General features: G+C 63.5%; 124 protein-coding genes and 1 pseudogene (2 of these 125 only partly in view). 81 read left to right on the top strand and 44 right to left on the bottom strand.

From position 1 onward, the window contains the following. The 6 genes from NKI64_RS08785 to NKI64_RS08760 all read left to right on the top strand — a co-directional run. A protein-coding gene (locus NKI64_RS08785; protein WP_352667593.1) for an NAD(P)/FAD-dependent oxidoreductase crosses the window boundary here: on the top strand, positions 1-655 show its 3' portion. 623 nt of this gene lie to the left of the window's left edge; 655 of the gene's 1278 nt are visible here — the last part of the coding sequence; its start codon lies off the left edge, out of view; the stop codon is at positions 653-655. A gap of 96 nt (positions 656-751) precedes the next feature. Next, positions 752-1633, top strand: a complete 882-nt coding sequence (locus NKI64_RS08780) for an ABC transporter permease (protein WP_023747934.1) — start codon at positions 752-754, stop codon at positions 1631-1633. Next, positions 1630-2457: an ABC transporter permease gene (locus NKI64_RS08775; protein WP_023709184.1), complete on the top strand. Its 828-nt coding sequence runs from the start codon at positions 1630-1632 to the stop codon at positions 2455-2457. The genes NKI64_RS08780 and NKI64_RS08775 overlap by 4 nt, the downstream gene beginning before the upstream one ends. 25 nt (positions 2458-2482) lie before the next feature. Then, positions 2483-3589: an ABC transporter substrate-binding protein gene (locus NKI64_RS08770; protein WP_352667590.1), complete on the top strand. Its 1107-nt coding sequence runs from the start codon at positions 2483-2485 to the stop codon at positions 3587-3589. 281 nt (positions 3590-3870) lie between these two features. After that, complete coding sequence (locus tag NKI64_RS08765) at positions 3871-4470, top strand: helix-turn-helix domain-containing protein (protein WP_352667587.1); 600 nt, start codon at positions 3871-3873, stop codon at positions 4468-4470. After that, complete coding sequence (locus NKI64_RS08760) at positions 4460-5545, top strand: ABC transporter ATP-binding protein (RefSeq protein WP_023687090.1); 1086 nt, start codon at positions 4460-4462, stop codon at positions 5543-5545. The genes NKI64_RS08765 and NKI64_RS08760 overlap by 11 nt, the downstream gene beginning before the upstream one ends. 440 nt (positions 5546-5985) lie before the next feature. Here NKI64_RS08760 and NKI64_RS08755 read toward each other — a convergent pair whose 3' ends face one another. Continuing rightward, positions 5986-6690, bottom strand: coding sequence for an SOS response-associated peptidase (locus NKI64_RS08755; RefSeq protein ID WP_352667584.1), 705 nt, complete (start codon positions 6688-6690; stop codon positions 5986-5988). 186 nt (positions 6691-6876) lie between these two features. Between NKI64_RS08755 and NKI64_RS08750 the strand changes: the two genes are divergently transcribed. Further along, positions 6877-7230, top strand: coding sequence for a nuclear transport factor 2 family protein (locus NKI64_RS08750; protein ID WP_023684393.1), 354 nt, complete (start codon positions 6877-6879; stop codon positions 7228-7230). An 89-nt stretch (positions 7231-7319) separates the two neighbouring features. Here the strand turns inward: NKI64_RS08750 and NKI64_RS08745 are convergent, their stop codons facing one another. Together NKI64_RS08745 and NKI64_RS08740 are read right to left on the bottom strand one after the other, a co-directional pair. Further along, entirely contained in the window at positions 7320-7799 is a 480-nt protein-coding gene (locus NKI64_RS08745; RefSeq protein WP_023668501.1) for an SRPBCC family protein, read from the bottom strand. Next, complete coding sequence (locus NKI64_RS08740) at positions 7796-8152, bottom strand: ArsR/SmtB family transcription factor (RefSeq protein WP_023834821.1); 357 nt, start codon at positions 8150-8152, stop codon at positions 7796-7798. The genes NKI64_RS08745 and NKI64_RS08740 overlap by 4 nt, the downstream gene beginning before the upstream one ends. A 164-nt stretch (positions 8153-8316) precedes the next feature. Between NKI64_RS08740 and NKI64_RS08735 the strand changes: the two genes are divergently transcribed. Continuing rightward, positions 8317-8664 carry an ArsC family reductase gene (locus NKI64_RS08735; RefSeq protein ID WP_023709906.1) on the top strand — a complete coding sequence of 116 codons (348 nt, stop codon included), beginning with the start codon at positions 8317-8319 and terminating at the stop codon, positions 8662-8664. A 210-nt stretch (positions 8665-8874) separates the two neighbouring features. Here the strand turns inward: NKI64_RS08735 and NKI64_RS08730 are convergent, their stop codons facing one another. The 3 genes from NKI64_RS08730 to NKI64_RS08720 all read right to left on the bottom strand — a co-directional run bounded on the left by NKI64_RS08730 (position 8875) and on the right by NKI64_RS08720 (position 11498). After that, entirely contained in the window at positions 8875-9231 is a 357-nt protein-coding gene (locus NKI64_RS08730; RefSeq protein WP_352667581.1) for a DUF488 domain-containing protein, read from the bottom strand. 9 nt (positions 9232-9240) lie between these two features. Further along, positions 9241-10497, bottom strand: coding sequence for an aminopeptidase (locus tag NKI64_RS08725; RefSeq protein ID WP_352667578.1), 1257 nt, complete (start codon positions 10495-10497; stop codon positions 9241-9243). An 86-nt stretch (positions 10498-10583) separates the two neighbouring features. After that, complete coding sequence (locus NKI64_RS08720; RefSeq protein WP_023729300.1) at positions 10584-11498, bottom strand: LysR substrate-binding domain-containing protein; 915 nt, start codon at positions 11496-11498, stop codon at positions 10584-10586. A gap of 94 nt (positions 11499-11592) precedes the next feature. On the opposite strand from NKI64_RS08720, the gene NKI64_RS08715 reads away from it, so the two are divergent. The 3 genes from NKI64_RS08715 (at position 11593) to sbmA (ending at position 14431) form a co-directional block, all read left to right on the top strand. Further along, on the top strand, positions 11593-11808 hold the full coding sequence (locus NKI64_RS08715) for a hypothetical protein (protein ID WP_031194592.1): 216 nt from the start codon (positions 11593-11595) through the stop codon (positions 11806-11808). 81 nt (positions 11809-11889) lie between these two features. Continuing rightward, complete coding sequence (locus NKI64_RS08710) at positions 11890-13047, top strand: YbfB/YjiJ family MFS transporter (protein WP_023740672.1); 1158 nt, start codon at positions 11890-11892, stop codon at positions 13045-13047. A 115-nt stretch (positions 13048-13162) separates the two neighbouring features. Beyond that, positions 13163-14431 carry a peptide antibiotic transporter SbmA gene (gene sbmA / locus NKI64_RS08705; protein WP_023704870.1) on the top strand — a complete coding sequence of 423 codons (1269 nt, stop codon included), beginning with the start codon at positions 13163-13165 and terminating at the stop codon, positions 14429-14431. Between the two features lie 26 nt (positions 14432-14457). Here the strand turns inward: sbmA and NKI64_RS08700 are convergent, their stop codons facing one another. Further along, the gene (locus NKI64_RS08700) at positions 14458-15462 is read right to left on the bottom strand and encodes a polysaccharide deacetylase family protein (protein ID WP_023729303.1); all 1005 of its coding nucleotides are present in this window, start codon (positions 15460-15462) and stop codon (positions 14458-14460) included. A 193-nt stretch (positions 15463-15655) separates the two neighbouring features. Here NKI64_RS08700 and NKI64_RS08695 point away from each other — a divergent pair, with 193 nt between their 5' ends. Together NKI64_RS08695 and der are read left to right on the top strand one after the other, a co-directional pair. Further along, the gene (locus NKI64_RS08695; RefSeq protein ID WP_023729304.1) at positions 15656-16318 is read left to right on the top strand and encodes a tetratricopeptide repeat protein; all 663 of its coding nucleotides are present in this window, start codon (positions 15656-15658) and stop codon (positions 16316-16318) included. 76 nt (positions 16319-16394) lie between these two features. Next, on the top strand, positions 16395-17825 hold the full coding sequence (gene der, locus NKI64_RS08690) for a ribosome biogenesis GTPase Der (RefSeq protein WP_023729305.1): 1431 nt from the start codon (positions 16395-16397) through the stop codon (positions 17823-17825). A gap of 232 nt (positions 17826-18057) precedes the next feature. Here the strand turns inward: der and NKI64_RS08685 are convergent, their stop codons facing one another. Beyond that, positions 18058-18966 carry a LysR substrate-binding domain-containing protein gene (locus tag NKI64_RS08685; RefSeq protein ID WP_023668489.1) on the bottom strand — a complete coding sequence of 303 codons (909 nt, stop codon included), beginning with the start codon at positions 18964-18966 and terminating at the stop codon, positions 18058-18060. A 117-nt stretch (positions 18967-19083) separates the two neighbouring features. Here NKI64_RS08685 and NKI64_RS08680 point away from each other — a divergent pair, with 117 nt between their 5' ends. From NKI64_RS08680 to NKI64_RS08650, 7 genes are all read left to right on the top strand, one after another. After that, positions 19084-20379, top strand: coding sequence for an MFS transporter (locus NKI64_RS08680; RefSeq protein ID WP_023729306.1), 1296 nt, complete (start codon positions 19084-19086; stop codon positions 20377-20379). A 136-nt stretch (positions 20380-20515) separates the two neighbouring features. Then, a complete protein-coding gene (locus NKI64_RS08675; protein ID WP_023729307.1) occupies positions 20516-21700 on the top strand; it encodes a cell wall hydrolase in 1185 nt (394 codons plus the stop codon). Between the two features lie 265 nt (positions 21701-21965). Then, positions 21966-22358 (top strand): AtpZ/AtpI family protein, encoded by a 393-nt coding sequence (locus NKI64_RS08670; RefSeq protein ID WP_023668486.1) that lies wholly within the window; start codon positions 21966-21968, stop codon positions 22356-22358. 63 nt (positions 22359-22421) lie between these two features. Beyond that, complete coding sequence (locus NKI64_RS08665) at positions 22422-23180, top strand: F0F1 ATP synthase subunit A (protein ID WP_023668485.1); 759 nt, start codon at positions 22422-22424, stop codon at positions 23178-23180. Positions 23181-23246: 66 nt separating this feature from the next. Next, on the top strand, positions 23247-23471 hold the full coding sequence (locus NKI64_RS08660) for a F0F1 ATP synthase subunit C (RefSeq protein ID WP_006206606.1): 225 nt from the start codon (positions 23247-23249) through the stop codon (positions 23469-23471). 92 nt (positions 23472-23563) lie between these two features. Further along, positions 23564-24163, top strand: coding sequence for a F0F1 ATP synthase subunit B (locus tag NKI64_RS08655; protein ID WP_023684380.1), 600 nt, complete (start codon positions 23564-23566; stop codon positions 24161-24163). 10 nt (positions 24164-24173) lie between these two features. Beyond that, positions 24174-24665 (top strand): F0F1 ATP synthase subunit B, encoded by a 492-nt coding sequence (locus NKI64_RS08650; RefSeq protein WP_023668483.1) that lies wholly within the window; start codon positions 24174-24176, stop codon positions 24663-24665. Between the two features lie 245 nt (positions 24666-24910). Here the strand turns inward: NKI64_RS08650 and rnhB are convergent, their stop codons facing one another. Both rnhB and NKI64_RS08640 read right to left on the bottom strand, forming a co-directional pair. Continuing rightward, positions 24911-25609, bottom strand: a complete 699-nt coding sequence (rnhB, locus tag NKI64_RS08645; protein ID WP_023692112.1) for a ribonuclease HII — start codon at positions 25607-25609, stop codon at positions 24911-24913. A 154-nt stretch (positions 25610-25763) separates the two neighbouring features. Then, positions 25764-26918: a PA0069 family radical SAM protein gene (locus NKI64_RS08640; RefSeq protein WP_023684378.1), complete on the bottom strand. Its 1155-nt coding sequence runs from the start codon at positions 26916-26918 to the stop codon at positions 25764-25766. A 150-nt stretch (positions 26919-27068) separates the two neighbouring features. On the opposite strand from NKI64_RS08640, the gene NKI64_RS08635 reads away from it, so the two are divergent. Both NKI64_RS08635 and NKI64_RS08630 read left to right on the top strand, forming a co-directional pair. Next, entirely contained in the window at positions 27069-27572 is a 504-nt protein-coding gene (locus NKI64_RS08635; protein ID WP_023684377.1) for a glycosyltransferase, read from the top strand. Between the two features lie 252 nt (positions 27573-27824). After that, on the top strand, positions 27825-28799 hold the full coding sequence (locus NKI64_RS08630; protein ID WP_352667571.1) for a hypothetical protein: 975 nt from the start codon (positions 27825-27827) through the stop codon (positions 28797-28799). On the opposite strand, the gene NKI64_RS08625 is transcribed toward NKI64_RS08630, so the two are convergent. The 7 genes from NKI64_RS08625 to NKI64_RS08595 all read right to left on the bottom strand — a co-directional run bounded on the left by NKI64_RS08625 (position 28789) and on the right by NKI64_RS08595 (position 33060). Beyond that, the gene (locus tag NKI64_RS08625) at positions 28789-29220 is read right to left on the bottom strand and encodes a GFA family protein (RefSeq protein ID WP_023726393.1); all 432 of its coding nucleotides are present in this window, start codon (positions 29218-29220) and stop codon (positions 28789-28791) included. The two genes, NKI64_RS08630 and NKI64_RS08625, sit on opposite strands and share 11 nt — an antisense overlap. 124 nt (positions 29221-29344) lie before the next feature. Then, positions 29345-29899 (bottom strand): molybdenum cofactor biosynthesis protein B, encoded by a 555-nt coding sequence (gene moaB, locus NKI64_RS08620; RefSeq protein ID WP_352462048.1) that lies wholly within the window; start codon positions 29897-29899, stop codon positions 29345-29347. Continuing rightward, positions 29886-30779 carry a 4-(cytidine 5'-diphospho)-2-C-methyl-D-erythritol kinase gene (locus NKI64_RS08615; RefSeq protein WP_352667568.1) on the bottom strand — a complete coding sequence of 298 codons (894 nt, stop codon included), beginning with the start codon at positions 30777-30779 and terminating at the stop codon, positions 29886-29888. The genes moaB and NKI64_RS08615 overlap by 14 nt, the downstream gene beginning before the upstream one ends. A 26-nt stretch (positions 30780-30805) precedes the next feature. Next, on the bottom strand, positions 30806-30991 hold the full coding sequence (locus tag NKI64_RS08610) for a membrane protein (protein WP_023668475.1): 186 nt from the start codon (positions 30989-30991) through the stop codon (positions 30806-30808). Between the two features lie 72 nt (positions 30992-31063). Then, on the bottom strand, positions 31064-31921 hold the full coding sequence (locus tag NKI64_RS08605) for a S49 family peptidase (RefSeq protein ID WP_023668474.1): 858 nt from the start codon (positions 31919-31921) through the stop codon (positions 31064-31066). Between the two features lie 120 nt (positions 31922-32041). Beyond that, positions 32042-32836, bottom strand: a complete 795-nt coding sequence (locus tag NKI64_RS08600) for a tRNA1(Val) (adenine(37)-N6)-methyltransferase (protein WP_352667565.1) — start codon at positions 32834-32836, stop codon at positions 32042-32044. Continuing rightward, complete coding sequence (locus tag NKI64_RS08595; protein WP_023692106.1) at positions 32836-33060, bottom strand: putative signal transducing protein; 225 nt, start codon at positions 33058-33060, stop codon at positions 32836-32838. The genes NKI64_RS08600 and NKI64_RS08595 overlap by 1 nt, the downstream gene beginning before the upstream one ends. A 221-nt stretch (positions 33061-33281) precedes the next feature. On the opposite strand from NKI64_RS08595, the gene NKI64_RS08590 reads away from it, so the two are divergent. The 5 genes from NKI64_RS08590 (at position 33282) to NKI64_RS08570 (ending at position 38495) form a co-directional block, all read left to right on the top strand. Beyond that, positions 33282-34298, top strand: a complete 1017-nt coding sequence (locus tag NKI64_RS08590) for a polyprenyl synthetase family protein (protein WP_023668471.1) — start codon at positions 33282-33284, stop codon at positions 34296-34298. A gap of 87 nt (positions 34299-34385) precedes the next feature. Beyond that, positions 34386-35054 (top strand): GntR family transcriptional regulator, encoded by a 669-nt coding sequence (locus NKI64_RS08585; RefSeq protein WP_023687112.1) that lies wholly within the window; start codon positions 34386-34388, stop codon positions 35052-35054. A 353-nt stretch (positions 35055-35407) separates the two neighbouring features. Continuing rightward, positions 35408-36001 (top strand): biotin transporter BioY, encoded by a 594-nt coding sequence (locus NKI64_RS08580; protein WP_352667562.1) that lies wholly within the window; start codon positions 35408-35410, stop codon positions 35999-36001. Between the two features lie 110 nt (positions 36002-36111). Continuing rightward, complete coding sequence (locus NKI64_RS08575; RefSeq protein WP_352667559.1) at positions 36112-36528, top strand: DUF1284 domain-containing protein; 417 nt, start codon at positions 36112-36114, stop codon at positions 36526-36528. Positions 36529-36719: 191 nt separating this feature from the next. Next, on the top strand, positions 36720-38495 hold the full coding sequence (locus NKI64_RS08570) for a tetratricopeptide repeat protein (protein ID WP_023828033.1): 1776 nt from the start codon (positions 36720-36722) through the stop codon (positions 38493-38495). Between the two features lie 205 nt (positions 38496-38700). Here NKI64_RS08570 and NKI64_RS08565 read toward each other — a convergent pair whose 3' ends face one another. After that, a complete protein-coding gene (locus NKI64_RS08565; protein WP_023687114.1) occupies positions 38701-39162 on the bottom strand; it encodes a GNAT family N-acetyltransferase in 462 nt (153 codons plus the stop codon). A gap of 176 nt (positions 39163-39338) precedes the next feature. On the opposite strand from NKI64_RS08565, the gene NKI64_RS08560 reads away from it, so the two are divergent. Then, a complete protein-coding gene (locus tag NKI64_RS08560) occupies positions 39339-40283 on the top strand; it encodes a glycine--tRNA ligase subunit alpha (protein WP_050589306.1) in 945 nt (314 codons plus the stop codon). A gap of 3 nt (positions 40284-40286) precedes the next feature. On the opposite strand, the gene NKI64_RS08555 is transcribed toward NKI64_RS08560, so the two are convergent. Further along, complete coding sequence (locus NKI64_RS08555; RefSeq protein WP_352667555.1) at positions 40287-40457, bottom strand: hypothetical protein; 171 nt, start codon at positions 40455-40457, stop codon at positions 40287-40289. Between the two features lie 223 nt (positions 40458-40680). Here NKI64_RS08555 and NKI64_RS08550 point away from each other — a divergent pair, with 223 nt between their 5' ends. Together NKI64_RS08550 and glyS are read left to right on the top strand one after the other, a co-directional pair. After that, the gene (locus NKI64_RS08550) at positions 40681-41082 is read left to right on the top strand and encodes an endonuclease domain-containing protein (RefSeq protein ID WP_023692101.1); all 402 of its coding nucleotides are present in this window, start codon (positions 40681-40683) and stop codon (positions 41080-41082) included. Positions 41083-41507: 425 nt separating this feature from the next. After that, the gene (gene glyS / locus NKI64_RS08545; protein WP_352667552.1) at positions 41508-43976 is read left to right on the top strand and encodes a glycine--tRNA ligase subunit beta; all 2469 of its coding nucleotides are present in this window, start codon (positions 41508-41510) and stop codon (positions 43974-43976) included. Between the two features lie 109 nt (positions 43977-44085). Here the strand turns inward: glyS and NKI64_RS08540 are convergent, their stop codons facing one another. Together NKI64_RS08540 and NKI64_RS08535 are read right to left on the bottom strand one after the other, a co-directional pair. Further along, entirely contained in the window at positions 44086-44469 is a 384-nt protein-coding gene (locus tag NKI64_RS08540) for a hypothetical protein (RefSeq protein ID WP_245263941.1), read from the bottom strand. Between the two features lie 165 nt (positions 44470-44634). After that, complete coding sequence (locus tag NKI64_RS08535) at positions 44635-45087, bottom strand: hypothetical protein (protein WP_023684360.1); 453 nt, start codon at positions 45085-45087, stop codon at positions 44635-44637. Between the two features lie 371 nt (positions 45088-45458). Between NKI64_RS08535 and NKI64_RS08530 the strand changes: the two genes are divergently transcribed. The 3 genes from NKI64_RS08530 (at position 45459) to NKI64_RS08520 (ending at position 48624) form a co-directional block, all read left to right on the top strand. Next, positions 45459-46424, top strand: coding sequence for an L-threonylcarbamoyladenylate synthase (locus NKI64_RS08530; RefSeq protein WP_031209625.1), 966 nt, complete (start codon positions 45459-45461; stop codon positions 46422-46424). Between the two features lie 18 nt (positions 46425-46442). Beyond that, a complete protein-coding gene (locus NKI64_RS08525) occupies positions 46443-47873 on the top strand; it encodes an FAD-binding oxidoreductase (RefSeq protein ID WP_023702043.1) in 1431 nt (476 codons plus the stop codon). 184 nt (positions 47874-48057) lie between these two features. Continuing rightward, positions 48058-48624: a DUF6101 family protein gene (locus tag NKI64_RS08520; protein ID WP_023668457.1), complete on the top strand. Its 567-nt coding sequence runs from the start codon at positions 48058-48060 to the stop codon at positions 48622-48624. Positions 48625-48797: 173 nt separating this feature from the next. On the opposite strand, the gene ubiA is transcribed toward NKI64_RS08520, so the two are convergent. Continuing rightward, the gene (ubiA, locus tag NKI64_RS08515) at positions 48798-49781 is read right to left on the bottom strand and encodes a 4-hydroxybenzoate octaprenyltransferase (RefSeq protein ID WP_352667961.1); all 984 of its coding nucleotides are present in this window, start codon (positions 49779-49781) and stop codon (positions 48798-48800) included. A 51-nt stretch (positions 49782-49832) separates the two neighbouring features. After that, positions 49833-50744, bottom strand: a complete 912-nt coding sequence (locus NKI64_RS08510) for a LysR family transcriptional regulator (protein ID WP_352667547.1) — start codon at positions 50742-50744, stop codon at positions 49833-49835. A 91-nt stretch (positions 50745-50835) separates the two neighbouring features. Here NKI64_RS08510 and NKI64_RS08505 point away from each other — a divergent pair, with 91 nt between their 5' ends. Together NKI64_RS08505 and purD are read left to right on the top strand one after the other, a co-directional pair. Then, the gene (locus NKI64_RS08505; protein ID WP_023752609.1) at positions 50836-51630 is read left to right on the top strand and encodes a phytanoyl-CoA dioxygenase family protein; all 795 of its coding nucleotides are present in this window, start codon (positions 50836-50838) and stop codon (positions 51628-51630) included. Positions 51631-51763: 133 nt separating this feature from the next. Continuing rightward, complete coding sequence (gene purD / locus NKI64_RS08500; protein ID WP_352667544.1) at positions 51764-53050, top strand: phosphoribosylamine--glycine ligase; 1287 nt, start codon at positions 51764-51766, stop codon at positions 53048-53050. A gap of 3 nt (positions 53051-53053) precedes the next feature. Here the strand turns inward: purD and NKI64_RS08495 are convergent, their stop codons facing one another. Beyond that, entirely contained in the window at positions 53054-54166 is a 1113-nt protein-coding gene (locus NKI64_RS08495) for a glycoside hydrolase family 25 protein (protein ID WP_023723281.1), read from the bottom strand. Positions 54167-54614: 448 nt separating this feature from the next. Here NKI64_RS08495 and NKI64_RS08490 point away from each other — a divergent pair, with 448 nt between their 5' ends. Both NKI64_RS08490 and NKI64_RS08485 read left to right on the top strand, forming a co-directional pair. Beyond that, entirely contained in the window at positions 54615-56384 is a 1770-nt protein-coding gene (locus NKI64_RS08490; protein ID WP_352667541.1) for an acyl-CoA dehydrogenase family protein, read from the top strand. 31 nt (positions 56385-56415) lie between these two features. Continuing rightward, entirely contained in the window at positions 56416-57168 is a 753-nt protein-coding gene (locus NKI64_RS08485) for a crotonase/enoyl-CoA hydratase family protein (protein WP_023738480.1), read from the top strand. An 8-nt stretch (positions 57169-57176) separates the two neighbouring features. Here the strand turns inward: NKI64_RS08485 and pdxH are convergent, their stop codons facing one another. After that, complete coding sequence (gene pdxH, locus NKI64_RS08480; protein WP_352667537.1) at positions 57177-57806, bottom strand: pyridoxamine 5'-phosphate oxidase; 630 nt, start codon at positions 57804-57806, stop codon at positions 57177-57179. 28 nt (positions 57807-57834) lie between these two features. Here pdxH and NKI64_RS08475 point away from each other — a divergent pair, with 28 nt between their 5' ends. Further along, positions 57835-58296 carry an RT0821/Lpp0805 family surface protein gene (locus tag NKI64_RS08475; RefSeq protein WP_023685400.1) on the top strand — a complete coding sequence of 154 codons (462 nt, stop codon included), beginning with the start codon at positions 57835-57837 and terminating at the stop codon, positions 58294-58296. A gap of 124 nt (positions 58297-58420) precedes the next feature. After that, positions 58421-59350 carry a DnaJ C-terminal domain-containing protein gene (locus NKI64_RS08470; protein ID WP_023692090.1) on the top strand — a complete coding sequence of 310 codons (930 nt, stop codon included), beginning with the start codon at positions 58421-58423 and terminating at the stop codon, positions 59348-59350. A 19-nt stretch (positions 59351-59369) separates the two neighbouring features. Here the strand turns inward: NKI64_RS08470 and NKI64_RS08465 are convergent, their stop codons facing one another. Then, the gene (locus tag NKI64_RS08465) at positions 59370-60005 is read right to left on the bottom strand and encodes a TetR/AcrR family transcriptional regulator (RefSeq protein ID WP_023685402.1); all 636 of its coding nucleotides are present in this window, start codon (positions 60003-60005) and stop codon (positions 59370-59372) included. Between the two features lie 187 nt (positions 60006-60192). On the opposite strand from NKI64_RS08465, the gene mddA reads away from it, so the two are divergent. The 3 genes from mddA (at position 60193) to NKI64_RS08450 (ending at position 62607) form a co-directional block, all read left to right on the top strand. After that, positions 60193-60927 (top strand): methanethiol S-methyltransferase, encoded by a 735-nt coding sequence (gene mddA, locus NKI64_RS08460; protein WP_023685403.1) that lies wholly within the window; start codon positions 60193-60195, stop codon positions 60925-60927. Positions 60928-61151: 224 nt separating this feature from the next. Next, positions 61152-61973, top strand: a complete 822-nt coding sequence (gene fabI / locus NKI64_RS08455) for an enoyl-ACP reductase FabI (RefSeq protein WP_023727494.1) — start codon at positions 61152-61154, stop codon at positions 61971-61973. A 46-nt stretch (positions 61974-62019) separates the two neighbouring features. Beyond that, a complete protein-coding gene (locus tag NKI64_RS08450; RefSeq protein ID WP_023685404.1) occupies positions 62020-62607 on the top strand; it encodes a histidine phosphatase family protein in 588 nt (195 codons plus the stop codon). A gap of 84 nt (positions 62608-62691) precedes the next feature. Here NKI64_RS08450 and NKI64_RS08445 read toward each other — a convergent pair whose 3' ends face one another. Next, positions 62692-62946 carry a DUF1344 domain-containing protein gene (locus NKI64_RS08445; protein WP_023685405.1) on the bottom strand — a complete coding sequence of 85 codons (255 nt, stop codon included), beginning with the start codon at positions 62944-62946 and terminating at the stop codon, positions 62692-62694. A gap of 180 nt (positions 62947-63126) precedes the next feature. On the opposite strand from NKI64_RS08445, the gene aroC reads away from it, so the two are divergent. The 3 genes from aroC to NKI64_RS08430 all read left to right on the top strand — a co-directional run bounded on the left by aroC (position 63127) and on the right by NKI64_RS08430 (position 65858). Further along, the gene (aroC, locus tag NKI64_RS08440) at positions 63127-64242 is read left to right on the top strand and encodes a chorismate synthase (protein WP_023685406.1); all 1116 of its coding nucleotides are present in this window, start codon (positions 63127-63129) and stop codon (positions 64240-64242) included. Positions 64243-64316: 74 nt separating this feature from the next. Next, complete coding sequence (gene ribB / locus NKI64_RS08435) at positions 64317-65417, top strand: 3,4-dihydroxy-2-butanone-4-phosphate synthase (protein WP_023685407.1); 1101 nt, start codon at positions 64317-64319, stop codon at positions 65415-65417. 18 nt (positions 65418-65435) lie between these two features. Then, positions 65436-65858, top strand: a complete 423-nt coding sequence (locus NKI64_RS08430; protein WP_352667531.1) for a hypothetical protein — start codon at positions 65436-65438, stop codon at positions 65856-65858. A gap of 63 nt (positions 65859-65921) precedes the next feature. Here the strand turns inward: NKI64_RS08430 and NKI64_RS08425 are convergent, their stop codons facing one another. Next, entirely contained in the window at positions 65922-67145 is a 1224-nt protein-coding gene (locus tag NKI64_RS08425; RefSeq protein WP_023692084.1) for an MFS transporter, read from the bottom strand. Between the two features lie 119 nt (positions 67146-67264). Between NKI64_RS08425 and NKI64_RS08420 the strand changes: the two genes are divergently transcribed. From NKI64_RS08420 to NKI64_RS08380, 9 genes are all read left to right on the top strand, one after another. Next, on the top strand, positions 67265-67873 hold the full coding sequence (locus NKI64_RS08420; RefSeq protein ID WP_023692083.1) for a TetR/AcrR family transcriptional regulator: 609 nt from the start codon (positions 67265-67267) through the stop codon (positions 67871-67873). Positions 67874-68007: 134 nt separating this feature from the next. Beyond that, a complete protein-coding gene (locus NKI64_RS08415; RefSeq protein ID WP_023692082.1) occupies positions 68008-68382 on the top strand; it encodes an Imm8 family immunity protein in 375 nt (124 codons plus the stop codon). Positions 68383-68467: 85 nt separating this feature from the next. Then, a complete protein-coding gene (locus tag NKI64_RS08410) occupies positions 68468-69445 on the top strand; it encodes a hypothetical protein (RefSeq protein ID WP_023692081.1) in 978 nt (325 codons plus the stop codon). Between the two features lie 71 nt (positions 69446-69516). After that, positions 69517-70443, top strand: a complete 927-nt coding sequence (locus NKI64_RS08405) for a histone deacetylase family protein (RefSeq protein WP_023692080.1) — start codon at positions 69517-69519, stop codon at positions 70441-70443. A gap of 3 nt (positions 70444-70446) precedes the next feature. Beyond that, on the top strand, positions 70447-70698 hold the full coding sequence (locus NKI64_RS08400) for an exodeoxyribonuclease VII small subunit (RefSeq protein WP_023668433.1): 252 nt from the start codon (positions 70447-70449) through the stop codon (positions 70696-70698). A gap of 38 nt (positions 70699-70736) precedes the next feature. Continuing rightward, positions 70737-71003 carry a DUF2277 domain-containing protein gene (locus NKI64_RS08395; protein ID WP_023668432.1) on the top strand — a complete coding sequence of 89 codons (267 nt, stop codon included), beginning with the start codon at positions 70737-70739 and terminating at the stop codon, positions 71001-71003. Positions 71004-71013: 10 nt separating this feature from the next. Next, the gene (locus NKI64_RS08390) at positions 71014-71934 is read left to right on the top strand and encodes a pirin family protein (protein WP_023685413.1); all 921 of its coding nucleotides are present in this window, start codon (positions 71014-71016) and stop codon (positions 71932-71934) included. 101 nt (positions 71935-72035) lie between these two features. Then, complete coding sequence (gene dxs / locus NKI64_RS08385) at positions 72036-73949, top strand: 1-deoxy-D-xylulose-5-phosphate synthase (protein WP_023685414.1); 1914 nt, start codon at positions 72036-72038, stop codon at positions 73947-73949. 145 nt (positions 73950-74094) lie between these two features. Further along, positions 74095-74379: a hypothetical protein gene (locus NKI64_RS08380; RefSeq protein ID WP_023740703.1), complete on the top strand. Its 285-nt coding sequence runs from the start codon at positions 74095-74097 to the stop codon at positions 74377-74379. Here the strand turns inward: NKI64_RS08380 and NKI64_RS08375 are convergent. Beyond that, a complete protein-coding gene (locus NKI64_RS08375) occupies positions 74376-74777 on the bottom strand; it encodes a GFA family protein (protein WP_023687142.1) in 402 nt (133 codons plus the stop codon). The genes NKI64_RS08380 and NKI64_RS08375 overlap by 4 nt on opposite strands. A gap of 146 nt (positions 74778-74923) precedes the next feature. On the opposite strand from NKI64_RS08375, the gene NKI64_RS08370 reads away from it, so the two are divergent. Both NKI64_RS08370 and NKI64_RS08365 read left to right on the top strand, forming a co-directional pair. Then, on the top strand, positions 74924-75718 hold the full coding sequence (locus tag NKI64_RS08370; RefSeq protein WP_023702017.1) for a TlyA family RNA methyltransferase: 795 nt from the start codon (positions 74924-74926) through the stop codon (positions 75716-75718). Then, positions 75715-76950, top strand: a complete 1236-nt coding sequence (locus NKI64_RS08365) for a class I SAM-dependent RNA methyltransferase (protein WP_023668426.1) — start codon at positions 75715-75717, stop codon at positions 76948-76950. Before NKI64_RS08370 ends, NKI64_RS08365 begins: the two co-directional genes overlap by 4 nt. A 66-nt stretch (positions 76951-77016) precedes the next feature. Here NKI64_RS08365 and NKI64_RS08360 read toward each other — a convergent pair whose 3' ends face one another. From NKI64_RS08360 to NKI64_RS08340, 5 genes are all read right to left on the bottom strand, one after another. Beyond that, positions 77017-77406: a type II toxin-antitoxin system VapC family toxin gene (locus tag NKI64_RS08360; protein WP_352500453.1), complete on the bottom strand. Its 390-nt coding sequence runs from the start codon at positions 77404-77406 to the stop codon at positions 77017-77019. Beyond that, a complete protein-coding gene (locus NKI64_RS08355) occupies positions 77393-77668 on the bottom strand; it encodes an AbrB/MazE/SpoVT family DNA-binding domain-containing protein (RefSeq protein WP_081725433.1) in 276 nt (91 codons plus the stop codon). The genes NKI64_RS08360 and NKI64_RS08355 overlap by 14 nt, the downstream gene beginning before the upstream one ends. Before the next feature lie 79 nt (positions 77669-77747). Then, positions 77748-79160, bottom strand: coding sequence for a metalloprotease TldD (tldD, locus tag NKI64_RS08350; RefSeq protein ID WP_352500432.1), 1413 nt, complete (start codon positions 79158-79160; stop codon positions 77748-77750). Positions 79161-79171: 11 nt separating this feature from the next. Then, complete coding sequence (locus tag NKI64_RS08345) at positions 79172-79513, bottom strand: YbjN domain-containing protein (protein WP_352667522.1); 342 nt, start codon at positions 79511-79513, stop codon at positions 79172-79174. A 199-nt stretch (positions 79514-79712) separates the two neighbouring features. Further along, positions 79713-80297, bottom strand: a complete 585-nt coding sequence (locus NKI64_RS08340; RefSeq protein WP_023668422.1) for an invasion associated locus B family protein — start codon at positions 80295-80297, stop codon at positions 79713-79715. 363 nt (positions 80298-80660) lie between these two features. Between NKI64_RS08340 and coxB the strand changes: the two genes are divergently transcribed. The 13 genes from coxB (at position 80661) to NKI64_RS08275 (ending at position 90601) form a co-directional block, all read left to right on the top strand. Next, complete coding sequence (gene coxB, locus NKI64_RS08335) at positions 80661-81557, top strand: cytochrome c oxidase subunit II (RefSeq protein ID WP_050485823.1); 897 nt, start codon at positions 80661-80663, stop codon at positions 81555-81557. A gap of 38 nt (positions 81558-81595) precedes the next feature. Beyond that, on the top strand, positions 81596-83248 hold the full coding sequence (gene ctaD, locus NKI64_RS08330; RefSeq protein ID WP_023668420.1) for a cytochrome c oxidase subunit I: 1653 nt from the start codon (positions 81596-81598) through the stop codon (positions 83246-83248). Positions 83249-83319: 71 nt separating this feature from the next. Then, on the top strand, positions 83320-84264 hold the full coding sequence (locus tag NKI64_RS08325) for a heme o synthase (RefSeq protein ID WP_352667519.1): 945 nt from the start codon (positions 83320-83322) through the stop codon (positions 84262-84264). Beyond that, on the top strand, positions 84261-84416 hold the full coding sequence (locus NKI64_RS08320; protein ID WP_023668418.1) for a cytochrome c oxidase system small membrane protein: 156 nt from the start codon (positions 84261-84263) through the stop codon (positions 84414-84416). Before NKI64_RS08325 ends, NKI64_RS08320 begins: the two co-directional genes overlap by 4 nt. Positions 84417-84424: 8 nt before the next feature. Continuing rightward, on the top strand, positions 84425-85051 hold the full coding sequence (locus tag NKI64_RS08315; protein ID WP_023727487.1) for a cytochrome c oxidase assembly protein: 627 nt from the start codon (positions 84425-84427) through the stop codon (positions 85049-85051). A 1-nt stretch (position 85052) separates the two neighbouring features. Continuing rightward, on the top strand, positions 85053-85934 hold the full coding sequence (locus NKI64_RS08310) for a cytochrome c oxidase subunit 3 (RefSeq protein WP_023668416.1): 882 nt from the start codon (positions 85053-85055) through the stop codon (positions 85932-85934). Positions 85935-86010: 76 nt separating this feature from the next. Then, positions 86011-86151: a L,D-transpeptidase family protein gene (locus NKI64_RS08305; protein ID WP_023668415.1), complete on the top strand. Its 141-nt coding sequence runs from the start codon at positions 86011-86013 to the stop codon at positions 86149-86151. A gap of 13 nt (positions 86152-86164) precedes the next feature. After that, the gene (locus NKI64_RS08300) at positions 86165-86551 is read left to right on the top strand and encodes a DUF983 domain-containing protein (RefSeq protein WP_023668414.1); all 387 of its coding nucleotides are present in this window, start codon (positions 86165-86167) and stop codon (positions 86549-86551) included. Beyond that, positions 86548-87303, top strand: coding sequence for an SURF1 family protein (locus tag NKI64_RS08295; protein ID WP_352667515.1), 756 nt, complete (start codon positions 86548-86550; stop codon positions 87301-87303). Before NKI64_RS08300 ends, NKI64_RS08295 begins: the two co-directional genes overlap by 4 nt. A gap of 164 nt (positions 87304-87467) precedes the next feature. Next, positions 87468-88478, top strand: a complete 1011-nt coding sequence (gene ispH / locus NKI64_RS08290) for a 4-hydroxy-3-methylbut-2-enyl diphosphate reductase (RefSeq protein ID WP_352667512.1) — start codon at positions 87468-87470, stop codon at positions 88476-88478. 7 nt (positions 88479-88485) lie between these two features. Then, the gene (locus NKI64_RS08285; protein WP_023685426.1) at positions 88486-89448 is read left to right on the top strand and encodes a homoserine kinase; all 963 of its coding nucleotides are present in this window, start codon (positions 88486-88488) and stop codon (positions 89446-89448) included. After that, the gene (rnhA, locus tag NKI64_RS08280; protein WP_352667509.1) at positions 89445-89987 is read left to right on the top strand and encodes a ribonuclease HI; all 543 of its coding nucleotides are present in this window, start codon (positions 89445-89447) and stop codon (positions 89985-89987) included. Before NKI64_RS08285 ends, rnhA begins: the two co-directional genes overlap by 4 nt. Before the next feature lie 29 nt (positions 89988-90016). Beyond that, positions 90017-90601: a histidine phosphatase family protein gene (locus NKI64_RS08275; protein ID WP_352667506.1), complete on the top strand. Its 585-nt coding sequence runs from the start codon at positions 90017-90019 to the stop codon at positions 90599-90601. 72 nt (positions 90602-90673) lie between these two features. Here NKI64_RS08275 and NKI64_RS08270 read toward each other — a convergent pair whose 3' ends face one another. The 3 genes from NKI64_RS08270 to NKI64_RS08260 all read right to left on the bottom strand — a co-directional run bounded on the left by NKI64_RS08270 (position 90674) and on the right by NKI64_RS08260 (position 92641). Beyond that, complete coding sequence (locus tag NKI64_RS08270; RefSeq protein ID WP_352667503.1) at positions 90674-91153, bottom strand: DUF2938 domain-containing protein; 480 nt, start codon at positions 91151-91153, stop codon at positions 90674-90676. Between the two features lie 87 nt (positions 91154-91240). Continuing rightward, the gene (locus NKI64_RS08265; protein WP_352463266.1) at positions 91241-91723 is read right to left on the bottom strand and encodes a peroxiredoxin; all 483 of its coding nucleotides are present in this window, start codon (positions 91721-91723) and stop codon (positions 91241-91243) included. A gap of 111 nt (positions 91724-91834) precedes the next feature. After that, positions 91835-92641: a protein-disulfide reductase DsbD domain-containing protein gene (locus NKI64_RS08260; RefSeq protein WP_352463265.1), complete on the bottom strand. Its 807-nt coding sequence runs from the start codon at positions 92639-92641 to the stop codon at positions 91835-91837. 214 nt (positions 92642-92855) lie between these two features. Here NKI64_RS08260 and NKI64_RS08255 point away from each other — a divergent pair, with 214 nt between their 5' ends. After that, positions 92856-93464: a YqgE/AlgH family protein gene (locus tag NKI64_RS08255; protein WP_023668405.1), complete on the top strand. Its 609-nt coding sequence runs from the start codon at positions 92856-92858 to the stop codon at positions 93462-93464. A gap of 196 nt (positions 93465-93660) precedes the next feature. On the opposite strand, the gene NKI64_RS08250 is transcribed toward NKI64_RS08255, so the two are convergent. Genes NKI64_RS08250 through thrC form a run of 4 tightly spaced genes read right to left on the bottom strand, consistent with a single transcriptional unit; the run spans position 93661 to position 99868 of the window. Then, positions 93661-96549 (bottom strand): EAL domain-containing protein, encoded by a 2889-nt coding sequence (locus tag NKI64_RS08250; RefSeq protein WP_023754851.1) that lies wholly within the window; start codon positions 96547-96549, stop codon positions 93661-93663. A gap of 3 nt (positions 96550-96552) precedes the next feature. After that, on the bottom strand, positions 96553-97149 hold the full coding sequence (locus NKI64_RS08245) for a GNAT family N-acetyltransferase (protein WP_352667499.1): 597 nt from the start codon (positions 97147-97149) through the stop codon (positions 96553-96555). A gap of 14 nt (positions 97150-97163) precedes the next feature. After that, positions 97164-98456, bottom strand: a complete 1293-nt coding sequence (locus NKI64_RS08240) for a M16 family metallopeptidase (protein ID WP_023668402.1) — start codon at positions 98454-98456, stop codon at positions 97164-97166. Positions 98457-98470: 14 nt separating this feature from the next. After that, complete coding sequence (gene thrC, locus NKI64_RS08235; RefSeq protein ID WP_023754850.1) at positions 98471-99868, bottom strand: threonine synthase; 1398 nt, start codon at positions 99866-99868, stop codon at positions 98471-98473. 126 nt (positions 99869-99994) lie between these two features. Here thrC and NKI64_RS08230 point away from each other — a divergent pair, with 126 nt between their 5' ends. The 7 genes and pseudogenes from NKI64_RS08230 to NKI64_RS08200 form a co-directional block, all read left to right on the top strand. Continuing rightward, the gene (locus NKI64_RS08230) at positions 99995-100726 is read left to right on the top strand and encodes a hypothetical protein (RefSeq protein WP_023668400.1); all 732 of its coding nucleotides are present in this window, start codon (positions 99995-99997) and stop codon (positions 100724-100726) included. A 199-nt stretch (positions 100727-100925) separates the two neighbouring features. Then, entirely contained in the window at positions 100926-101249 is a 324-nt protein-coding gene (locus tag NKI64_RS08225; RefSeq protein WP_023668399.1) for an ArsR/SmtB family transcription factor, read from the top strand. Continuing rightward, positions 101246-101671 carry an SRPBCC family protein gene (locus tag NKI64_RS08220; protein ID WP_023668398.1) on the top strand — a complete coding sequence of 142 codons (426 nt, stop codon included), beginning with the start codon at positions 101246-101248 and terminating at the stop codon, positions 101669-101671. The genes NKI64_RS08225 and NKI64_RS08220 overlap by 4 nt, the downstream gene beginning before the upstream one ends. Positions 101672-101728: 57 nt before the next feature. Beyond that, a complete protein-coding gene (locus tag NKI64_RS08215) occupies positions 101729-102121 on the top strand; it encodes a VOC family protein (protein WP_352667494.1) in 393 nt (130 codons plus the stop codon). A gap of 25 nt (positions 102122-102146) precedes the next feature. Then, on the top strand, positions 102147-102368 hold the full coding sequence (locus NKI64_RS08210; protein WP_023668396.1) for a hypothetical protein: 222 nt from the start codon (positions 102147-102149) through the stop codon (positions 102366-102368). A 3-nt stretch (positions 102369-102371) separates the two neighbouring features. Continuing rightward, the gene (locus NKI64_RS08205) at positions 102372-102830 is read left to right on the top strand and encodes a DUF1801 domain-containing protein (RefSeq protein WP_352667491.1); all 459 of its coding nucleotides are present in this window, start codon (positions 102372-102374) and stop codon (positions 102828-102830) included. Positions 102831-102855: 25 nt separating this feature from the next. Then, a pseudogene (locus NKI64_RS08200) lies at positions 102856-103263 on the top strand (DUF1801 domain-containing protein); the annotation flags it as partial. Positions 103264-103280: 17 nt separating this feature from the next. Here the strand turns inward: NKI64_RS08200 and NKI64_RS08195 are convergent. Beyond that, complete coding sequence (locus tag NKI64_RS08195) at positions 103281-103967, bottom strand: HAD family hydrolase (protein WP_023830053.1); 687 nt, start codon at positions 103965-103967, stop codon at positions 103281-103283. 188 nt (positions 103968-104155) lie between these two features. On the opposite strand from NKI64_RS08195, the gene NKI64_RS08190 reads away from it, so the two are divergent. Beyond that, positions 104156-105289: a site-specific DNA-methyltransferase gene (locus NKI64_RS08190; protein ID WP_023727472.1), complete on the top strand. Its 1134-nt coding sequence runs from the start codon at positions 104156-104158 to the stop codon at positions 105287-105289. 220 nt (positions 105290-105509) lie between these two features. Here NKI64_RS08190 and NKI64_RS08185 read toward each other — a convergent pair whose 3' ends face one another. Together NKI64_RS08185 and mutY are read right to left on the bottom strand one after the other, a co-directional pair. Beyond that, positions 105510-106121, bottom strand: a complete 612-nt coding sequence (locus tag NKI64_RS08185) for an HAD family hydrolase (RefSeq protein ID WP_023701993.1) — start codon at positions 106119-106121, stop codon at positions 105510-105512. Between the two features lie 22 nt (positions 106122-106143). Continuing rightward, the gene (gene mutY / locus NKI64_RS08180; protein ID WP_352667487.1) at positions 106144-107265 is read right to left on the bottom strand and encodes an A/G-specific adenine glycosylase; all 1122 of its coding nucleotides are present in this window, start codon (positions 107263-107265) and stop codon (positions 106144-106146) included. Between the two features lie 50 nt (positions 107266-107315). Here mutY and NKI64_RS08175 point away from each other — a divergent pair, with 50 nt between their 5' ends. The 3 genes from NKI64_RS08175 to smc form a co-directional block, all read left to right on the top strand. Next, a complete protein-coding gene (locus tag NKI64_RS08175; RefSeq protein WP_031203552.1) occupies positions 107316-107822 on the top strand; it encodes a DUF721 domain-containing protein in 507 nt (168 codons plus the stop codon). Between the two features lie 167 nt (positions 107823-107989). Next, on the top strand, positions 107990-108718 hold the full coding sequence (locus NKI64_RS08170) for a DsbA family protein (protein ID WP_031203554.1): 729 nt from the start codon (positions 107990-107992) through the stop codon (positions 108716-108718). A 69-nt stretch (positions 108719-108787) separates the two neighbouring features. Continuing rightward, on the top strand, positions 108788-109840 hold the start of the coding sequence (gene smc / locus NKI64_RS08165) for a chromosome segregation protein SMC (protein ID WP_352667483.1). Its footprint extends 2406 nt past the window's final position; the window shows 1053 of its 3459 coding nt (coding positions 1-1053); its start codon is at positions 108788-108790; the stop codon falls past the right edge of the window.

Below are 109840 nucleotides of genomic sequence, written 5' to 3'. Positions count from 1 at the left end.
ACTCCGCAAGGAGGCCGGCCTTTGGCGTGTCTCAACCGAAAGCGGCGCCGAGGTGCGGGCGAAAGCGGTTGTCCTGGCGACGAACGCCTATACCGATGGACTGCTTCCGGGCCTCGCGGAAACGATCGTGCCGCTGCATTCCTTCCAGGTCGCGACCGCGCCGCTGTCATCCAACCTTGCGGCGACGATCCTGCCGGAAGGGCAGGCGGTGTCCGACTCCAGGCGCATTCTCGTCTACTACCGCAAAACAGCCGACGGCCATCTGGTGCTTGGCGGCCGCGGCCGCATGGCGCGGCCGAGGAGCGAGGCCGACTGGGCGCATCTGCAGCACGCGCTGGTGCGGCTCTATCCGGCGCTCTCCGATGTCGTCATCGAGAAGCGCTGGTTCGGCCGCGTGGCGATGACACCGGATCACCTGCCGCACATCCATGAGCCGGAAAAGGGCCTGCTCGCCGTGGTTGGTTGCCAGGGCAGGGGCGTCGGCCTGATGACCGCGCTGGGAAAACGCATGGCGGGCTACCTCGCGGGCGGCGATGTCAATCAATTGCCGTTCCCGCTGTCGCCGGTCCGGCCGATCCCGTTCCACGCCTTCCGCCAGGTCGGCGTCGCCGCGACCATCGCCTGGTACCGGATGCTCGACGCCTTCGAGCGCTGATTGGGTGCCGGTCGCCTAGGCCTCGTGGATTCAGCTTGACAGTTTCACAAATATGAAAAAAGCTAAGCCGATTTCATATTTCCGTTGAGCAGTCCGATGTCGAGCATCGTTGCAACAGAAGCGCCGGCAGGGTCGTCCCGAGGCTTCCGCTTCGCCATGTTGCTGCCGGGCGGGCTGGTCACCTTGTTCCTGATCCTGTTTGCCCTTGGCCTTGTGCTCTTCCTCTCACTTCGCGGCAATGACGGTTCGCTGCTCGGCGCCGGCTTCACGGCAGGCAACTTCATCACCGTGGTCTCCGATCCGCTCTACTGGACGGTGACGCTGCGCTCGCTGGTGATCGCCGGCCTGGTGACGCTGGCGACCGTCGTCACCGCCTATCCCGTCGCCTACTATCTCGCTTTCTATGCCGGCCGCCGCCGCAGCCTGCTTTTGTTTCTGGTGACCCTGCCGTTCTGGACCAGCTATCTCCTGCGCGTCTTCGCCTGGAAGATCGTGCTCGCCTACAACGGCGTCTTGAACTCGGCGCTGATCGAAAGCGGCATCTGGTCGGAGCCGACGCTGGCCTTCCTCAACACGCCGGCGGCGGTGGTCGTCACGCTGGCGCATGCCTATGCGCCCTTCGCCATCCTGCCGATCTATGTGGCGCTGGACACCATCCCGAAATCACTGCTCGAAGCCGCCTCCGATCTCGGCGCCAGACCGTTCACGGCGTTTCGCCGCGTCGTCTTGCCCAATTCGATGCCGGGCGTTCTGGCGGCCGCCCTCGTCGTCTTTGTGCCGACGGTCGGCGACTATGTCACCCCGGCCATGGTCGGCGGTCCCGCCAGCACCATGATCGGCACATTGATCCAGTCGCAGTTCGGCAAGGCCAATGACTGGCCGTTCGGGGCGGCACTTTCAGTCTGCGTGATGCTGGTCATCCTCTGCGTGGTGCTGGTCGCACGCGGCGCCGACCGCAAATTCGGCAGCCGCACATGAGCGCGGCGCGGAGAGATGATGGCCGCGGCTGGCTCGGCGTCTATGTGCTTGCCTATCTCGTCTTCCTCTATCTGCCGGTGCTGTTGATCCCGCTGTTTTCCTTCAACAACTCCATCCAGGCCGCGTTTCCGCTGCAGGGCTTCACGCTCGAATGGTATGCCACGCTCTATGGCAATCCGGCGCTGTCCGGCGCGCTTTTGAACAGTCTCGTCATTGGCGTCGTGGCCGCCGCCGGCGCCACGCTCTGCGGCATCACCGTCTCTTATATGGACCTCTACGGTCGTTCGCCGCTCGCCGCCACCATCAGCGCCATCTCCAGGCTGCCGATCCTGATCCCCGGCGTCATCGTCGGCATATCGTTGCTGATCCTCGTCAATCTCATCGGCCTCGGCCCGTCGCGCATCGCCATCGTTCTCGGCCACATACTGGTGGCGCTGCCGACCACCGTGGTGATCATGCGCAGCCGGTTTGCCGCAATTCCGAAAACCATTCGCGAGGCCGCACTCGATCTCGGCGCTTCCGACTGGACGACCTTCCGGCGGGTGATGTTGCCGCTCTCGCTGCCGGCCATCGTCTCGGCCTTCATGCTGGCCTTTCTGATTTCCTTCGACGAGTTCATCGTCGTCTTCTTCCTCGCCGGCACCGAGCCGACGCTGCCGCTCTACATCTGGAGCCAACTGCGTTTTCCTCGCTCGCTGCCGACCGTGATGGCGCTGGGGACAGCTATCCTTGCTGTGTCCGTCATCATCGCCGGCATCGCCGAAATCCTGCGCCATCGCGGGCTGAGCACAGCCCGTCGGACGGCGCCCACCAGTCCAGCCTGAACCCTAACAAAAGAGGAGAACCGAAATGGCATTCGACCCGAAATCAATTAATGGGCTGAAATCGATCACTGGCCCGAAATCGATCACTGCAAAGACAGCCCGCACCGGGCTTGCCGCGCTTGCAATCGTCCTGTCGTCGACTGTCGCCTTCGCCGCCGACAAGCTGCAATATTTCACCTGGTCCGGCTATGAACTGCCAGACTTCAACAAGAGCTTCCTGACGGCCCATCCCGATGGCGTCGAGGCCTCGATCTTCGGCGACGACGACGATGCCTTCACCAAGGTCAAGGCCGGCTTCCGCCCCGATATCGCCCATCCCTGCTACGACAAGGTGGCGCGCTGGAACAAGGAAGGCCTACTGCAGCCGATCGATACCAAGCGCATCAAGAACTGGGATTCGATCTTCCCGGTGTTCAAGAACCTGCCCGACATCCAGGCCGGCGACGGCAAGGTCTGGATGGTGCCGTGGGATTGGGGCAACACGTCGATCCTCTACCGCACCGATCTGGTGAAGAACCCGGAAGCGAGCTGGAACCTTCTGTGGGACAAGCAATATGCCGGCCGCATGGCGACCATCGATGCCGTGCATGACACGCCGATCGTTGCAGCACTTCTGGCCGGCGTAAACCCCTTCGATATGACGCCGGAGCAGATGGACAAGGTGGCGGAAAAATTGCGCGAGCAGCGTCCGCTGCTCTCCAACTACACCACCGACATGACCTCGGTCGAACAGGCGCTGGCCAGCGGCCAACTGGTCGCCGCCATGACCTGGAACGCGTCGGCAACCTCGCTGAAGAAGCAGGGCGTGCCGGTCGAGTTCATGAAGCCGAAGGAGGGCATGCTGACCTGGGCCTGCGGCTTCGTCATGCTCAAGGACGCCAAAAACGTCGACCTCGCCTATGACTTCATCAACAGCCGGCTCGACGCCGACTCGGGTAAGTACCTGATCCAGGCCTACGGCTATGGCAGCTCGCTGAGCACCGCCTTCGCCGGCGTGGCGAAGGACGAACTGGACAAGCTGCAATTGCCGGCGGACCCGGAGGTGATGCTGAAGACCACCATCTTCACCGGCCCGATGAAGCAGAACGACGATGTGGCGAAGATGTTCGAGAAAGTGAAGGCGGGCGGGTGAGGGATCCATCGCCGACGGTTGCGCTGCCCCTCACCTGCCTGCCGGCATCCTCTCCCCGTATAGTGGACGGGGAGAGGGGCGCTGTCACCAGCGATTTCGCAATCGCAAACGTTGCAGAAATGGCGCCGAGTTTGCGGCCAGCCGCTTTCTCCCCGTCACTATACGGGGAGAAATGTCCGGCAGGACAATGAGGGGCAGCGCCGACGGCAGGTAATTGTGACTAATCTCCTGAAGCCCGCGGGTCTTGCCGCCGCGCCAAAGACTGCAACAAGGACCAACTGATGGACATGCTTGAAGCGAAACCAAAGGCCGACGCCGACATTCGCGTCGGCCGGCGCGTGCGCGCGCTGCGGCTGGAGCGCAATTTGTCGTTGGCCGAGCTGGCAGCAAAAGCCGGCGTCTCCATTGGTGCGCTGAGCCAGATCGAGCGCGGCCTGTCTTCGCTGCGCGTCAAGGTGATCTGGCCGCTTGCGGCCGCGCTCGACATCGAGCCTTCGGCGCTGATCACCGACGGCAACGAAGCCGCCAACGATCTCTATTGCGTGCGCGCCGACAAAAGGCGGCAGCTCCCGGTCAAGTCGGAAGGCATCGCCAAGGCGCTGCTGTCGCCGCCGGGCGCGGCGCTGACCGGCCTCTTGGTGACGGTGGAAGCCGATGGCGGCACGGCGGAAGCCTATGCGCATATCGGTCACGAGTTCGGCTGTGTCCTGTCGGGCGAGGTCGAACTGGTGGTGGACTCGACAAAATACGTGCTGAAGAGCGGCGACTCCTTTGCCTTCAAGAGCACGCTTCTGCACGCCTTCCGCAATCCCGGCACCGAGCCTTGCCAGATCCTCTGGGTCAACACCACCAAGCCGTCCGAGGTTCGCGATGGCGCCTGATGCGCTGGTACGCCTGGACACGGTCTCGAAGGTTTTCCCCGGCGGCATTGTCGGGCTCGACGCCGTCGATCTCGACATTATCAGCGGCGAGTTCATCACCCTGCTCGGGCCCTCGGGCTGCGGCAAGACCACCAGCCTGCGCGTCATTGCCGGTTTCGAGAGCCCGTCGAGCGGCAAGGTGCTGCTCGATGGTCGCGACATCACCGCGCTCAGGCCGTTCGACCGTCCCGTCAACACCGTGTTCCAGGATTATGCGCTGTTCCCGCATATGAACGTCGCCGAGAATGTCGGCTTCGGCCTGTCGCTGCGCAAACTGTCCGGCGCCGAGCAGGCAAAGCGCGTCCGCGAAGCCCTCGACATGGTCGGCCTCGCCGACAAGCTCGGCGCCCGCGTTTCCGAACTGTCGGGTGGCCAGCGCCAGCGCGTCGCGCTCGCCCGAGCCATAGTCTGCGAGCCGCGCGTTCTGTTGCTCGATGAACCGCTGTCGGCGCTCGATGCGCATCTGCGCGAACAGATGCAGGTCGAACTGAAGCGGCTGCAGTCGCGGCTCGGCACCACCTTCGTCATGGTCACCCACGACCAGACCGAAGCGCTGTCGATCTCCGACCGCATCGTCGTCATGAACAAGGGCCGCATCGAGCAGATCGCGCCGCCGGCCACGCTTTACGACCGGCCGGCGACGAAATTCGTCGCAAGCTTCATCGGCACCATGAACCTCTTGCAATCGCGCTTCATCGGCCGCGACGGCGACCGCCTGCGCTTCGCCGCTGGCGGGCTTTCGCTGGAAGCAACATCTGAAACCGGCGACACACCCGGCGAAGGCACTGAGCGCACCATCGGCGTTCGCCCCGAGGACTTGCTGGCCACCACCGATGCCGCCGCCGGCACCGCGCCGGCGCGCGTCAACTCCATCGTCTTCCACGGCCGCACGCTGCGGCTGCATGCTGAGCTGGGGCAGGGATTGCCGGTGGTGATCGATGCGCCGCGCCAGGCCGAGGGCTTTCAATTCAGCGTCGGCGACGTGGCGCATATCAGCCTGCGCCGTGGTGCCAACTGCCCTATGCTGCCAAGCTGATCCAACCCAATCCCTTCATCGACGGTTGGATTTAACCTGCTGTGAAGATCGCCAAGGTGGAATTAACTGTGAATTGACTCGCAAAGGAACATATTCCTACTTTGCGGGATGCCCGAACTAAGCACCCGACCGCGCCGAAATGTGCAAACCCTCTGCTTGGCGCATGAAGTCGGGCAGCTAATTCGTGTTCGATGTCGGAACTGCAACATCACTCGACACTATCTGCCTGGCGATCTCGCAAAGCTGGTTGGTGATATCCCCTTTTGGGATGTGGAGCGGCACATGCGGTGCGAGCGCTGCAAAGGTCGTGAGCTCGATGCAGGCATCATTCTGCCAAGCGCTGCTGAACGCCTTAAAATTCGCGTCAGACGTCTTGTCGAAATCCGCATGGTTCGCCGGGTAATCTGGCGAGACGACGATTGAGGAGAGCCGATTTCGGGCTAAAACAGAGACCCTTGGGCCGGGGCCTGTGGTGGGAACTTGATCTGTGTGGCTGGCTTCTCAACGATCACCAACGCGTCGTTGGGCGCCGTCCGCTGCAAACGCCGTGCTTCCGACCATGGCGCCGTCAGCCAAGCCTCGGTTTCCTCCGGCGTGGTGAGGATCACGGGCATAGCCTTCTCATGTATCGGCGCAATGAGACCATTAGGCTTGGTGGTCATGAAGGCGTATAGCTCGAAGTCGCCGGGACCGTCCTTGACCTTTCGCACGCCCTGCCAAGACGTCCAGAAACCAGCGAAGAAGAACAGCGGCCGGCTCTCGCCACGGGCAAACCAGTAATTTCGCTGGATTCCTGTTTCCGGGTCTTTATCGTTCGCCGCAGGGCTGGGCTCGGCAAAGCTGGTCACCGGCACGACACATCTGTGCTCGACGCCCACATATTGCTGCCAGTGCGAATATTGCGGATTGCGAACGTTGGTGGTGCCGTAGTCGGCCTTACCTTTCATGCGCTCGGGCGGCGTTGGCAAACCCCAAAGCAGTTTCGCCAGTTCACGCTCCCCATCCGTCCTGTTGCGAACGACAAGCCCAGGTTGATTGGGATAGACATCAAGCGAAGGTTCGAGGTTGCCGCTGATATCGCGCAATGTGCGGGTCCATTGGCGGACCGCCTCTTGCGTCGTCGTGATGTTGTAGAGGTTGCACATGCACCCAGCATTGCGGAATTGGCTTTTGTCTGCAACCGAAGTCGCTGTCCGACGCCGCCGCAATCGTCGTCACACAGCCGCGCTATATCATCGTCCTGACACACCTTGTCAGCTGTCGTGCGGGTAAAGGTGGCGGGCCGGCAAGCGCTTCCCTACTTCAAACCAGTCTGAACAGGAGGAACACACATGACCATCGCGGATGTTGCCAAGGATTTCACCGAAATGCTCCAGCAGGGGGATCACCTGGGTGCTGGTGAAAAGTACAATGCCGATGATATCGTCAGCCTCGAAGCCATGGAGGGGCCGATGGCCATCGCCCGTGGCAAGGAGGCTCTCAGGCAAAAGGGCGAATGGTGGCAAGAGAACCACGAAGTCCATGGCGGCTCTGTCGAAGGCCCCTATGTCAACGGCGACCAGTTCGCGGTGCGCTTCAAGTTCGACATAACGCCCAAGGCCACCGGCGAACGGGTCACCATGGACGAGGTTGGCCTGTACACGGTCAAGAACGGCAAGATCACCGAAGAGCGCTTCTACTACTGAGCCCGGGTGCCGTAGGGTTCCGGCGCACTTCGCTGCACGACCCAAAAACCAGGCGGCCGGGACAAAGTCCTGGCCGCAGTGGGAAAAGCTCAAATGGTCTTCACATACTGCGCCAACTGATCGGCCACCGTGCCCCAGCCGTCGAAGAACCCCATCTCTTCATGATTGTTGCGGGTAGCCTCGTCGCGATGGATGGCCGTTGCCGTGTAGCGCGTGCCCTTGTCATCCGACTGAAGCGAAATGACTGCGGTGATGAAGGGCTCGCCGGAGGGCCGATAGCCCGGCAGCAGCGCATCGGTCCACACCAGCCGCTCGTTCGGCACGATCTCGAGATAGCAGCAATGGCGGTCGTTGACCTCCTTGCCGTCGGGCGATTGCATGCGCGTCCGGAACAGTCCGCCCGGACGAAGGTCGATCTCGCAATCGGTGATCAGCCAGGGCTTGGGCGTGAACCATTGCTTGACATGCTCCGGCACCGTCATCGCGCTCCACAAGAGTTCGCGCGGCGCGTCGAGCTTGCGCTCCAGCACAAGGTCCAGTCTGGGGTCGGGCTTGAAGGGATAGCTCACTTTTCTGGCTCCTTGAGGCTCATCACATAGGCGTCGAATTGATCGAGTCGGCGCTCCCACAGCGTGCGCTGTTCGGCCAGCCAGTTTTCGGCGAGCTGCAGCGGTTCGGGCGCCAGCTGATAGGTTCTGGTGCGGCCGATTTTTCCCGATCGCACCAGACCGCAGCCTTCCAGCACTTTCAGATGCTCGATGAAGGAAGGCAGCGCCATCTCGAAAGGCTGCGCCAACTCGCTGACTGAGGCGGGACTGCGGTTCAACCGCTCGACCACGCGCCGCCGCGTCGGGTCAGCCAGCGCGCGGAAGATGCCGTCGATCGGCGGGAGACTTGTAGTTGGGGCGTGGAGGCTTGGCATGGGCGATCCTGAGGTCTGTCGACGCGGTGCAGCAGATACTTAGGAAATTTCCTTAGTATTGGCAACCTCTAAAAAAGCGCCGCTAGCGATTGGGACGCTGGCAAAGCGGGGAGGGCGGTTTTAGGCTGTCTGAGGATTCGACTGTCAGTCGAGGGAAGCGCGTTTTGACGATCACCATGTACGGCATCACCACCTGCGACACGATCCGCAAGGCGCGCACCTGGCTGGAGGGCCATGCTGTGCCCTACCGCTTTCACGACTACCGGGCCGAGGGGATAGAGGCGGGCAGACTGGACGGGTGGGTCGGCAAGGTTGGCTGGGAAAAGCTGCTCAACAAGGGCAGCACCACATTTCGCGAACTGCCTGACAAGGACAAGCAAGGGCTCGACGAGAAGAAGGCCAGGAAGCTGATGCTGGCCAACCCGACGATGATCAAGCGCCCGGTGCTCGAGGTCGGGGATGAGATTTTGGTTGGCTTCAAGCCGGAGGCTTATGAAGGGGTGGTGAAGTAGCGTCGCCTCGCTTCGTCATCCTGTGGCGAAGCTAGGTTCGAAGCGACGCAGCGCAGACCATGGGATCCTGTCGGTCTCCTTCCCACCCCAAACATAGCATGGGAACAACACACAGGATCCTCGGGTCAGCCCGAGGATGACGAACGCGTGGAGGGCGATCGCTAATTCTGAAGGCTTTCGCTTGCGGCGTATGCAGCGGTTCGCTGTCTCTCAACCGCTCCCGCGCAAATACCCCGCCAACGCCACCGCATTGTTATGCGCCTCGTCATGTGCGCCATAAAGCAGCGTCACCTTGGCCTTGCCGAGCAAGCCACGCAGTTTCGCCACCGCTTCTCTATTCCCATCCAGCTCGACCGAATACCGCACCTGAAACTCCGCCCACCGCGCCGGCTCATGTCCGAACCACCTCCGCAATTCATCGCTCGGCGCGATGTCCTTCAGCCACAGCGTCAGCGCGGCATCCTCCTTGCTGACGCCGCGCGGCCAGATGCGATCGACCAGCACCCGCTGCCCGTCATCGGGCGCGGGTGCTTCGTAAATTCGCTTGACCGTCAGGTCGAAGGCCATCCGCCCCCTTTACGCCCACTCGCCCTTGCGCATCACCGGCACGCGGCGGCCATCCTTGTGCACGCCGTCTATGTCGATCTTGTCCGAGCCGATCATCCAGTCGATGTGGATAAAACTCTTGTTGCCGCCGCGCTGGGCGATTTCGTCCTGGCTGAGCGAGGCGCCGTCGACGAAGCATTTTGAATAGCACTGCCCGAGCGCGATGTGGCAGGCGGCGTTCTCGTCGAACAGCGTGTTGAAGAACAGCAGGCCGCTGGCCGAGATCGGCGAGGAATGCGGCACCAGCGCCACCTCGCCGAGCCGGCGCGAACCCTCGTCGGTGTCGAGCACTTTCTTCAGCACGTCCTCGCCCTTCGAAGCCTTGGCCTCGACGATCCTGCCCTCTTCGAAACGCACCGAGATATCGTCGATCAGCGTGCCCTGGTAGGACAGCGGCTTGGTCGAGGAGACATGGCCGGAGACGCGCCGTGCATGCGGCGTGGTGAAGACCTCCTCGGTCGGGATGTTCGGATTGCAGGTGACGCCGTTCTTGGCGGTCGAGGCGCCGCCCATCCATTCATGGCCATCGGCCGGCCCGACGGTGAGGTCGGTGCCCGGGCCGCTGAAATGCAGATCATGGAAATTGTGCTCGTTCAGCCACTTTGTGCGGCCGCGCAGCGCTGCATTGTGCGCCGTCCAGTTTGCGATCGGGTCTTCCACATCGACCCGTGATGCCGAAAAGATCGCATCGGCAAGCTTGACCACGGCGACATCGTCGGCATCGCCGGGGAAGACCTGCTTGGCCCAGGCGAGATCCGGGTAGGCGACGATGTTCCAGTTGATGTCGAAGCCGGTGATCTTTTCCAGCGCCGGCTGGTAGGCCATCGAGTTCGCCTTGTTGGCGCGCGCCACTTTCGCCGGGTCCTGCGCCGACAACAGCGACGGGTCCTCGCCGCGCACGGCAAGCCGCGCCGCATTGTTGGAAAAGGCCTTCGCCATGCCTTCATATATCCAGCCGGCGGCGCGGTCGAAGCCGGCATCCGCGCCGTAGCGGAAGCGCGCCAGCGTGATCTCGTCATCATTGAAGATCGGCGTTACCAGCCCGGCGCCCGCCTTGTAAGCGTGCTCGACGATGCGCCTGGTCAGCGGCAGGGCTGCGATCGACGAGGTCAGCACCAAATCCTGCCCCGGTTGCAATTGCAGCCCCACCTTGATGGCGACTTCCGCCAGCCTGTCGAGCTTCACCGGGTCGATGGTTGCGGAAACGCCGCGCGAATGTGTGGTCATGATCCTGCCTGCCTTGGTCTTGGAGGTGAAGCTTCCAACATAGATCGGCGCGGCTGTGCTTTCCAGCACCGTCGCGACGGACAGCCCTAGGCAGCGCTTTCCAGCGCGCTGAACTGCGCCACGGTCGCCGCGATTTCCTCGCGGATCCAGATCTTGAAATCGCGCACCTTGCGGCTTTCGGTCTTGGTCGCCGAGGTCACCAGCCAGTAGCCGAGGCCGCTCTGCGCCCGCACGCCGAAAGGCGCGACGAGGCGGCCGTCGGCCAGCGCATCGGCGGCCAGCAATTGCCAGCCGAGCATGACGCCATGGCCGGCGATCGCCGATTCCAGGCACAGCATCGGGTCGGTGAAACGCGCACCCTTGCGGAAGGTGACTGGTTCGACGTCAGCGGCTTTGAACCAGCTCTCCCAATTGATCATCGCCCGCTCGTCGGTGATGGCGCAGGTCTGCGCGAGGTCTTCGATCGATTTCAGTTTCTCGGCGATCACCGGCGCGCAGACCGGGAAAACTTCCTGCGCCAGAAGCAGCTCCGCCCGCCCGCCCGGCCATTTGCCGTCGCCGAGCCGGATGGCGATGTCTATGTCGGAGCGTTCGAGATCGGCGAGCCGCACCGAGGCGTCGATGCGCAACAGCACATTGGGATGCCGGTCGAAGTGACGTGACAGCCGCGGCAGCAGCCATTTCGAAGCGAAGGCCGGCGCCACCGACACCACCAGCGTGCACTGGCTCGCCTCGTCGGCCAGCGCCACCGCTTGCGCCAGCTCGCGAAAACCGGCGCCCAGTCGGGCGGAAAAAACCGTTCCGAATTCGGTCAGCACCAGCCCGCTTGCGGTGCGTTCGAACAGCGCCTGTCCGAGCTGCTTTTCAGTGCGGTTGATCTGCTGGCTGACGGCGCTGACCGAGACGTTGAGTTCGCCGGCCGCCGCCGCGAGCGAGCCGAGGCGGGCGACGGTTTCGACGGCGCGCAGGCCGTTGAGATGGACGCGGTTCAGCATAGCCATTTCAGTTTTTCTAAACCGGCGCGGCTGAAATCTCAATTGAAAGACAGCCCGACAAGGCAGATTTTAGTGGGACAGTCAGACCGAGGAGGCGAGGATGACGATCGTATCATTGTTCAAGATCTTAGCCGCTGCCGGCCTCCGGCCGGACCGCTATGATGGGATGCACGGCGGCGATGTCATCGACTGGGTTACCGACCCATTGTCGCATCCGGTGCTGGACACCATGTCGGAACGCGAACTCGGAGATATCCCGTTCCGGCTGACGGCGCGCCGCACCGCCTACGAGACCGGGGCGCTCGGCTGCGGCTGAGATGCGGGGGCGTTAGTCGCGCCCGCTGGCCCAACACAAAGCGGATTGTTTCATCGGTCGCCAATTCTATGGTGCGCTGCAATGAACGCCGCTCCATCACCCTTGGGCCTTGCTCTCGCTGGCATGATCGCCATGGCCGTCGCCATGGGCATTGGCCGTTTCGTCTACACGCCGATCCTGCCCGGAATGATGGAAGAACTGCATCTGTCGCCGGCCGATGCCGGCTGGATCGCGTCGGCCAATTATCTCGGCTACCTCGTCGGCGCGCTTGCGGCGGCAGGCGGCTGGGCGCATGGGCGCGAGCGCCTGCTGATGTTTGGCGGCCTTGCCGCCAGTGCTGCGCTCGCCGCCCTGATGGGGCTGAGCGAGACGATGACCGCCTTTGTCGTCCTCCGCTTCCTTGCCGGTCTCGCCAGCGCCTTCGTCATGGTGTTCATGGCCTCGATCGTCTTCGGTCACCTGGCAGCCGCCAACAGAAGCGACCTGCAGGCGCTGCATTTCGGCGGCGTCGGCCTCGGCATCGCGGCATCCTCAGCGCTGATGGCGGTTCTGGTCACCGAACATGCCGGCTGGGCTTCGGGCTGGCTGTGGTCGGCAGCGATTTCCGCCGGCGGCCTTGCGATGGTCGCCTTGCTCGCCGGCGGCACCGCACCTGGCCGCGGCGTGGCCGACCGCGAACCGGCACTGCCGAGGGACCGGTCGTTGGCAAAAGTCATCGTTGCCTACGGCCTGTTCGGCTTCGGCTATGTGGTGACGGCGACCTTCCTGGTCGCCATCGTGCGCCAGGGCGGCGGCGGCCGCGTCTTCGAGGCAAGCGTCTGGATGGTCACCGGCCTTGCCGGCTTTCCCTCGGTCTGGCTGTGGCAGAAGGTAGCGGCACGGATCGGGCTTTATACCGCCTATGCCGTGGGCTGCCTGGTCGAGGTGGTCGGCGTCACCGCCAGCGTCGCCATCGGCGGCACCGCCGGGCCGCTGCTGGCGGGCGTCCTGCTCGGCGGCACCTTCATCGCCATCACCGCGCTCGGCCTGCAGACGGCAAGGCAGCTCGTGCCGGAGGCGCCGCGCCGGATTTTTGCGCTGATGACCGCTTCCTTCGGCATCGGCCAGATCGTCGGCCCGATCGTCGCCGGACTGCTGGCGCAAGCCTCGGGCAACTTCTTCCTGGCCTCGATCGTCGCTGCTGGCGTATTGCTGGTATCTGCTGGGATCACCTGGTCGGCCGCGCCAAAATCGCCATGATTGTGGTCTTGCTCGATGCCGGGCATCGGGTACGGGCATTTGCTTTCCACCTAATGTGTGACTTTATGCCCGCCGAACCCCGCTGATTTGCGCACCGACCGAGGATTTCACCACAGTGTTCGTATCCTTCTTCCCGCAGCCGAAGCTGTTTTTCATCTCGGCCGTCGTCTGGACTGCGGTTCTCGTGGCAGCCTGGTTCCTCGGTGCTGACCAGCTTGGCGCGTTTCTCGGCTTGCCTCCGGCTCTTGCCGACGCGCCGCCCATCATAGGCGTCTCGGTGTTCTGGTCGCCTCCGTTCCTCTGGTTCTACATCTACTATGCGCTTGGCGTTTTGATATTCTATGGCTTCTGGCACTGGTATTCTCCGCACCCGTGGGACCAATGGTCTATCCTCGGCAGTTCGCTGCTCCTGTTCACGACCTACTTTCAGGTGCAGGTAAGCGTGGCGATCAACGCATGGTATGGACCATTCTGGGACCTCATTCAGGGCATCGTTAGCAAAACGGTCAAGGCAACCGAGGCTGATCTTTACGCTCAAATAATCACTTTCCTCGGTATCGCTCTTGTCGCGGTTACCGTGTTCGTTTTGACAAACTTCTTCGTCAGCCACTGGGTGTTTCGCTGGCGCACTGCGATGAACAATTACTACATGTCCTATTGGCCGAAGCTGCGCCATATTGAGGGCGCTGCACAGCGTGTGCAGGAAGACACGATGCGGTTTTCCAAGATAATGGAAGACCTTGGCACTAGCTTCGTCGATTCCATCATGACGCTTATCGCTTTCATGCCGATCCTGCTCAGTTATTCTAAGCATGTCACAGAGTTGCCATTGATCGGTCATGTTCCTCAGCCGCTGGTTTTGGCTGCGATCTTCTGGGCAGTCTTCGGTACAGTCATCATTGCGACCGCAGGCATCAAGCTTCCTGGCTTGCAGTTTCGTAACCAGCGCGTCGAGGCAGCATATCGCAAGGAACTCGTCTACGGTGAGGACGATCCGGCCCGGGCGCAGCCGCCGACCGTCGCGGAGCTGTTTGCGAGTGTGCGGCAAAACTACTTTCGCCTGTATTTCCACTATGTGTATTTCAACGTGGTCCGCTATCTTTATCTTCAGACCAACAACGTCTTCTCCTACTTCCTGATGGTGCCTTCCATGATCGCTGGAACGCTGACGCTGGGTCTCATCAACCAGGTCAGTTCAGCCTTCAGTCAGGTAACCAACTCATTCCAGTATCTCGTCAATTCTTGGTCGACGATTGTCGAGCTTCTGTCAGTTCACAAGCGCCTTCGCGCCTTCGAGGCGACGATTCGCGGCGAGCCGCTGCCCGACATTGACCGCCACTTCATGGAGCGTCAGGAACAGGCAAAGGAACCCGACCCAGCTTGATCCTATCTGCATAGACGGTTGGCGGCTCAGCCGCCCACCGCCGCCTGCCTCTCGCTACCACGTTGCCGCTGCACATAATCGCGAAAACTGATGCATTCGACGTCGGCTTTCACGCAAGTCTCGTCGGCAAAGCGCTCCAGCGCGTTCCAGTAGGCGCCGTTGTTCATCGGCGTGAAGTGGAAGCTCAGCACCAGTGGGATGCGCTTGCCCTGATATTGCTTGTCGAAGGCGGCGCGGAAGGCCTGGTAGGTCCGATCGCTGAACTCGGCTGCCTGGCTCGGCCGCTCGAAGCCGCCGGAATGCCTGACATAGAGATTGTAGTCCATGGCGATCACCAGCCTACCATCAGGGCCTTCCGGGATCTGCGGCAGCGAAAAGCGGGTCAAGCCGCCGCCGGTCGGCGGCTCGACCGGGCCTTTCGAAACGCCGCTGGCATCATAGTGGTAGCCGGCTTCAGGCAGGGCCTCATAGAGCCCTTTGCTGGTCGAGAGGTACGGCGCGCGAAAGCCGACAACGGCATGGGCAATATCGCGCCATCCCTTGGGCTCGGGTTCAATACCGTTGATCGCATAGGCGTTTTCCAGAATGCGCTCGAACGAGGCGAATTCCTTCAGCCAGTCGGCCTTGCTCCAGTCCTTGCCGTCGAAATGGCCGCAGCCATGGCTGGCGATGTCGTGGCCTTCCGAAGCGGCGAGCCCGATCTGATCGAGCCGATCGGCGACGTCCTGCTTCGAAGCGGCAAAGCCGATGTTGGATTTGCCCGCGGACTTGGCCGGAGCTGTGTAGTCGGCCCGCGTCTGCGGCGACAGCAGGAAGACGCAGGACAAAAAGTAGGTGAAATGCGCGCCGGTGCGCTTGGCCAGCGCCCGGCTGCGCTGCCATTGCGAGATCTCCCGGGCGCTATCGAACGAGATGATGACGATCTGCTTCGGCTTTGCCGGGGCAGGCGGCGCCGGCGGGTCGGCGAAAGCCGCACCAGCCATGGCAAGCACGGCTGAGGAAAACGCAACAACGCGGGACAAACGTGGCATCGGCAATCTGGGCTTGATCTGGAGGCAGTCCAAGCCGGCTATCGGCAAAATGTGGCGTGGGTGCGATCAACGTCGGCAGCTATGCGCCCGGCGATTAGCCGATTTTCCTGCCGAGCCCCTTCCATGCCCGCGAAATTTCGCTAAAACGCGGGCTCAAGAAGCGCCCCTGTTAGGGCAGCAATGGTTTTGATTGATGTCCGACGACAGTTTTATCCGCGAAGTCAACGACGAGATCCGTCGCGAGCAGGCGCAGGCGCTATGGGACCGCTTTGGTCCGGCGATCCTTGGCCTCGCCATCCTGGTGGTGCTTGGCACCGCCGCCTTCGTCGGCTACCGCTATTGGGACGAGACCCGCGCCAACCGCTCCGGCGATGCCTTCTCGCAGGCGCTGAAGCTTGCCAATGACGGCAAGAGCGACGAGGCGCTGACCGCCCTCGAACAGCTGGAAAAGGATGGCTACGGCGCCTATCCGCTGCTCGCCCGCATGCGCGCGGCAACCGTCAAGGCCGACAAGGGCGACTTTGCCGCCGCCGTCGCCGATTTCGATGGCGTCGCCGCCGACAACGCCATTCCCCAGGGCATTCGCGACATGGCGCGCCTGCGGGCCGCCCTGCTGCTCGTCGATCACGGCTCCTTCGCCGACGTCTCCAGCCGCGTCGAGGCGCTGACCGCCGACAACAACACGCTGCGCCACACAGCGCGCGAAGCGCTCGGCCTTGCCGCCTGGAAGGAAGGCAAGACCCAGGATGCGCTGAAACTGTTCGACCAGATCGCCGCCGATGACGGCGCCCCGCGCAACGCGCGCCAGCGGGCGACGCTGATGTCGGAATTGATCCGCGGCTCGGGCGCGTCATGATACGCATCGCCCAAAGCCTGCCCTCGGGCCTGACCCAAGGGCGCGCTGCGGTTTGGGCGATGATATGGATAGCCGGATGAGCTTCAAAGTCGCCATTATCGGCCGGCCCAATGTCGGCAAATCGACGCTTTTCAACCGATTGGTGGGACGGAAGCTGGCGCTTGTCGACGACACGCCGGGCGTCACCCGCGACCGTCGCGTCCACGCGGCCAAACTCTACGATCTGCATTTCGATGTCATCGACACCGCCGGTTTCGAAGACGCCGCCGCCTCGACGCTGCCCGGCCGCATGCGCGCGCAGACCGAGATCGCGATCCGCGAAGCCGACCTGATCTTCTTCACCATCGACGCCAAGTCCGGGCTTTTGCCCGACGACCGCACCTTTGCCGAGATCGTGCGCAAGTCCGGCAAGCCGGTCGTGCTGGTCGCCAACAAGGCCGAGGCCAAGGGCGCCCAGGGCGGCATGCTGGAAGCCTGGGAACTGGGCTTGGGCGAGCCGATCCCGGTCTCGGCCGAGCACGGCCAGGGCATGCCCGATCTGCGCGACGCGGTGATCGAGGCGCTGGGCAAAGACCGCGCCTTCGGCGAGGAAGAAGACGAGGCCGAGGACGTCGCCGCCAGCGAGGTGCTGATCGGCGAGGACATCACCGATCCCGACGCCGAACCCGCCTATGACGACACCAAGCCGATGCGCATCGCCGTCGTCGGCCGGCCCAATGCCGGCAAGTCGACGCTGATCAACGCGTTGATCGGCGAGGAGCGGCTGCTGACCGGCCCGGAAGCCGGCATCACCCGCGATTCCATCTCCGTCGACTGGGACTGGCATGGCCGCCGGCTAAAACTGTTCGACACTGCCGGCATGCGCCGCAAGGCCAGGATCCACGAGAAGCTGGAAGTGATGTCGGTGCAGGACGGCTTGCGCGCCATCCGCTTTGCCGAGATCGTCATCATCGTGCTCGACGCCACCATCCCTTTCGAGAAGCAGGATTTGCAGATCGCCGACCTGATCATCCGGGAGGGCAGGGCGCCGGTCATCGCCTTCAACAAATGGGACCTGATCGACAATCCGCAGGAACTGCTGGCCGAGTTGCGCGAAAAGACCACACGGCTTTTGCCGCAGGTGCGCGGCATCCAGGCGGTGACCGTTTCGGCCGAGACCGGGCGCGGCCTCGACAAGCTGATGGATGCCGTCATCAAGACGCACAAGGTGTGGAACAGCCGCGTTTCCACCGGCAAGCTCAACCGCTGGCTGGAAAGCATTCTGGCGCATCACCCGCCGCCCGCTGTCGCCGGCCGCCGGCTCAAGGTCAAATATGTCACCCAGGCCAAGACCCGGCCGCCGGGTTTCGTCGTCCAGTGCTCGCGGCCCGACGCGATGCCGCAATCCTATGTCCGCTACCTCTCCAACAGCCTGCGCGAAGCCTTCGACATGCCCGGCGTGCCGATCAGGATAGCGCTGCGGACTTCGGACAACCCGTTCGCGGGGAGAGCGAACAAGCGCAAGTGAGCGGTGACGGTTGCGAAATTCTCCGCAAGATTGGCGGGACAGCACCCCCCTCTGCCTGCCGGGCATCTCCCCCGCAAGGGGGGAGATCAGTCGTTTCGTCCTTGGAGCCTCTCTTGCAACGTTGAAAATTGGCGAAAGCATTCGCGAGATCCAATCTCCCCCCTTGCGGGGGAGATGTCCGGCAGGACAGAGGGGGGTGTGACGGAACGCTACGCTGGACAGCCGCTTCCGTCTAAGCGACCTCTCTCAACCGCTCGTCCTGCGGCAGCGCCGCCACCGCCGCGTGCCACAATATATCCGCCAGCCGCGCCGCCACCGGGTCCAGTTCGGCGTCTTTCTGGTGCAGCACCAGCGCCATGGTCGGCAGCGCGGGTAAGCCCAGCGTTTGCGGCGCCATCGCCCTGACATTGGCCGGCAGGCCGATATCCGTGCGGATGGTCAGGCCGAGGCCGGCGGCGACCGCCGCCCAGATGCCGCCAAGGCTGGGGCTGGAGAAGGCCATCCGCCATGGCAGGCCGGCGCGGTCGAGTGTTTCCGTCGTCACCGTGCGCAGCAGGCACGGCGCTTCCAGCGCCACCAGCGGCAGCGCCTCGCCCTCGCGCAGCCTGGTCTCGATCAGCTTGGCCGGCCCGATCCAGCGCAATTGCGCGTCGCCGACATGCCGGCTGTAAGGCAGCGCCTGGCCGCTGTCCCAGGCCAGCGCAATGTCGAGATTGCCTGATGTGATCCGCTCGGCAAGTTCATAGCTGCGCCCGATCCGCGCCTCGATCTTGACCTTGGGGTGCGCGCGGGCGAAGCGTCCGAGCACCTCCGGCAGCACCGCCTCGCCGAAATCCTCCTGCAGGCCGAGCCTGACCCAGCCTTCCAGTTCCACGTCGTGGATGGCCGAGGCCGCCTCGTCGTTCAACTCGAGCAGCCGCCTGGCATAGCCGAGCATGGTTTCGCCGGCTTCGGTCAACGCCAGTCCGCGGCCCGACTTGCGGAAGATCGGCGTCGCCGCCTGGTCCTCCAGCTTCTTCAATTGCGCGCTCACCGCCGAAGTCGAGCGTCCAAGCCGGTCGGCGGCCTTGGCGAAGCTGCCGAGTTCCATCCCGGTGACGAAGCTTCGGAGGACATCAAGGTCGAAGGTTACGCGGCGCATCAAAACGGTCCTGTTGTTCGGGAACAATTGTCAAAAAATTCCCGATATTCGGGATGAAGTTATGGCGGTAAAGGCGAGGCGTCAAGGTCCCGAAAGGGCATCAACAGGAGTCCCGCCATGTCGATTGCCGACGCAAATCGTGAGCCAGGCCGGGTTGGCCGAGCCGCCGCCGTCACGTCGAAGGCTGAACGATTTCCCGCCAATCATCGCTGGAAGGTGCTTGGCATCGGCGTTGCCGCCAATGCCGGTTTCTCCGCCACCTTCGCCGGCATACCGGCGGCGGCGGTGTTTCTGCGGTCGGGCTATCACTTGAGCAATGGCAATCTCGGCCTGGTCCTCGGCCTTCTCGGACTGGGCGTTGCCTTGAGCGAACTGCCCTGGGGCCTGCTCACCGACCGGTGGGGAGATCGCGGCGTGCTGTTGACCGGCCTTGGTGCGACCGCGGCGTGGCTCGCCCTGATGGCGTTGTTCATCGTGCCCTCAGTGACCTATGTGCCTGGCGTCGCAATGCTGGCCGCATGCCTTCTGGTCGCCGGCCTGCTCGGCGGCAGCGTCAACGGTTCCAGCGGCCGCGCCATCATGGCCTGGTTCCACGAAGGCGAACGTGGCTTTGCCATGAGCATCAGGCAGACCGCGGTGCCGCTCGGCGGCGGGCTCGGCGCGCTGGTCCTGCCGTCGCTGGCATCGGTGCACGGTTTCGCGGCGGTCTTCGGGCTGCTGGCCGCCATGAACGCCGTCTCTGCGCTGTTTGCCTGGCGATGGCTGCACCAGCCGCCGGAACTGGACAATGCCGGCAGCATGGCCATGGCAAAGTCGGGCGGTCCCGCGCCGCTGCGCAATGTCGAGGTCTGGCGCATCGCCACCGCCATCGGCCTGCTCTGCTTTCCGCAAGTGGCGGTGCTCACCTTCGCCTCCGTTTTCCTGCACGATTTCGCCGGCATGGCCACGCTCACGATCAGCGCCAGCCTTGCCGCGGTGCAGACCGGCGCGATGGTGATGCGCGTCTGGAGCGGCCGCTACACCGACCGCCACGGCAACCGCCGCTCATTCCTGCGGCTCTGCAGCGTGACAAGCGCGTTTGGCTTCGCGGCCGTCGGCCTGCTGGTCCTGGCGGCAGGAGCCACGCCAGACGCCCATGCCGCGTTGATCCCGGCGATCGCCGTGCTGCTGGTCCTCGCCGGCATTTCGGTCTCCGCCTGGCATGGCGTCGCCTACACCGAACTCGCCACGCTTGCCGGTGCCAGCCGCGCCGGAACCGCGCTCGGTCTTGCCAACAGCTTCGTCTTCATCGCCTTCTCCGTGGTGCCGACCGCCATTCCGGCTTTGCTGCTTGTCTGGTCGTGGCCTGGCGTCTGGCTGGTGGGCGCGCTCTGCGCCATGATTGCATGGCCAATTTTCCTGAGGCCGAACTGACGGGTTGCCGGCCGGCAAGCGGCGTCCCATTTCGGGCCGCTTCGGAAAAACACGATCGACCGCGTTAACCCCGCATCAAGGTTAATGCTTCACTTTGGCTCTCCAGTGGCTCAGTGGCGTTTCTGGAGAGTTCCCCGTGCATCGACGTGTCCTGAAGCGGCTGGCCGCCGCCGCCGGTGAGAAAAAACGTTCCTTCGTATCGCCATTGGTCATCGGGCTCGGCATCTGGATCGGCTTTCCAACTGTCGTCGCCTACCAGGACATGGGCAGCTTGATTTCCGGCCTCGAAGCCTCGGGCACCCGCTGGAACTCTTATGTCGAGCGCTCCGTCGCCGGCTCGGTTCATGCCGCCGAAATGCCTTTCATCGATTCCGTCACCACCGGTTCGCTCTCGGGTTCGGGCGTGCGCCTGCTCGGCGTCGGCAAGGTCTCGTTTCGCGGCAAGGGCAATGTCGCCGGCATCACGCCCGACGAGGACCGCATCATGCGCGCCGACAAGAAGGGCCGCATCATCCAGGTCTCGCCGGTGGCGCCGCCGAAGAACTTCAATGCCGGCTCGATCTTTCAGCGCACGTCCTCGCTGCTGCGGCCGAGCATGGACAGCGGCCTGAAGCTCGCCTTCGCCAAGCCCGGCATCAAGGGCAAGGAAATCCAGATCGCCCAGGCCTTCCACACCAACGTGGACAAGAAGCCCGATCCCGGCGTGCCGGCCATGCTTGCCGCGTTGGTCAACAATGACAGACCGGACGTGCTGGCCACCGCCTATGCCCAGGCCGAACCCGATTACGCCAAGGCCTCACCCTTCGAAGCGCTGCTGCAGGACGAGGAGCCGAGCAGCGGGCGCTTCATTCCGCCGATGGCCAAGGGTGACCACTCGTGGATCCAGAACCCGCTGCCGGCCAGCGTCTTCTCCACGAAGGAGCAGGCCTGCCTCGCCAACGGCATCTATTTCGAGGCGCGCGGCGAATCCGTGCGCGGCCAGGCCGCCGTCGCGCAGGTCATTCTCAACCGCGTCCGCAATCCGGCCTATCCGAACTCGATTTGCGGCGTCGTCTACCAGAACGACAACTGGCTGAACCGCTGCCAGTTCTCCTTCGCCTGCGACGGCCGCAAGAAGCGCATCGAGAGCCCCGCCCATTACAAGACCGCGCAGGACGTCGCGATGGCGGTCACCGCCGGCAAGATATTCATTCCCGAAGTCGGCTCATCGACCCACTACTACGCCAACTACGTCCATCCGGGCTGGGCGCGCACGATGCAGAAGATGACCAAGATCGGCCTGCATATCTTCTACCGCACCTATGGCGGCGGCTGGAGCTGAGCCCTTCGGCTTGCCTGTCGCAAACGAACCGCAAAGGCCCTGGAAGCCGAAATCGGACAGCGGTCGCCGGACGGATTCGGGGCATGTGCCGACCCGATAGTGCCGGGCACGATGTCGCACCTCGCCAAGTAATTGATTCCAATAGAAAAAATACATGGCTTTGAAGTCCCGCCCGTGGCTTGACGGGCGCAAACCCTCTAACTATGTTGCCGGCGACTTTAGAAGCGGACGGACGGTGACGGTCTGACCGGGCAGGGGGGTTACGATGGCCGACAAGAACGGGCCAGACGGAACCGGAGAAACCGGCCGCGGCAGCAAGCACGAGGCCGACATCCGCGACGAAGATCTCGAACGCCGCCGGCGTGAGCTTGGAGCATCGCTTGCGACAAGACGGCCGGATCAGCTCGAGGGGAATGACGGCGCGAAAGCGACGGCCGGATATGGCCAGGCGCTCAAGCTGTCCAGCGAGTTCATCGCCGGGATAGTGGTGGGTGTGGGCCTTGGCTGGTTTCTGGATCGTGTGGCGGGAACCTCGCCATGGGGTCTGGTCGTCGGCTTGTTGCTGGGCTTTGGCGCCGGCGTGCTCAATGTCCTGCGTTCGTCAGGTGTTGTGGCGGAATTCGGAAAAAGCGAGAAGTCGCACGATCCGAAAGAATGAAATGGCGCCGCCAACGGCGCACAAGGACACTTAAGGCCGTTCGCGGCTTTGACGGGGATGTAAATGGCTGCTGACAAGGTCGATCCGATCCACCAGTTCCATATCGTCAAGCTGATTCCGATCAACATCGGAGGCTATGACCTGTCCTTCACCAATTCGTCCCTGTTCATGGTCGCGACCGTCCTCGTCGCATCGGCGTTTCTGTACCTCTCGACCTCGAGCCGCAGCCTTGTTCCCGGGCGCCTGCAGTCGGTTTCGGAAATGGGCTACGAGTTCGTCTCCAACATGCTGCGCGACGCCGCCGGAACGCAGGGCATGAAGTTCTTCCCCTTCGTGTTCTCGTTGTTCATGTTCGTACTGGTCGCCAACCTGCTTGGCCTTTTCCCGTACTTCTTCACCGTCACCAGCCACATCATCGTCACCTTCGGCCTCGCAGCCCTGGTGATCGGAACCGTCGTTGTCTACGGCTTCACGAAGCACGGTCTGGGTTTCCTCAAGCTCTTCGTGCCGCATGGCGTTCCGGTGTTCCTGCTGCCACTGGTGGTGCTGATCGAAGTGATCTCCTTCGTGTCGCGCCCGGTCAGCCTCTCGGTTCGTCTGTTCGCCAACATGCTGGCCGGCCACATCACACTGAAGGTGTTTTCGGGCTTCGTCGTCAGCCTGAGCGCGCTCGGCGCCGTCGGCGTTGCCGGTTCGGTGTTGCCGCTGGCCATGGCAGTCGCGCTGACCGCGCTGGAATTGCTGGTCGCTTTCCTGCAGGCCTACGTCTTTGCGGTGCTGACCTGCATGTATCTGAACGACGCCCTGCATCCCGGGCACTGACCTAGAATTTCCGGCATCTTTCGCCGGATGGAATTGCAACGAATTACAGATCCAAAGGAGTTTAAAATGGACGCAGAAGCAGCAAAGTACATCGGCGCCGGTATCGCTTGCCTGGGCATGGGCGGCGCGGGCATTGGCCTCGGCAACATCTTCGGCAGCTACCTGGCGGGCGCCCTGCGCAATCCGTCGGCCGCCGATGGCCAGTTCGGCCGCCTGATTTTCGGCTTCGCCGTGACCGAAGCTCTGGGCATTTTCTCGCTTCTCATCGCGCTTCTCGCCCTGTTCGGCTGAGCCCCTGTTCGGCCAATTATTGGTCGGACGAGCATTGGGAAGAATTGGCTGGCCGCATTCCTGCGGCCATGCCTGATATCAGGGGATAGTCCATGTTCGTGACATCTGCGTTTGCGCAAGAGTCCGCACCCGCCGCTGAAGGCGCCCATACCGGTACGGAAGGCGACACGCATTCCGGCACCGGCGTGCCTGCCGAGGCGCACGGCACGTTCCCGCCATTCGATCCGGCGACGTTTCCGTCCCAGCTTCTGTGGCTGGCGATCACGTTCGGGCTGTTCTATTTGTTCCTGAAGAAGGTGGTGATGCCGCGCCTTGGCGGCATCATCGACGTCCGCAGCGATCGCATCACGCAGGACCTCGACCAGGCCGCCAAGCTGAAGGGCGAGGCGGACGCCGCCGTTGCCGCTTACGAGCAGGAACTGGCGGAAGCCAAGGCCAAGGCCAACGCGATCGGCCAGCAGGCCAACGACGCTGCCAAGGCTGAAGCCGAGGCTGCCCGCAAGAAGGTCGAGGCCGCCCTCGACAAGAAGCTCGGCGAGGCGGAGGCCAGCATTGCTTCCATCAAGGCCAACGCCATGAAGGAAGTCGGCACGATTGCCGAGGACACCGCTTCAGCCATCGTCGATGCGCTTGTCGGCGGCAAGACCAGCAAGGCCGAGATCTCGGCTGCGGTCAAATCCGTGGCCCGGTGAGGAGCACATTATGGACGCCACATCTCTCGCAACGCTCTGGGCAACGGTTGCCCTCGTCATTTTCCTCGGCGTTGCCGTTTACATCAAGGTGCCGGGCCTGATCGCCAAGTCGCTCGACGCCCGCGCGACCAAGATCAGCGACGAGCTTGCGGAAGCCCGCCGGTTGCGCGAAGAGGCCCAGCAACTGCTCGGCCAATACCAGAAGAAGCGCAAGGAAGCCGAGCAGGAGGCCGCAGCCATCGTCGCTGCCGCCAAGCGCGAAGCCGACATGCTTGCCGCCGAGGCGCACAAGAAGACCGAAGACTATGTCACCCGCCGCACCGCGCTTGCCGAGCAGAAGATCGGCCAGGCCGAGCGCGAAGCCGTCGCCGAAGTGCGCGCCAGCGCCGTCGACATCGCTGTCGAGGCGGCCCGCACGCTGCTTGCCGGCAAGATCGACGCCAAGGCCGGCGCCGACCTGTTCAAGTCCGCGCTGCAGGACGTGAAGGCCAGGCTGAACTGAGCGGGGTTAACTCGCTGACATCAAGCCGCCCGGGCAACCTGGCGGCTTTTTTGTTGAGCGGCGACGGAGATTGGCGAAGGCGGTGGTGCGCCTGATCTCCCCCCTCGAGGGGGAGATGTCGCCAAAGGCGACAGAGGGGGTCCGTTCGACCGGGCGCGACGCATTCTGCTGCGAAGAAGGGCTGGCGCTTGACGCGCGGCGACCCCCCTCTGGCCTGCCGGCCATCTCCCCCTCAAGGGGGGAGATTAGCTGTCCAACCCGACAAACCCTTCTTCTTCCACCACCTCAACCCCACCCAGCCTGAACGGCGCGAATGATGCCCGGTGCAGCCTTGCCACCGGCCCATGCGCTTCGATCGCGGTGCGGTGCCGCACGGTGGCGTAGCCCATATGGACCTCGAACCCGTAGCGCTCGTGATGGCTGCCGCAGCCGCACATCATGCGGTCGCGCATCACCTTGGCGACGATCGAGGCGGCGGCGATCGATTGCGAGCGCTGGTCGCCCTTGATCAGCGCGCGGCCTTCGCAGAGGAGGCCCGGCGGTACATCGCGGCCATCGGCCAGCGCCAGCTTCGCCTGGATCGGCAGGCCGGCAAGGGCGCGGCGCATGGCTTCCAGGCTGGCCTTGAGGATGTTGCTGCCGTCAATGCCTTCGGCGCTGACCGAGGCGATCGACACGCCGAGCGCTGACCCCAGGATTTTCAGGAACAGCGCCTCGCGTTGCAAATGGTTGAGCCGTTTGGAATCGTCTAGCCCGTCGGGAATGTTGGCGGGATCGAGGATCACCGCCGCCGCCACCACCGGCCCCGCCAGCGGACCGCGGCCGGCCTCGTCCATGCCTGCCACCGGCCACAGGCCTTCGGCCATCGCCTTCGTCTCGAAGGAGAAGTCGGGCTTTTCGACGATTTCGAAAAGAAGCGGAGAATCGGAACGTGCGCGAGCCATGTTGCGGCGAGGTTCGCATCGGCTCCGATTCTCCGCAAGTCCCTCCAGGGTCGAGTGGGGCAAGACCGGGAGGGCACCGTCTGCAGGCCGGGGGACAGGCCGGACGGGATTCTTGGGTCGCCTGACAGCCACGAGGGCAGGGCAGGCGCTACTCTCAGAGCAGCATCAGCTGCTCGGTCGCCTTGGCGGCGGCGACAAACTGGTCGGTTCGGAGCGTGCGCCGCTCGGCGTTGAGGCCGAGCCGCTTGGCCGTGATCTCGAAGCGCCGGCCGATCTGCCAGGCATAGGGGCCAGCGCCTTTCATCCGCTTGCCCCATTCCGAATCATAGTCCTTGCCGTCGCGCATCGAACGGATCAGCGACATCACGTGCCGGTAGCGGTCGGGATAGTGGCGCAGCAGCCAGTCCTTGAAGATCGGCGCCACCTCGAGCGGCAGGCGCAGGATCACATAGCCGGCCTCGCGGGCGCCTGCGGCGCGTGCCGAATCGAGGATGCGCTCCATCTCCTGGTCGGTCAGGCCGGGAATGATCGGCGCCACCATGACAGAGGCCGGGATGCCGGCATCGGAAAGCTGCCGGATCGCCTCGAGCCGCTTGGTCGGCGTCGACGCGCGTGGCTCCATGGTGCGCGCCAGCATGCGGTCCATCGTTGTCACCGACAGGGCCACCTTGGCCAAGCCCCGTTCGGCCATGCGCGACAAAATGTCGATGTCGCGCGTCACCAGATGGGATTTGGTGACGATGCCGACCGGATGGCCGCGCGCCTCCAGCACTTCGAGGATCTCGCGCATAATCCGGTATTGTTTCTCGATCGGCTGGTAGGGATCGGTGTTGGTGCCGATCGCGATGGTGCGCGGCTGATAGCCATCCTTCGACAGTTCCTTGTCGAGCAGCCGCGCCGCATCCGGCTTGGCAAACAGCTTCGCTTCGAAATCCAGCCCCGGCGACAGGCCCATGAAGGAATGCGTCGGCCGGGCGAAACAATAGACACAGCCATGCTCGCAGCCGCGATAGGGGTTGATCGAGCGGTCGAAGGAAATGTCGGGCGATTCGTTGCGGGTGATGATGGTGCGCGGCTTCTCGACCTGCACTTCGGTCTTGAACGGCGGCAATTCCTCCAGCGAATTCCAGCCGTCGTCGAACACATGCCGGCTGACCGGCTCGAACCGGCCGGATGGGTTGATGCCGGCGGAACGGCCGCGGTTGCGATCCGGACGGACGCGCATGCCGCTCTGTTCGATCATCGCATTGGCCATCTCGGCTCGCCCTGCTCCGAAAGCAGCAATGTCCGCACGCACGATATGTTCCATTTTGGCCCTTTCCCAAGGACTGTCGGCTGGCTGTCGAATCGCTCTGTTCATGAAAATAATCCTATTTCGTCGATGAGAACAAAGCAAGAACTTTTTCGTTGGGCCATACACAACTGGCGCTGCGCCGGGCTTTCCGCTATTCGGCTAAAAATGCTCAGCGTTCTCATCGAAACCCGGGATGACGAAGAAGGCCTTGCCCGCACGCTCGCCTCGTTGATCGGCGGCGCGGTCGAGGGCGTGGTGCGCGATGTCATCGTCTGCGACACCGGCTCGACCGACCAGACGCATCGGGTTGCCGATCATGCCGGCTGCCACTTCGTGGCCGGCGGCATTGCCGCGGGAATCAGGCAGGCGAAGGGTGACTGGCTGCTGTTTCTGGAACCCGGCGCAAGGCTGGCGGAGGGCTGGATCGACGACGTTGTCGCTCACACGGCGCGGCAAACCATGCCGGCGCGCTTTTCCCGTGCGCGCGGCAGCCGCACGCCGTTCCTGTCACGGGTGTTTTCGGGCAACCGGGCGCTGGCCGAAGGGCTGGTCATCAGCAAGCGCCAGGCCGCTGCCCTGTCGAAGAACGCGCACAGCGCCGAAGCCCTTGCGCGCGGTCTCGCCACCAGGCGGCTCGACGCCGAAATCTGGCTGGCGCCGAAGAAGTGATGTTTCTCCCTTTTCCCGTTCCCAGGGAGAAGGGTGCCCGAAGGGCGGATGAGGGGCAGCGTCGGCGTCTCATCCGCATTGGCACGGTCGCAGCACCATCCCTCTTTTTCGCCGCAAAAAGCTATTGTGCATTGCACAAAAGCTGACGCGGGATTAGCATTCCGTTGATGCGTGATATCGGGGTTTGGGTAGTGCCGGAGCGGTAAGCAAGCGCCGCGTCATCGTTGCTGCCGTTCATATCTGAGGACCCCGATGAACCTTTCGTCCCCTGACAAATCCGGCGCCCCCAGTCTGGAAGCCATTGCCCGCAACGGCAGCCTGCTCCGCCGCATTGCGGTGCGTATCCCGACCTATCTGTCCGACCTGCGCGAAAATCCCGCATGGCTGCCGATGTTCGTGCTTGCCCGCACCATGCCGGCGCGCAAGCTGCACTGGCTTGGCGCCAAAGCCGCGCGCCCCGCGCAGAGTGCCGGAGCGACGATGTTCAGGGGCGTCGACCTCAAGTCGATCGTCGCGGCGCTGCGCACCGATGGGCTGTTCTCCGGACTGGTCCTTCCGCAGGCAATCCACGAAGAGATCGCCAGCTTTGCTCAGAGCACGCCGTGCTTCGGCAATTTCGACCGCCGGCTCGAATTCATGCCCGGAGAACACGCAGAAGCCGAGAAGCGGTTCGGCCGCTCTTTGCTCAGCGGACACTATTTCGAGCGCATCCTCGGCTGCAAGGCGGCACTCGCCATCCAGAACGACCCGCTGCTGCTCGACATCGCCCAGCACTATCTGGGCGGGCAGGCAAAGCTGATCACCACGCGTATCTGGTGGAGCTTTCCGACCGGCGAGGCTTCCGACGCCGACAAGAACCTTGCCTCGCTCGGCAAATATCATTTCGATCTCGACGACTGGCGGATGCTGAAATTCTTCTTCTATCTCAAGCCCTGCGATGCCGGCACCGGCCCGCATGTCTATGTCAAAGGCAGCCACAACAGGCGCAGCCTCAAGCACCAGTTGACGCTGCTGGTCGGCCATCCGGCGCAAGACGTGCTCAAGGTCTATGGCGACGACAGCCCGGTCACGCTGACCGGCGAGGCCGGCCTCGGCTTCGTCGAGGACCCGTTCGGCTTCCACATGGGCACCGTGCCGTCCACCACGCCACGGCTGATGATGGAGGTCGGCTTCGGCGTCTCGCCGCCCTCGCGCCGCCGCTTCCACGGCGAACCGGTCATCCGCTGAGGCCGGAGCGGATCTCGACCGGCATCCAGCGCGCTTGCCGCCGGGCAATGCGACCCTCTTTGTTCTCGGCATCATAGTCCATTGGGACCGGCTCGCGGTTGAACCGCGGCCGGTCATCCAGCGCATTGACGATGACGATCGCTCTCGGTTCGCCGTCGGTGGTCACAGCAGCGACATAGACGCCGCAGTCCCGGCAGATGAGATAATCGGCGGTGCGCAATCCGAACCGGTATCGGTGCAGCCGGGCCTCGTCCTCGACCGCGACGATCAATCGCCCCTGCGGATCGGCGGCGGCGCGCGAACCATGCCGGACACAGAACGCGCACTGGCAGGCGCGGATCTCCATCTCGGACGGCTCAATTCCGGTTTCGAAGGTCAGGTGGATGTTGCCGCAATGGCAGCCGCCGCGGTGCGCGCTCATCGGATCTCTTCCGTCTTGACTTGGCGACAGACTATCCGCCCGACGACCCGGAGGAAATGACCTCTCGAAGGCGCAGCCGCCATTCTGCCTGACAAAGGCAGCACTTGGCCGGCTTTGCCTTGGTTTACGAGGCGGCCTTGCCGCGCCGCAACTGCTCGTCCAGGCGCGGCATGATCTCGACGAAGTTGCAGGGCATGTGGCGGTAGTCGAGCTGCGGTTTCAGGATGCCGTCCCAGGCGTCCTTGCAGGCGCCGGGCGAGCCCGGCAGCACAAAGACGAAGGTGGCGTTGACGACGCCGCCCGTCGCCCGGCTCTGCACTGTCGAGGTGCCGATCTTGTCGTAGGAAATGCGGTGGAACACTTCGGAAAAGCCATCCATGCGCTTCTCGAAGATCGGCTCCAGCGCCTCCGGCGTCACGTCGCGGCCGGTAAAACCGGTGCCGCCGGTGGTGATGACGACATCGATGTCTTCGTCGCGCGACCAGCCCAGCACCTTGTCGCGGATTTTCTCCCGGTCGTCGGTGACGATGTCGCGCGCGGCCAGGACATGGCCGGCCTCGGCGATGCGATCAGCCAGCGTCTGGCCGGATTTGTCGTCGGCAAGGCTGCGCGTATCGGACACCGTCAGCACCGCGATGCGCACCGGGATGAACAGGCGGCTTTCGTCAATTTTGGTCATCGGCCCCCTCTGAAGCGATGCTTCGTGTCGCGGCGACAAACCACTCCGGTTCGCGGCTGCGGATCTCGGCGGCGGCGCGCTTGGCGACATTGCCGGTCTCGAACAGCCCGAAGCATGTCGCGCCGGAGCCCGACATGCGCGAGAATCCAGATCCGGCCCTGTTCAGCAGGGAAAGCGCTCTGCCGATGGGCGGCTGTATTGCTTGCGCCGGTTCCTCAAGATCGTTGCGGGTGATCTCCAGCCAATTGCGGACGCCGTGGAAATCGAAACCGCGCGGCAGCGGCGGCAGTCCTTCATTGTCGCGTTTTTCAAGTGCATTGAACACATCGGGCGTCGAGACGGCGACGCCGGGATTGACCAGCACCAAAGCGAGCGCCGGAAAATCCGGCACCAGCGACAGCTCGTCGCCGACGCCACGCGCAACCAGCGGTTTTGCCGCAAGACACATCGGCACGTCGGCGCCGAGCGTGAGACCGATCCGGCTCAGTTCGGCCTCGCCGATGTCGAGCCCCCAGGTCCGGACAAGACCCTGCAATACCGCCGCCGCGTCGCTCGAGCCGCCGCCGACCCCGGATGCGACCGGCAGGTTCTTTTCCAGCCGGATGGCAACCGGCGGCGTGCTCTGCTGGCCGGCCTGCCTGCGCAGCGCCTCGCGCGCCTTCACCACCAGATTGCTGTCGTCGATCGGCACGGAAGTCGCGTAACGGCCCGATACGGAGAACCGGTCGGCGTCGGCAGGCTCGATCTCGACCCTGTCGCCGAAGCGGGTGAAAACGACCAGGCTCTCGAGCAGATGATACCCGTCGGCGCGCCTGCCGGTGACGTGCAGCGCCAGATTTATCTTGGCGGGCGCAAGCCACGTCCGGGCTGCGGCATCCAAACTGTCGGCTGCTGACGGGATGATGCTCAGTCCTTGGCCAGGCGGTATTCGCCGGTCTTGGGATCCTGGACCAGCGTGCCGTTGGTGCCGTTGGCTGCCTGCTTTTCGGTGCGCCGCACCTTGGCGGTCACACGTTCGGCCTCGCGGACGAAGGTGCGGTAGCCGAAATAAGCGGCTGCGCCGACAACTGCGAAGAAAATGATCTGTGGCATTTCAAAGCTCCTCCCTCGCAAGACGGCAAGGCAGACTGTCAAGCGCTTATGCTAGACGCTTTCCCCGCTTTTTCAAAGCCCGAAGCGCGCCCACAATGCGCGCTCTTCCGCCGCATCGATCACGCCGCTTGCGGCGGCGGCGGCAATATCGGGCGCTGAAAAGTTCGAGCCGAACAGGCCGATGCGGCCAAACAGGCCACGCGGCGCGGTGACCAGCCTGAGCTGGGTTTTCGCGCCGAAGCGGGTTTTCAGTACCGTGCGCATGTCGCTCAACGCATCGACGAGGCCAAGCTCCAGCCCTTTCTTGCCGGTCCAGAACAGGCCGGTGAACAGGTCCGGATCGTCCTTCAGCTTGGTGCCACGGCGTTCCCTGACCAGGTCGATGAAGGTCTCGTGCACTTCCAGCTGCAGCGCCTTCAGGCGCTCGACGTCTTCCCTCTTCTCCGGCTTGAACGGGTCGAGCACCGCCTTGTTCTGGCCGGCGGTGTGGACACGGCGCTCGACACCGATCTTCTTCATCAACTCGGGAAAGCCGAACGAGGCCGAGACGACACCAATCGAACCGACGATGGAGGACGGATCGGCAAAGATCTCGTCGCCGGCGACCGCGATCATGTAGCCGCCCGAGGCCGCCACATCCTCGACGAAGACCAGCACCTTCTTGTTCTTCTCGACCGCGAGGTCGCGGATGCGCTTGAAGATCAGCCGCGACTGCACCGGCGAGCCGCCAGGCGAATTGATCGAAATGGCGACAGCGGGCGCATCGAACAGGAACGCCTTTTCGATGAGGGCGGCGGTGGACGCCAAGGACAGGCTCGGCCGGAACGGGCCGCCGCCGGCCATGATGGTGCCATGCAGCCTGATGACGGGAATGGTGACGACGCTGGATCGCCAGGATTTCGGCAGCAGGCGGTTGAAAAGGCGTTTCACGAGGTGGCTGTCTCCAAATGGCTTCAACGCATGTAGGGATTTGCCGGTCAACGGCAATGCTGCAATCCATCTCAGCCAACTGTGTGCCGGTTTTGCGGCAACGACACTGACGGGCCTAAATCAATCGCCAAACAGCGACGCCAGTCCGTTGTTGATCATCTCGGTTCGTTCCGACGGGCCGTCGCCCGTTTGCCCATGCAGCATCAAAGGCGGGCGGATCGACAGCTTGCCGCGCGCGCCGAGCGCTGCCCTGACGACAATGCGGATTGCGGCTGCTTCCGGGCGCGGATGCACGGCCAGCATCTCGGCGTCGCCGAAGCGGCCCGACAGCGCATGGAGGAGGTCGCCAAGCTGTTCCGGCCGCGCGATGACGGCCAGGCCGCCGCGCGGCTTCGCGACGGCAGCCGCACTCCGGATCCAGCTTTCGAACAGCCCCTGTTCCATCACATGCGCCTGCCGCCGCAGCGGATCGGGCGTGGCGCGGTCTTGCGCCGCGTTGAAGGGCGGGTTCATGATGACGAAATCGAAGGAATTGTCGGCAAGGCCGGCTTGCGTCCGCGCCCGGCCCGACAGCGTGACGTCGGCGGTCAGCACCGAGGCGCGATTGCCGAGATGCGCATTGCCGGGATGGGCGAGCGTGGTTGTGGCGAAGCCTGCCATCTCGGTCAACCGTTCGACGAGCACGACCTGCGCCTCTGGGCAGCGCGACAGCACGGCAAGACCCGCCGCACCGGCGCCGGCGCCGAAATCGGCGAGGCGTCCAGAAAAGCCGGATGGAACTGCTGCCGCCAGCATCATGGCATCCATCCCGGCGCGATGCCCTGTCCTGGGCTGGACCAGCCAGAAGCGGCCACGATGGAAGGCATCGACCGTATGGGCCGGCGTATCGCTGGTAAGCGCGCTCGCTTCAGCCATTATGTCTGGCGGATTTCGTTCTCGATGCCGGCGTCTTTCAAGATGCGCCGCGCCTGATCGGCCTGGTCGGCATCGACCATGACGCGCTTCTGCAAAAGACCGATCGACCCTTCGAGAATGCTCATGTTCTGGTCGGCGACGAAGCAGGCAATCCCGGCATCGCGCATCAGCGATTCGACAAAGGAGATGATCACGGCATCGTTGGTGCGCACGAGTTCTATCATCGGACGAAGTTCGCAGGTTGCAGCGTTGATGTAAACGCCGGAGCATGGCGACCAAAAGTGTGGAGCGGTTTTCGGGCAACGGCATACGGTCGCTAAGGTTGACACGCCGTCACCGCAGCCGCGCCAATTCGCCTCTTGCCGTGCCCGTATGTGCCGCCCTAGAGTCCCAGGCGGGACCAGGGTGCCGTCGCACGCGTGATCAAAGACGGGAGTGTTTGTTGGTGGGTGTCGTTCTCAACATCGAAAACGGGAAGCGGGAACCCGCCTCCATCAAGGATCTCATCGACCTGACAGCAGCCGATATGGGGCGCGTCAACAAACTGATCCTGTCCAAGGCCGGCTCCGACGTCGAGATGATCCCGGAGGTCGCCAATCATCTGATCTCGTCGGGCGGCAAAAGGCTGCGTCCCATGCTGACGCTCGCGGCGGCCCAGATGTTCGGCTATTCCGGCGAGGGCCACGTCAAGCTCGCCACCGCGGTCGAGTTCATGCACACCGCCACGCTGCTCCATGACGACGTCGTCGACGAGAGCGGCATGCGGCGCGGCAAAAAGACTGCCCGCATGATCTGGGGCAACCAGGCGAGCGTGCTGGTCGGCGATTTCCTGCTCGGCCAGGCTTTTCGCATGATGGTCGATGTCGGTTCGCTGGAAGCGCTCGACATCCTGTCCAGCGCCGCCTCGATCATCGCCGAGGGCGAGGTGATGCAGCTGGCGGCCGCCAAGAACCTGGATACCACCGAGGACGAGCATTTCGCCGTCATCAAGGCCAAGACCGCGGCGCTGTTCTCGGCTGCCGCCGAGGTCGGTCCGGTCATCGCATCGGCGACGCGCAACGATCGCGCCGCATTGCGCTCCTACGGCATGAATCTCGGCCTTGCCTTCCAGCTCATCGACGATGCGCTGGATTATGGCGGCTCCAGTCAGGAGCTGGGCAAGAATGTCGGCGACGATTTCCGCGAAGGCAAGGTTACGCTGCCGGTCATCCTCGCCTACCGGCGCGGCACCAAGGCCGAGCGCACCTTCTGGAAGCGCGCCATCGAGGACAATGTCACCGACGATGCCGGCCTGGAAAAGGCGATCGGCCTGATGACCCGCCATGGCGCCATTGCCGACACCATCGGCCGCGCCCGCCATTTCGGCGAGATCGCCCGCGACGCGCTGGCGCCGCTGGAGGCGACGCCGCAGAAATCGGCGCTGATCGACGTCATCGACTTCTGCATCAGCCGGGTGAACTGACCCGCGCCTGGCGCCAAAGCAAGTTTGCATGCAAAATCGGGCAATCACCGCTCGACAATCGGCAGCAGTGCAAATTATCTATAAAACATGGCAAAGACCGCAGACGACACCATCGCCGTGCGCATCAGCAAGGTGCTGGCGGATCGCATCATATCGGGCGCGATCGAGCCAGGCGCCCGGCTGCGGCAGGATCACATCGCCGAGGAATTCCAGACCAGCCATGTCCCGGTGCGCGAAGCCTTCCGGCGCCTGGAGGCGCAAGGGCTGGCGGTCAGTGAGCCCAGGCGGGGCGTGCGCGTCGCCGCTTTCGATCTCGGCGAGGTAAGGGAAGTCGCCGAAATGCGGGCAGCCCTCGAAGTGCTGGCGCTGCGCCATGCCGCGCCGCATCTGACGGCTTCCATTCTCAACCTTGCCGAAGAAGCCACAAAGGCCGGCGACAAATCCCGCGATGTCCGCTCTTGGGAGGAGGCCAACCGCACCTTCCACCGGCTGATCCTGGCGCCCTGCGGCATGCCGCGGCTCATCGCCACCATCGACGATTTGCACGCCGCAAGCGCCCGCTTCCTGTTCGCCGCCTGGCGCTCGGAATGGGAAATCCGCACCGACCAGGATCATCGCGCGATCCTGAGCGCGCTGCGGCAAGGCAACACCGAATCGGCCGCGGCCACGCTTGGCCGGCACGTTCAGTGGATCGGCCAGAAACCGGTCAAGACCGCGTCGGGCAAGATGCGCGAAGCGTTTGCCATCGTCGGGTAGGGACGAAGGGACAAGTCGTCGGATTCCGCGCGTAGCGATCCTTCACACCCCCCTCTGTCCTGCCGGACATCTCCCCCGCAAGGGGGGAGATCAACAGCTTTGCCGTTGCGTTAGTCCTGCAACGTCGGCCATTGGCGAAAGCAAAGGCGACATCCGATCTCCCCACTTGCGGGGGAGATGGCCGGCAGGCCAGAGGGGGGTGCTGTCCCGCCAGCCTTTCCAAATGTCCTTTATTCGACACGCAAGCCCAAGCCTTTTTAGGGGCGAGGGTTGCCATTCCCGCGCAAATATGGATTCGATAATAGATCGAACAACAAAATTATCTATAATTCAAACCAGCCAGGGAAGCCGCCATGACCGACATCGCCTTTTCGCCCTCCAAGCCCTCCTTCAGCCCGTTGCGCCTGCAAACCCGCTCGTATGCCTGGCAAGCCGCGGCCGTCGTCCTCGGTACGCTGTTTCTGGCGCTGTTGTCCCAGATCGAGGTGCCGATGGTGCCGGTGCCGGTCACCATGCAGACCTTCGCCGTGACGCTGGTCGGCGCACTTTATGGCTGGCGGCTTGGCGCCATGACCATCATCGCCTGGCTCGCCGAGGGCGCCGTGGGCTTTCCTGTCCTGTCCGGAGGGGCAGCGGGCGCGTCGTATTTCGTCGGGGCAACGGGCGGTTATCTCTTCGCCTTCCCGCTCGTCGGCGCGCTTGTCGGCTGGCTGGCCGAGCGCGGCTGGAACGGCAACCGCGTGCTGCTCGCCTTCGCCGGCATGGTCCTCGGCAACCTCGCCTGCCTGGTTCTCGGAACGGCCTGGCTCGCCGTCATGATCGGCCTCGAACAGGCCATCGCCTTCGGTTTCCTGCCGTTCCTCGTCGGCGGCCTGCTGAAATCGGCGCTCGGCGCCGCGACGCTCAAGCTGTTTTGGAGCAACAAGGCGGACCCGGCAGGAGCATGATCCCGAAAAGTGGAGTCCGGTTTTCGGAAGAGATCATGCTCAAACAAAGAGATGGAGCCCCATCCCGATACCATCGGGATGGAACAGGCTCCGCTGGTGCGTCCTGACCGATGACCGTCCGGCTGCGCTCCCACCATCTTCTTTGCCTGCTGACCTATATCGGCGAAGGGTACAGCGCAGCCTTCGTCGCCAACTATGACGTGATCGCGAAACGTCTGGGCCGGGGCGAGGATATTCTGATCGTCTCCGGCCCCGACGACATCTGCCAGCCGCTGCTCGGCGGGGCGCAGCCCCACTGCTTGCGCGAAAGCGCCGCCGACCGGGACGAGCTGGCAGCACGCGATGTCGGCAAGCTGCTGACCCGGCCGATCCGGGCCGGCGTCCGCTTCAGCCTCGACGCGGCAACGCTTGCCGGCTTGCGCGCCGCCTTTGCAGCCGGCGTGACGCGTGAGGCCTGCCAGGGTTGCGAGTGGGCCGGCCTGTGCAGCACTGTCGCGGCAGGCGGATATCGCGATGTCAGGCTGTAGCTCCCAACCCCGATCTGCTATTGTCGGAACCGATAGTGTCTGCGTCGCCATGGTTTGTTAATCGGGTGACCCGATTGTGAATTCGGCCCGGATTGAAGCCTGACCCCAAAAAGGCCATGCTTTGTCAGGAAACATCGAGTCTATGGCTTCTCCGCGCCGACGCGGGATGGCGCTTGGCTGAAAGGGATACGATGCGGCAAGGACGTGCGCGCTGGCTCGCGGGGCTGGCAATTGTGGCAGGGATGGCGATTTCTCCGCTGCCTGCCTACGCCAAGGAATCGACCGACCCGGTCAAGATCACCTCCTTCTCGGGCGCCTATCTCGCCGCCCGCATCGCCGAAGGCGACAACGACCTCGACAATGCCATCGCTTATTACAAGCAGGCGCTCGCCTTCAATCCCGGCGACACCTCACTGCAGCAAAGCCTGATGCTGTCGCTGATCGCGCAAGGCCGCTTCGAGGAATCGCTGGTCTATGCCGACAAGCTCAAGGGAGTTCCCGACGTCGAGCGCTTCTCGCGTCTGGCTCTGGCGGTCGATTCCTTCCACAAGAAGGATTTCACCAAGGCGCAGTACTGGCTCAAGCTGTCGCTCGAATCCGATCTCGACCGACTGATTTCCGGCGTCATGTCCGGCTGGGCACAAGAGGGCGCCGGCGACCCCACCGGGGCGATGGCCTCGATCGACAAACTGCAGGGGCCTGACTGGTTCGGCCTGTTCAAGTCCTTCCACCGCGCGCTGATCGCCGATGCCGCAGGCCTGTCGGACAAGGCCGACGCGCTTTATGACGCGACCCTGACCGACGTCACGGCCGGCGGTGCCGCGCCCGAGACATGGATGCGCAACGCCCAGGCCTACGCGTCTTTCCTGGCGCGCAAGGGCAACAAGAACAAGGCGCTCTACGTGCTCGACAAGGCCGAGGCGTTCGCGCCCGGCAAGCTCGACATCCAGGCGCTTCGCGACAGGATCAGCAAGGGCGACAAGATCGAGCCCTTCGTCGCCAGTCCCTCCGAAGGCGCCGCTGAAATCCTGCTCGACCTCGCCATCGCGCTCAATCGCGGCGGCGGCGAGCCGTTCGTGCGCCTCTATCTGCAATATGCGCTCGCGCTCAAGCCAGACAGCGACGCCGCTTTGGTGCAGCTTGCCGCCGTTGCGGAGCAGCTGAAGGACGGCGAAGGCGCCATTGCGCTCTATAGCCGCATTCCAGCCTCCTCGCCGCTGAAGGAGCTTTCCGACCTGCAGCTCGGCCTCAACCTTGCCGATCTCAACCGTCACGACGAGGCGATCGCCCATCTCAAGGCATTCGTCGAAGCTCACCCCGATGACATGCGCGCCTATCTGGCGCTCGGCGGGGTCTATGCCTCGAAGGAGGATTTCCGCTCCGCCGCCACTCTCTATGACAAGGCGGTCGCGGTGCTGAAGACGCCGACCAATGCCAACTGGAACATCTACTATCAGCGCGGCATCGCCTATGAGCGGCTGAAGGAATGGCCCAAGGCCGAACCGAACTTCCTCAAGGCGCTGGAACTGTTCCCCGACCAGCCGCAGGTGCTGAACTATCTCGGCTATTCCTGGGTCGACATGAACATGAACCTCAAGGAAGGCCTGGCGATGATCCAGAAGGCCGTCGACCTCAGGCCGAGCGACGGCTACATTGTCGATTCGCTGGGCTGGGCCTATTTCCGCATGGGCCGGTTCGACGACGCCGTGCGCGAAATGGAGCGCGCCGTGTCGCTCAAGCCGGAAGATCCGGTGCTCAACGACCATCTCGGCGATGCCTATTGGCGCGTCGGCCGCAAGCTCGAAGCCACTTTCCAGTGGAATCAGGCGCGCGACCTGAAGCCGGATCCCGATGTGCTTGCCATTTTGCAGCAGAAGCTGATGAAGGGCTTGCCGCCGATCGAATCCAACACGGCGCAGGAAACCCCGAAGGTCAAGCCGGCCACCCCGCCAGCGCCGAAGGGGTGATCGGGCCATACTTCTGATGAAACGGGGCTCGCTGAGCCCCGTTTTTTCGGTTTGATGTCTTAGAGCAATTCCAGGAAAGTGTGCGCGGTTTTCCGTTCGGAATTGCGACAGAAACAAAGAGATAGAGACGCCCTATCGGGATCGTCATTCTATGGCGGAGCAAGGAGCGAAGCGACGCGGCGCAGACCCAGCGTTGGCGCTCATTCTAGAACAGCTTTCGGTAGACGACGAACCCCGAGAGATCGCCGATCTTGTCGTAGAGCTTCATCGCCGTGTGGTTGGTTTCGTGTGTCAGCCAGTAGACGCGGCTGGAGCCTGCGGTTTGCGCCCTGGTATAGACGTCTTCGATCAGTGCCCGGCCGACGCCCTTGCCGCGCGACGCCTCATTGGTGAAGAGATCCTGCAGATAGCAGTTCGGCGAAATCGCCGTCGTGGTGCGGTGGTAGAGATAGTGGACAAGGCCGAGAAGCTTGCCTTCGCTCTCGGCGACCAGCGCATGCATCGGCTCATAGGCATCGAAGAAGCGCGACCATGTCATTGCAGTGATGTCACCGGGCAGGGCGGTCTCGCCCGAGCGGCCGTAAAACGCATTGTAGCCGTCCCACAGCGGCAGCCATTGCTCGTAATCCTCTCGGGTGACGGGGCGTACGGTGAACTGGCCTTGCATGGCTGAACCTTTGTCGTTGAAGCTGGGCGAGCAAACGGCCACCGGCACCGTCCGGCAATGGGCCAGTCCGAAGCAAAGCGTTCAACCTCTCATCAAGGCGGCCATAGGCGCTGCCTTGACGCCTACCGGCCCGGCAACTAGGGAATGTCTTCTTTTTCGCGCTTTCCGAGGCCGCCGTGACGTCAGACAGTCCAGCCCATATGCACCCCAGCCGCTCGTTCCAGGGGCTGATCCTGACCCTGCACAATTACTGGGCCGCCTATGGCTGTGTCATCCTGCAGCCTTACGACATGGAAGTCGGCGCCGGCACCTTTCATCCGGCCACCACGCTGCGCGCGCTCGGGCCCAAGGGCTGGAACGCTGCCTATGTCCAGCCCTCGCGAAGGCCGAAAGACGGCCGCTACGGCGAAAACCCCAACCGGCTGCAGCATTATTACCAGTACCAGGTGATCCTGAAGCCCAACCCGCCGAACCTGCAGGAGCTCTATCTCGGCTCGCTCAAGGCGATCGGCGTCGATCCGTTGCTGCACGACATTCGCTTCGTCGAGGACGACTGGGCAAGCCCGACGCTTGGCGCCTGGGGGCTCGGCTGGGAGTGCTGGTGCGACGGCATGGAAGTGTCGCAGTTCACGTATTTCCAGCAGGTCTGCGGCATCGAATGCGCGCCGGTGGCGGGAGAACTGACCTACGGCCTGGAGCGGCTGGCCATGTATGTGCAGGGCGTCGACAATGTCTACGACCTCAACTTCAATGGCCGAGAAGGCGCCGAAAAAGTCACCTATGGCGATGTCTTCCTGCAGGCCGAGCAGGAATATTCCAGGCACAACTTCGAATATGCCAACACCGCCATGCTGCTCAGGCATTTCGAGGACGCCGAAGCCGAATGCAAGGCGCTGCTCGCGGCCGGCGCCCCGGCTTCGAACGACAATCTGCAGATGCACCGCATGGTCTTCCCGGCCTATGACCAGTGCATCAAGGCCAGCCACGTCTTCAACCTGCTCGATGCGCGCGGCGTGATTTCGGTGACTGAGCGGCAGAGCTACATCCTGCGGGTGCGCAATCTGGCGAAGGCCTGCGGCGAGGCATTTTTGCAGACCCAGGCCGGCGGGCTCGCCGCCTGAGGCTCACTTTATCATTTCGGGGGAAATGTTGATTGGCGCCGAGAACTGGCCAGACGATCCCGCCATGGTCCGCATAGCCTGCCGCACACCCGGCATCGAGAAGGCGCCATGCACCTGCGCGGCGAAACAGGCGCTGAGCGCGATGATCTGGAGAAGTCTCGATGCCGTTTTCATGGTCGTTCAGCCAATAGGTCCCTGCCTGAGCGTTGGTCGCTTCAGCGCTGCGTTTGGTTCATGGAAATCTTTGATCAAAGGACGGGCGGGCTGGTTGCGGCCCGACAGGGGGGGTCAAAATTCCTGGAAACAGCGGTCAGCCGAGTTGCCATGCCCTCTTACCACCCCCTAGATGGGGGAGGTCGCCGCGAAGCGGCGGGTGGGGGTGACAGCGCGACGTTCCATGCCAAAACTCGATCGATTCAAGCTGCAGTCTGCGCAAAGGCTTCGCGCGGCGATGACCGACGAGGAACGCATCCTGTGGCGGCATCTGTGGCGCATTCCAGTAGAAGGCACTCATTTTCGCAGGCAGGCGTCGGTAGGCGTTTACTTCCCTGATTTCATCTCCCACCGGCTGAAGCTGATCATTGAGGTGGACGGTGCCCATCACAGCTTCGATGACCAGCTGCGCCATGACGAGCGTCGAACGAAATGGTTCGAGAGCCAAGGCTACCGCGTCATTCGCTTCTGGAACCATGAAATCAAAAACGAACTGGATTCCGTGCTCGATACGATCTATGCGGCGGTGGAAGAACGAAAATCACACCTGCGTTTGCGCGATGGTGCCGAAGGTATCGGCGGCTGAGAGGTCGCCACCCCACCCCGGCGCTACGCGCCGACCCTCCCCATCAAGGGGAGGGTGGGAGCTTAACCATGCCAGACCTGCTCTTAGAACTTCGCTCCGAGGAAATCCCCGCCCAGCCGCGCGTCCGCAGCGCCGGAGGCGCGAGGACGCGCAATCAGGAAGAAGGCATGCGGGTGGAGAAACTCTGATGCCTGATCTTTTGCTAGAACTTCGCTCCGAGGAAATCCCCGCCCGGCCGCGCAACCGCAGCGCCGGAGGCGCGAGGACGCGCAATCAGGGAGAAGGCATGCGGGTGGAGAAACTCTGATGCCTGATCTTTTGCTAGAACTTCGCTCCGGGGAAATCCCCGCCCGGCCGCGCAACCGCAGCGCCGGAGGCGCGAGGACGCGCAATCAGGGAGAAGGCATGCGGGTGGAGAAACTCTGATGCCGGATTTGTTGCTGGAACTCCGCTCCGAGGAAATCCCCGCCCGCATGCAGCGCAAGGCGGCGGGCGATCTCAGGAAGATGCTGACCGACGGTCTGGTCGAGGCGGGTCTGACCTATGACGCCGCGCGCGAATACTGGACGCCGCGGCGCCTGGCGCTCGATGTCAGGGGCCTGACCGCGCGCTCGAAGGATATCCACGAGGAGATCAAGGGGCCGTCGACGACGGCGCCGGAACAGGCGGTGCAGGGCTTTCTGCGCAAGGCAGGTCTTGCCTCGGCTGCCGAGGCGCATGTCCATTCCGATCCGAAGAAGGGCGATTTCTACGTCGCCCATATTTCGAAGCCGGGCAGGGCGGCGGAAGAAATCATCGCCGAACTGGTGCCGGCCATCATTCGCGGCTTCCCCTGGCCGACATCGATGCGATGGGGGCCGGCTTCGGCGAAGCCCGGTTCGCTGCGCTGGGTGCGGCCGCTGCAGACGATTCTGTGCACCTTCGGGCCGGAGACCGAGGAGCCGGTGGTGGTCGATTTCGAGATCGATGGCATCCGCTCGGGCAATATCACCTACGGCCATCGTTTCATGGCGCCGGGTGAAATCACCGTGCGTCGCTTCGACGATTACGTGACCAAGCTGGAAGCAGCCAAGGTCGTGCTCGACGGCGACCGGCGCAAGGAGATCATCCTTGCCGACGCCCGCAACCTCGCCTTCGCCAACGGGCTCGATCTGGTCGAGGACGAAGGGCTGCTGGAGGAAGTGTCGGGCCTGGTCGAATGGCCGGTGGTGCTGATGGGCGAATTCGAGCAGGCCTTTCTTGCCATTCCGCCAGAAGTGGTCCGGTTGACCATTCGCGCCAATCAGAAATGCTTTGTCACCCGGCCGCAGGGCGACGGCGAAAACCTTTCCAACCGCTTCATCCTCACCGCCAACATCGAGGCCAACGACGGCGGCAAGGAGATCGCGCACGGCAACGGCAAGGTGGTGCGCGCCCGCCTGTCGGATGCGCTGTATTTCTGGAAGACCGACCAGGGCGATCTGCCCGATCTGGGAGAGTTCGAAGCATCGGCGAAAAAGTTCGGCCTCGATCTGAAAAAGCCGCTCGACCAGCGCATGGCCCGCCTCGACCATCTCAACGTCACCTTCCACGCCAAGCTCGGCACGCAAGGCGAGCGGGTAGAGCGGATCAAGCGGCTGGCGCAAGAGATCGCGCCGACAGTGGCGCAGTCCATCTCCCTCCTCGAGGGGGAGATGGCCGGCAGGCCAGAGGGGGTCGCTCCGGCCGCCGCGACGCCGTCCGGTCTCTCGAAGAAAGAGGGAGTTGGCGCTCCACGCGAGACGACCCCCTCTGTCGCCTTCGGCGACATCTCCCCCTCAAGGGGGGAGATTGCCGCGCTCGCCGGGCGTGCGTCGGTGCTCGCCAAGGCCGATCTCACCACCGAAGTGGTCGGAGAATTCCCCGAACTGCAAGGCGCCATGGGCCGCAAATACGCGCTGCTGCAGGGCGAGCATCCGTCCGTGGCTGCAGCGATCGAGGAGCACTACAAACCGCAAGGTCCGTCTGATCGCGTGCCGACCGATCCGGTGTCGATTGCCGTCGCGCTGGCCGACAAAATCGATACGCTGGTCGGCTTCTGGGCCATTGATGAAAAGCCGACGGGGTCGAAGGACCCTTACGCGCTGAGAAGGGCCGCACTGGGCGTGGTGAGGATCCTGATCGAGAATGGGATCTCACTGCCGCTGACATCGCTCTTCGATAGTGCCTATCAAACGGCGAGTTATCTCGCGTCTAAGGCTGGACGGGCCTTTGGCCCCGACCTCCTCGCCTTCTTCCACGACCGCCTGAAAGTCTATCTCCGCGACCAGGGCGCTCGGCATGATCTCATTGACGCCGTGCTGGCAGGTGGTGGAAGCGCGCCAATCTCCCCCCTTGTGGGGGCGGCGAAGCCGACAGAGGGGGGCGCTGTCCCGCCGACCTCTCATTCTGGCGCGCCCCCCTCTGCCCTGCCGGGCATCTCCCCCACAAGGGGGGAGATCGGCCAATCGCACTCGGACGACCTCCTGCAGATCGTGCGCCGCGTCGAAGCTCTGGGGTCCTTCCTCGACACCGAGGACGGCAAGAACCTGCTCGCGGGCGCCAAGCGGGCGGCCAACATTCTGGCCGCCGAGGAGAAGAAGAAAACGGCCATCGCCGAAACCGTTGAGCCGGCGCTGTTTCGCGAGGAGGCCGAGAAATCGCTGTTTGCAGCGGTGAATCAGGCGGAGAGAGAAGCCGGCGAAGCGATTCAAAACGAAGACTTTTCCGCCGCCATGCTGGCGCTTAGCGTGTTGCGTGAACCGGTTGATTCATTCTTTGAACGCGTTCTCGTGAATGATGAGGACCAGGCCGTGCGCGCCAACCGCCTGGCGCTGCTGGCTCGCATCCGCACGGCCACCGATCAGGTCGCGGATTTTTCCAGGATAGCTGGCTAAAGGGCAGATAAGCCCGAATACGGCGACGACAAGGGCGGCGCTCGCACGCCGCCCTTCTTGTCCGGAACCAACGTGTCAGTCTCCGTCAGTCCTCCCGAGGTTGACGAAGTCAATCCTCCAAAATGCTGACACGCACGCTGTCTGAATAGACGTCGACCTGGATCAGCGGCTCGCCATTGACGATGGCGTTCCGTGTCGAGGAGCTCATCGCGCCACCGCGCTTCAGCATGCGTTCCAGATACGCGCGATCATCGTTGCTGCGGAACCAGTCATCGCCCTGGTCGTCGGCATCGCGCCGGTGGAACTTGTGCCAGTTGGCGCGGTCCTGCCGCACCATCTGTGCTGCGCTGCTCAGCTCATAGCCGTCGCTGGCATGGTGGTCGCGATCGGAAATGCGCGCGACGTAGGACCCTAGCTCGTCACCGGCCTGCGCGCCGCCGACACCTATAGGTGACGCCAGCAACAGGCCGGCAATAGTCAAAGATTTCGTCATGTTCATGATAACCCCTCGCTCTTCTAGAACCCGGCGCGCTCATGCCAAACCCGATTGGCGAAATTGGGGCCGCCGCCGCCAAGCCGATCGTGCGCCGGGCTGTCGATTGGCGTCAAGCGGCATGGATCGGCCGACTGTCTTGGCCGACTGTTTTGGCTGAATGGCCTACTCGGCTTTGCCGACGCCCTCGATCGGCTGCTGCGGTGTTGTTGCCGGCTGCGGCGCTGCCGGTTGCGACTCGGGCTTGCCGTTCGATGCCGTTGCAGTTCCGGCTGGTGCGGTCTCTGCCGTCGGCTCAGTTGCCGGCGCCGCGGCGCTCGCCCTGGCCGGAGCCGGCGCGGCGAAGGCGCCGCCGACGATGCCGCCGCGAATGATCATCGGATCCTGCCTAGGCTTTTCGGGGATCGCCGCGACCTTTTCATAAGTCACATCGGGCTGGGCATCGCCGAGCGCGACGATCGATGGCGTCGAGGCGGTCCTGACCGGTTCGGATCCGCCAACCTTGATGACCGATGGCGTCGAGGTCGAGACGCCGAGAAAGACGATCGACGAGGCGTGCGCCCCACCGGTCATCGCCGCCAGGGTGAAACCAAGCGCTCCAAGCACACGCATCGACATCGAAACCGTCCCCTTGCCCAACAAGCCGCCAGCCCTAACCCAAGTAGCCTTAACCCGAGTGGATTGATGCCGGCTTGCAGGGAAACATAGCATTTTAGGCATTGATAATTCGCCAACGCCGGCTTGCCCGAAAACCACTGCCGTATTAGAGCAATTCCAGGAAAAGTGAGTAGCGGTTTTCCGTCCGGAATTCCGCAAAAACAAATACTTAGAGCGTTTAAGCGAACAGCTGAACCGCTCTAATGCATGTCGCTCAAAAGTGGCCCCGGTTTTGAGAGAACGACATGCATCAAAACAAAGACCTAAAGCGCGTCGCATGAATCCGGTTCAGCGCGACGCGCTTTAGGTCCGGTGCCTGTGAGGTGAAGCGAGTGGCTGAGATACTATCCGTCGGCGAAGCGATGGAGCAGGCGTTGGCGCTGCTTGAGGGCGGCGACGTGGTCGCCATCCCGACGGAGACCGTCTATGGACTGGCCAGCGACGCGACCAATGGCGTCGGCGTCGCCCGCATCTTCGAAGCCAAGGGCCGGCCGCGCTTCAACCCGCTGATTGCCCATGTCGCCGATCTGGCGATGGCAGAGCGCATTGCGGCCTTCGATCCGCTGTCGAAACGGCTGGCCGAGGCGTTCTGGCCGGGGCCGCTGACGCTGGTGCTGCCGCTCCAACCCGGCAACGGCATCCATCCGCTGGTCACCGCCGGGCTGGACACGATCGCGCTGCGCATGCCGAGGGGCTTCGGCGGAGAGCTGATCGCCAGGCTCGGCCGGCCGCTGGCCGCGCCCAGCGCGAACTCTTCGGGCAAGATAAGCGCGACGACAGCGCAAGCCGTGGCGGCCGATCTCGGCGCCAAAATCCGGCTGGTGGTCGATGGCGGCGCCACCCCGGTCGGGCTGGAATCGACCATCGTCAAGGTCGAAGGCAACAGCGTGCGGCTGCTGAGGCCAGGCGGCATCGCTGCCGCCGATATCGAGGCCGTCACCGGCATTAAGCTGCAGCGCGGCGCGACAGCCGGCATTGAGGCGCCCGGCATGCTGGCGTCGCATTATGCGCCGCGCGCATCGGTGCGGCTCGATGCACAGAGTGTGGCTGAAGGCGAGGCCTTGCTGGCCTTTGGTGGCGACCGCGCCGAAGGCTGGCAAGCGGCGGCCGCCTTGCGCAACCTGTCCGCGTCAGGCGATTTGCGCGAAGCCGCAAGCAATCTGTTCGCGTATTTGCAGGAACTCGACCGCAGCGGTGCGGCGACGATCGCTGTCGAGCCGATCCCGTTCGATGGGCTTGGCGAGGCGATCAACGATCGGCTGTTTCGTGCCGCTGCCCCCCGTGACAAGCTCGACTGAGCGCCATAGTTTGCGCCGATGAACGACTCCCCCTTCGACCTCGATCCCGCTCTCATCGACCGCTTCACTGCCATTGTCGGCGAAAAATATGCACTGCGCGACCAAGCCGATATTGCGCCGTATCTTACCGAGCGGCGCGGGCTGTGGCACGGCAGGACGGCCTTGGTGCTGCGTCCCGGCAGCGTCGACGAGGTGAGCCGTATCATGCGGCTGGCGAGCGAGACGGGAACGCCGGTCGTGCCGCAAAGCGGCAACACCGGGCTGGTCGGCGCCCAGGTGCCTGACGCATCCGGCCGCGAGATCGTGCTTTCTTTGTCGCGGCTGAACCGCATTCGCGAGATCGACGTCTTCTCCAACACGGTAACAGTCGAGGCCGGCGTTATCCTGCAGACGCTGCAGGAAGCGGCCGATGCCACCGACCGGCTGTTTCCGCTGTCGCTCGCCGCGCAAGGGTCCTGCCAGATCGGCGGCAATCTCTCGTCCAATGCCGGCGGCACCGGCGTGCTTGCCTATGGCAATGCGCGCGAACTCTGCCTCGGCGTCGAAGTGGTGCTGCCGACCGGCGAGGTCTTCGACGATCTGCGCAAATTGAAGAAGGACAACACCGGCTACGATCTGAAGAACCTGTTCGTCGGCGCCGAAGGCACGCTCGGCATCATCACCGCAGCGGTGCTGAAACTGTTTCCCAAGCCCAAGGGGCGCGAAGTGGCCTTTGCCGGCCTGTCGTCGCCGGAAGCAGCGCTTTCGCTGTTCAGCCTGGCGATGGACCGGGCAGGGGCGGCACTCACCGCCTTCGAGCTGATCGGCCGGCGTCCGTATGATTTCACGCTGCGCCATGCGCAGGGCGTCACGCGGCCGCTGGCGCAGGATTGGCCATGGTATGTGTTGATGCAGGTGTCGTCGGGCCGTTCGGCCGAGGACGCCAGGGGGCTGATCGAAGAAGTGCTGTCGGCAGGCCTCCAGCAAGGCATCGTCGGCGACGCAGTGATCGCGGCCAGCCTGGCGCAGGGCGACGCGTTCTGGAACTTCCGCGAGGTGCTGCCGGATTCGCAAAAGCCCGAAGGTGCTTCGATCAAGCATGATATTTCGGTGCCGGTGGCATCCATCCCGGCGTTTATCGAAAAGGCGGCCGGTGCAGTGGCTTCGGTCAGTCCGCAGGCGCGCGTGGTCTGCTTCGGTCATATGGGCGACGGCAATCTGCACTACAACATCTCCCGGCCGGAGGGCGGTGACGACGAAGCGTTTCTCGGCCTCTACCACGCCATGAACCATGCCGTGCACGATGTCGTGCGCTCCTTCCACGGTTCGATCTCGGCCGAGCATGGCATCGGCCAGTTGAAGCGCGACGAACTGATCGCCACCGCGCCGCCAATGGCGATCGAACTGATGCGCCGGGTGAAGGCCGTCTTCGATCCGGCCGGCATCATGAATCCCGGTAAGGTTATCTGATCCTTTCAACATTTTGTGGCTGGTCTCATTCCGATAACCATCGCCTGAGATCAGCAAAATTTAACTGACTTTCTTAAGCCGGGCGGCAGAAGCTCGCGCTAATGTTTCACACAACGAGGCCGGGAAAACTGGCCCGGTGGGATCCGTGAAAGCGGCTCTCAGGAGAAACACAGGAAGGCAGCAGATGAACAGTGTATTGAAGCCCGTCTGGGCCGGGCGCAACATGCGCCTCGACCCATTCCGCCTGCCGCAAGTGGTGAGCTATGCCACGCGCGACGACTATGGCGACGTTACCTTCACCATCGACCAGCGCGGCGCCGTCATCCGCCGCACGCTCGAGATGAGCGGCGTGCCGGCGATCATCGCGCTGCCCGCCAACGCGTTTCGCGGCGTCGCCGCCCGCGCGATGGAGGATGCGCAAGGCAATGTCACGGTAACCCTCGAACTCCTGCACAACGACCCGATGCTGTCGGTGCCGCTGCTGGTGGCCGACGATCTCGACGACGTCGCCGCCGACTGGCGCGCCTGGGCCGATGCTTACCGGCTGCAGATGCTGCTGATCGAATCCGACGGCATTGCCCGCACGCTTGAGGAATCGCTCGGCGCCGCCATCAAGGCGCTGCCGGCCAAGGATCGCCGCAAGGGCCGGGTCTCGACCACGCGCCGCCCGCGCTTCCTCGCCCGCCGCAGGGCCGGCAATCTCGGGCTGAGACTGGTGATCGACGGCCAGGAGATTATTTCGAGAGAGTAGAGCGCTCTTCTCCTTCCCCCCTTGTGGGGGAAGGTGGATTGCCGCGAAGCGGCAAGACGGATGAGGGGTGTTCCAGGGAACGCCAACGCCTCACTCCGCTGGAGCACCCCTCATCCGTCTCGGCGCTGCGCGTCGATCCACCTTCTCCCACAAGGGGAGAAGGAAGAGGGAGCCTACACCAGCGGCTTTAGCGCCACCCACAGCGCACCGCCGATCAGGCCGATGAAGATCAACCAGCCGACCTGGTTGTTGGATTTGAACAGCCGCAGGCATTGATCGGGATCGTCGATATCCAGAACCGCTATCTGCCGCGCCATATGGGCGCCGGCGGCGATCAGCCCGGCCAGCGCCACCACCGGCGCCTGCGCCGAGGCGAAGGCGATGGCGAAGCAGACCAGCGTGCCGCCATAAAGCCCGACCAGCCAGGTCTTGGTGTTGTCGCCGAACAGCCGCGCCGTCGAGCGCACGCCGACGATTGCGTCGTCTTCCTTGTCCTGATGTGCATAGATGGTGTCGTAGCCGATCACCCACAGGATCGAGCCGATATAGAGCATGATGGCCGGGCCATCGAGATCGCCGAACTCGACCGCCCAGCCCATCAGTGCACCCCAGGAGAAGGCGAGCCCGAGCACCAATTGCGGCCAGTTGGTGAAGCGCTTCATGAAGGGATAGACGGCAACGATGACCAGCGAGACGATGCCGAGCGGAATGGCGAAGTCGTTGAACTGCAGCAGCACGACGAGGCCCAGCAAGGCCTGGATGACCAGGAACGCCCAGGCTTGGCGGCGCGTCACCTTGCCGGCCGGCAATGGCCGCGAGCGCGTGCGCTCGACCTTGTTGTCGATGTCCTGGTCGACAATGTCGTTATAGGTGCAGCCGGCGCCACGCATGGCGACGGCGCCGACAAAGAACAGGAACAGGAACCACGGCGACGGCAGCAATGTGAGCAACGGGTCGCTTGCGCGCGGATAGGCGCTGGCCGCAAGCGCTGCCGACCACCAGCAGGGCCACAGCAGCAATTGCCAGCCGATCGGCCGGTCCCAGCGCGCAAGCTGCGCGTAAGGCCACAGCCAGCGCGGCAATATCTTGTAGACCCAATGGCCGCTCGGCGCGTCGGCGACGCGGCCCTGTGCGGCTTTCGACTGGATGGTTTCCATCGTGCTGGAGTGGCAGCAGCGGCGTGCCCCGTCAAGCGGCCGCATTGTCGCTCAGGCGGTGAAAATATCGTGGCTGGCAAACCATTCCTTCGCCACCTCCGTGAAGGCCAGCGCCGCCTTCGACAGCCTTTGCCTTGTGTCATGGGTGAGGATGATGCGCTGCATCGGCAGCGGATCGGACAGCGGCTTGCAGACCAGCGGCAGCCCGTCATAACTCCTATCGCCATAAGGCCTGGTGTAGCTCACCGCGACGCCGAAGCCGTTGGCGACCATGCTGCGCTGCAGTTCGAACGAACTCGCCGTCGATTGCGAGACCGGCGACAGGCCGCGGCTGAGGAACAGGTCCAGCATATGCTGCCAGCTATGCGGCTGGTCGGTGGTGATCAAGGGATGGGTCGCCAGCTCCGCCAGGCTGACGCTGGCCTGGCTGGCCAGCGCGTGGCCTTGCGGCAGAAGCGCGTGTGGCCGCAGCTCATGCAGCAGGATGCGGGCGAAGTGCGAGGGCAGGCCGAGATCGTAGGTCAGGCCGAGATCGATTGCCGCATCGCCGAGCCGCCGGCCCAGCGTCTCGAAGGTCTCGTCGCGGACCACCACGGTGACCGCCGGGCAGCGTTGCGAAAAAGCGCGGATCAGCGCCGGCGCGAAATAAGGCGCCAGATCCTCGAAACAGCCGAGCACAAGTTCGCCCCCGACATCGGCGTCGCGCGTCCCGAGCCCAACCAGTTCGTCCGCTTCGGCCAGCACCTGCTTTGCCTTCGCCACCGCGCTGCGGCCGAACGAGGTCAAAGCGATGCCGCTGCCGCGCTGGCGCACGAACAATTTCTGGCCGAGCGCCGCTTCGACATTGTCGATCGCCACCGAGATCGACGGCTGCGAGACGTTCAGCATCCGGGCGGCCGCGGTGACGCTGCCGTGGCGGGCAACGGCGACGAGGTAACGCAGCTGGCTGAGGGTCAGATTCATAGTCTAAAACTATAAGAGAGATGAGAAGTTATTATTTTACGCGATGTGCGGCGGCTGCGATAGTCGGTCATCGAAACAGGGAAGACATGAGATGGCCGCCAGACATATCGATGCCGCAGCGATTGCCGACTACCAGCGCGACGGCGCGGTCTGCATACGCGGCGCTTTCAAGGACTGGGTCGGCACCATCGGCGCCGGCATCGAGCGCAACATGCAAAACCGCAGCGCCACGGCGTCGGACATCGCCAACGGCAAGGGCAGCTTCTTCGACGATTACTGCAATTGGGAGCGCATTCCCGAATTCGTCGACGTGGTGCGCAATTCCCCGGCCGCGGAACTCGCGGCAGCGGCGATGCAGTCGCGCAGCGCCCAGTTCTTCCACGACCATGTGCTGGTCAAGGAACCGGGCACGCAAAAGCCGACGCCTTGGCACCAGGACATCCCGTATTACTTCGTCGATGGCACCCAGACCGTCAGCTTCTGGATTCCGATCGATCCGGTCAAGGAAGCGACGCTGCGGCTGATCGCCGGCTCGCACAAATGGGACAAGATGATCCTGCCGGTGCGCTGGCTCGATGACAGCAATTTCTATGCCGGCGAGGGCGATTATCTGCCCGTGCCGGATCCAGACAAGGACCCGTCGCTGAAGGTGCTCGAATGGGAGATGGAGCCGGGCGACGCCATCCTGTTCGACTTCCGCACCGCGCATGGTGCGCGCGGCAATCCGACCGCGGCGCGTCGCCGGGCGCTGTCGCTGCGCTGGGTCGGCGACGATGCGCGCTATGTCGAGCGCCCCGGCCGTACCTCGCCGCCCTATCCCGGCCATGACATGAAGCCGGGCCAGAAACTGCGCGAGGACTGGTTCCCGGTCGTCTTCCAGAGCTGATACCGGCCGGGGACGCCGTGCTCTCGGCGCGACGTTCCCGTGCGCAACCGGTATGGCGCAAGGTAAAACTCTTGACCCGCGCCGCCCGGGGCAATAGCGCAGTCCCTGTCGTGAAATGACAAGGGACATCGGCATGCGCGTTTTGTTGATCGGCTCCGGCGGCCGCGAACATGCCCTGGCCTGGAAGATCGCGGCCTCGCCGCTTTTGACCAGGCTCTATGCCGCGCCCGGCAATCCGGGCATCGCCCACGAGGCCGAACTGGTCAAGCTCGACATCGCCGACCATGCCGCTGTTGCCAGCTTCTGCAAGGACAACGCGATCGACCTCGTCGTCGTCGGGCCGGAAGGCCCGCTGGTCGCCGGCATTGCCGATGACCTGCGCGGCGAAGGCATCCGCGTCTTCGGACCGTCGAAGCGCGCCGCAAGGCTCGAAGGCTCGAAAGGTTTTACCAAGGACCTCTGCGCCAAATACGATATCCCGACCGCTGCCTATGGCCGCTTCACCGATCTGACCGCGGCAAAGGCCTACGTCGAAAAGATGGGAGCGCCGATCGTCATCAAGGCCGATGGGCTCGCTGCCGGCAAGGGCGTCACCATCGCCATGACGCTGGACGAGGCGCGCGCCGCCCTCGATGCTTGTTTCGACGGCGCATTCGGTGACGCCGGCGCTGAGGTCGTGGTCGAGGAATTCATGACCGGCGAGGAGGCGAGTTTCTTCTGCCTGTGCGACGGCACGACCGCACTTCCCTTTGGCACCGCGCAGGACCACAAGCGCGTCGGCGATGGCGATACCGGCCCCAACACCGGCGGCATGGGCGCCTATTCGCCGGCGCCGGTGATGAGCCCCGAAATGGTCGAGCGCACCATGCGCGAGATCGTCGAGCCGACCATGCGCGGCATGGCCGAGCTTGGCGCGCCGTTCGCCGGCATTCTGTTTGCCGGGCTGATGATCACCGACAAGGGGCCGAAGCTGATCGAATACAACACCCGCTTCGGCGATCCCGAGTGTCAGGTGCTGATGATGCGGCTGAAGGACGATCTGCTGGTGCTGCTCAACGCCGCCGTCGACGGCCAGTTGGCGCACAGTTCGATCCGCTGGCGCGACGATTCCGCGCTGACCGTGGTGATGGCGGCACAGGGCTATCCCGGGACGCCGGAAAAAGGCTCGGTCATTCGGGGTCTCGACGAAGCCGCTGGCGAAGGCGTTGAGATTTTCCATGCCGGCACTGCCATCAATGGCGGCGCGCTGGTCGCCAATGGCGGCCGCGTGCTCAACGTCACGGCATCAGGCAAGACGGTGGGCGAAGCGCAAAGCCGCGCTTACGCCGCGCTCGACCGTATCGACTGGCCGCAAGGCTTCTGCCGCCGCGACATAGGCTGGCAGGCGGTGGCGCGGGAAAAGGCCAGTGCCGCCACATAAGCCTCAGCGCTCGCGAACCAGTTCCGTCGAAGCGGTGCTGACCGGGTCGGCGGCCTGCGAGAAGGCGGCCTCGAGCAGAGCCTCCGAACGATACGTGGTCCGCTTCCAGGCGACATACTCGGCAATGCCGAAGCGCGCGCGGCGCGGCACCGTCTTGACCACCGGCATGCGGAAGGCGGCGCGGAATGTCTGCCAGCGCGCGCCGAGCACCGCCACCATTTCCTCGACCGTCGGTGGCGTCGCCACATCGGCGTATGTGATGGTGACTTTGCCGGCGAGCCCGGCCGCGCGCGACACCGGCACCGGTATTGAGGCGAGGTAGTCGGGCGGCACGTCGATCAGGCCGCCGAAGGGCCATTGCTGGCGCAGTGCCGCCGCGTCCATCGGCGCGACGTTGACGTCGATGTCGTTGGGCGTGCCGGCGACGCGGTAGGGGCAGCGCAGGCGCCCGCAATTGGCCTGCGCCGAGAACTGCCACAGCGCATAGCCCTGCCAGTTGCCCATCGGAAAATGCACGTCGATGTCGGGCTTGTAGCGCGCATACCAGAGCGGCAGCCGCGACAGCAGACGGTATTGGTAGCGGTTGTCGGCGATGTACTGGGCGGTCTTGCCGTTGGTGTAGAGGATCGGGAAACGGCCGAGCCGCCGGTGCACCTGGCGCACGAATTCCTCGGCATCCTCGAGCGACATCCATTGCGAGGGGTCGTTGCCTTCGAGATCGAGGGCGAGCAGATCGTCAGGGGCTGGCTCGGCGAAATCGATGAAACTGTTGGCCTGCTCGAGCGGATTGCCGGGGCGGGCAAGATGATACGCGCCCCATTTCAGGCCGAGCGCCTTGGCCACCACCTTGCGCGTCTGAAACAGCTCGCGCGTCACCGCAAAGCGTTTCCACAATGTCTTGCAGAGTTTGACCGTAGGCTCGTCGCCGTAGCAGAAATAGGGCGGCGGCAGCCCGTCGGAGGCCTTGTTGATGAAGCCGACAATGCGCTTGTCGGTTGCAAGCTGCGCCCAGTCGATGGAATTGTATTCATAGGCGTCGACCACCAGCGCGCGGTCGCCATCCCGCCAAGGCTCGGAAAAGTCCGAGGCTGTAGCCGCTGACGTCAGCGCCATCATCGCCGCGAGAGCGATCGCTGAGCGGCGAAGAAGATGCGCCGGCGTTTTCAAACAGGGGATCCCCGCTGACCAAACACCGATGGTGGACCGGTATGGTTAAGGAAGTGCTTTCGGGCAGGAGTCCTGTCGCTCTCGCGATTTCGTCATTCTATGGCGAAGCAAGGAGCGAAGCGACGCGGCGCGGACCATAGTATGCATTCCGCGACTTCGAAGCGTTGCCACGGCGCGGAATTCTGCACCGTTGCGCCCCTGGCGCGAGGTCGCGACATGGTACTCGGCATCCGCTACGCTCCCGCTCCACCTGTGGACGACGAAGTTCGATGAAAATCCGCGTGACAAAGTTTGACGTTTACGTAAAAAGAAGGTCGGAGGCCGCCCAGAGGCGGATGGTTTTGCATCGGCCCGGGTCCTAGGATCGAGCAGTCGGAGCAGCGGAGGAGAAAGCGGCATGTACAAGGCCCCGGTCGACGACATTTCGTTCACGCTCAAGCATGTCGCCGGGCTCAAACCGGCGCTCGACAGCGGCGCGTTCGGCGACCTCGGCGAAGACCTTGTCGACGCCATCCTGGCCGAGGCCGGCCGCTTCGCCAGCGAGGAAGTGGCGCCGCTCTACAAGATCGGCGACGAGCACGGCGCGGTGCTGAAGGATGCAGCCGTGACCATGCCGCCCGGCTGGAGGGCGCTTTACCGCAGCTGGATCGGCGGTGGCTGGAACGCGCTGTCCGGACCGGAAGAATTCGGTGGCCAGGGCCTGCCGACCATGCTCGGCGTTGCCGCGCTCGAAATGTGGAACTCCGCCGCCATGGCCTTCGGCATCGGCTCGACGCTGACCATGGGCGCCGTCGAGGCGCTGGACAAGCATGCCTCCGAAGCGCTGAAGGCAAAGTATCTGGCAAAGCTCGTCTCCGGCGAGTGGATGGGGACGATGAACCTGACCGAGCCGCAGGCCGGTTCCGATCTCGCCGCCTTGCGCAGTCGCGCCGAGCCTGCCGGCGACGGCACCTACCGCATCTTCGGCCAGAAGATCTTCATCACCTATGGCGAGCATGATTTCACCGACAACATCATCCATCTGGTGCTGGCGCGGCTGCCCGACGCACCGGCCGGCACGCGCGGCATCTCGCTGTTTTTGGTGCCGAAATTCCTGGTCAATGATGACGGCTCGCTCGGTGCCCGCAACGACGTCTTCTGTTCCGGCCTCGAGCACAAGCTCGGCATCCATGCCTCGCCGACTTGCACCATGATCTATGGCGACGGGTTCCAGGGTGCTGCGCCCGGCGCCGTCGGTTGGCTGATCGGCGAGGAGAACAAGGGGCTCGCCTGCATGTTCACCATGATGAACAACGCGAGGCTTTGCGTCGGCATGCAGGGCGTGGCAGTGGCCGAAGCCGCGACGCAGAAGGCGATCGCCTATGCCAATGAGCGCCGCCAGGGCAAGGCATCGGACTTTTCAGGCGCCGGGATGGCGCCGATCGTCCATCACCCCGACGTGCAGCGCAATCTCTTGACCATGAAGGCTTTGACCCAGATCGCCCGCGCCATCTCGTATTCCTGCGCCTATGCCATCGACTTTGCGCGAGTGTCGACAGGCGAGGAGGCCGCGCATTGGCGCGATCGCGCCAATCTGCTGACGCCGCTGGCCAAGGCCTTTTCCACCGATATCGGCGTCGATGTCGCATCGCTCGGCGTCCAGGTCCACGGCGGTATGGGCTTCATCGAGGAGACGGGCGCGGCCGCGCTCTATCGCGACTCCCGCATTGCGCCGATCTATGAAGGCACCAACGGCATCCAGGCGATCGACCTTGTAGCCCGCAAATTGCCGCTTGGCGGCGGCGAGCATGTGCATGGCTATATCGCCGAACTGAAGGCCATCGCCGACGAGGTGCGGACCTCGAACCTGCAGGGCTTCGGCCGCACCGCCGAAGCGCTTGACCAGGCGTTCGACGATCTCACCGAGGCGACGCGCTTCCTGCAGAAGCTGCTGGCCGACGGCCGTCTGGACGAAGCGCAAGCCGGTGCGACCCCCTATCTCAGGCTGATCTCGCTTGCTGCCGGCGGCGCTTATCTGGCGCGTGGCGGACTTGCCCAGCAGAGCCGCATCGCCCTTTGCCGCTTTTTCGCCGAAAACCTGCTCGGCGAAGTCAGCGCCTTGAAGGAACGCGTCATCGATGGCGCCGAGAGCCTCGCTACCGCCGGCAAGGCGCTGATAACGGCCTGAATACCAGAGCGCTCACCAGGGAAGAATGACCGTGACAGACCATATTCTCGTCGAGCGCCAGGGCGCCATCCAGATCATCCGCATGAACCGTCCCGACAAGAAGAACGCACTGACGCGCGCCATGTACGCGACAATGTCCAAGGCGCTGGCCGATGGCGATGCCGACCCGGCGGTTCGCGTCCATGTCTTCCTCGGTGTGCCTGGCGCCTTCTCTTCCGGCAACGATCTCGCCGATTTCCTGGTCATCGCCACCGGCGGTGAGGGCGGCAACGAGGTCTGGGACTTCCTGATGGCGCTGGCCAAAACGGAGAAGCCGATGGTCTCCGGCGTCGACGGCATTGCGGTCGGCATCGGCACCACGCTCAATTTGCATTGCGACCTGACTTTCGCCACGCCGCGCACGGTGTTCCGCACACCCTTCGTCGACCTCGGCCTGGTGCCGGAGGCGGGCTCCAGCCTGCTGGCGCCGCTCATCCTCGGCAGGCAGGGCGCCTTTGCGCTGCTTGGACTCGGCGAAGGTTTTTCCGCCGAACGCGCCAAGGCCGCCGGCCTGATCTATGAGGTGGTCGAGGAGGACGGGCTAGAAGCCGCGGCACTCGCCGCGGCCGGCGCGATCGCCGCCAAGCCGCCGCAGGCGCTGAAGATCGCTCGTGACCTGATGCGCGCCCCGCGCGACGAGCTTGTCGCCCGCATCAAGGTGGAGAGCGAGCGTTTCTCCGAGCGGCTGAAGTCCGACGAAGCGCGCGCCGCGTTGACGGCCTTCATGACGCGCAAGAAGGCCTGAACTTATCCTCAGGGATAAAGCCGTGTCTTGTCCCAGCCGCCTTCGGCGTTGCGCGAAAAGACCAGCCGATCGTGCAGCCGGAATGGCCGGTCATGCCAGAACTCGATCGCCTGCGGCACGATGCGGAAGCCCGACCAGTGCTTGGGCCGCGGGATTTCGCCGATAGGGTAGCGCGCCGTGTATTCGGCCACCGCCTTCTCCAGGGCAAAGCGGCTTTCCAGCGGCCGCGACTGTTTCGAGGCCCAGGCGCCGATGCGGCTGCCGCGCGGCCGCGTCGCGTAATAGGCATCCGCCTCGGCGTCGCTGACGATCTCCACCGGACCGCGTATGCGCACCTGGCGGCGCAGCGATTTCCAGTGGAAGCACATCGCCGCCTTCATGCTGCCAAGAATCTCGCGGCCCTTGGCGCTCTCGAAATTCGTGTAGAAGACAAAGCCGCTTTCATCGAAACCCTTGAGCAGCACCATCCGCACATCCGGCGTGCCGTCGGCATCGACGGTTGCAAGTGCTACGCCGTTGGCGTCGTTGATTTCGCTTTTCTTGGCGTCCTCCAGCCACTCGGCAAAGAGCCGGAACGGCTCGGCGGCTTCGGTAAAGTCACTACTTGTTAACTCAGTGTCACTCATAGTTTTTCTCAAATTGTCTCGAGCTTCAGGAGGTTGCCGATTGTCGCGTATCGCGCAAGCTTTTGACAGCGGGCAATGGAGCGTTATCGCTTCGGCCAGTTCGAAAGCCGTGATCGTGATTATCGCCCTGCCGCTTGCCGCCTGCGGCGTCGGCGGCTTCAGCCTGGAAAAGGCCGAGGTCGATCGTTCCATCGTCACCTCAAGCGCGCCGGCCAGGGTGACATCGACGGACGCCGACAGCGCTTCCGACCAGACCACGATCGGCAATGCGGTGTCTTCGGCCGACATCGAGGAGCTTCGCGGCCAGGCCGTGCCCTGGGCGAATGCCGACACCGGCTCGCGGGGCTCCATCACTGAACTCGCCGAAGTGCAGGACAACGGCCAGGCCTGCCGCAGCTTTACCGCCTCGCGCGAAAGCTTCGACGGCGTCGCTTTGTTCAAGGGGCAATTGTGCATCGCCGCGGCCGGCGGCTGGCACATGCAGGACTTCAAACCGCTCTGATTTTCGAGGTTTGCGGGCATCGCAATTTCAACCCTCGATTAGCCTGCGCGCCACTGGAATTTCTTCCTATGGGAGCGCATATAAGGGCCAACGTGGATTTAACTCATTTTCCAGGGCAGGACGCATGCGCGACCCCTATGAGGTGCTGGGCGTTGCCAAGAACGCATCGGCCAAGGACATAAAATCGGCTTACCGCAAGCTCGCCAAGAAGTATCATCCGGACCAGAATCCGAATGATCCCAAGGCCAAGGACCGTTTTGCCGCCGCCAATCAGGCCTATGAGGTCGTCGGCGACGAGAAGAACCGTGCGGCCTTCGACCGCGGCGAGATCGACGCCGACGGCAAGCCGAAATTCCAGGGCTTCGAGGGCGCAGCCGGCGGCGGCGATCCGTTCGGTGGCTTCCGCCGCCAGCAGGGCGCCGGCGGCTCGCGCTTCGAATTCCGATCGGGGCGTCCGGGCGGCGATCCGTTCGACGGCAACAGCGACATTTTCAGCCAGATCTTCGGCGACGCCTTTTCCGGCGCGCGCGGCGCCGGAACAGGCGACCGCCGCCAGCAGGCGACCGCCGCCGATCTGAACGTCACGCTCGACGTCACCATCGAGGAGATAGCGACCGCCGAAAAGGTGACGGCGATGTTCCCCGACGGCCGCAAGATCGCGGTCAAGCTGCCGGTCTATGTCGAGGATGGCCAGACCATCCGGCTGAAGGGCCAGGGCGAGCAGGGGCCGGGACAGCCGGGCGATGCGCTGGTCAAGATCCGTATCCGCAGGCACCCGCGCTACCGCATCGAGGGCCGTGACTTGCATGCCGATCTGGAGGTAGCGTTGGCCGACGCGGTGCTGGGCGCCAAGGTGCCGGTCGACACGCCGACCGGCAGGCTGGCGGTCAACATTCCGGCCTGGTCGAGTTCCGATAAGGTGCTGCGCCTGAAGGGCAGGGGCTTGCCGGAAAAGGCCGGCGGCCATGGCGATCTCTACGCCCATGTCCGCATCATGCTGCCGGAAGGCGGCGACAGCGAACTCGAAGCGCTGATGCGCAGCCGCAAAGGCTGACGCGGCTCGACTTCGCTGGCTAACTGCCGGGCGCCACTTCCTCCATCCGCCGGATGGTTTCGCCGAAGCGGCGCAGCGCCTGCCGTACCGGGACATGCGGGCTCTCGATCTCCAGCAGGATCATCGTCTCGCTGCCGAGGAAGGCGGCGCTGACCAGGCTGGTCACTTCGGCGGCGGAGAATGGCCCGAGGCCGCCGAACCGCCGCTCCGCCTCTTGCGCCAGTCCGTCCAGCAGTTCGAACCAGCCGCGCAGGTCGCGGCGCACCGCCTTGGCGATTTCGGGGCTCGACAGGCTTGCCGCGATCATCTCGTGCAGGATCCGGACATAGCCGGACGCCAGATCATCGTCGAGGAAATCGCAAGCGCGCTCCCAGCGTTGCCACAGCGGCATAGGTGCCGCAAAAGTCTCCGCCTGGCGCTTCAGCAGGCCCTCGTTCAGATGGTCGAGCAGCGCCAGGAACAGCCGTTCCTTGGAGCCGAAATGGTAATGGATCTGGCTGAGCGGAACGCCGGCGATCTCGGCAACGCGGCGCGTCGACAGATCGGCATAACCGCCTCGATGGAGGCATAACTCGGCAGCCGAAATCAGTTCGGCGCGCGTGTCGCGCTTTTGCTTGTTCTGCGGCGGGGTAACGGCTTGGGCAGCGTCCGTCATGCGGCGTGGCTGCCGCTGGTAGCGGTGCAATCTGGGCGGATCATAGCTTCTCCTGTCCGGGGCTGGACGTCCCTCCACTCTATCTCGGTCGAGCGACCGATCAAGTTGACTCGCTAGAAAATTTATGGTTTTTGACGCTGAATTCGGTCGACCGACCGAATCCTGATGCTTGCATGGAGGGGCAGTCATGGCGGGCGTAATCACCCTTATCTACGGCGTTGCCGCATACCTGATTTTTCTCGGTTCGTTTCTCTATGCGGTCGGTTTCGTCGGCAACATGGTCGTGCCGAAATCGATCGATTCCGGAGTCGCTGGAAGTCCGGTCGAAGCCGTCATCGTCAATGCACTGCTGCTCGGCCTTTTCGCCGCCCAGCACAGCATCATGGCGCGACCGGTTTTCAAGCGCTGGTGGACACGGATTGTCCCGCACGCGGCCGAACGCAGCACCTATGTGCTTTTGGCCAGCCTCATCCTGCTGCTGCTCTACTGGCAATGGCGGCCGATTCCCGGTCTCGTCTGGACGGTCGAGAACCCGGTCTGGGTCGCCGTCATCCATGGCGTGTTCTGGCTCGGCTGGGCGGTATTGTTGACCAGCACCTTTCTGATCAACCATTTCGAACTGTTCGGCCTGCGCCAGGTTCTCGCCGCTTTGCGCAAGAGCGAACCGGCGCCGCCCGTGTTCAGGACGCCACTGTTCTACAAATGGGTCCGGCACCCGCTCTATGTCGGCTTCCTCCTGGCCTTCTGGGCGACGCCGTCCATGACATGGGGCCATCTCCTGTTCGCGGCGGGCAGCACCGGCTACATCTTGCTCGGCATCTTCCTCGAGGAACGCGATCTCGTCGCGATGTTCGGCGATCAGTACCGAAGCTACCGCAAGCAGGTGGGAATGCTCATTCCCTGGCGCAAAATGGCTGGATAGGGCCGATGCGTTGCCGGCCAGCCGATTCGGCTGGTCGGGCGGGCCTGGGCCATCAAGGCGCGCTGGCCGCAGTGAGGCGTTCAAATCTCACAACAACGTTATTATCCCCCATTCGTTGTCACGCCGAGTGTCTGAATTGAACGCGCGCCCCGTCTGCGCTTGATGCGCCTTTCTGCCTGTGCGATAGGCACTCCAAAGCAGAAAATCTTTCGGAGAGCGCTGACATGGCGGGTGGACAGGGCCTTATGGCCGGCAAGCGCGGCCTTATACTGGGCGTCGCCAACAACAGATCGATTGCCTACGGCATCGCCAAGGCCTGCGTCGACCATGGCGCCGAGATCGCGCTGACCTATCAGGGCGAGGCGTTCAAGAAGCGCGTCGAGCCGCTGGCTGCGGAATTGGGCGCCTTTGTCGCCGGTCATTGCGATGTCACTGATCCGGCGAGCCTCGACGAGGTGTTTGCCAATGTCGCCAAGCATTGGGGCGGCAAGCTCGACTTCCTCGTCCATGCCATCGCCTTTTCCGACAAGGACGAGCTGACCGGACGCTATGTCGAGACGACGCGCGACAATTTCCTGCGCACCATGGACATTTCGGTCTATTCCTTCACCACCATCGCCAAGCGCGCCGAAGCGTTGATGACCGATGGCGGCTCGCTGCTGACGCTGACCTATTACGGCGCCGAAAAGGTCATGCCGCATTACAACGTCATGGGTGTCGCCAAGGCCGCGCTCGAAGCCAGCGTGCGCTATCTCGCCGTCGACCTCGGCGGCAAGAAGATCCGCGTCAACGCTATCTCGGCCGGGCCGATCAAGACCTTGGCTGCTTCGGGCATCGGCGACTTCCGCTACATCCTCAAGTGGAACGAATACAATTCGCCGCTGAAGCAGACCGTCACCCAGGAAGAAGTCGGCGATTCCGCCGTCTATTTCCTGTCGGACCTGTCGCGTGGCGTCACCGGCGAGGTGCACCATGTCGATTCCGGCTATCACGTCGTCGGCATGAAGGCGGTCGACGCGCCGGATATTTCGACCGTCAAGGAATAGTTCTGCCGCGGTTTCCGCCCGCCTGTCCTGATTTCCGGAAGACCTGATGGTTCCGCTCGTCTACATCGTGCGCCATGGCCAGACGCAGTGGAATGCCGAGTCGCGGCTGCAGGGCCAGGCCGACACCGATCTCAACGCGCTCGGCCGCGAGCAGGCGACCCGCAATGGACGGCGGCTGGCCGAACTGATCCAGAATCCTGAGGATTTCGACTTTGTCGCCAGCCCGATGAAGCGGACGCGCGAGACGATGCAGCGGCTGCGCTTGGCGATGCAGCTCGATCCCGATGCCTACCGCACCGACCCGCGTCTGGTCGAGGTGCACTTTGGCGACTGGCAGGGCTTTACCTATGCCGAACTCGACGCGCGAATGCCGGGCTCGGCGAAGGCGCGACGACGCAACAAATGGAATTTCCAGCCGCCGGGCGAGGGCGCCGAAAGCTACCAGATGCTGCTCGAACGGGTGAAGCCGTGGTTCGAGGCGCTCGACCGCCAGACGGTCTGCGTCACGCATGGTGGCGTCGTGCGGACTCTGTTTCGGATGGTCGAAGGTGTTTCCGAACATGAAGCGGCAAACCTGGAAGTGCGGCAGGACCGGGTGCTCAGGCTGCAGGACGGGCGTCTGGATTGGCTTTAGGTTCGAGCAGATAAAAACAGGACGACCGTCCTGTTTATCCGGGCAGGGCTCCGCCGAGCGGCAAGACCCTGTTCGGCGTCGGTGTTACTCGGTGTCGGGCAGTTCCATGTCGGTGACGACGTTCTCGCCATTCGTCACGTCATAGGCAATGACGATATCCATGCCCGGCTTTAGCGAATCGAGATCGGTCTCGGCGTTGAGCTTGAAGGACTTGCCGTCCTCCAGCGTCAGCGTCAGCGCGTCCTTGTCGACCTTCTTGATCAGGCCTTCGGTCTGGCCGGCATAGGCGGCGGTGGAAATCAGCAACATGGCGGCAGCAGCGCCAATCAGGGTACGCATCGTCGTCCTCTTTGTCATTGCGCCTGCATGGCGGCGAGCTTTCAACGGGCGGATGGAAGAGAGCAGAAACCAACCGAATGTGTCAAAACTAAAACCGCCGGATCACAGTTTGACCGCTGTGGAAAACGCCAATAGAACGCACCCTTGATCCGGCTCCGCTGCCGGGCAGGGCTAAAATTCATGTCTCACAACACGTTCGGCCATCTCTTCCGCGTCACCACCTGGGGCGAAAGCCATGGCCCGTCGCTCGGCTGTGTCGTCGACGGCTGCCCGCCCGGCATCCGCTTCACACGGGCCGAAATCCAGGCCGAACTCGACAAGCGCCGTCCCGGCCAGTCGCGTTTTGTGACCCAGCGCCGCGAGCCGGACGAGGTGAACGTGCTATCCGGCTTCATCCTCGACGAGGACGGCGAGACGATGATCACCACCGGCACGCCCGTCTCGATGCTGATCGAGAATGTCGACCAGCGCTCCAAGGACTATGGCGAGATCGCCCGCCAGTACCGGCCCGGCCACGCCGACTACACCTATGACGTCAAATACGGCCTGCGCGACCATCGCGGCGGCGGCCGCTCCTCGGCCCGCGAGACGGCCGCGCGCGTGGCCGCCGGCGCGCTCGCCCGTAAGGTGGTGCCCGGCATGGTGGTGCGCGGCGCGCTGGTGTCTATGGGCGAGAAATCGATCGACCGCGCCAACTGGAACTGGAATTTCATCGGTGACGCCGAAAACCCGTTCTTCACCCCCGATCCGGCCTCCGTTCCGGTCTTCACCAGCTATCTCGACGGCATCCGCAAATCCGGCTCCTCGGTCGGCGCGGTTATCGAGATCGTCGCCGACGGCGTGCCGGCCGGCCTTGGCGCGCCGATATACGCCAAGCTCGACCAGGACATCGCGTCCGGCCTGATGTCGATCAACGCCGTCAAGGGCGTCGAGATCGGCAACGGTTTCGAAGCCGCCCGCATCACCGGCGAACAGAATGCCGACGAGATGCGCATCGGCAATGACGGCAAGCCGGTCTTCTTGTCCAACAATGCCGGCGGCATTCTGGGCGGCATCTCGACCGGCCAGGCGATCGTCGCCCGCTTCGCCGTCAAGCCGACCTCGTCGATCCTGACGCCGCGCAAATCCATCGACAAGGACGGCAACGACGTCGACGTCATGACCAAGGGCCGCCACGACCCCTGCGTCGGCATCCGCGCCGTGCCGATCGGCGAAGCCATGGTTGCCTGCGCCATCGCCGACCATTATCTGCGGCACCGGGGACAGACAGGCCGGGGATTAGGCAGTAGGGATTAGGCAATAAGCCAGCCCGTACTTCCTTCCCTAACTCCTACTGCCCAACCCCTATTCCCTGCGAGCGAAGCGAGCCAATGCCATACGATCAGAAGAAAATCGTCGAAGCCATCCGCGCCTTCGAGCGCGGCGAGATCGTCGTCGTCATGGACGATGACGGGCGTGAGAACGAGGGCGACCTGATCGTTGCCGCCGTGCATTGCAGCCCGGAGAAAATGGCCTTCATCATCCGTCACACCTCCGGCATCGTCTGCACGCCGATGCCGCGCGAGGAGGCCAAGCGGCTCAATCTGCAGCCGATGGTCGCCGACAATGATTCCGCCCACACCACGGCCTTTACCGTCAGCGTCGATTTCAAGCATGGCACCACCACCGGCATTTCGGCCGAGGACCGCACGCTGACCGTGCGCAACCTGGCCAACGGCAATGTCGGCGGTTCGGATTTCGTTCGCCCCGGCCACATCTTCCCGCTGATCGCTAGGGAAGGCGGCGTGCTGATGCGTTCGGGCCATACCGAAGCCGCGGTCGATCTCTGCAAGCTTGCCGGCCTGCCGCCGGTTGGCGTGATCTCGGAGTTGGTCAATGACGACGGCACCGTCAAGCGCGGCCCGCAGGTGGCGAGCTTTGCCGAGGAACACGGCCTCAAGCAGGTCTCGGTCGCCGACCTCATCGCCTACCGGCAGCGCAAGGAAACGCTGGTCGAACGCGTCGCCTGCTCCGAAATCGACACACTCGGCGGCAAGGCACAGGTCTTCACCTACACGCTGCCCTGGGATTCCATGCACCATGTCGCGGTCGTTTTCGGCGACATCCGTGACGGCGAGGACGTGCCGGTGCGGCTGCATTCGGAGGATGTGGTGACCGACGTGTTCGGCACCAGCCACCGGCTCGACGCCATTATGAAGGCGATGGGCGAACGCAAGCGCGGCGTCATCGTTTACCTCCGAGAGGGTTCGGTCGGCGTCGCCCATCAGGAGCGCAACCGGCCGATGAGTGCCGACCGTGAGGACCACGAAGAGGCCCGCCGCCGTGAGAACGAGTGGCGAGAAATCGGCCTCGGCGCGCAGATTCTCAAGGATCTCGGCATCTCCTCGATCAATTTGATCGCCTCGCGCGAACGCCACTATGTCGGGCTTGAGGGCTTTGGCATTCATATCGCCAAGACCGAGATTTTCTAGGGGACAGGGGGCGGTCGGATGAGCTTCGAGGCCTATCTCAATTGCTTTGAAGATGGCGAAGAGAGCTACTTCCCCACATCGATCGTCGAGGATGCCTTCGCGCCGTTCGTCACCAGGCGTGAACCTGAATTCACCTGCTGGGTCGTCGCCTATGACGATGCGTCGTCGGCCGACCTCTATCTCAATTTCGACCCCGGCGATGCCTCGCGATGTTCAGGCTTCACCGTCGCGCGGCCGCCCGACGGTCCGCGCCTCTACGAAGCGCTGTGGAAAATCCTGCGTGTCACCAGCTCGGTCGTGTATTGCGCCGGAGAATGTCCGCCGATGGTCGGGCGCGCTGAAACAATACCCCATCTGAACCCGGATATGGTCGAGACACTGGGAAGTCCCGTCGTCGTTGTTGATGGGGACGAGATTCGCAACAGGTTTGAACACTCCTAGGAAGCCCGGCTTCTTCAAGGTGAACGGCGTCCGTTCCGTGAGCTGAACCGGACGCTTGTGCTCCTATTCCGCGGGAACGGCGGCCGCGTCGCATCCGTCCAGCTCGCATTCATGGGTGGCCAGGCTGCGCTGGCCGGCGAGCACCGTGACCAGTGCGATAGTGCCGGCCGCCACCGAGACCCAGAACCCGTTCTGAGCTCCAAAGGCGTCCACGACGGCGCCGGCGGCAAACGAGCCCAGCGCCATGCCGATGCCAATCCCGGTCATCACCCAGGTGATCCCCTCGGTCAGCATCGCTTCCGGCACGTGCCGCTCGATCAGGCCGAAGGCGGTGATGAAGGTCGGCGAAATCGCCACGCCGCTGATGAACACGGCCAGCGCCAAGAGCGGCACGGTGCCGGCCGTTAGGGGCAGCAATGTGCCGAGCGCGACAAGAGCGACCGCGATGGCCAGTTGGCGCTGCAACGGTGCTTTCAGATTGAGCGCGCCGACAACGAGGCCGAGCACGAACGATCCCAGCGCATAGACCCCGATAACGAGGCTGGCGGCGCCCGGTTGGCCGAGTTCCTTGGTGATCGCCACCGTGCTCACTTCCGTCGTCGCGAAGGTGGTGCCGACGAAGATCAGGGCGAAGGTGATGATCTGCACTGGGCGCAGCCGGATTGCCGAGCCGCTTGTGACACGATCCACCGGCCGCACTTGCGGCTCGGTCGAGCGCTGCAGGATGAAAGCTGTCGAGCCGATGGCGAGGAACAGCGTGCTCACCAGAACACCAGCTTCGGGGAAGAGGGCGGCGCTCAAGCCCACCGACAGCGATGCGCCTGCGATGTAGACGAGTTCGTCCGCAGCCGACTCGAAGGCGAAAGCGGTGTTCATCTGCGGCCGGCCGCGGAAAATCTCGGTCCAACGCGCGCGCACCATGGCCGGCATGCTGGGCATGGCGGCAGCCGCCAATGCCGACACGAACAATGTCCATAGCGGCCAGTCCTGATTGGCTGCCGCAATCAGCACCGCAAAGGCGATCACGGTGACAATGGTGGTGGGAACAACGATACGCGTCTGGCCGAGCCGGTCGACCAGCCTTGAGATTTGCGGCGCCACGAAAGCATTGCTCAGCGCGAAGGTCGCCGCGACGGCGCCGGCCAGCCAGTATTCGCCATGCGTTTGCGACAGCATCGCCACGAGTCCGATCGGCGCCATGGCGATCGGCAGGCGCGCCAGGAAGCCGGCGCTGGCAAAGCCCTTGGCTCCGGGGGCACGAAAGATTTCGGCGTAGGGGTTTTGCATTGCGGGCTCCTCGACAAAGGCCAATTCAACAATTACATACGATGCGTATGATTGTAAGATAGTGCATACGCGCCGTATGTCAATTGGCATACGATGCGTATGTGAATAAGGCCAGAACCATGCACAGACCCCGCAAGGAGATGATCGCCGAAACGCGCGCCAAGCTGATCACGGCGGCCCGCCATGCCTTCGGTACGATCGGCTATGCCGAGGCGTCGATGGACGATTTCACCGCCTCGGCCGGGCTGACGCGCGGCGCGCTCTACCATCATTTCGGCGACAAGAAGGGGCTGCTGCAGGCGGTCATCGCCGAAATCGATGGCGAGATGGCGGTTCGCATAAATGAGATCGCGTCGAAAGCGCCGACCCGCTGGCAGCATTTCGTCGACGAATGCACGACCTATATCGAAATGGCGCTGGAGCCCGAAATCCAGCGCATCATGTTCAGGGATGGCCCGGCCGTGCTGGGGGATCCGGCGCAATGGCCGAATGCCAATGCCTGCGTCGGTTCAATGACCGATCATCTGACCGCTCTGCAGCAGGAGGGGGTGGTCGTCCCCGGTGTCGACCCCGAAACCGCCGCGCGGCTGATCAACGGCGCCAGCAGCCAGGCGGCGCAGCGCATCGCCAATTCGAGCGACCCCGAAGCGACGTCGAAGACCGTGGTGGCGGCCTTCAAACAGTTGCTCGAAGGGTTGCTGAAGAAGCAGGGTCCTCAGCCGGTCTGAAATCTCACCGCCGAGACCCGGCATTTTGGCAGTGGATCAGTTTGAGATTGCGGACATCGTTGCGCTGATCGAGGCGAAGGAAGCTGAGAAGCCGATGGTGCGGGCACCTATAGAAAGCGTGGAGAATTGCCCCTATGAGAGCACAATACAAGGGTCACCGAGTTGTAGAGACCAAAGCTGGCACATTCGCCCTTGACACGTGGAAGCCGCGCGATCCCACCGACTTTTCCATTACTATAGATTTCTACGCGGGCCCAGAAGGAGATGCGAGCGCCGACGCATTTACGGCGACAGTCTGCTCTCCGAACTATTTTCTTCGCTCGCAAAGCGGCAACGTGTTTTCTGGAGACAGCGTAATTTTCATGCTCAGATTCGACTACGCTGAACTGGAAAAGTTTCTCATAGATCGTTGCGCAGCTACCGAGGGCGATACATGGGACGCGATAGCTGCGCAACTAACGAGGCTGGGACGCTGGGAGTTCGACTATCACCTTCAGATTTCAAACTGACCCACGACTCGGGATTTGCCGATGTTGACAATTCCAGGCCCGGGATCATCCTCGCCGTCCATTCTCTGAGGGGAGATTCGGGCGCATGTGGGATTTCGAAATCGGCAGGTCGGTGTCCATCATGATCAGGACATGGCCGTTCATCGTCTTTCGCATGATCGTCTATTTCGGCATCACGCTGGCTTATATCGTGGCGACCGGCAGCGGCGCCTCGGTCGGCTATGGCGTCGGCCACATCTCCACCGATCCCGACGGGCCGCTGTCCTTTGCACTCTGGGGCGGCATCGTCGGCATTGGCGTCGTTTCGATCGCGCTTTACTGGATCCGCGAATACATCCTCTACGTCGTCAAAGCCGGCCATATCGCCGTCATGGTCCATCTGATCGACGGTAGGGACGTTCCCAATGGCCAGGACCAGATCGCCTACGCCAAGGATGTTGTGAAGGAGCGTTTCGCCGAGGCCAACATCCTTTTCGTGCTCGACCAGCTGGTCAAGGGCGCCATCCGCGCCATCACCGGCCTGATCGGCGGCATCGCCGCCTTCCTGCCCATTCCGGGCCTCGGCGGCCTGGTCGCTTTCATCAACACAGTCATCCGCCTGTCGCTGACCTATGTCGACGAGATCATCCTCGGCTACAACATCCGCATCAACTCGTCCTCGCCCTTCGAGACGGCGCGGCAAGGCGTCGTGCTCTATGCCCAGAACGGCAAGACCATGGTCAAGAACGCCGTCTGGCTGGCGGTGATCATGTGGGGCGTGTCCTTCGTCATCTTCCTGCTGATGCTGGCGCCGGCCGCCGCCATCATGTGGTTCATCCCGGGGCAGCTCGGCGGCTGGGCCTTCGTGCTGGCGATCCTGCTGGCCTGGGCCTTCAAGGCGGCATTCATCGAACCCTTCGCCATCGCCTGCCTGATGCAGGTCTATTTTAGGACGATTGAAGGCCAGGTGCCGAACGCCGAATGGGACCAGCGGCTGGCCGAGGCGTCGTCCAAGTTCCGGGAGCTCAGGGACAAGGCGCTGGCCTCATTCGGCGGCTCGCGCTGGACGCAGCCGAGCACCTAAACCCTGTTGAACGTCGGGGCGGCGCGGCGTCAAACCATGGTCAAAGCGGCCGGGCGCGCCTATATCGGGTCATGGTCACAAGGCTCTACACCCATCCGATCTTCCTCGAACATCTGACGCCGCCCGGTCATCCGGAGCGACCCGACCGCTTGCGCGCCATCGAGCGCGTGCTCGATGACGAGGCCTTTGCGGCGCTCGATCGGGTCACGGCGCCGCAAGGCGACGAGGCGACGATCCTCTATGCCCACCCTGAGGATTTCGTGGCTCGGGTCCGCGCCGCGATCCCTGAAAGCGGCATTGCCCCGATCGACGCCGACACCAGCGCCAGCCCGAAAAGCTGGCAGGCGGTGGTGACCGCCATCGGCGCGGCCAATGCCGCCGTAGACGATGTCTTCGAGGGCCGTGTCGCCAACGCCTTCGTCGCCGCGCGTCCGCCCGGCCACCATGCCGAAAAGACCACGGCGATGGGCTTTTGCCTGTTCAACACCGCGGCCATCGCCGCGCGTTATGCGCAGAAGAAACACGGCGCTGAGCGCGTCGCCATCGTCGACTGGGACGTCCATCACGGCAACGGCACGCAGGACATCTTCTGGGACGATCCGTCGGTGCTCTATTGTTCGACGCACCAGATGCCGCTCTATCCCGGCACGGGGGCCAAGACCGAAACCGGCGCCGGTAACATCGTCAACGCGCCGCTGGCGCCACAGACCGGCTCAGAGGTCTTTCGCGATGCCTTGCTGTCGCGCGTCCTGCCGGCGCTCGACAATTTCGCGCCCGATCTGATCATCATTTCCGCCGGTTTCGACGCCCACCATCGCGATCCGCTGGCCGAGATCAACCTCAACGAGGGCGATTTCGACTGGGCGACCGGCCAACTGCTGGAGCGCGCCGGGCGCCACAGCGGCAACCGGCTCGTCAGCCTGCTCGAGGGCGGCTACGATCTGCAAGGACTGGCATTTTCGGTGGCCGCCCATGTCGGGCGGCTGATGAAGGGGTAAAGTATGGCTGGCGAAGCAAATGAAGACGTGAAGGCGATGAGCTTCGAGCAGGCACTCGACGCGCTGGAGAAGATCGTCGATGATCTCGAACGCGGCGACGTGCCGCTCGACCAGTCGATCAAGATCTATGAGCGCGGCGAGGCGCTGAAGGCCCATTGCGACCGGCTGCTGAAGGCGGCCGAAGACAAGGTCGAGAAGATCAGGCTGTCGCGTGATGGCAAACCGGTGGGAACGGAGCCGCTCGACGCGGAGTAGTGGAATGGGGCGGGCATAAAGCAGATAGGAGTTCAAGCATGTGCAGAAACATCAAGACCCTGTTCAATTTCGAGCCGCCGGCGACCCATGACGAGATCCGCGACGCCGCCCTTCAATTCGTGCGCAAACTGAGCGGAACGACGCGCCCCTCGCAGCGCAACCAGGCAGCCTTCGACCGCGCCGTCGAGGCGATCGCCGAATCGGCGCATGAATTGCTGCATTCGCTGGAAACCACGCATCATCCGCGCAATCGCGAAGAGGTGGCGGCCAAGGCAAAAGCCAAATCGGCGCTCCGCTTCGCCTGAAGACATCCAGATGAGTTTCTTCCCCGGCAAGGACCCTGAGCCTGGCGATGCCTTCGCCAGCGACCAGATCGAGCTCATGGTCATTCCAAACGCCAAGGACATTGGCGGCTTCCAGGTTCGCCGCGCTCTGCCGACGGCAAAGCGGCGGCTGGTTGGTCCCTTCATCTTCTTCGACCGCATGGGGCCGGCCATCTTGCGCGCCGGGCAGGCGATGGATGTGCGCCCGCACCCGCATATCGGGCTTTCCACCGTCACCTATCTGTTCGACGGCAATATCAGGCACCGCGATTCGCTCGGCACCGAGATGGTCATCCAGCCCGGCGACGTGAATTTGATGACCGCCGGCCGCGGCATTGTCCATTCCGAGCGCACGCCCGAAGAACTGCGCGGCGCGCCGATGTCGGTCTCCGGCCTGCAGACATGGCTGGCTTTGCCCGACGGCAAGGAGGAAGTGGCGCCGGTGTTCGAGAACACGGCCGCGCTCCTTCTGCCCGAGATCGACGCCGAAGGTGTTTCCGGCCGCGTGGTGATCGGCGATTTCCAGGGACTGCGCTCGCCGGTAAGAGCCGACACCGAGACGCTCTACGCCGATCTGAGGCTGGCGCCCGGCGCCAGCGTCAAAATTCCCGCCGACGCCGAGGAACGCGCCATCTACACGCTGGACGGCGATGTCTCAATCTCGGGCGACCGTTTTCCGGCCGAACGGCTGCTGGTGTTCCGGCCTGGCGACGAGATCGTCGTGTCGTCCGAGCGCGGCGCCCATTTCATGCTCTTCGGCGGCGCTTCGCTCGGCTCCCCGCGCCACATCTGGTGGAACTTCGTCTCGTCGTCGAAGGAACGCATCGAACAGGCCAAGCAGGAATGGAAGACGGGCCGCTTCGATATCGTTCCCGGAGACGAGGAAGAGTTCATTCCGTTACCGGACAATTAACGTCAGCATCACCCGCGTCACTGACACGCATTTACATTCCGGCGACGCAGGCATATTTCGCCATGATCGACGCGCATCATAGCTGAGCAGGCCCTTTACCAGTGAACGCAACGCTGCATACGCCGCTTCTCGACAAGGTCCGCATTCCAGCCGACCTGAAGAAGCTTGACGAAAGCGAGCTGCCGCAGCTGGCCTCGGAGCTGCGCGCCGAGCTGATCGATGCCGTCTCGCATACGGGCGGGCATCTCGGCGCCGGCCTCGGTGTCGTCGAACTGACGGTGGCGCTGCACTATGTCTTCAACACGCCGGAAGACCGCGTGATCTGGGATGTCGGCCACCAGGCCTATCCGCACAAGATCCTGACCGGCCGCCGCGACCGCATCCGCACGCTGCGCCAGGAGGGCGGCCTGTCCGGCTTCACCCGTCGCGCCGAGAGCGAATACGACCCGTTCGGCGCCGCGCACTCCTCGACCTCCATTTCCGCTGGCCTCGGCATGGCCATGGCGCGCGACCTCTCCGGCGGCCACAACAATGTCATTGCCGTCATTGGCGACGGCGCCATGTCTGCCGGCATGGCCTATGAAGCCATGAACAATGCCGGCGCGCTCGATGCTCGCCTGATCGTCATTCTCAACGACAACGACATGTCGATCGCGCCGCCGACCGGCGCCATGAGCGCCTATCTGGCGCGGCTTGCCTCTGGCAAGACCTATCTTGGCCTGCGCGACTTCGGCAAGAAACTGACCTCCTATCTCGGCAAGCGTGCCGATCGCGCCATCAAGCGGGCGGTCGAGCATGCGCGCGGCTACGTCACCGGCGGCACGCTGTTCGAGGAGCTTGGCTTCTACCATATCGGCCCGATCGACGGCCACAATCTCGAGCATCTGATCCCGGTGCTGAAGAACGTCCGCGACCATGCCGACGGTCCGGTGCTGATCCATGTCGTGACCCAGAAGGGCAAGGGCTACGCGCCGGCCGAGGCTGCGGCCGACAAATATCATGGCGTGAACAAGTTCGACGTCATCACCGGCGCGCAGACCAAGGCCCCGGCCAATGCGCCGGCCTACACCAAGGTGTTTGCCGAAAGCCTGGTCCAGGAAGCCCGCCTGGACGAACGTATCGTCGCCGTCACCGCCGCCATGCCGAACGGCACCGGCCTCGATTTGTTCGGCGAAGCGTTTCCGACCCGGACCTTCGATGTCGGCATTGCCGAGCAACATGCCGTGACCTTCGCCGCCGGCCTCGCCAGCGAGGGCTACAAGCCCTTCGCCGCCATCTATTCGACCTTCCTGCAGCGCGCCTACGATCAGGTCGTCCATGATGTGGCGATCCAGAAACTGCCGGTGCGTTTCCCGATCGACCGCGCCGGTTTCGTCGGCGCCGACGGCGCCACTCATTGCGGCGCCTTCGACACCACCTTCCTGGCGACGCTGCCGGGCTTCGTGGTGATGGCGGCCGCCGACGAGGCGGAGCTTCGCCACATGGTGCGCACCGCCGCCTATTATGACGAAGGCCCGATCGCCTTCCGCTATCCGCGCGGCAATGGCGTCGGCGTCGACATGCCGGAGCGCGGCTCGGTGCTCGAAATTGGCAAGGGCCGCATCGTCAGGGAAGGCACCAAGGTGGCGCTTCTGTCCTTTGGCACAAGACTGCAGGACTGTCTGCTGGCGGCCGAGGAACTCGGCGCGGCAGGGCTTTCGACGACGGTTGCGGACGCCCGCTTCGCCAAGCCGCTGGACGAGGATTTGATCCGCCGTCTCGCCCGCTCGCACGAAGTGCTGGTGACGGTGGAAGAGGGGGCTGTCGGCGGTTTCGCCAGCCACGTGCTGCAGTTCCTCGCCCATGAAGGCTTGCTGGAAAGCGGTCTGAAAGTTCGGCCGCTGGTGCTGCCGGACGAGTTCACCGACCACGCCAAGCCGGAAAAAATGTATGCCGATGCCGGGCTCGACGCGGCCGGCATCGTGCGCACCGTGTTCGTCGCGCTCGGCCATTCCGCGCGCGCGCAGCGCGCCTGAATCAAACCTCACGCAGCTGAAGCAGTTGCCTGTGCAAGCCTGACACTTTGTTAACGCTTCTCTTTGGCGTTTCGCTTACCGTCTCTTTTGGCCGTTTTTCAACGCCGCCCTGCTAGAACTGCCTCCAGGCAGGGAGTTAAAAACAATGCGAACGCTTCTGTGCGGCGCGGCCCTTTTGGCCGTCATCGCCCCGCCGGCCATGGCCGAGACGCGCTATGACCGCAAGCTCGAACAGGCGGTGGCAGGCATCGTCGCCCGCAAGATGGGCGATATCAGGGGCGCTTTTTCCTACAAGCAGGTGCCGCAGCTTGTCGTCGTGCCGGACGCACCAGTCGTTGCTGTCGAGCGCCCGCGCAAGCAGGCTTCAGATGACGGAAGCGACGGCCTGATGCCGGCCGTTGAACGGCAGGTCTCACGGACGATCTTCTAAAACCACATATCGCGCACGCAGCGCCCATCGCGCGGCAGGTCGTCATAAGTGTCCAGCCCGTCGAAATGGTCGATCGGCAGGTCGGCGACCGCCTCCGGCGGTGCCAGCCTGACATTGACGGCGATCCGCGTGCGGCCGCTGTCGCTGCGGCGCAAACCGCGCCAGGCAAGCACACAGGCACATGTCGGGCAAAACAGGATTTCCAGCGACGGCGTCTCCTTGCCGGCGCGGGTGTAGGACTGCACAGGCCCCGCAAGCCGGATACGCTCGTCGACAAAGTCATAGGCCCAGAGTGTGCCATAGCGGCGGCAAAGCGTGCAATTGCAGGCCGTGATCGGGCCGGGATCGCCTTCCAGGGTCCAGTGGGCGGCGCCGCAATGGCAGGTTCCCGTCAGCATTCGTCTTCCTCCGCATTGCCTGAGCCTCTACATCTTGCCGGACTGGCTGCGCTATTCAACCGGGCGGACTGGCTTGCGGCCCGGGTCTCGACGTCCTCCTATGCCAATGTCCTTGCCTTCGCGGCCGGCTTTCGCCATGAAGGCCGATGAACTCCCCTCTGCCAGCCAGCACACGCCAGCGGCTCGACGAATTGCTCGTCCAGCGCGGCCTGTTTGCGAGCCGCTCGCGCGCCCGCGACGCGGTCGAGCGCGGCACCGTGACGGTCGACGGCGTGGTCGCCCGCAAGCCCGGCCAGACGGTTCTGCCGCACTGTCTCATCGTCATCGACGACCCGGCGCAGGGTTATGTCTCACGCGCGGCGCTGAAGCTGATCGCCGGGCTCGACCATTTCAGTCTCGATCCCGCGGGCAGTGAAGCCCTCGATATCGGCGCCTCGACAGGCGGCTTCACCCAGGTGCTGCTCGAACGCGGCGCGGCCCATGTCACTGCCATCGATGTCGGCCACGGCCAGATGCATCCCGGTGTCTCGTCCGACCCGCGCGTCACCGTGATCGAGGGCCTCAACGCTCGCGAGCTCGCGGCTGCCGATCTCGGCGGCCGTATCCCCGATTTCATCGTCTCCGATGTAAGCTTCATCTCGTTGAAACTGGCGATGCCACCGGCGTTGGCATTGGCACGGGACGGCGCTCGTGCGGTGTTTCTGGTCAAGCCGCAATTCGAGGCCGGCCGCGAGGCGATCGGCAAGGGCGGTCTTTTGAAAGACCCTTATGACGCCGCCCGTGTGGCCGGCTTGCTGCAGGAATGGCTCGAAGGCGTCCCTGGCTGGCGTACATTGGGCTTGCACATGTCGCCGATCGAAGGCGGGGACGGCAACCGCGAATTCCTGCTTGCCGGGATCAAGGATGCCGGGACCAAGGATGCCGGGACCAAGGACCGATGAGCACGGGCTTCACCATCAAGAGACTGGGTTCGCAGGGCGACGGCGTCGCCGAGACGGAAACCGGCGAGCTGTTCATTCCCTTCACCCTGCCCGGCGAGACCGTCACCGCCGCGCGCGAGAGGGATCGCGCCATGCTGATGGCGGTATTGGAGACGTCGCCGCTGCGTATCGATCCGGCCTGCCGGCATTTCACCGAATGTGGCGGCTGCGCCGTCCAGCATCTGCAAGCCGACGCTTACCAGCAATGGAAACGCGACAAGGTCGTGCATGCCTTGAAAGGCATTGCCGGCGACATCGGCGCCCTGGTGCCGTGTGCGCCACACACACGCCGCCGCGTCGTGCTTGCCGCCAGGCGCGCCGACACAGGCATGCTGCTTGGCTTCCATCGCCATCTGTCGCCGGAAATCATCCCCATCGAGGAATGTCCGATCTCGCTGCCGGAGATCGTTGCCGCGCTCGATCGCTTGAGGTCGGTCGCCGACCTGGTTTGCGCCACCACCAAATCGTTCCGGATGGCGGTCACTGTGACGGGCTCGGGGCTTGACGTCGCTGTCTATGAGTCGGGCAAGCTGGGCGAGAACCAGCGCCGGGTCGCCTCCAACTTCATCATGGCCAATGGCTTTGCCCGGCTTTCGATCGACGACGAGATTGTCATCGAGCCGAAAAAGCCGGTGGTCATGTTCGGCACCGTCGCTGTCGCCATACCGCCTGGCGCCTTCCTGCAGGCAACGCAAGCCGCCGAACAGACGATGGCCGATCTCGTTGGCGGACATCTGAAGCGTGCCAGGAAAGTCGCGGATCTTTTCGCCGGCTGCGGCAGCTTTGCGCTTCGGCTGGCGGCCAAATCCGAAGTCCACGCGGTCGAAGGCGACGCGGCAGCCCTTTCGGCGCTCGACCGCGGATCGCGCTTCGCCACCGGCCTGAAGCGGGTAACCGGCGAACGCCGCGACCTGTTCCGGCGGCCGCTGACGTTCAAGGAGCTGAATGCTTTCGATGGCGTCGTCTTCGACCCGCCGCGCGCCGGCGCCGAGGACCAGTCGAAGCAGATCGCCCGCTCGGATGTGCCGTTCGTCGCCGCCGTCTCCTGCAATCCGGTGACGCTGGCACGAGACCTGCGCATCCTGATTGACGGCGGCTACATCTTGAAGAGCGTCACGCCCATCGACCAGTTCCTGTGGTCGCCGCATGTCGAGGCCGTGGCGCTGCTGGAGAAGCCGAAACGGCGACGTTAATCCGCCGATTTTCACAAGGCCGTGCTTGAGTTTGCCGCCCCCCGCAAGACGTAGCCGGCTGGCAAACTAGCCTTCGCGAACGCTTTCGTACCCGGCCGCTTGTGCGGCCTTGATGAACTTACGGTCGAAGGACACAAATGCTGAGCAGTGCGAGGACTTGCCCAGATGGAGCGCATCGGCGAAATCCATTCCCGTCTCGGCTAGATCGACCGCGGAAGAGACCATCGCAGCATCCTCTATCTCGACAGTGGGAAGCCCGCCGAACACCCGCAGTGCATTGACGATCGAGGCCTGATCATAACCATAGCCGCTGCGCAGCACCCACTCAGCCTCCAGGATCACCGTGACGGCGACGAAAACGGGCTGATCGTCGATCAGCCGCCGGGCTCGCGGGGACTGCTCGGGATCGTCGTTCGTCAGATACCTGACGACAACGTTGGTATCAATCGCGAGCATGGCGCCGCCGTGCTTCAGCAAGGACGGCCGCGTCCATCTCCTCCAAGGTCTTCGGTCTGCCACTGTGCGGCAGGACACCAAAGACATCTTCTGGTCGTGTCGGGGCAAAGGCAGGCGCCGGTCTCAAAAGTACACCGTCCGGTGTGTCTTCGACCTGCAGGCGCGTGCCCGCGCCCCAGTCCCTCCGTTTGCGGATAGCGCTGGGCAGGATGACTTGTCCCTTGGTCGAGACGGTCGTTATAAGCTTTTCTATTGCACCCATTGCGGTATTACCCTTGTGTAAGACAAAGGTAAGATATCCCTGTGAGGGGAACTATTCAAGCCCGCCGACGTCTCCTCGCTCAAACCCTGGTGCCGCCGACCGTCATCTGGTTCATCCTGAGATGCGGCTGGCCGACGCCGACCGGCACGCCTTGTCCGGCCTTGCCGCACATGCCGATGCCGGTGTCGAGTTTCATGTCGTTGCCGATCATCGACACACGGTGCATGGCGTCCGGTCCGTTGCCGATCAGCATGGCGCCCTTGATCGGCTGCGTCACCTTGCCGTTTTCGATCATGTAGGCCTCGGTGCAGCCGAACACGAACTTGCCTGAGGTGATGTCGACCTGGCCGCCGCCGAAGGATACGGCATAGATGCCGTTCTTGACCGAGGCGATGATCTCATCCGGCTCCATGTCGCCCGCCGTCATATAGGTGTTGGTCATGCGCGGCATCGGCTGGTGCGCATAGCCTTCGCGCCGGCCGTTTCCCGTGGCTTTCATGCCCATCAGCCGGGCGTTCTGGCGGTCCTGCATGTAGCCGACAAGCTTGCCGTCCTCGATCAGCACATTGCGGGCCGAAGGCGTGCCTTCATCGTCGACGGTCAGCGAACCCCGCCGCTCCGGCATGGTGCCGTCATCGACCACGGTAACGCCCTTGGCGGCGACCTGCTGGCCGAGCAGGCCGGCAAAGGCGGAGGTCTTCTTGCGGTTGAAGTCGCCCTCCAGCCCATGGCCGACGGCTTCGTGCAGCATCACGCCTGGCCAGCCGCTGGACAAAACGATGTCGAACGTTCCGGCCGGCGCGGGAATGGCTTCGAGATTGACCAGCGCCTGCCTGAGCGCCTCCCTGGCCGCATGCTTCCAGGCGTCCTCGACCAGGAACTCGCCGAACGCCTTGCGCCCGCCCATGCCATAGGAGCCGCTTTCCTGGCGGTCGCCGTCGCCGACGACGACGGAAACGTTGATGCGGACCAGCGGGCGGATGTCGCGCACGATCTGGCCGTCGGCGCGCACGATCTCGACATGCTGCCAGGACGCCGCGAGCGAGGCCGTCACCTGGCGCACGCGCGGGTCCTCGGCGCGCAGCCATGCGTCGATTTCCTGCAACAGCTTGGCCTTGACCTCGAAGGAGGGCGAGGGGATCGGGTTCTCCTCGCCATAGAGATAGCGGTTGGTGCGCGCGGGTGCCGCGGCAAGCGTGCCGGAATAGCCGCCCCTGACTGTCGAGACGGCGTCGGCGGCGCGCAGCAGCGACGCCTCCGAAAGATCGCTGGAATGAGCGTAGCCGCTGGCCTCGCCGGCCACGGCGCGCAGGCCAAAACCCTGGTCGGTGTTGAAATTGGCGGTCTTCAGCCTGCCATTGTCGAACATCAGCGCTTCGCTCTCGCTGTATTCGAGGAACAGTTCGCCGTCATCGGCGCCGTTCAGTGTGTCGGCGACGATCCGCTTGATGCGATCATCTGAAATGTCGAATTGGCCGGTCAGGCTGTTCATGGCAGGTCCGCTCACAGGAGGAATGGTGTTGCCACGATGTAGGCGCGAAGACGCGCCTGCACAATCCGCAATGACGATCCGCAGCAGGTGGAGCGGGTAACCCCGCCCCTGAACATGACATCCATCTTGAAGTTCGACCCGTCACCCGAAAAGGCCTTCACCCAGCGATATTTCTTGTTCCATTCATTGGCCTGGTCGGCCGTGAAGGGGTTGGTATAGCCCGAGGAGAACTGGATCGACTTGCACTTCTCATGGTTTTCGCAGCCATAGAAGTAGATGACATATTTCATGCCCTGAAGCCGGCCCGAGACCATCGGATCGCCCCGTGTCCTTGTCCATCTTGGCCGAGCCATAGCCTTTCGCAAGCTCGAAAATGACGGCCGGATCGGGCGCCGTGATGATTTCGGAATCCTCGGCAAAGGCGACGGAAACGGCGCCGGTCAGGATTAGACCGGTCGACAAAAGCAAAGAACAAGCACGCATGATGACCCCCACAGCCAAAGATCAAACCCGTGGGAATTGTGAGGAAAGACGGTTTCGCAAGCATCAAGCTCAGGGCAGGGCGGCAAAACCGTCGGCGAAGCCCTTGAGGTCGACGGGGATGCCGATGCCTTCTTCCGGCGTCTGGAAGACGATGAAGGTGGCCGACGTCCCGGTCTTCAGCGTATCGAGCAGCGGCTTTTCGAGAATGACCTCGGCATAGCAGCCGTCCTGGAAGCAGCGCACGAAATAGGCGCGGCCAATATCCTTGCCGTCGACATTGAGGCCCAGGCCATTGGGCAGCAGAACGCCGAGCGGAGCCAGCACGCGCAGGATCTCGGCCTTGTTGTCGGCGGTGCGCAGGACGACGACGGACAGTCCCATTTCCGGGCGATCCTCGGCAACGACGTTCTGCATCATCACGCATTGTTCCGAGGTGGCGCCGGCCGGCGTGTCGCAGATGATCGACCACGCGCCATGCGTTGACTTGACCGTGCCGCTGGGCTGCGCTGCATTGGCGACGCCGGTTGCGGACGAGCCGATACCGATCAGGGCGGCGAGAAAAACGACCTTCGCCCCGCTTCTCGAAAGCCAAGCGCTTTTCGAATGCCAGGCGCTCTTCGAATGCCAGGCGTTTCTCGAAAGCCAAGAGGTCATGACGGCTCCATTGCGAATCACGGCACTTTAAGCCGCGCCAAGGCCAAGTAAAGGATAGGGCGACCGCCGGTCAGCCCCGGCAGGCGCAATAATGCGCTTTTCCCTAGCAAATTCGCCCGAATTGCGACCGTCGGGCGCATTCCGGACACAAGCCCGCATAGCCTGTCTGTCGACGACCCGCGCGGGCCACGAGGCCGTCGAAACAGCACGGCAGCACTTGCGCGCAAAAATGCCGCACGGTTTCGCCCGCTCCTTTCTTGCGGAGGGAAATAGAGTATGGTTTGAACCACCCTTGGGACTGTCCGGGATTCCCATCCCGGCATTGTTCGATATTCTTGCGTCGCGATCGCGAGGAACCGGGAGATGAAGAGGGCGATGAGAAAATTCCCAGCAAGCGCCAAATTGATGGCAACGGCAGGCGCCGCCGCTGCATTTTTCGCCGGTGCCTCCGCCCATGCGGCCCAGCCGCAGCCGTGGGAGATGACTTTTCAGCCGCCGGCGACAGACATGATGCGGCAGATCGAGTGGTTCGGGAACTACACGATGTGGTTCGTCGTCCCGATCACTGCTTTGGTTCTGGCGCTTCTCGCCTGGTGCATCTTCAGGTTCCGCGCCAGCAAAAACCCGGTTCCGTCCAAGACCAGCCACAACACGCTGATCGAGATCATCTGGACAGTCGGGCCGGTCGTCGTCCTGCTGTTCATCGCCATTCCCTCGTTCCAGCTGCTGACGGCGCAGTACACGCCGCCGGAAGAGGCCAAGCTGACCGTCAAGGTAACGGGCAATCAGTGGAACTGGGACTATGAGTACCAGACCGAGAACACGCTCTCCTTCAACTCGGCCATCCTGCAGGACGCCGACCGCGCCGCGATTGGCAAGGAAGACCGCAAGGTCTATCCGCGCCTGCTGGCGGTCGACAACGAGCTGGTCGTGCCGGTCAACACCATGACGCGCGTCCTGGTTACCGCAGCCGACGTGATCCATTCCTTTGCCGTTCCGGCCTTCGGCATCAAGATGGACGCGGTTCCCGGCCGCACCAACGAGACGTGGTTCAAGGCGGAAAAGGAAGGCATCTATTACGGCCAGTGCTCGCAGCTCTGCGGCAAGGACCATGCCTTCATGCCGATCGCCGTCCGCGTCGTATCCGATGCGCAGTACAAGACCTGGCTGGCAGCAGCCAAGACCGACCTCCCCGGCGCCAACAAGGCGCTGATGGCCGAGGTCGACGGTACCAACAAGGTAGCGGCCGCCGGCAATTGATGCCGCGGGTTAGCAAGAATTAGGGAACGGAGCCGACCATGGCAGAAGCTGCAGCTCACGACGACCACGACCACAAGCCCTATCATGGCTGGGTCCGGTGGGTGTACTCCACCAACCACAAGGACATCGGCACGCTCTACCTGATCTTCGCGATCTTCGCGGGCATCGTGGGCGGCGCGCTTTCGGTCGTCATCCGCATGGAGCTGCAGGAGCCGGGCATCCAGATATTCACCGGTCTGGCGCAGATGGTCTACGGCATGAACGGCGATGCCGCCATCGACGGCGGCAAGAGCATGTACAACGCCTTCGGCACCGCGCACGCGCTGATCATGATCTTCTTCATGGTCATGCCGGCGCTGATCGGCGGCTTCGCCAACTGGATGGTGCCGATCATGATCGGCGCGCCTGACATGGCCTTCCCGCGCATGAACAACATCTCGTTCTGGCTGCTGCCGCCGGCCTTCCTGCTGCTCATCGCTTCGGCTTTCATGCCGAGCGCGCCCGGCGCCTATGGCGTTGGCGGCGGCTGGACGCTCTATCCGCCGCTGTCGACCTCCGGCCAGCCCGGGCCAGCCATGGATCTGGCGATCCTGTCGATCCACATTGCCGGCGCGTCCTCGATCCTCGGCGCCATCAACTTCATCACCACCATTTTCAACATGCGCGCGCCGGGCATGACGCTGCACAAGATGCCGCTATTTGCCTGGTCGGTTCTGATCACCGCCTTCCTGCTGCTATTGTCGCTTCCGGTTCTGGCCGGTGGCATCACTATGCTGCTTACCGACCGCAATTTCGGCACCACCTTCTTCGCCCCGGATGGCGGCGGCGATCCGATCCTGTTCCAGCATCTGTTCTGGTTCTTTGGTCACCCCGAAGTGTACATCCTGATCCTGCCGGGCTTCGGCATCATCAGCCACATCGTCTCGACCTTCTCGAAGAAGCCGGTGTTCGGCTATCTCGGCATGGCCTACGCCATGGTCGCGATCGGCGCCGTCGGCTTCATCGTCTGGGCGCACCACATGTACACGACCGGCCTGTCGCTCGACACGCAGCGCTATTTCGTCTTTGCCACCATGGTCATCGCCGTGCCGACAGGCGTGAAGATCTTCTCCTGGATCGCGACGATGTGGGGCGGCTCGATCTCGTTCAAGACGCCGATGCTGTGGGCGCTGGGCTTCATCTTCCTGTTCACGGTCGGCGGTGTCACCGGCGTCCAGCTCGCCAATGCGGGCCTCGACCGCTCGCTGCATGACACCTATTTCGTCATTGCCCACTTCCACTATGTGCTGTCGCTTGGCGCGGTCTTCGCCATCTTCGCCGGCTGGTACTACTGGTTCCCCAAGATGACCGGCTATATGTACTCGCCGGTGATCGCCAACACCCACTTCTGGGTCACCTTCGTCGGCGTCAATTTGATCTTCTTCCCGCAGCATTTCCTCGGCCTCGCCGGTATGCCGCGCCGCACCATCGACTATCCCGACGCGTTCGCCGGCTGGAACATGGTGTCGTCCTACGGCTCCTATATATCGGCCGTCGGCGTGGTGATCTTCCTCTATGGCGTGTTCGAGGCCTTCCAGAAGAAGCGCGTCGCCGGCGCCAATCCGTGGGGCGAGGGTGCAACGACGCTCGAATGGCAGCTGCCTTCGCCGCCGCCCTTCCACCAGTGGGAACAACTGCCGAAGATCAAGTAAGGCAGCCCGAATACGAAACCGCCGGCCCGCCGGCGGTTTTCGGCCAACGGAATGATTGGACTTATGTACGCATGGCCCTTGTCGACGACCCAATGATTGACGAAGCGGGCTTTCGCATGTCGGAAGCCACGTCGGGCGATTTCTTCGCCCTGCTGAAGCCGCGCGTCATGTCGCTGGTGGTGTTCACGGCCTTTGTCGGCATGGTCGCTGCACCCGTGACCATCAACCCGCTGCTGGCGGTGATCGCCATCCTGGCCATTGCCATCGGCGCCGGCGCCTCTGGTGCGCTCAACATGTGGTACGACGCCGACATCGACGCAGTAATGAGCCGGACCGCCGGCCGCCCGGTACCCTCCGGCCGCATCCTGCCCGGCGAAGCCCTGAGCTTCGGCCTTGTGCTTTCGGTGCTGTCGGTGATGACGCTGGGCGTGCTGGTCAACTGGCTGTCGGCGGCGCTGCTTGCCTTCACCATCTTCTTCTACGCCGTCGTCTACACGATGTGGCTGAAGCGCTCGACGCCGCAGAACATCGTCATCGGCGGCGCCGCCGGCGCCATCCCGCCGGTCATCGGCTGGGCCGCGGTGACCGGAACGGTGAGCCTGGAAAGCCTCGTCCTGTTCCTGATCATCTTCCTTTGGACGCCGCCGCACTTCTGGGCGCTGGCGCTGTTCAAGTCCGACGACTACGCCAAGGCTGGCATCCCGATGATGCCGAACGTTGCCGGCCAGGCCTCGACCCGCCGCCAGATCTTTGCCTACGCCCTGATCCTGGCGCCGATCGGCGTGCTGCCCTGGTTGCTCGGTTTCACCACCGCCATCTATGGTGTCGCATCAGTGGCTCTCGGCGCCGGCTTCGTCTGGTATGCCTGGAAAGTGCTGTGCATGACCGATAGCGACCGCGTCATGAAGCCGGCCAAGGCTCTGTTCGCCTATTCGCTGCTCTACCTCTTCGCCATCTTCGCCATCTATCTTGCCGACTGTGTCGTCCGTCGCGCTTTGGCCATCGGTGGAGCATGACCATGATCGACAAGAAGCTTGAACTGGTCACGCTGACCGAAAGCCAGAAGAAGGCGCGGCGCAACCGTTCGGCGGCGATCGGCGTCGCGCTGGCGATTCTGGTCGTCATCTTCTACGTCGCGACCATCGTGAAATTCGGCCATACCGGATGAGGCCGATGATGACCCGCCAGACCGTGACCGATCCCAGGAAGAAGAACACCAACCGCGTCGTCGCCGCCGTCTGCGTCGCCTTCTTCGGCGGCATGATCGGCATGGCCTACGCCGCGGTGCCGCTCTACAAGATGTTCTGCCAGGCCACCGGCTATGGCGGCACGACGCAGCGCGCCGAAAAGCAATATGCCGGCCGCATCCTCGACCGCGACATCACCGTGCGCTTCGACGCCAACACCAACGGCATTCCGTGGCAGTTCCAGCCGGTCGCCCGTTCGGTCACCATCAAGATCGGCGAGACCACGCAGGCGCATTACAGCGCCACCAACAAGTTCGACCGCGCCGTTACCGGCCGCGCCACCTTCAACGTGCAGCCGGAACTGGCAGGCCCCTACTTCAACAAGGTCGAGTGTTTCTGCTTCACCGACACGACGCTGAAGCCCGGCGAGACGCTGGACATGCCGGTCGTGTTCTATGTGGATCCCGATATCGTCAACGTGCCGGAACTGAAGGACTTGAAGACGATCACCCTGTCCTACACCATGTTCCCGGTCCAAAAGAACAAGCCGGTGGCGTCATCGACGCCGAACAGCAGCAGCAAAGTTTCAGATACCGAAGCAAATCTCGGGGGTTGATATGGCAGACGCGCACGCAAAACCACAACACGACTACCATCTCGTCAACCCGAGCCCGTGGCCCTTCCTTGGGTCGATCGGCGCGCTGGTGACTGCAGTCGGCGGCGTCGCCCTGATGCAGTATCTCAAGAACGGCGATTTTCCGATTTTCGGCCACAACATCGCCAATCCATGGCTGTTCTTCATCGGCCTCGTCATCGTCCTCTACACGATGTTTGCCTGGTGGTCGGACACCATCAAGGAAGCGCATGAGGGCCACCACACGCGCGTCGTGTCGCTGCATCTGCGCTACGGCATGATCATGTTCATCGCTTCGGAAGTGATGTTCTTCGTTGCCTGGTTCTGGGCCTATTTCGATGCCAGCCTGTTTCCGAGCGAAGTGCAGAATTACGCCCGCACCGCTTTCACTGGCGGCGTCTGGCCGCCGAAGGGTCTCGAAGTCCTCGATCCGTTCCATCTGCCGCTCTACAACACCATCATCCTGCTTCTGTCGGGCACCACGGTGACATGGGCGCACCATTCGCTCATCCATGGCGACCGCAAGGGCCTGATCAACGGCCTGGTGCTGACCGTCGGCCTCGGCATGCTGTTCACCATGGTGCAGGCCTACGAGTACATGCACGCTCCGTTCGGCTTCAAGGATTCCATCTACGGCGCCACCTTCTTCATGGCGACCGGCTTCCATGGCTTCCACGTCATCATCGGCACCATCTTCCTGCTGGTCTGCCTGATCCGCGCCTGGAAAGGCGACTTCACGCCCAAGCAGCATTTCGGCTTCGAGGCGGCTGCCTGGTACTGGCACTTCGTCGACGTGGTCTGGTTGTTCCTGTTCGCATCGATCTACGTCTGGGGATCGGTCGGCGCGGTGATCGAAGGCCACTGACGGCTTTCACCGAACCGACAAATCAGAAGGGCGGTCGCGGCAACGCGGTCGCCTTTCTTCTTTTCGGCGCCCATCAATGGCCAACGGATTCGGCTGGTCGGGCTGGCTGCTTCAATTGGTCGACTGGACCGATGGCTGCATTGGGGTTACCGACTGCGACATGGACGAAATCTGGACTATGGTGCCGGATGGAACGCTGATCGAAATCGAGCCGTAAAGCATGACTATCCATGAGTGAAGACAGGGCGATCTGGCCACCCATCGAGCCGATCTCGGCCGGCCTGCACGGACGCTGCCCGCGCTGCGGCGAAGGACGGCTGTTTTCCGGCTTCCTCACCGTCGGAAAGCGCTGCAACAATTGCGGCCTCGACTATTCCTACGCCGATGCCGGCGACGGCCCGGCGGTGTTCGTCATCCTGATCATCGGCTTCATCGTCGTCGGGCTGGCGCTGTGGGTGGAGGTGACGCTGAGCCCGCCGCTGTGGCTGCATTTCATCATCTGGATACCGCTGGCCGTGGCGCTGTGCCTGACGGCGCTGAGGCTGATCAAGGGGGTGCTGCTGACGCTTCAATACGCCAACAAGGCGGCCGAAGGCCGCCTGGACCAGGGGCAATGAACGAGGCGCTGACCAAGCCCGCCGGCCGCACGCGGCCGAAGACGGCATTGCTGCTCGGCCTCGGCCTGGTGGTGTTCGTCATCCTGCTCGGGCTTGGCACATGGCAGGTGCAGCGCCTGTACTGGAAGGAAGCCCTTCTGCACACCATCGACCAGCGCACCCATTCAGCGCCGCAGCCGCTGGCGGACGTCGAGAAGGAATTCGCCGCAACCGGTGATGTCGACTACACGCCGGTCACCGTCAGCGGGACGTTCCTGCACTCCGGCGAGCGGCATTTCTACGCCACCTGGGACGGCGACGCCGGCTTCAACGTCTACACCCCGCTGGCCCTCGACGATGGCCGCTATATCCTGATCAACCGCGGCTTCGTTCCCTATGATCTCAAGGATGCCGCCAAGCGGCCGCAAGGGCAGGTGACCGGCAAGGTCACGGTCACCGGCCTGGCGCGCAACCCGCTGCCGGGCAAGCCGTCGATGATGCTGCCCGACAATGACGTGGCCAAGAACATCTTCTACTGGAAGGATCGTGATGTCATGGCGGCGAGTGCCGGCCTGCCGGCCGGCGCCGTGCTGGTGCCGATCTTCATCGACGCCGACAAGACGCCGAACCCGGGCGGGCTGCCGGTCGGCGGCGTCACCATCATCGACCTGCCGAACTCTCATCTGCAATATGCCTTCACCTGGTATGGCCTGGCGGCGGCTCTTGCCGCGGTTCTGATCATCAGGCTGCGCCGCCCGGCAAAGACTGAATGATCCAGAGCATCATCCCGAAAACTGGGAACCGGTTTTTCGGACAAGATCATGCTCCAACAAAGAGTTAGATCAGGTTGACCATTCAACCTGATCTCAACTGCCCTTGACAGGGCAGGGGTGCACACCTCATTTCGCCAAACGATACGATCAACCGATCTGGAATCATGCTGCAGACCGCCACAAAACCACCGCTGACGATCCGGCTCTGCCAGCCGCGCGGCTTTTGCGCCGGTGTCGACCGCGCGATCCAGATCGTCGTGCTGGCGTTGAAGAAATACGGCGCGCCGGTCTATGTCCGCCACGAGATCGTGCACAACCGCTATGTCGTCGAGGGCCTGCAAAGCCTTGGCGCGGTTTTCATTGAGGAACTCTCGGAAATCCCGGCCGAGCACCGCAAGTCGCCGGTTGTCTTCTCGGCCCACGGCGTGCCGAAATCGGTGCCGGCCGACGCCAAGGCACGCGAGCTCTTCTATCTCGACGCCACCTGCCCGCTGGTGTCCAAGGTGCACAAGCAGGCGATGCGCCATCAGCGGCTCGGCCGCCATGTGCTTCTGATCGGCCATGCCGGCCATCCCGAAGTGATCGGCACCATGGGCCAACTGGCTGAAGGCGCCGTCACGCTGATCGAGACCGAAGCCGACGCTGGGACCTTTGCCCCCGCCGACCCGGAAGCGCTCGGCTTCGTAAGCCAGACAACGTTGTCGGTCGAAGACACTGCCGGCATATTGCGGGTGCTGCAGGAGCGCTTCCCGCAACTGCATGCACCGGCCGCCGAATCGATCTGCTACGCCACCACCAACCGCCAGGAAGCGGTCAAGGAAACCGCCGCCGGCGCCGATCTCTATCTGATCGTCGGTGCGCCCAATTCCTCCAATTCGCGCCGTCTTGTCGAAGTGGCGGAGCGCGCCGGCGCCACCATGTCGCTTCTCGTACAGCGCGCCGCCGAAATTCCGTGGAATGACATCACAAATATCTCGACGCTCGGCCTGTCTGCCGGCGCGTCGGCGCCGGAGATCATCGTCGACGAGATCATCGACGCCTTCCGCGAGCGCTTCGAGGTGAACATCGACCTGGCGATCACGGCCACCGAAACGGAGGATTTTCCAGTCATGCGGGTTCTGCGCGATGTAGAACTGACGCGGGCCGACATGGCCTTCGTCAACGGAGCCGCGTGAACAGCCCATGGCGGTCTACACCGACGTCAATGAGGGCGAACTCGGCGCGTTCCTGAGGGCATATCCAGTCGGCGAACTCTTGTCCTACAAGGGTATCGCCGAAGGCACGGAGAATTCGAATTTCCTGCTGCACACCTCAAGCGGCTCTTACATACTGACGCTCTACGAGAAGCGCGTCGACAAGGCCGACCTGCCGTTCTTCCTCGGCCTGATGGGCCATCTCGCACGCAAAGGCATTTCCTGTCCGCTGCCGGTGACCGCGCATGACGGCACCGTCATCGGCACGCTGGCCGGCCGCCCCGCGGTCATCATCACCTTCCTCGAAGGCCTGTCGCTGCGGCGGCCGACAGCGGCGCATTGCGCGGAGGTCGGCAAGGCGCTCGCCGCCCTGCATCTCGCCGGCCAGGATTTTGCGATGACGCGTGACAACGCGCTGGCCATCGAGGGCTGGCGCAAACTCTGGAATGCCTCGCGCGACCGAGCCGACGAGGTCGAGCCGGGACTGGCGGCCGAGGTCGACGCGGATTTCGCGGATTTCGAACGCCATTGGCCGCAGGGCCTGCCGGCAGGCATCATCCATGCCGATCTGTTTCCCGACAATGTCTTCTTCCTCGGCGAGAAACTGTCCGGCCTCATCGACTTCTATTTCGCCTGCCACGACCTCTACGCCTATGACGTCGCCACCTGTCTCAACGCCTGGTGTTTCGAGAAGGATTTCTCCTTCAACCTGACCAAAGGCACGGCGCTACTGGCCGGCTATCAGAGCGTGCGGCCTTTGAGCGAGGGCGAGAAAGCAGCGCTGCCGATTCTTTCGCGCGGCTCGGCGCTGCGCTTTATGCTGACCCGGCTCTATGACTGGCTGACCGTTCCCGACGGCGGGCTGGTCATGAAGCGCGATCCGACCGAATATATCCGCCGCATGCGCTTCCACCGCGCGATCAAGTCGCCTTCGGAATACGGACTGACATGACCAAGCAGGTCGAAATCTTCACCGACGGTGCCTGCTCGGGCAATCCCGGTCCCGGCGGCTGGGGCGCCATCCTGCGCTTCAACGGCAAGACCAAGGAATTGTCGGGCGGCGAGGCCGAGACGACCAATAACCGTATGGAGCTGCTGGCCGCCATCTCGGCGCTGAATGCGCTGAAGGAGCCGTGCGCCGTCGAGCTTCACACCGACAGCAAATATGTCATGGACGGTATCTCCAAATGGATCCACGGCTGGAAGAAAAACGGCTGGAAGACCGCTGACAAGAAGCCGGTCAAGAACGGTGAACTGTGGCAGGCGCTGGATGAGGCCAATCGGCGCCACAAGGTGACCTGGAACTGGGTCAAGGGCCATGCCGGCCACACCGAGAACGAACGCGCCGACGAACTCGCAAGGGAAGGCATGGCGCCGTTCAAGAAGAGTCCGTTAAAACCTGTGGCGCCGAACCCTGCGGCGGCGCTGAAGCCGGCGGCATCCGAGAAGCAGCCGGCGCCGCGGGCACGGCGCTCGACCCAAAGCTATTGAGCTCAAGCTATCGGCAGGGGATCTCACTCATGCCGATCGTATACTACATCACCCATCCCCAGGTTCAGATCGATGCCAACGTTCCCGTGCCGCACTGGGGGCTGTCCGAGATCGGACGAGCGCGAGCATCAGCTATGCTCGATCAGCCATGGGTCGGATCGATCCGCCGTGTCGTCTCGTCGGCCGAGCGCAAGGCGATCGAAACCGCCGAGATCCTTGGCAAACACCTCGGCCTCGCGGTCGAGGTGAAGGAGCGCATGCATGAGAACGATCGGTCGGCAACCGGCTTCCTGCCGCCGCCGGAGTTCGAGGCGGCCGCCGACCAGTTCTTCGCCAATCCGCACAAAAGCATTCGCGGCTGGGAACGGGCCATCGACGCCCAGCAACGCATTGTCAGCGAGGTCGAAACGGTGCTGGGTGCTGCCGACGGCGGCGACATTGCCTTCGTCGGCCATGGCGGCGTCGGAACGCTCTTGCTGCTCTCGCTCAGCGGCCGCGCAATCAGCCGCGCGGCGGATCAGCCGGCCGGCGGCGGCAATTACTTCGCCTATGATGTCGGCACGCGCCGCGTCGTCCACGGATGGCGGCCGATAGACAGTCTGGCGCCGCGCTAAAGCGGATGTCAGGAGATCATCGATACCGTAGCCGCGATGAAGCCGCTGGCGACCAGCGGATAGAACCTGTCCTCAGCGGATCAGCAGGGCCGTGCCGTAGAGGCCGAGCGCGAACACCGTGTGCGAGATCACATTGAAGGCGCGGATCTGCATCGCGTTGGGGCGCTTTGAGGCAGCCCAGCCGGCGCCCATGCCGGGCGCCAGCAGGAACCAGCCGGCGCCGATGGTGACCATGCCGAGGATGAAGGCCGGCAGGAAGGTCGGCGCGTCCAGCCATGCCGTGCCCACCAGCGCCACCAGGATGAAGCCGTAGACGATGCCGGTGACATAGTGGAAAGCCCAGCCCAGCGCCTGCTCATGCGCATAAGGTGCGGCTTGGGCGATATCGTCGTGGAAAACCTTGCCTTCCCTAAGGTGCCAGACCCAGCGGCCGGGCGGCCCCCAGTTCGGCCGCGGCTGGCTGAGCGCCAGATGCAGGAACAGCGCCCAAAGATCCATCAGCACCGTGGCGCCGATGCCGATCGCAATGCTGCGCCAGATGATGCCAAACATCGTCGATGTCCCCCAAAGCAGGCAATCCGGCTGGAAGCGCGTGGTCGTCAGGCCATGGCGTTCATAAGCCGACGCGGCCGCTGCGGTTTAGAGCTGGCTCAGAATGTGAGCGGCACCCGATGTGTCGACTCCTGGCTTGGTCTCGACATTGAGCGCCGTGACCTTGCCGTTGTCGACGATCATCGAGAAGCGCTTCGAGCGCAATCCCATGCCGCCGCTGGAATAGTCGGAGTCGAGGCCGATCGACTTGGCGAAGTCGCCATTGCCGTCGGCGAGATAGAGGATCTTGCCTTGACCGCCGGTGAAATTCGCCCAGGCGCCCATGACATGGACATCGTTGACCGACACGACGGCGATGGTGTCGACGCCGCGGGCCAGGATGGCATCGTGGTTCTCGAGATAGCCCGGCAGATGATTGTTGCTGCAGGTCGGCGTGAAGGCGCCGGGAACACCGAACAGCACGACCTTCTTGCCCGCGAAAATCTCGGCCGAGGTGATCACCTTGGCTCCGTCGGTGGTCATTTCCTTGAAGGTCGCATCGGGCAGTTTGTCGCCAACGGCAATCGTCATGATGGTCCTCGTGTGAAAAGCAGGGAAGGTTTCTTGCGATAGCGAAATCGGGCATCTCCCGCAACCGCCGACAAGGCCTGGATCAAGGGAAAGCCCGGATCGGGTTCGGTATCAGGGGAACGGCAGAACGCCCTCGACCGCGCCTTCGGCACTTGTCAGGGTGTAATACAACCCGCCATCGGTCGGTGTCGTCGACGGCCGGTCGAGGATCGGAATGGTAAATACCAGCCGGCCGTCCTTTTCGCTGCGTGCAGGCGCCCCGAACATATAATCGCGTCCCCCGGCGACGAATAAATCCGCCGCCTCCGGATCTCCGGGAAAAGTCGCCTCGACCATCAGCGTCTCATGGTCGCCCGGCAGCACCTTGATCCCGAAATCGGGCTTGGCAGGCGCGGGCAAGGTGGCGAGTGCAGCCTTCACCAGCGCCGCGTCCTCGGCATTGTCGGGATCGGCGGCGGGATCGACGCTCAGCCGCGTCTGCACCGGAATACAGATCGTCTCGCAGATGCCAAGAAAGATGTCGGCATCGATGACGGCCGCATCCCCAGGCGACGACAAAGTGAATGTCACCGGCAGCGAGACCGGATGGTTGTAGCCGGCCCATTTGCCGTAGCCGTCGTCATGGCGCTGCGGCGGCGGGAAGGAAAACGCCGCATCGGTGATGTTGGTGCTGGCCGAAACGTCGATCTGCGGCGGCACGCCGGCGTCGCCCGGATCGCGCCAATAAGTTTTCCAGCCGGGCTTGAGCGCGATGTCGAGCACGCCCTGTATGCGGCCGGCCTCGTCGGCCTTGCCTGTTGTCACCAGCCGCACCCTGCCGCCTTCGCTGTTGTACCAGTCGGAAGACGAGGCGGCGGCGGGAAGGGCTACTCCGCATCCGATGGCGGCGCCGAGCAGCAGGATTTTCAAGCTTTGCATGGCGTTGATTTGATCGTCAGTTCATGGCCGCGCAATGTTTTCATGGCGCTCTGCGTATCATATTTGCGTGACCTTCGGGCAAGGAACAGTTGGTTCAAGCAATCGGCCGAGCAAAGTTTACAGCCAGGAATCCGTTGTTCCAACCGTCGGGCTTTGGCCGAATCCCACGCCACGCATCTTTTCGGCGTCCCGGAAACGCGTTACGCTCCCGTCCATGGACTTGTTGCGCCACAAAAAGACGGCCGGTGGACGCGGCTTTCTTGACGACCAGTTTCTGATTGCCATGCCCGGCATGAAGGACGATCGCTTCACGCGCTCGGTCATCTACATCTGTGCGCACAGCGATGAAGGCGCCATGGGCCTGATCATCAACCAGACGCAGCAGATGCTGTTTCCCGATCTTCTGGTGCAGCTCGGCATCATGAACGAGCAGGAGGCGATCAGGCTGCCGGCGCAGGCTCGCGACTTCGTCGTGCGCAATGGCGGCCCCGTCGACCGTAGCCGCGGCTTCGTCCTGCACTCGGGCGACTACCGGGTGGAATCCTCGCTCACCGTCTCCGACGATATCTGCCTGACCGCGACGGTCGACATATTGCGCGCCATCTCGTCCGGCCGCGGCCCGCGGCGCGCATTGATGGCGCTCGGCTATTCCGGCTGGGGCGCCGGCCAGCTGGAAACCGAGATCGCCGAGAATGGCTGGCTGACCTGTCCGGCGACGCCCGAGCTTCTGTTCGACGCCGACATCGAGCGCAAATACGACCGCATCCTGGCATCGATCGGGATTGATCTGGCGCATCTGAGCCTGGCCGCGGGGCACGCCTGAGGCCTCGCATTTGCCGACGTTCCGCCGAACCTTCGCGACTAGCCGAAGCCGCCCGCCACTTTCGTCATCCTAGGGTCTGCGCTGCGTCGCTGCGCTCCTTGCTTCGCCCCAGGATGACGAAGGCGCGGTCGCTTCAGCTAATTTTCGGGGTTCATTCCAATGTAACCACGCGCCTGCACGACGCATGCCTCACCCATCACGCCTGCGTCATCGGGTACTGTTCTTTCAACGCCTTCAGCACCTGGTCGCCTGGCATCGGCGCGCCGAACATGAAGCTTTGCACATATTCGCAGCCCATCTGGCGCAATTCCAGCGCATCGCTTTCGTCGGAAATGCCCTCGGCCACCACCGACAGGCCGAGTTCATGCGCCATGTTGACCATGGATTTGAGCAGCACCGCCCGCTTCGGCGTCGCGTCGTCGACGAAGCTCTTGTCGATCTTGATGGTGTCGAAGGGGAAGCGGGTCAGATAGGCGAGCGAGGAATAGCCGGTGCCGAAATCGTCCAGCGACAGGCCGATGCCGAGCTGCTTGAGTTTGGTCAGCACATGCGAGGTCTGCTCTGGATTGTCCATGACCAGCGATTCGGTAAGTTCGAGCCGGAAGCAGCGCGGCTTCAGATTGGCGCGGGCGATGACCGAGCGGACATCGCTGACCAGGTCGCGGCGGATCAGCTGGCGGCTGGACAGATTGACCGACACCGACAGCGGGGTGTCGCCGATCTGCTTTTGCCAGCCGGCGAGATCTTCGGCCGCCTGCTGCATGGCAAACAGCCCAAGCTGCACGATCAGGCCACAGCTTTCGGCGACCGGGATGAAATCGCCCGGCGGGATCATGCCGCGGCGCGGATGGTCCCAACGCAGCAGCGCTTCGAAGCCGGCAATGCTGCCGTCCTCCAGCCGCACGATCGGCTGGTAGGCAAGGGTGAATTCGCGCCGCTCGATGGCGCGGCGCAGATCGGATTCGAATTGCAGCCGGTCGGTGCCGACGGTGCGGAAGGCCGGCCGGAACGGCTCGATCCTGTCGCCGCCGAAGCGCTTGGCCTGGTGCATGGCAAGCTCGGCGTCCTTGACCATGTCTTCTGCCGAAGTCTGCGCCGAGGTCCAGGTGATCAGGCCGATCGAGGCAGTCAGCACGATCTCGCGCTTGGCGAAGGTGATCGGGTTGTTGATGGCGTGCTTGATGGCGTCTGCCACCGCCGCGATGCGGGAGGGTTCCTGTTCGGAGAGCAGCATCAGGGCGAACTGGTCACCGGCAAAGCGCGACAGCGAATCCTTAGGTTTCAACAGCCGGTGCAAGCGGCGCGCAATGGTGAGCAGGATGGTATCGCCGGCCGAGATGCCAAGCCCGTCATTGACCTGCTTGAAACGGTCGATGTCGATGACGAAGACGGTGGGGCGCACCTTCTCTTCGGTGCGCGCGATCGAGATGATGGCTTCCAGCCGGTTCATCAGAAGTTCGCGGTTGGGCAGGCCGGTCAGATTGTCGTGAACGGCATCGTGCAGCAGCCTTTCCTCGGACTTTTTCTGCTCGGTAACGTCGACCATGGTGCCGACGCAGCGAATCACTTCGCCATCCGAGCCGATCACCGGCCGCGCCCGAAGCAAGAACCAGTGGTAGTGCCCGTCGGCGCCGCGCAGGCGGAAATTCTGCGAGACCCGGCCGCGCCGATGTTCGAGCACCACGTCGAGGGTGGTGCGGAACGTGTCGCGGTCGTCGGCATGCAGCACCGGCAGCCAGTTGCGGGCCGCACCCCCCAGGCTGTTGGGCGCCAGGCCAAGCTGGATGCTGACGTCGGGCTTGGTGACGACGCGGTCGCGCAGCACGTCCCAGTCCCACACCGTGTCGCCGGAGCCGGCGACGGCCAGCGCCTGGCGCTCGAGATCGGAGAACAGGCCCTGATGCAGCGCGCCGCCGGCAAAGGCATGCTGCATGACGGTGAAGCCGATCAAAAGGATGATCAGGATCAGCCCGCCGCCCAATGCCGGCTGGGCGATGTCGTTGTCGAGCATGCCGGTGATCGCCATCCACGACCCGCACAGCCATAGCAGCACCATCACCCAACTGGGCACCAGCATGATCGCACGGTCGTAACCACGAAGACCGAGCAGGATGATGAGGCCGAGCCCGGTCAGCGCGGTGGCGGCAAAGGACAGCCGGGCAATACCGGCGGCGACGGCCGGATCGATGATGGCCACACCCGCGATCAGCACCAGGCCGAGAATCCAGACCAGCGCGCCATAGCTGAAATGCCCGTGCCACCGGTTGAGGTTGAGATAGGCGAACAGGAACACCACGAAGGTCGCCGCAAGCGCCACCTCCGTTCCCGCCCGCCACATCTGCTCGTTGCCGGGCGATATCTCTATGATCTTGTTCAGAAAGCCGAAATCGACGCAGATATAGGCAAGTACCGCCCACGCAAGTGCGGCTGTCGCCGGAAACATCGAGGTTCCCTTGACGACGAAAAGGATGGTCAGGAACAGCGCCAGCAGCCCGGCGATGCCGATGACGATGCCGCGAAACAGCGTGTAGGAATTGACCGAGTCCTTGTAGGCTTCCGGCTCCCATAGATAGACCTGCGGCAGCTTCGGCGAGGCGAGTTCGGCGATGAAGGTGATCACCGTTCCCGGGTTCAGCGTCACCCGGAACACGTCGGCGTCGGAGCTTGACTGGCGGTCGAGCGCGAAGCCCTCGCTGGGTGTGATCGCGGCGATGCGGGTGGCGCCGAGATCGGGCCAGAAGATGCCGGAATTCACCAGCCTGAAATGCGGCGCCACGATCAGCCGGTCAAGCTGCTGGTCGGTGGTATTGGCGAGCGCGAACACCGCCCAGTCACCGCTCGAGCGCGCGTCATTGGCCTCGACCTCGATGCGCCGGACGATGCCATCGGGGCCGGGTGCGGTCGACACCTGGAAGTTTTCGCCCTGGTTGCGGTAAATCTCGACGGCGCGCGACAGGTCGAGCGCGACATCGTCGCGGGCAATCTTGATCGGTTCGACGGCGAAGGCCGGGAGCGCCGCGCAAAGCGTGACGACAACCGCCAGAACAAAGGCCAACAGCGACCCGTTTCGCAGGAAATTCGTCAAAAATCAGTCCTTCGTTCCAGCGCCCGGCGGATCGTCCGCGATCCGGGCGTAGAGGTAGTGGTCCTGCCAGACGCCGTTGATCCTGAGGTAGGATCGCAGAAGTCCTTCGCGCCGGAATCCGGCTTTTTCAAGCACGCGGATCGACCGGACATTGTCGGGAATACAGGCAGCTTCGATCCGGTGCAACCTCAGCGTATCGAAGGCGAAGCGGCAGACCACCTTGACCGCGTCGGTCATCAGGCCGCGGCCGCCAAACCGCTCCCCGATCCAGTACCCGACATGGCCGCTTTGCGAGACGCCGTGGCGGATATTGCCGAGCGTAATGCCGCCGGCAAGCTTGCCGCTCGCCTTCTCGAAGATGAAGAAGGCGATGGCTGTCCCCTGCGCATAGTCTTCGCGGTAGCGGCCGATGCGCAGCCGCCAGGCGGTGCGGTCGAGTTCATCGGGCGTCCAGCGCGGCTCCCACGGTTCGAGGAAGGCACGGCTTTCGCCGCGCACCGCTGACCATTCGCGATAGTCGTTGGTGTAGGGCACGCGCAGCATGACCCGGTCGCCTTTCAGTGCCGGCAGGTCACGGCGAAAGAAAGGGAGCGCGAACACCGGCGCTTGAAGGCTTAGACGGCGAGCTTGCGGGCCGTGGTGTGCGTGCCCGCAAGCGAATCGAGAATCGCCTCATAGGGCGCGAGCGTACCCACCGGTCCAACCGCGGTCAGCGTCGGCTTGGTCGAAAACAGCCGGGACGAAAGGTCGGTCAGCCGCTCGACGGTCAGCGCCGACAGCCGTTCCATCAATTCCTCCTTGGCGATCGGCCGACCGAACAGAAGCAGCTGCCTGGCGATCTGCGAGGCGCGGCTGGCCGGGCTTTCAGCCGACATGATCAGGCCGGCGCGATATTGCGCGCGGGCGCGGTCGAGCTCTTCCTGAAGGATATTCTCGCCGGCCTTCTGCAGCTCGTCGATAATGACCGGCACCAGTTCGGCAATGTCGCTCTGCCCGGTCGCGGCATGAACGCCGAAGATGCCGGTATCGGAAAAACCCCAGTGGAAGGCATAGACCGAATAGCACAGGCCACGCTTTTCGCGGACCTCCTGGAACAGCCGGGACGACATGCCGCCGCCGAGGATCATCGACAGCACCTGCGAAGCGTAGAAATCGCGCACATGATAGGCTCGGCCTTCGAAGCCGAGCACGATCTGCGCGTCCATCAGGTCGCGATCCTCGCGGAAATCGCCGCCGACATACTGCGCATATTGCGGCATCGTGCTGTCGGACTTGCTGCGGAAACCGCCGAGCTGCTTTTCGACCTCGCGCACGAAATTGTCGTGCTTGATGTCGCCGGCCGCCACGATCACCATCTTCTCGGCGCCATATTGGCGCTCGATGAAATCATGCAGCTGTTTGGAGGTGAAGGATTTGACGGTTTCCGGCGTGCCGAGGATCGAGCGGCCGATCGTCTGGTGGCGGAAGGCGGTCTCGGTGAAACGGTCGAAGACGATGTCGTCGGGTGTGTCGTGCGCGGCGCCGATCTCCTGCAGGATCACATGCTGCTCGCGCTCCAGTTCCTCCGGGTCGAATTCGGACTCCTGCAGGATATCGGCAAGGATATCCACCGCCAGCGGCACATCGTCGGACAGCACCCTGGCGTAATAGGACGTCGTCTCGACTGATGTGGCGGCATTGATCTCGCCGCCGACATCCTCGATTTCCGAGGCGATCTCGAAGGCCGTCCGCCTTTTCGTACCCTTGAAGGCCATATGCTCGAGCAGATGGGCCATTCCGTGCTCGTCGTCACGCTCATTGCGGGCGCCGGACTTGACCCAGGCGCCAAGGGCAACGGATTCGAGGCTTGGAAGGGTTTCGGTGGCGACTGTCAGGCCGTTCGACAGACGGCTTACCTCAACACCCATATGGCAAGTACTCCCTAACGCGCTGCCCTTGAGTGGCGGCTCACGTAATCTTCCACCATTTTCAGGTCGGATGGAAGTACCGTGTACTTTTCGTCGGCTGACATCAAGGACCCCAGCCATGCGGGCAGGGCCGGCGACACGCCGCAGGCGGCTTCGACCGCGGCCGGGAACTTGGCCGGGTGCGCCGTGCCCAGCACCACCATCGGCACTGCACCGTCAGCCTTGCCGGCGGCGACATGCACGGCCGCGGCCGTGTGCGGATCGAGCAGATAATTGCTGGATTCGAGCGTTGAACGGATGGTGGCGGCAACCTCGTCCATATCAGCGCGTCCGGCGTCGAATTCGGACCGCATCCGGTCGATTTCCGCGGTTTCGATGGTGAAGGCGCCGGATTGCTTGAGGCCGGCCATGTAACGCCGCACCGTCTCTGCGTTACGGTCGCAGGCCTCGAACAGCAGTCGCTCGAAGTTCGACGATACCTGGATGTCCATCGATGGCGACGTCGTCGCAAACACACCCTTGGTGCGGTATTCACCGGTCGCGAAAGTGCGCGCCAATATGTCGTTGTCGTTGGTGGCGACGATCAGCCGCTCGATCGGCAGGCCCATCTTCTTGGCGGCGTAACCGGCGAAAATATCGCCGAAATTGCCGGTCGGCACGGTAAAGGAGACCGGCCTGTCCGGCGCGCCGAGCGAAAGCGCCGAGGAAAAATAATAGACGATCTGGGCCATGATGCGGGCCCAGTTGATCGAATTGACGCCCGACAGCGACACGCGATCACGAAAACGATGATCGTTGAACATATCCTTCAGCAGGCCCTGGCAATCGTCGAAATTGCCTTCGATCGCCAGCGCCTGGACGTTGGCGGCAGTCGATGTCGTCATCTGCCGCTGCTGCACCGGCGAGACGCGGCCATGCGGGAACATCACGAAAATGTCAGTTCGGTCGCGGCCGGCGAAGGCATCGATGGCGGCGCCGCCAGTGTCACCCGAGGTCGCGCCGACGATGGTGGCGCGCTGGCCACGCTCAGTCAGTACATGGTCCATCAGCCGGGCAAGCAGCTGCATGGCAACGTCCTTGAAGGCCAGCGTCGGACCGTGGAAGAGCTCGAGGATGAACGTGTTGGCGCCGGTCTGCACCAGCGGGCAGACGGCCCGGTGGCGGAAGGTGGCATAGGCTTCTCGCACCAGGCGCTCGAAGACGGGTGCGGCGATCTCGCCGCCGAGGAACGGCGTCAGCACGCGGATGGCGAGGTCCGCATAGGGCAGGCCGCGCATGGCGCGGATCTCGGCTGCCGAAAACTGCGGCCATGTCTGCGGCACATAAAGCCCGCCGTCGCGGGCCAGCCCCGCCAGCACCGCGTCGGCAAATCCAAGCACGGGTGCATCCCCGCGGGTACTCACATAGCGCATCGTCAAGGTCCATTGCTGCCGCCGGTTCATCCACGGCAATTGGTTAATTTTCCGAGCCGGCTCAGTCGCATTTTTGCCGTGGCGTTGCTATACGTCACCAACTTTGCGAGAGGGAAGTGCAGTTTCATGGCGTTTCACAAGTTCAACCGTCGCTTTGTCGCGGGTCTGGCGCTCACCGGCTTTATGCTTGCCGCCGCCGGTTGCCAATCGAGCGACAATGGCATCCTCAATCTCGGTTTCGGCAAGAAGACCGACCCGAATGCGCCAATACCGCCGCAGGATCCCAAGGTTCTCGCCAGCCAGTTGCAGGCCTACTGCCCGAAAGTGACGGTGCGCGATGGCACCGCCTACTTCAATACCTACGCCAAGGGCGCGCCGCAGCCGAGAAAGAAAAAGGCTGATGCGGCACAGGATGCCGAGGCCGCTGCCGCCGCGCAGACGGCGCCTGACGGCTCCATCGTCGATCCGAACAAGGATCCGGCCAAGATCATCTACCAGGCCTCGATCAGCGATGTGAGCCGCGATTGCAGCCGTGCCAACGGCCAGTTGACGATGAAGGTTGGCGTTGCCGGCAAGATCGTGCCGGGACCGCTGTTCGCCCCCGGCACCATCACCATGCCGATCCGCATTGCCGTCATGCACGGCCCCGACGTGCTTTATTCGCAAATTCACCCCTATCAGATCCAGGTCAGCGATCCCTCGACCGCCACCCAATTCGTGTTCACCGATCCCAACGTCGTCGTGCCCGAACCCTCCGCCCGGGATTACACTGTCTATGCCGGCTATGACGACACCGCGCCGGCGGCGGCGGACAAGAAGTCCGGCAAGAAAAAGAAGCGCGCTCCCGCGACGAACTAAGCGCCTGGGCGCCGTCGCTGCTGCGACGGTGCCGGTCAACTCTTTGAAAGATCCAAACGATCCGATCGTAATCCTGCAGGCGTGCGCCTGCGGCAGGTCGCGTCTGCGCTTTAATCTCGATCCATTCCGCCAGCGCACTTGACTCATCCATATCCCGGCGGTTATACGTCAATCAATAGCTCGCAGGTTATTGATCCCGATGCCGGACGCCCACGATACTTTGTTCAGAACGCTTGCCGACCCGACTCGGCGGGCCATCTTCGAGCGCTTGTGCCGCCAAGGTGAGCAGACCGTGGGGGCGCTGACGGCGCAGTCCGGGGTCTCGCAACCGGCGGTGTCGAAGCATCTCGGCGTCCTGAAGCTGGCCGGCCTGGTGCGTGACCGCCACGCCGGACGCCAGACCCACTACAGCGCCCAGCCCGCGGCACTTGGCCCGCTGACCGACTGGACAGTTCAAATGACTGGATTCTGGGAGAGCCGCTTCGATGATCTCGAGAGCCTGCTGAAAAGGATGGACCAGTGAGCAATCCCGAGCTGCGCACCGTCGTCGTCGAACGTGAAATATCCTGGCCGGCGGAGAAGATCTGGCGCGCGTTGACGCAGCCGCATCTGATTGAGGAATGGCTCATGAAGAACGATTTCAAGCCTGTCGTCGGCCACAGCTTCAATCTTCGCGGCGACTGGGGCGGCGTGCTCGACTGCGAGGTGCTGGCCATCGAGCAAAACAGGACGCTGTCCTACAGCTGGGATTTTGCGCATGAGGATGCCGCCTACAATCTGACGAGCGTGGTGACGTTCACGCTCACACCCACGAGCTCGGGAACCCATCTGCGCGTCGAGCAGTCGGGCTTCCATCCGAGCCAGAAGCAGGCCTATGGCGGCGCCAGGGCCGGGTGGCAGCAATTCCTCACCAAGCTGGAGCAGGTCCTGGCGAAGCCGGATTGAAGCCTGCCGGTACCATGCCCTGATCGCGGGGCACCGAATGCAAAAAGGAGTAAATCGATGAAGATCAAGCTGACCAGCGTCTATGTGGACAACCAGGACAACGCACTGCGCTTCTACACCGACGTGCTGGGCTTTGCCGTGAAGGCCGACTTCAGCAATGGGCCTTTTCGTTGGCTGACCGTCATCTCACCCGATGAGCCCGAGGGAGCCGAGCTACAGCTGGCGCTCAACGACAACCCGGCCGCCGAGGCCTACCAGCAGGCCATCTTCAAGCAGGGGCAGCCCGCGCTCATGCTGTTCACCGACGAGGTCAAGGGTGATTACGAGCGCATCAAGGGACGCGGCGGTGCGTTCGCCATGGCGCCGACAGAAGTGACCGGCTCGACCATCGCCCAGCTCAACGACAGCTGCGGCAATCTGATCCAGATCACCCAGCTGGCGCGTTGGTAGGCGCTGGTTTCAAGAGGAGGTTGCAATGAATTTGAGCAAATGGATACGTCAAACCCATCGTTGGCTGTCGATCATCTTCACGCTGACCGTGGCAGCCAATTTCATCACCATGGCGTTCGGGCAACCTCCGGCCTGGGTGGTCTATTCGCCGCTGCTGCCGCTATTCCTGCTGCTGTTCAGCGGCCTCTACATGTTCGTGCTGCCTTACGTCGCGAGATCGCGTGGCGAGCAGGGCGCGCAAGGGTAGGACATGGCCAAGGCGCCGGGAAAATCGAAGGTCGCAAAACCGGCCCCAGACAAGCCGGAAAAGCCGGTCCTGCTTTCGGGCGGCAACCCGCAGATCCCGAAGGCCTATGGGGACGCTCCGGTGCAGGCATATATTGCTGCCATGCCGGGCTGGAAAAGCGATGTCGGGCGCCGGATCGACGCACTTATCGTCAGCGCCGTCCCCGGCGTCTGCAAGGCGGTGAAGTGGAACTCACCGTTCTATGGCATCGAGGGCGAGGGTTGGTTCCTCAGCCTGCATTGCTTCACCAGATACGTCAAAGTCGCCTTCTTTCGCGGCACGTCGCTCGATCCTGTGCCTCCCGGCGGTTCCAGGCAAAAGGAAGTGCGGTATCTCGACATCCATGAAGGCGAAGAGATCGACGAAGCCCGCTTCGCCTCCTGGGTGAACCAGGCCAGCCGATTGCCCGGCGAGAAGATGTGAACGGAGGCAGACCATGAAGATCAGCATGTCGAGCAACGACGAGGGAGGCGCCTCTGCCTCCGAGCGGATAGATGCCCGAATCCGGGAGCTGGACGATTGGCGGGGCAAGACGTTGGCCAGCCTGCGCAAGACCATCCTCGACGCCGACCCGGAAATCATCGAGGAGTGGAAGTGGATGGGCAGCCCGGTATGGTCACGAGACGGCATGATCGCCGTCGGCAACGCTCACAAGGACAAGGTGAAGCTGACCTTTTCTCACGGCGCCAGCCTGCCGGATCCCGACAGGCTGTTCAACAACGGGCTCAACGGCAAGGTGTGGCGCGCCATCGATGTGTCGGAGGGCGACGTGATCGATGCGGATGCGCTGAAAGCGCTCGTCCGCGCCGCGATTGCCTACAACAGGGCTAAGAAGAAACCGGCCAGGTCGGCCAAAGCCAAGGACTGGTCGGTTCAGGCGTCCGACCACTCCGACAGAGCGGCAATCACACTTTTCAGTTCGGCCCAGCGGCGGATGACGGTTTCGGCTCCGGCTTCGGTCAGCACATCGGCATGGCCGGGATAGCTGTGCGCGGCGCCGGTGAAGCCGATCACGCGCATGCCGGCGGCCCTGGCGCCGGTGACGCCGTGCACCGAATCCTCGATGACGAAGGTGTTTGCCGGATTGGCGTTGAGTTGCTCCGCCGCAATCAGGAACACATCCGGCGCGGGCTTGGTTTTCTTGCTTGGTATTTCCAGCGCTGAAAAAATCCGGCCGGCGAAGAACGGCAGCAGGCCCACTTTCTCCAGCATGAACTCGATCCGCTCCAAGCGTGAGTTCGAGCAGACGCAGCGCGGCGCGGTGACCGCGGCGACCGCCTCGCGCACGCCGTCGATGGCGCGCACGTCGCTGCGCAGTTTGCGGTCAACCAGCTCTTCGGCCCGGTCGATCATCGAGGCCTGGAACGGGATCGCGGATTTTGCCTCGACCCGCATCATGATGTCCTTGAAGGTCAGTCCGGCATAGGTTTCGGCGTATTCCTCGGCCGAGATTTCATATCCGGCCAAGGTCAGCAATTCGGCCTCGACGCGGGCTGCGATGATTTCGGAATCGACGAGCACGCCGTCGCAATCGAAGATGACAAGGTCTGGCTGGGGCATGGCATCCGAACGAGGGAGGGTGATGAGAGGCCCGGCAAGGCTCAAGCGGCGCGACATACACCAACGGGCCGGGCTGCGCAAATTGACGACGTCAGGGCTGCTTGGCCCGTTGCGTCCTTCACCGAATATTTACGCTGATCGGTAACCATAACGGGGAGTAAACAGTAACGCGTGCCTTGGGTGTAAAAATGTCTGCCGTGCGTCTTGTCGCCGACCTCTCCCACGCCCCCCAGCAATCCGAGTGGCTGGACACGATCCTCAAGGGCGATTGTGTCGCCGCGCTCGATCGGCTGCCGGAAAAATCCATCGACGTCATCTTCGCCGATCCGCCTTACAATCTGCAGCTCGACGGCGATTTGCACCGGCCCGACCAGTCCAAGGTCGACGCCGTCGACGATGACTGGGACCAGTTCGAGAGTTTCGAGGCCTATGACGCCTTCACCCGCGCCTGGCTCCTGGCGGCACGCCGCGTGCTGAAGCCGAATGGCACCATCTGGGTCATCGGCTCCTACCACAACATCTTCCGCGTCGGCGCCAAGATGCAGGATCTCGGCTTCTGGATTCTCAACGATGTCGTCTGGCGCAAGACCAACCCAATGCCGAATTTCCGCGGTCGCCGCTTCCAGAACGCGCATGAGACCATGATCTGGGCCTCGCGCGACCAGAAGGGCAAGGGCTATACCTTCAATTACGAAGCCATGAAGGCATCGAACGACGACATCCAGATGCGCTCCGACTGGCTGTTCCCGATCTGCACTGGCGGCGAGCGGCTGAAGAACGACAATGGCGACAAGCTGCATCCGACGCAGAAGCCGGAAGCGCTGCTCGCCCGCATCATGATGGCCTCGACCAAGCCGGGCGACATCGTGCTCGACCCGTTTTTCGGCTCCGGCACCACCGGCGCCGTGGCCAAGCGGCTTGGCCGCCATTTCGTCGGCATCGAGCGCGAACAGGCCTATATCGACGCCGCCAACGAGCGCATCGATGCGGTGCGGCCGCTGGAAAGCGCCGATCTCGCCGTGCTCACCGGCAAGCGCGCCGAGCCGCGCGTCGCCTTTGTCAGCCTCATCGATACCGGGCTTATGCAGCCCGGCGCCACGCTTTACGATGCCAAGAAGCGCTGGTCGGCCAAGGTACGCGCCGACGGCACGGTTGCCATCGGTGACAGCGCCGGCTCGATCCACAAGATCGGCGCCGAAGTGCAGGGCCTGGACGCCTGCAACGGCTGGACCTTCTGGCACTATGAGCGCTCGGGCGGCCTGACCCCGATCGACGAACTGCGCCGCATCGCCAGGCTCGGCATGGAGCGGGCAGGGGCCTGACGCTACCACATAAAGGTCGGCGCCCTACGGCGCCCCCCTCTGGCCTGCCGGCCATCTCCCCCACGAGGGGGGAGATCGCGCGCTTCATTGTTTTCGCCAACCTTCAACGTTGTAAGAAAGAGCCGTCGGCGAGGCTGCCAATCTCCCCCCTCGTGGGGGAGATGCCCGGCAGGGCAGAGGGGGGCGCCATAAAGCGCTACCTTCGACCCCTCTGCGTAGCTCAGGTCGCGATGCCATACCGCTCAAGGTCCGCCTTGAGCGTCTTTGCATCTGTGAACAGCACAGCATTCCAGCCGGCCACCCTGGCGCCATCGACATTTCTGGGGCTGTCGTCGATGAACAGCGTGGCTGACGGTTCGAGACCGAACGCGGCGACGTGATGGTCGTAGATGGCGCGGTCGGGCTTGATCTCACGGATATCGGCCGACACGGTCACGCCGCGCGGGCGGCTAAGGAAATCGAAGCGCAGTCGTGCCTCGGCAAGTGTGTCGGCGGCGAAGTTCGTCAGCATGGTCACGTCGTGGCCGCTCTCGATCAGGCCGAGCATGATGGCGACGCTGTCCTCATAGGCATGCGGCACCATGTCGTTCCAATAGCGTCGGAAATTGCGGATGTTTTCAGCATGATCCGGGTAATCCGCGATCAGCAGCGCTTCCGCCTCTTCCCACGTCCGGCCACGGTCCTGTTCGATGTTCCAGTCATGCGTGCAGACATTGTCGAAGAACCACTTGCGCTCTTCGGCATCGGGAATGAGGCGGCTGAACGGAATGTTCGGATCGTAGTGGAGCAAGACGCGACCGATGTCGAACACGATATGGCGGATTTCAGTCATTTCGGGCCTTTCAAAGCGAATGCTAGTCAATGGGGCGGTGCTTTTTGGTTGCGCCCGGTATCGCTGCTTCGATGACCTTTTTCATGACCGTCGGCAGCGCTTCTCCGGAAATGTCATGGGCCAGCGACCAGAAATGCCCTTCCGGCGCATCACTTTTCACTTGAGCGTGAAAAACTTCGAGCTCGAGCGCGAAATGGGTGAAGACATGCGCGATCTCTCCAGCGCGCCGCCAGTCGGCAGGGAAGGGCGCTGCCTCCGAAGTGGTTGCACCGTCGATCCGTGCTGTCCAACCTGTGGTCGGCACCTCGGTCATGCCGCCGAGCAAGCCCTTGTCAGGCCGCTTGCGCAACAGGATGGCGCCGTCGCCGCGCTCGGCGACGAAGGCGGCACCCCGCCTGAGTGGTTTGTCGACCTTGGGCAGGCGGACCGGAAAGCGCTCGGGGTCGCCGGACAGGATGGCGCTGCAATCCTCGCGCACCGGGCACAGCATGCAGCGCGGCCGTCTTGGCGTGCAAATCGTGGCGCCAAGGTCCATCATTGCCTGGGCGAAGTCGCCCGCCCTTGTCTGCGGAACCAGTCTTTCGACGAGCGCGCGGATTTCAGGCTTTGCCTCGCTGAGCGGCGTTGCGATCGAATAGAGCCGCGAGATGACACGTTCGACATTGCCGTCGACGACCGCCGCCGGACGGTCGAAGGCGATCGCCGCGATCGCCGCCGCCGTATAGGCGCCGATCCCCGGCAATTCCCTCAATCCCGTTTCGTTGTCGGGAAAACGGCCGCCCTGGCTCGCAACCAGATCGGCGCAGGCCTTGAGGTTGCGCGCTCGTGAATAATAGCCGAGCCCGGCCCAGGCCTTCATCACATCCTCGGCCGGCGCAGCCGCCAGCGCCTTCACATCAGGCCATTTCTCGACAAAGGCGCGAAAATAGGATTTTACCGCTTCGACCGTGGTCTGCTGCAGCATCACTTCCGAAAGCCAGATGCGATAGGGGTCCGGCCGTGCACCGCCGGCCGCGGCGTGCGGCGTGATCCGCCACGGCAGTTCGCGATGGTGCGCGTCGTACCAGGCAAGCAGACGCGCGGCGATCTCTCCCGATAGAGTTGGTCCGGATGCGGCCTTGCGGGTCTGTTCGTGCAGTGCCATTGATCGCGGGCTGGCTCTAGGCTGGTGAGGAGCGTGGCTGGAGAACGTACATGGCAGGGAGAACGCCTTACGGCAATCCCGTTCCGGTGAGCGATCTCGCGACCGCGATCCTCGACCCCGTGCTGCGCAAGCGGGCCGGCATTTCGATCGGGCTGGTGCAGTCATGGGAAGAGATCGCCGGCCCCAGGCTCGCCGGCCATTCGCGCCCCGAAAAAATCCAGTGGCCGCGCCGCATGCATGAGGACGATCCGTTCGAGCCGGCGGTGCTGGTCATCGCCTGCGAGGGCATGGCCGCGCTGCACCTACAGCACGAGACCGGCGAGATCATCAACCGCGTCAATGCCTTTCTCGGCTTCAACGCGATCGGCAGGATCCGGATCGTGCAAAAGCCGGTGCTGGGGGACAAAGCCCGGCCGAAACCGTCGCCGAGAGCACTGACTCCTGTCGAAAAGGCCAAATTGTCCGATACCGTCGGCAAGATCGAGGATGAAGGCTTGCGCGCCTCGCTGGAGCGTCTTGGCGCCACAATTCTTGGCCAAAGGAAGCGGCCAAGGTAATCAACTGGAAATCAGTCGGTCATGAACGCGTCATCTATCTCGCGCATTCGTGATCCTGCATGTAGAGTTTGGCGATTGGAATGGGGACGGCGATGCCTTAATTCCCGCCAACTCTCGCCTTTTCTAGCCTTTGCGTTGCAAAATCAAACCACAGTCAGGTGATTCGCATGAACCGTAGCTTGTCCCGCAGAAACCTCCTGTCTTCGCTGGCCGTCATTCCGGCAGTGGCTATGCTCGCCGCATGCAGCGATTCAGGCGAGGATGCCAAAGCAGCGGATGTGAAGCCTGCGGCTCCCGCGCCTGCTTCGACGCCTGCCACGCTGGCCGCCGTCAAGGTCCCGGAGTCTTCCGGCAATGTCGACATGGCCGAACTGCTGAAGCCCGGCGCTTTGCCCGACAAGCAGCTCGGCAAGGATGACGCCAAGGTCACCATCGTCGAATATGCCTCGATGACCTGCCCGCATTGTGCGCATTTCGCCGCGACCACCTTCCCTGAGTTGAAGACGAAGTACATCGACACCGGCAAGGCGCGTTACATCCTGCGCGAATTCCCGTTCGATCCAAGCGCCGAGGCCGGTTTCATGCTGGCGCGCTGTTCGAAGGACAATTATTTCCCGATGGTCGATGTGCTGTTCAAGCAGCAGGCCAACTGGGTCGGCGTCAACAATACCAAGGATGCGCTGCTGCAGATCTCCAAGCTCGCCGGTTTTACACAGGAGTCCTTCGAGGCCTGCTTGACGGACCAGAAACTTCTGGACGATGTGAGATCGGTCCAGAAGCGCGGCGCCGATGAATTCAAGGTCGACTCGACGCCGACCTTCTTCATCAACGGGAAAACCTACAAAGGTGCGATGTCGATTGAGGAAATATCGGCCATCATCGACCCTCTGCTCTGACGTCCAGGCGGCGCCGGAGCGACTGCGCTTCGGCGTCAGCGCACCTTTGTGCCTTATAGGCAGGCGCGAATGAAGTTTTCGCGCCTTCGCCTCCTCGGCTTCAAATCCTTCGTCGAACCCGGCGAGTTCGTCATCGAACGCGGCCTGACCGGCATTGTCGGGCCGAATGGCTGCGGCAAGTCGAACCTTGTCGAGGCGATGCGCTGGGTGATGGGCGAAAGCTCGTACAAGAACATGCGCGCGTCCGGCATGGACGACGTGATCTTTTCCGGCTCGGGAACGCGCCCGGCCCGCAACACCGCCGAAGTCACGCTGTTCCTCGACAACTCGGACCGCACCGCGCCCGCCGCCTTCAACGACGCCGATGAATTGCAGGTGTCGCGCCGCATCGAGCGCGAAGCCGGCTCGCTCTACCGCATCAACGGCAAGGAAGCCCGCGCCAAGGACGTGCAGCTTCTGTTCGCCGACCAGTCGACCGGCGCGCGCTCGCCTTCCATGGTCGGACAGGGCCGCATCGGCGAACTGATCCAGGCCAAGCCGCAGGCGCGCCGCGCGCTGCTCGAAGAGGCCGCCGGCATTTCCGGCCTGCACACGCGCCGTCACGAGGCCGAGCTTCGGCTGAAGGCGGCCGAACAAAATCTGGAACGGCTGGACGATGTCGTCGGCGAACTGGAGAGCCAGATCGAAAGCCTTAAGCGCCAGGCGCGCCAGGCATCGCGCTTCAAGAACCTGTCGGCCGATATCCGCAAGGCGGAAGCCACGCTCTTGCATCTGCGCTGGACCTTGGCCAAGACCCAGGAGGGCGATGCGCGTTCGGCGCTGGCGGTTGCCACAGCTCTGGTCGGCGACCGCGCCGCCGCCCAGATGGCTGCCGCCCGGGAGCAAGGCATCGGCGCCCACCGGCTGCCGGACCTGCGTGACGCCGAGGCCGCGGCTGCCGCCGCCTTCCAGCGCCTGTCCATCGCCAAGGCGCAGATCGAGGAGGAGGCAGGCCGCATCCGCGCCCGCCAGGCCGAACTCGAGCGCCGGCTGCAGCAGCTCGACGGCGACATCGCGCGCGAGGAGCGCATGGTCCGCGACAATGCGGATATTCTTGAGCGCCTGCGCGAGGAAGAAGCCACG

Origin of the sequence: Mesorhizobium sp. M0478, from assembly GCF_040321305.1 — a bacterium.
GTDB lineage: Bacteria > Pseudomonadota > Alphaproteobacteria > Rhizobiales > Rhizobiaceae > Mesorhizobium.
The sequence above is the reverse complement of the archived record's forward strand: the minus strand, read 5'-3'. Positions and strand labels throughout refer to the sequence as shown.

Bases quoted from the DNA above. Each gene is read 5' to 3' on its own strand.
- NKI64_RS08780 (WP_023747934.1), top strand. From the start codon at position 752: ATGTCGAGCATCGTTGCAACAGAAGCGCCGGCAGGGTCGTCCCGAGGC.
- NKI64_RS08775 (WP_023709184.1), top strand. From the start codon at position 1,630: ATGAGCGCGGCGCGGAGAGATGATGGCCGCGGCTGGCTCGGCGTCTAT.
- NKI64_RS08770 (WP_352667590.1), top strand. From the start codon at position 2,483: ATGGCATTCGACCCGAAATCAATTAATGGGCTGAAATCGATCACTGGC.
- NKI64_RS08765 (WP_352667587.1), top strand. From the start codon at position 3,871: ATGGACATGCTTGAAGCGAAACCAAAGGCCGACGCCGACATTCGCGTC.
- NKI64_RS08760 (WP_023687090.1), top strand. From the start codon at position 4,460: ATGGCGCCTGATGCGCTGGTACGCCTGGACACGGTCTCGAAGGTTTTC.
- NKI64_RS08755 (WP_352667584.1), bottom strand. From the start codon at position 6,690: ATGTGCAACCTCTACAACATCACGACGACGCAAGAGGCGGTCCGCCAA.
- NKI64_RS08750 (WP_023684393.1), top strand. From the start codon at position 6,877: ATGACCATCGCGGATGTTGCCAAGGATTTCACCGAAATGCTCCAGCAG.
- NKI64_RS08740 (WP_023834821.1), bottom strand. From the start codon at position 8,152: ATGCCAAGCCTCCACGCCCCAACTACAAGTCTCCCGCCGATCGACGGC.
- NKI64_RS08730 (WP_352667581.1), bottom strand. From the start codon at position 9,231: ATGGCCTTCGACCTGACGGTCAAGCGAATTTACGAAGCACCCGCGCCC.
- NKI64_RS08725 (WP_352667578.1), bottom strand. From the start codon at position 10,497: ATGACCACACATTCGCGCGGCGTTTCCGCAACCATCGACCCGGTGAAG.
- NKI64_RS08720 (WP_023729300.1), bottom strand. From the start codon at position 11,498: ATGGCTATGCTGAACCGCGTCCATCTCAACGGCCTGCGCGCCGTCGAA.
- NKI64_RS08715 (WP_031194592.1), top strand. From the start codon at position 11,593: ATGACGATCGTATCATTGTTCAAGATCTTAGCCGCTGCCGGCCTCCGG.
- NKI64_RS08710 (WP_023740672.1), top strand. From the start codon at position 11,890: ATGAACGCCGCTCCATCACCCTTGGGCCTTGCTCTCGCTGGCATGATC.
- NKI64_RS08700 (WP_023729303.1), bottom strand. From the start codon at position 15,462: ATGCCACGTTTGTCCCGCGTTGTTGCGTTTTCCTCAGCCGTGCTTGCC.
- NKI64_RS08695 (WP_023729304.1), top strand. From the start codon at position 15,656: ATGTCCGACGACAGTTTTATCCGCGAAGTCAACGACGAGATCCGTCGC.
- der (WP_023729305.1), top strand. From the start codon at position 16,395: ATGAGCTTCAAAGTCGCCATTATCGGCCGGCCCAATGTCGGCAAATCG.
- NKI64_RS08685 (WP_023668489.1), bottom strand. From the start codon at position 18,966: ATGCGCCGCGTAACCTTCGACCTTGATGTCCTCCGAAGCTTCGTCACC.
- NKI64_RS08680 (WP_023729306.1), top strand. From the start codon at position 19,084: ATGTCGATTGCCGACGCAAATCGTGAGCCAGGCCGGGTTGGCCGAGCC.
- NKI64_RS08670 (WP_023668486.1), top strand. From the start codon at position 21,966: ATGGCCGACAAGAACGGGCCAGACGGAACCGGAGAAACCGGCCGCGGC.
- NKI64_RS08665 (WP_023668485.1), top strand. From the start codon at position 22,422: ATGGCTGCTGACAAGGTCGATCCGATCCACCAGTTCCATATCGTCAAG.
- NKI64_RS08660 (WP_006206606.1), top strand. From the start codon at position 23,247: ATGGACGCAGAAGCAGCAAAGTACATCGGCGCCGGTATCGCTTGCCTG.
- NKI64_RS08655 (WP_023684380.1), top strand. From the start codon at position 23,564: ATGTTCGTGACATCTGCGTTTGCGCAAGAGTCCGCACCCGCCGCTGAA.
- NKI64_RS08650 (WP_023668483.1), top strand. From the start codon at position 24,174: ATGGACGCCACATCTCTCGCAACGCTCTGGGCAACGGTTGCCCTCGTC.
- rnhB (WP_023692112.1), bottom strand. From the start codon at position 25,609: ATGGCTCGCGCACGTTCCGATTCTCCGCTTCTTTTCGAAATCGTCGAA.
- NKI64_RS08640 (WP_023684378.1), bottom strand. From the start codon at position 26,918: ATGGAACATATCGTGCGTGCGGACATTGCTGCTTTCGGAGCAGGGCGA.
- NKI64_RS08635 (WP_023684377.1), top strand. From the start codon at position 27,069: ATGCTCAGCGTTCTCATCGAAACCCGGGATGACGAAGAAGGCCTTGCC.
- NKI64_RS08630 (WP_352667571.1), top strand. From the start codon at position 27,825: ATGAACCTTTCGTCCCCTGACAAATCCGGCGCCCCCAGTCTGGAAGCC.
- NKI64_RS08625 (WP_023726393.1), bottom strand. From the start codon at position 29,220: ATGAGCGCGCACCGCGGCGGCTGCCATTGCGGCAACATCCACCTGACC.
- moaB (WP_352462048.1), bottom strand. From the start codon at position 29,899: ATGACCAAAATTGACGAAAGCCGCCTGTTCATCCCGGTGCGCATCGCG.
- NKI64_RS08610 (WP_023668475.1), bottom strand. From the start codon at position 30,991: ATGCCACAGATCATTTTCTTCGCAGTTGTCGGCGCAGCCGCTTATTTC.
- NKI64_RS08600 (WP_352667565.1), bottom strand. From the start codon at position 32,836: ATGGCTGAAGCGAGCGCGCTTACCAGCGATACGCCGGCCCATACGGTC.
- NKI64_RS08595 (WP_023692106.1), bottom strand. From the start codon at position 33,060: ATGATAGAACTCGTGCGCACCAACGATGCCGTGATCATCTCCTTTGTC.
- NKI64_RS08585 (WP_023687112.1), top strand. From the start codon at position 34,386: ATGGCAAAGACCGCAGACGACACCATCGCCGTGCGCATCAGCAAGGTG.
- NKI64_RS08580 (WP_352667562.1), top strand. From the start codon at position 35,408: ATGACCGACATCGCCTTTTCGCCCTCCAAGCCCTCCTTCAGCCCGTTG.
- NKI64_RS08575 (WP_352667559.1), top strand. From the start codon at position 36,112: ATGACCGTCCGGCTGCGCTCCCACCATCTTCTTTGCCTGCTGACCTAT.
- NKI64_RS08570 (WP_023828033.1), top strand. From the start codon at position 36,720: ATGCGGCAAGGACGTGCGCGCTGGCTCGCGGGGCTGGCAATTGTGGCA.
- NKI64_RS08565 (WP_023687114.1), bottom strand. From the start codon at position 39,162: ATGCAAGGCCAGTTCACCGTACGCCCCGTCACCCGAGAGGATTACGAG.
- NKI64_RS08555 (WP_352667555.1), bottom strand. From the start codon at position 40,457: ATGAAAACGGCATCGAGACTTCTCCAGATCATCGCGCTCAGCGCCTGT.
- NKI64_RS08550 (WP_023692101.1), top strand. From the start codon at position 40,681: ATGCCAAAACTCGATCGATTCAAGCTGCAGTCTGCGCAAAGGCTTCGC.
- glyS (WP_352667552.1), top strand. From the start codon at position 41,508: ATGCCGGATTTGTTGCTGGAACTCCGCTCCGAGGAAATCCCCGCCCGC.
- NKI64_RS08540 (WP_245263941.1), bottom strand. From the start codon at position 44,469: ATGACGAAATCTTTGACTATTGCCGGCCTGTTGCTGGCGTCACCTATA.
- NKI64_RS08535 (WP_023684360.1), bottom strand. From the start codon at position 45,087: ATGTCGATGCGTGTGCTTGGAGCGCTTGGTTTCACCCTGGCGGCGATG.
- NKI64_RS08525 (WP_023702043.1), top strand. From the start codon at position 46,443: ATGAACGACTCCCCCTTCGACCTCGATCCCGCTCTCATCGACCGCTTC.
- NKI64_RS08520 (WP_023668457.1), top strand. From the start codon at position 48,058: ATGAACAGTGTATTGAAGCCCGTCTGGGCCGGGCGCAACATGCGCCTC.
- ubiA (WP_352667961.1), bottom strand. From the start codon at position 49,781: ATGGAAACCATCCAGTCGAAAGCCGCACAGGGCCGCGTCGCCGACGCG.
- NKI64_RS08510 (WP_352667547.1), bottom strand. From the start codon at position 50,744: ATGAATCTGACCCTCAGCCAGCTGCGTTACCTCGTCGCCGTTGCCCGC.
- NKI64_RS08505 (WP_023752609.1), top strand. From the start codon at position 50,836: ATGGCCGCCAGACATATCGATGCCGCAGCGATTGCCGACTACCAGCGC.
- purD (WP_352667544.1), top strand. From the start codon at position 51,764: ATGCGCGTTTTGTTGATCGGCTCCGGCGGCCGCGAACATGCCCTGGCC.
- NKI64_RS08495 (WP_023723281.1), bottom strand. From the start codon at position 54,166: ATGATGGCGCTGACGTCAGCGGCTACAGCCTCGGACTTTTCCGAGCCT.
- NKI64_RS08490 (WP_352667541.1), top strand. From the start codon at position 54,615: ATGTACAAGGCCCCGGTCGACGACATTTCGTTCACGCTCAAGCATGTC.
- NKI64_RS08470 (WP_023692090.1), top strand. From the start codon at position 58,421: ATGCGCGACCCCTATGAGGTGCTGGGCGTTGCCAAGAACGCATCGGCC.
- NKI64_RS08465 (WP_023685402.1), bottom strand. From the start codon at position 60,005: ATGACGGACGCTGCCCAAGCCGTTACCCCGCCGCAGAACAAGCAAAAG.
- mddA (WP_023685403.1), top strand. From the start codon at position 60,193: ATGGCGGGCGTAATCACCCTTATCTACGGCGTTGCCGCATACCTGATT.
- fabI (WP_023727494.1), top strand. From the start codon at position 61,152: ATGGCGGGTGGACAGGGCCTTATGGCCGGCAAGCGCGGCCTTATACTG.
- NKI64_RS08450 (WP_023685404.1), top strand. From the start codon at position 62,020: ATGGTTCCGCTCGTCTACATCGTGCGCCATGGCCAGACGCAGTGGAAT.
- NKI64_RS08445 (WP_023685405.1), bottom strand. From the start codon at position 62,946: ATGCGTACCCTGATTGGCGCTGCTGCCGCCATGTTGCTGATTTCCACC.
- aroC (WP_023685406.1), top strand. From the start codon at position 63,127: ATGTCTCACAACACGTTCGGCCATCTCTTCCGCGTCACCACCTGGGGC.
- ribB (WP_023685407.1), top strand. From the start codon at position 64,317: ATGCCATACGATCAGAAGAAAATCGTCGAAGCCATCCGCGCCTTCGAG.
- NKI64_RS08430 (WP_352667531.1), top strand. From the start codon at position 65,436: ATGAGCTTCGAGGCCTATCTCAATTGCTTTGAAGATGGCGAAGAGAGC.
- NKI64_RS08425 (WP_023692084.1), bottom strand. From the start codon at position 67,145: ATGCAAAACCCCTACGCCGAAATCTTTCGTGCCCCCGGAGCCAAGGGC.
- NKI64_RS08420 (WP_023692083.1), top strand. From the start codon at position 67,265: ATGCACAGACCCCGCAAGGAGATGATCGCCGAAACGCGCGCCAAGCTG.
- NKI64_RS08415 (WP_023692082.1), top strand. From the start codon at position 68,008: ATGAGAGCACAATACAAGGGTCACCGAGTTGTAGAGACCAAAGCTGGC.
- NKI64_RS08410 (WP_023692081.1), top strand. From the start codon at position 68,468: ATGTGGGATTTCGAAATCGGCAGGTCGGTGTCCATCATGATCAGGACA.
- NKI64_RS08405 (WP_023692080.1), top strand. From the start codon at position 69,517: ATGGTCACAAGGCTCTACACCCATCCGATCTTCCTCGAACATCTGACG.
- NKI64_RS08400 (WP_023668433.1), top strand. From the start codon at position 70,447: ATGGCTGGCGAAGCAAATGAAGACGTGAAGGCGATGAGCTTCGAGCAG.
- NKI64_RS08395 (WP_023668432.1), top strand. From the start codon at position 70,737: ATGTGCAGAAACATCAAGACCCTGTTCAATTTCGAGCCGCCGGCGACC.
- NKI64_RS08390 (WP_023685413.1), top strand. From the start codon at position 71,014: ATGAGTTTCTTCCCCGGCAAGGACCCTGAGCCTGGCGATGCCTTCGCC.
- NKI64_RS08380 (WP_023740703.1), top strand. From the start codon at position 74,095: ATGCGAACGCTTCTGTGCGGCGCGGCCCTTTTGGCCGTCATCGCCCCG.
- NKI64_RS08375 (WP_023687142.1), bottom strand. From the start codon at position 74,777: ATGCTGACGGGAACCTGCCATTGCGGCGCCGCCCACTGGACCCTGGAA.
- NKI64_RS08370 (WP_023702017.1), top strand. From the start codon at position 74,924: ATGAACTCCCCTCTGCCAGCCAGCACACGCCAGCGGCTCGACGAATTG.
- NKI64_RS08365 (WP_023668426.1), top strand. From the start codon at position 75,715: ATGAGCACGGGCTTCACCATCAAGAGACTGGGTTCGCAGGGCGACGGC.
- NKI64_RS08360 (WP_352500453.1), bottom strand. From the start codon at position 77,406: ATGCTCGCGATTGATACCAACGTTGTCGTCAGGTATCTGACGAACGAC.
- NKI64_RS08355 (WP_081725433.1), bottom strand. From the start codon at position 77,668: ATGGGTGCAATAGAAAAGCTTATAACGACCGTCTCGACCAAGGGACAA.
- tldD (WP_352500432.1), bottom strand. From the start codon at position 79,160: ATGAACAGCCTGACCGGCCAATTCGACATTTCAGATGATCGCATCAAG.
- NKI64_RS08345 (WP_352667522.1), bottom strand. From the start codon at position 79,513: ATGGCTCGGCCAAGATGGACAAGGACACGGGGCGATCCGATGGTCTCG.
- NKI64_RS08340 (WP_023668422.1), bottom strand. From the start codon at position 80,297: ATGACCTCTTGGCTTTCGAGAAACGCCTGGCATTCGAAGAGCGCCTGG.
- coxB (WP_050485823.1), top strand. From the start codon at position 80,661: ATGAAGAGGGCGATGAGAAAATTCCCAGCAAGCGCCAAATTGATGGCA.
- ctaD (WP_023668420.1), top strand. From the start codon at position 81,596: ATGGCAGAAGCTGCAGCTCACGACGACCACGACCACAAGCCCTATCAT.
- NKI64_RS08325 (WP_352667519.1), top strand. From the start codon at position 83,320: ATGGCCCTTGTCGACGACCCAATGATTGACGAAGCGGGCTTTCGCATG.
- NKI64_RS08320 (WP_023668418.1), top strand. From the start codon at position 84,261: ATGACCATGATCGACAAGAAGCTTGAACTGGTCACGCTGACCGAAAGC.
- NKI64_RS08315 (WP_023727487.1), top strand. From the start codon at position 84,425: ATGACCCGCCAGACCGTGACCGATCCCAGGAAGAAGAACACCAACCGC.
- NKI64_RS08310 (WP_023668416.1), top strand. From the start codon at position 85,053: ATGGCAGACGCGCACGCAAAACCACAACACGACTACCATCTCGTCAAC.
- NKI64_RS08305 (WP_023668415.1), top strand. From the start codon at position 86,011: ATGGCCAACGGATTCGGCTGGTCGGGCTGGCTGCTTCAATTGGTCGAC.
- NKI64_RS08300 (WP_023668414.1), top strand. From the start codon at position 86,165: ATGAGTGAAGACAGGGCGATCTGGCCACCCATCGAGCCGATCTCGGCC.
- NKI64_RS08295 (WP_352667515.1), top strand. From the start codon at position 86,548: ATGAACGAGGCGCTGACCAAGCCCGCCGGCCGCACGCGGCCGAAGACG.
- ispH (WP_352667512.1), top strand. From the start codon at position 87,468: ATGCTGCAGACCGCCACAAAACCACCGCTGACGATCCGGCTCTGCCAG.
- NKI64_RS08285 (WP_023685426.1), top strand. From the start codon at position 88,486: ATGGCGGTCTACACCGACGTCAATGAGGGCGAACTCGGCGCGTTCCTG.
- rnhA (WP_352667509.1), top strand. From the start codon at position 89,445: ATGACCAAGCAGGTCGAAATCTTCACCGACGGTGCCTGCTCGGGCAAT.
- NKI64_RS08275 (WP_352667506.1), top strand. From the start codon at position 90,017: ATGCCGATCGTATACTACATCACCCATCCCCAGGTTCAGATCGATGCC.
- NKI64_RS08270 (WP_352667503.1), bottom strand. From the start codon at position 91,153: ATGTTTGGCATCATCTGGCGCAGCATTGCGATCGGCATCGGCGCCACG.
- NKI64_RS08265 (WP_352463266.1), bottom strand. From the start codon at position 91,723: ATGACGATTGCCGTTGGCGACAAACTGCCCGATGCGACCTTCAAGGAA.
- NKI64_RS08260 (WP_352463265.1), bottom strand. From the start codon at position 92,641: ATGCAAAGCTTGAAAATCCTGCTGCTCGGCGCCGCCATCGGATGCGGA.
- NKI64_RS08255 (WP_023668405.1), top strand. From the start codon at position 92,856: ATGGACTTGTTGCGCCACAAAAAGACGGCCGGTGGACGCGGCTTTCTT.
- NKI64_RS08240 (WP_023668402.1), bottom strand. From the start codon at position 98,456: ATGGGTGTTGAGGTAAGCCGTCTGTCGAACGGCCTGACAGTCGCCACC.
- thrC (WP_023754850.1), bottom strand. From the start codon at position 99,868: ATGCGCTATGTGAGTACCCGCGGGGATGCACCCGTGCTTGGATTTGCC.
- NKI64_RS08230 (WP_023668400.1), top strand. From the start codon at position 99,995: ATGGCGTTTCACAAGTTCAACCGTCGCTTTGTCGCGGGTCTGGCGCTC.
- NKI64_RS08225 (WP_023668399.1), top strand. From the start codon at position 100,926: ATGCCGGACGCCCACGATACTTTGTTCAGAACGCTTGCCGACCCGACT.
- NKI64_RS08215 (WP_352667494.1), top strand. From the start codon at position 101,729: ATGAAGATCAAGCTGACCAGCGTCTATGTGGACAACCAGGACAACGCA.
- NKI64_RS08210 (WP_023668396.1), top strand. From the start codon at position 102,147: ATGAATTTGAGCAAATGGATACGTCAAACCCATCGTTGGCTGTCGATC.
- NKI64_RS08205 (WP_352667491.1), top strand. From the start codon at position 102,372: ATGGCCAAGGCGCCGGGAAAATCGAAGGTCGCAAAACCGGCCCCAGAC.
- NKI64_RS08195 (WP_023830053.1), bottom strand. From the start codon at position 103,967: ATGCCCCAGCCAGACCTTGTCATCTTCGATTGCGACGGCGTGCTCGTC.
- NKI64_RS08190 (WP_023727472.1), top strand. From the start codon at position 104,156: ATGTCTGCCGTGCGTCTTGTCGCCGACCTCTCCCACGCCCCCCAGCAA.
- NKI64_RS08185 (WP_023701993.1), bottom strand. From the start codon at position 106,121: ATGACTGAAATCCGCCATATCGTGTTCGACATCGGTCGCGTCTTGCTC.
- mutY (WP_352667487.1), bottom strand. From the start codon at position 107,265: ATGGCACTGCACGAACAGACCCGCAAGGCCGCATCCGGACCAACTCTA.
- NKI64_RS08175 (WP_031203552.1), top strand. From the start codon at position 107,316: ATGGCAGGGAGAACGCCTTACGGCAATCCCGTTCCGGTGAGCGATCTC.
- NKI64_RS08170 (WP_031203554.1), top strand. From the start codon at position 107,990: ATGAACCGTAGCTTGTCCCGCAGAAACCTCCTGTCTTCGCTGGCCGTC.